Annotated in this window: 114 protein-coding genes, 2 pseudogenes, 2 riboswitches and 1 other annotated feature (1 of these 119 running past the window's edge); of the genes and pseudogenes, 28 read left to right on the top strand and 88 right to left on the bottom strand. The window is 38.5% G+C overall.

The features are described from left to right. The 35 genes from atpA to C9J31_RS02930 all read right to left on the bottom strand — a co-directional run. Positions 1-1,102, bottom strand: the 5' portion of a protein-coding gene (gene atpA / locus C9J31_RS03095) for a F0F1 ATP synthase subunit alpha (RefSeq protein WP_107923658.1). The gene continues 407 nt to the left of window position 1, outside the view; 1,102 of the gene's 1,509 nt are visible here — the first part of the coding sequence; it begins with the start codon at positions 1,100-1,102; its stop codon lies off the left edge, out of view. 28 nt (positions 1,103-1,130) lie between these two features. Beyond that, positions 1,131-1,667, bottom strand: coding sequence for a F0F1 ATP synthase subunit delta (locus tag C9J31_RS03090; RefSeq protein WP_107947518.1), 537 nt, complete (start codon positions 1,665-1,667; stop codon positions 1,131-1,133). Further along, positions 1,664-2,182: a F0F1 ATP synthase subunit B gene (atpF, locus tag C9J31_RS03085; protein ID WP_054767378.1), complete on the bottom strand. Its 519-nt coding sequence runs from the start codon at positions 2,180-2,182 to the stop codon at positions 1,664-1,666. The genes C9J31_RS03090 and atpF overlap by 4 nt, the downstream gene beginning before the upstream one ends. 173 nt (positions 2,183-2,355) lie before the next feature. Continuing rightward, positions 2,356-2,568 carry a F0F1 ATP synthase subunit C gene (atpE, locus tag C9J31_RS03080; protein ID WP_010857993.1) on the bottom strand — a complete coding sequence of 71 codons (213 nt, stop codon included), beginning with the start codon at positions 2,566-2,568 and terminating at the stop codon, positions 2,356-2,358. A gap of 63 nt (positions 2,569-2,631) precedes the next feature. After that, a complete protein-coding gene (gene atpB, locus C9J31_RS03075) occupies positions 2,632-3,345 on the bottom strand; it encodes a F0F1 ATP synthase subunit A (RefSeq protein ID WP_054767377.1) in 714 nt (237 codons plus the stop codon). A 34-nt stretch (positions 3,346-3,379) separates the two neighbouring features. Beyond that, a complete protein-coding gene (locus C9J31_RS03070) occupies positions 3,380-3,751 on the bottom strand; it encodes an ATP synthase subunit I (RefSeq protein WP_107923660.1) in 372 nt (123 codons plus the stop codon). Positions 3,752-4,288: 537 nt separating this feature from the next. Then, positions 4,289-5,410 carry a non-hydrolyzing UDP-N-acetylglucosamine 2-epimerase gene (wecB, locus tag C9J31_RS03065; protein ID WP_107947520.1) on the bottom strand — a complete coding sequence of 374 codons (1,122 nt, stop codon included), beginning with the start codon at positions 5,408-5,410 and terminating at the stop codon, positions 4,289-4,291. Positions 5,411-5,588: 178 nt separating this feature from the next. Continuing rightward, a complete protein-coding gene (gene upp / locus C9J31_RS03060; RefSeq protein ID WP_107923662.1) occupies positions 5,589-6,218 on the bottom strand; it encodes a uracil phosphoribosyltransferase in 630 nt (209 codons plus the stop codon). Positions 6,219-6,486: 268 nt separating this feature from the next. Next, the gene (locus C9J31_RS03055; protein ID WP_107947522.1) at positions 6,487-8,643 is read right to left on the bottom strand and encodes a bifunctional diguanylate cyclase/phosphodiesterase; all 2,157 of its coding nucleotides are present in this window, start codon (positions 8,641-8,643) and stop codon (positions 6,487-6,489) included. Positions 8,644-8,942: 299 nt separating this feature from the next. Then, positions 8,943-10,184 (bottom strand): serine hydroxymethyltransferase, encoded by a 1,242-nt coding sequence (gene glyA, locus C9J31_RS03050; RefSeq protein WP_054767375.1) that lies wholly within the window; start codon positions 10,182-10,184, stop codon positions 8,943-8,945. Between the two features lie 61 nt (positions 10,185-10,245). Next, complete coding sequence (locus C9J31_RS03045; RefSeq protein ID WP_107947524.1) at positions 10,246-10,788, bottom strand: TIGR01440 family protein; 543 nt, start codon at positions 10,786-10,788, stop codon at positions 10,246-10,248. 112 nt (positions 10,789-10,900) lie between these two features. Beyond that, positions 10,901-11,338 carry a ribose 5-phosphate isomerase B gene (gene rpiB / locus C9J31_RS03040; RefSeq protein WP_107923664.1) on the bottom strand — a complete coding sequence of 146 codons (438 nt, stop codon included), beginning with the start codon at positions 11,336-11,338 and terminating at the stop codon, positions 10,901-10,903. A gap of 357 nt (positions 11,339-11,695) precedes the next feature. Further along, positions 11,696-12,979: a methyl-accepting chemotaxis protein gene (locus C9J31_RS03035; protein WP_107947525.1), complete on the bottom strand. Its 1,284-nt coding sequence runs from the start codon at positions 12,977-12,979 to the stop codon at positions 11,696-11,698. Positions 12,980-12,987: 8 nt separating this feature from the next. Then, positions 12,988-13,428 carry a low molecular weight protein arginine phosphatase gene (locus tag C9J31_RS03030; protein ID WP_107923666.1) on the bottom strand — a complete coding sequence of 147 codons (441 nt, stop codon included), beginning with the start codon at positions 13,426-13,428 and terminating at the stop codon, positions 12,988-12,990. 25 nt (positions 13,429-13,453) lie between these two features. Continuing rightward, on the bottom strand, positions 13,454-13,951 hold the full coding sequence (locus C9J31_RS03025) for a manganese efflux pump MntP (protein ID WP_107923667.1): 498 nt from the start codon (positions 13,949-13,951) through the stop codon (positions 13,454-13,456). A 147-nt stretch (positions 13,952-14,098) separates the two neighbouring features. Next, on the bottom strand, positions 14,099-15,133 hold the full coding sequence (locus C9J31_RS03020) for an L-threonylcarbamoyladenylate synthase (protein ID WP_107923668.1): 1,035 nt from the start codon (positions 15,131-15,133) through the stop codon (positions 14,099-14,101). A gap of 102 nt (positions 15,134-15,235) precedes the next feature. After that, positions 15,236-15,817, bottom strand: coding sequence for a stage II sporulation protein R (locus C9J31_RS03015; protein WP_107947527.1), 582 nt, complete (start codon positions 15,815-15,817; stop codon positions 15,236-15,238). A 44-nt stretch (positions 15,818-15,861) separates the two neighbouring features. Beyond that, positions 15,862-16,719, bottom strand: a complete 858-nt coding sequence (prmC, locus tag C9J31_RS03010) for a peptide chain release factor N(5)-glutamine methyltransferase (RefSeq protein WP_107923670.1) — start codon at positions 16,717-16,719, stop codon at positions 15,862-15,864. Further along, complete coding sequence (prfA, locus tag C9J31_RS03005; protein WP_107947529.1) at positions 16,709-17,785, bottom strand: peptide chain release factor 1; 1,077 nt, start codon at positions 17,783-17,785, stop codon at positions 16,709-16,711. Before prfA ends, prmC begins: the two co-directional genes overlap by 11 nt. A gap of 445 nt (positions 17,786-18,230) precedes the next feature. Then, positions 18,231-18,803: a thymidine kinase gene (locus C9J31_RS03000; protein WP_107923671.1), complete on the bottom strand. Its 573-nt coding sequence runs from the start codon at positions 18,801-18,803 to the stop codon at positions 18,231-18,233. 298 nt (positions 18,804-19,101) lie between these two features. Then, a complete protein-coding gene (rpmE, locus tag C9J31_RS02995) occupies positions 19,102-19,305 on the bottom strand; it encodes a 50S ribosomal protein L31 (RefSeq protein ID WP_010857976.1) in 204 nt (67 codons plus the stop codon). Between the two features lie 183 nt (positions 19,306-19,488). Beyond that, positions 19,489-20,541 (bottom strand): NAD(P)/FAD-dependent oxidoreductase, encoded by a 1,053-nt coding sequence (locus C9J31_RS02990; protein ID WP_107947531.1) that lies wholly within the window; start codon positions 20,539-20,541, stop codon positions 19,489-19,491. Positions 20,542-20,601: 60 nt separating this feature from the next. After that, complete coding sequence (locus C9J31_RS23940; protein ID WP_280530767.1) at positions 20,602-21,051, bottom strand: TroA family protein; 450 nt, start codon at positions 21,049-21,051, stop codon at positions 20,602-20,604. A gap of 40 nt (positions 21,052-21,091) precedes the next feature. Further along, the gene (locus C9J31_RS23935; RefSeq protein ID WP_274520138.1) at positions 21,092-21,508 is read right to left on the bottom strand and encodes an ABC transporter substrate-binding protein; all 417 of its coding nucleotides are present in this window, start codon (positions 21,506-21,508) and stop codon (positions 21,092-21,094) included. Positions 21,509-21,615: 107 nt separating this feature from the next. After that, entirely contained in the window at positions 21,616-22,653 is a 1,038-nt protein-coding gene (locus tag C9J31_RS02980; RefSeq protein ID WP_107947532.1) for a FecCD family ABC transporter permease, read from the bottom strand. Then, the gene (locus C9J31_RS02975) at positions 22,650-23,705 is read right to left on the bottom strand and encodes a FecCD family ABC transporter permease (RefSeq protein ID WP_107947534.1); all 1,056 of its coding nucleotides are present in this window, start codon (positions 23,703-23,705) and stop codon (positions 22,650-22,652) included. Before C9J31_RS02975 ends, C9J31_RS02980 begins: the two co-directional genes overlap by 4 nt. A gap of 174 nt (positions 23,706-23,879) precedes the next feature. After that, positions 23,880-24,674 (bottom strand): ABC transporter ATP-binding protein, encoded by a 795-nt coding sequence (locus C9J31_RS02970; protein ID WP_054767366.1) that lies wholly within the window; start codon positions 24,672-24,674, stop codon positions 23,880-23,882. Positions 24,675-24,773: 99 nt separating this feature from the next. After that, the gene (locus C9J31_RS02965; protein ID WP_107947536.1) at positions 24,774-26,498 is read right to left on the bottom strand and encodes an ABC transporter ATP-binding protein; all 1,725 of its coding nucleotides are present in this window, start codon (positions 26,496-26,498) and stop codon (positions 24,774-24,776) included. 293 nt (positions 26,499-26,791) lie between these two features. Next, a complete protein-coding gene (locus tag C9J31_RS02960; RefSeq protein WP_107947537.1) occupies positions 26,792-28,687 on the bottom strand; it encodes an AraC family transcriptional regulator in 1,896 nt (631 codons plus the stop codon). Between the two features lie 126 nt (positions 28,688-28,813). Then, complete coding sequence (rho, locus tag C9J31_RS02955; RefSeq protein WP_107947539.1) at positions 28,814-30,097, bottom strand: transcription termination factor Rho; 1,284 nt, start codon at positions 30,095-30,097, stop codon at positions 28,814-28,816. Between the two features lie 325 nt (positions 30,098-30,422). Beyond that, positions 30,423-31,379 (bottom strand): class II fructose-bisphosphatase, encoded by a 957-nt coding sequence (glpX, locus tag C9J31_RS02950; protein WP_107923677.1) that lies wholly within the window; start codon positions 31,377-31,379, stop codon positions 30,423-30,425. 95 nt (positions 31,380-31,474) lie between these two features. After that, positions 31,475-32,761 carry a UDP-N-acetylglucosamine 1-carboxyvinyltransferase gene (locus C9J31_RS02945; protein ID WP_107923678.1) on the bottom strand — a complete coding sequence of 429 codons (1,287 nt, stop codon included), beginning with the start codon at positions 32,759-32,761 and terminating at the stop codon, positions 31,475-31,477. Between the two features lie 60 nt (positions 32,762-32,821). After that, positions 32,822-33,472 (bottom strand): fructose-6-phosphate aldolase, encoded by a 651-nt coding sequence (gene fsa, locus C9J31_RS02940; protein ID WP_107947541.1) that lies wholly within the window; start codon positions 33,470-33,472, stop codon positions 32,822-32,824. A 152-nt stretch (positions 33,473-33,624) separates the two neighbouring features. After that, on the bottom strand, positions 33,625-34,479 hold the full coding sequence (locus C9J31_RS02935; protein ID WP_054767364.1) for a class II fructose-bisphosphate aldolase: 855 nt from the start codon (positions 34,477-34,479) through the stop codon (positions 33,625-33,627). Positions 34,480-34,896: 417 nt separating this feature from the next. Continuing rightward, positions 34,897-35,271: a response regulator gene (locus C9J31_RS02930; protein WP_107947543.1), complete on the bottom strand. Its 375-nt coding sequence runs from the start codon at positions 35,269-35,271 to the stop codon at positions 34,897-34,899. Between the two features lie 156 nt (positions 35,272-35,427). Between C9J31_RS02930 and C9J31_RS02925 the strand changes: the two genes are divergently transcribed. Further along, positions 35,428-35,958 carry a DUF2529 family protein gene (locus C9J31_RS02925; protein WP_054767363.1) on the top strand — a complete coding sequence of 177 codons (531 nt, stop codon included), beginning with the start codon at positions 35,428-35,430 and terminating at the stop codon, positions 35,956-35,958. A 454-nt stretch (positions 35,959-36,412) separates the two neighbouring features. On the opposite strand, the gene C9J31_RS02920 is transcribed toward C9J31_RS02925, so the two are convergent. The 18 genes from C9J31_RS02920 to C9J31_RS02835 all read right to left on the bottom strand — a co-directional run bounded on the left by C9J31_RS02920 (position 36,413) and on the right by C9J31_RS02835 (position 61,765). Then, a complete protein-coding gene (locus tag C9J31_RS02920; RefSeq protein ID WP_054767362.1) occupies positions 36,413-38,005 on the bottom strand; it encodes a CTP synthase in 1,593 nt (530 codons plus the stop codon). Positions 38,006-38,650: 645 nt separating this feature from the next. Continuing rightward, positions 38,651-39,172 (bottom strand): DNA-directed RNA polymerase subunit delta, encoded by a 522-nt coding sequence (rpoE, locus tag C9J31_RS02915; RefSeq protein WP_193766977.1) that lies wholly within the window; start codon positions 39,170-39,172, stop codon positions 38,651-38,653. A 710-nt stretch (positions 39,173-39,882) separates the two neighbouring features. Further along, the gene (gene icmF, locus C9J31_RS02910; protein WP_107923681.1) at positions 39,883-43,131 is read right to left on the bottom strand and encodes a fused isobutyryl-CoA mutase/GTPase IcmF; all 3,249 of its coding nucleotides are present in this window, start codon (positions 43,129-43,131) and stop codon (positions 39,883-39,885) included. 200 nt (positions 43,132-43,331) lie between these two features. Further along, on the bottom strand, positions 43,332-43,964 hold the full coding sequence (locus C9J31_RS02905; protein WP_054767361.1) for a TetR/AcrR family transcriptional regulator: 633 nt from the start codon (positions 43,962-43,964) through the stop codon (positions 43,332-43,334). A gap of 3 nt (positions 43,965-43,967) precedes the next feature. Next, positions 43,968-45,104, bottom strand: a complete 1,137-nt coding sequence (locus C9J31_RS02900; protein ID WP_107947548.1) for an acyl-CoA dehydrogenase — start codon at positions 45,102-45,104, stop codon at positions 43,968-43,970. A 115-nt stretch (positions 45,105-45,219) separates the two neighbouring features. Beyond that, complete coding sequence (locus C9J31_RS02895) at positions 45,220-46,353, bottom strand: acyl-CoA dehydrogenase (protein ID WP_107947550.1); 1,134 nt, start codon at positions 46,351-46,353, stop codon at positions 45,220-45,222. A 69-nt stretch (positions 46,354-46,422) separates the two neighbouring features. Further along, entirely contained in the window at positions 46,423-47,274 is an 852-nt protein-coding gene (locus C9J31_RS02890; RefSeq protein WP_107947552.1) for a 3-hydroxybutyryl-CoA dehydrogenase, read from the bottom strand. Next, positions 47,274-48,479 (bottom strand): acetyl-CoA C-acetyltransferase, encoded by a 1,206-nt coding sequence (locus tag C9J31_RS02885; RefSeq protein ID WP_107947554.1) that lies wholly within the window; start codon positions 48,477-48,479, stop codon positions 47,274-47,276. The genes C9J31_RS02890 and C9J31_RS02885 overlap by 1 nt, the downstream gene beginning before the upstream one ends. 236 nt (positions 48,480-48,715) lie before the next feature. Continuing rightward, positions 48,716-50,941, bottom strand: a complete 2,226-nt coding sequence (locus C9J31_RS02880; RefSeq protein ID WP_107947556.1) for a heterodisulfide reductase-related iron-sulfur binding cluster — start codon at positions 50,939-50,941, stop codon at positions 48,716-48,718. Positions 50,942-51,296: 355 nt separating this feature from the next. After that, on the bottom strand, positions 51,297-51,860 hold the full coding sequence (locus tag C9J31_RS02875) for a cob(I)yrinic acid a,c-diamide adenosyltransferase (RefSeq protein WP_107947558.1): 564 nt from the start codon (positions 51,858-51,860) through the stop codon (positions 51,297-51,299). Positions 51,861-51,865: 5 nt separating this feature from the next. Next, positions 51,866-53,332, bottom strand: a complete 1,467-nt coding sequence (locus C9J31_RS02870) for an adenosylcobinamide amidohydrolase (protein WP_107947560.1) — start codon at positions 53,330-53,332, stop codon at positions 51,866-51,868. Continuing rightward, positions 53,329-54,330: a FecCD family ABC transporter permease gene (locus tag C9J31_RS02865; protein ID WP_107923688.1), complete on the bottom strand. Its 1,002-nt coding sequence runs from the start codon at positions 54,328-54,330 to the stop codon at positions 53,329-53,331. Before C9J31_RS02865 ends, C9J31_RS02870 begins: the two co-directional genes overlap by 4 nt. Beyond that, a complete protein-coding gene (locus C9J31_RS02860; RefSeq protein WP_107947561.1) occupies positions 54,327-55,289 on the bottom strand; it encodes an ABC transporter substrate-binding protein in 963 nt (320 codons plus the stop codon). The genes C9J31_RS02865 and C9J31_RS02860 overlap by 4 nt, the downstream gene beginning before the upstream one ends. A gap of 230 nt (positions 55,290-55,519) precedes the next feature. Beyond that, positions 55,520-55,702: riboswitch (cobalamin riboswitch) on the bottom strand. 101 nt (positions 55,703-55,803) lie between these two features. Beyond that, positions 55,804-57,471 carry an acyl-CoA dehydrogenase family protein gene (locus C9J31_RS02855; protein WP_107947615.1) on the bottom strand — a complete coding sequence of 556 codons (1,668 nt, stop codon included), beginning with the start codon at positions 57,469-57,471 and terminating at the stop codon, positions 55,804-55,806. 2 nt (positions 57,472-57,473) lie between these two features. Further along, on the bottom strand, positions 57,474-58,976 hold the full coding sequence (locus tag C9J31_RS02850; RefSeq protein WP_107947562.1) for a class I adenylate-forming enzyme family protein: 1,503 nt from the start codon (positions 58,974-58,976) through the stop codon (positions 57,474-57,476). Further along, positions 58,969-59,358 (bottom strand): MerR family transcriptional regulator, encoded by a 390-nt coding sequence (locus C9J31_RS02845; protein ID WP_107923691.1) that lies wholly within the window; start codon positions 59,356-59,358, stop codon positions 58,969-58,971. Before C9J31_RS02845 ends, C9J31_RS02850 begins: the two co-directional genes overlap by 8 nt. A 305-nt stretch (positions 59,359-59,663) precedes the next feature. After that, positions 59,664-61,331, bottom strand: a complete 1,668-nt coding sequence (gene argS, locus C9J31_RS02840; protein ID WP_107947563.1) for an arginine--tRNA ligase — start codon at positions 61,329-61,331, stop codon at positions 59,664-59,666. After that, positions 61,331-61,765 (bottom strand): YwiB family protein, encoded by a 435-nt coding sequence (locus C9J31_RS02835; protein WP_235616202.1) that lies wholly within the window; start codon positions 61,763-61,765, stop codon positions 61,331-61,333. Before C9J31_RS02835 ends, argS begins: the two co-directional genes overlap by 1 nt. Positions 61,766-62,267: 502 nt before the next feature. On the opposite strand from C9J31_RS02835, the gene C9J31_RS02830 reads away from it, so the two are divergent. Together C9J31_RS02830 and C9J31_RS02825 are read left to right on the top strand one after the other, a co-directional pair. Then, positions 62,268-63,209 (top strand): threonine ammonia-lyase, encoded by a 942-nt coding sequence (locus C9J31_RS02830; protein ID WP_107947564.1) that lies wholly within the window; start codon positions 62,268-62,270, stop codon positions 63,207-63,209. Positions 63,210-63,220: 11 nt separating this feature from the next. Then, entirely contained in the window at positions 63,221-63,589 is a 369-nt protein-coding gene (locus tag C9J31_RS02825; RefSeq protein ID WP_107947565.1) for a RidA family protein, read from the top strand. 197 nt (positions 63,590-63,786) lie between these two features. Here the strand turns inward: C9J31_RS02825 and speB are convergent, their stop codons facing one another. After that, positions 63,787-64,659, bottom strand: a complete 873-nt coding sequence (speB, locus tag C9J31_RS02820) for an agmatinase (RefSeq protein ID WP_107923699.1) — start codon at positions 64,657-64,659, stop codon at positions 63,787-63,789. 312 nt (positions 64,660-64,971) lie between these two features. On the opposite strand from speB, the gene C9J31_RS02815 reads away from it, so the two are divergent. Next, positions 64,972-67,032, top strand: a complete 2,061-nt coding sequence (locus C9J31_RS02815) for a transglycosylase domain-containing protein (RefSeq protein WP_107947566.1) — start codon at positions 64,972-64,974, stop codon at positions 67,030-67,032. A gap of 459 nt (positions 67,033-67,491) precedes the next feature. Here the strand turns inward: C9J31_RS02815 and C9J31_RS02810 are convergent, their stop codons facing one another. Further along, complete coding sequence (locus C9J31_RS02810; RefSeq protein ID WP_107923701.1) at positions 67,492-68,007, bottom strand: YwhD family protein; 516 nt, start codon at positions 68,005-68,007, stop codon at positions 67,492-67,494. A 203-nt stretch (positions 68,008-68,210) separates the two neighbouring features. On the opposite strand from C9J31_RS02810, the gene C9J31_RS02805 reads away from it, so the two are divergent. Further along, positions 68,211-68,396, top strand: a complete 186-nt coding sequence (locus C9J31_RS02805; RefSeq protein WP_024362848.1) for a 2-hydroxymuconate tautomerase — start codon at positions 68,211-68,213, stop codon at positions 68,394-68,396. Between the two features lie 175 nt (positions 68,397-68,571). Then, positions 68,572-69,240 carry a class A sortase gene (locus tag C9J31_RS02800; protein WP_107947567.1) on the top strand — a complete coding sequence of 223 codons (669 nt, stop codon included), beginning with the start codon at positions 68,572-68,574 and terminating at the stop codon, positions 69,238-69,240. Between the two features lie 81 nt (positions 69,241-69,321). Here the strand turns inward: C9J31_RS02800 and C9J31_RS02795 are convergent, their stop codons facing one another. The 3 genes from C9J31_RS02795 to C9J31_RS02785 all read right to left on the bottom strand — a co-directional run bounded on the left by C9J31_RS02795 (position 69,322) and on the right by C9J31_RS02785 (position 76,890). Beyond that, positions 69,322-74,592 (bottom strand): collagen binding domain-containing protein, encoded by a 5,271-nt coding sequence (locus tag C9J31_RS02795; protein ID WP_107947568.1) that lies wholly within the window; start codon positions 74,590-74,592, stop codon positions 69,322-69,324. Between the two features lie 503 nt (positions 74,593-75,095). Next, complete coding sequence (locus C9J31_RS02790) at positions 75,096-76,412, bottom strand: HD domain-containing protein (RefSeq protein WP_107947569.1); 1,317 nt, start codon at positions 76,410-76,412, stop codon at positions 75,096-75,098. 250 nt (positions 76,413-76,662) lie between these two features. After that, positions 76,663-76,890, bottom strand: a complete 228-nt coding sequence (locus C9J31_RS02785) for a YuzB family protein (RefSeq protein ID WP_107923705.1) — start codon at positions 76,888-76,890, stop codon at positions 76,663-76,665. Between the two features lie 236 nt (positions 76,891-77,126). Between C9J31_RS02785 and C9J31_RS02780 the strand changes: the two genes are divergently transcribed. After that, positions 77,127-77,774, top strand: coding sequence for an RsfA family transcriptional regulator (locus C9J31_RS02780; protein ID WP_107923706.1), 648 nt, complete (start codon positions 77,127-77,129; stop codon positions 77,772-77,774). A gap of 41 nt (positions 77,775-77,815) precedes the next feature. Here C9J31_RS02780 and lipL read toward each other — a convergent pair whose 3' ends face one another. Then, on the bottom strand, positions 77,816-78,649 hold the full coding sequence (lipL, locus tag C9J31_RS02775; RefSeq protein WP_107947570.1) for an octanoyl-[GcvH]:protein N-octanoyltransferase: 834 nt from the start codon (positions 78,647-78,649) through the stop codon (positions 77,816-77,818). Positions 78,650-78,807: 158 nt separating this feature from the next. On the opposite strand from lipL, the gene hemQ reads away from it, so the two are divergent. Then, positions 78,808-79,557 (top strand): hydrogen peroxide-dependent heme synthase, encoded by a 750-nt coding sequence (gene hemQ, locus C9J31_RS02770; protein WP_107923707.1) that lies wholly within the window; start codon positions 78,808-78,810, stop codon positions 79,555-79,557. Positions 79,558-79,715: 158 nt separating this feature from the next. Here hemQ and C9J31_RS02765 read toward each other — a convergent pair whose 3' ends face one another. Together C9J31_RS02765 and C9J31_RS02760 are read right to left on the bottom strand one after the other, a co-directional pair. Then, on the bottom strand, positions 79,716-79,898 hold the full coding sequence (locus tag C9J31_RS02765; protein ID WP_054767344.1) for a hypothetical protein: 183 nt from the start codon (positions 79,896-79,898) through the stop codon (positions 79,716-79,718). A gap of 221 nt (positions 79,899-80,119) precedes the next feature. Continuing rightward, positions 80,120-80,290, bottom strand: coding sequence for a hypothetical protein (locus tag C9J31_RS02760; protein WP_167395924.1), 171 nt, complete (start codon positions 80,288-80,290; stop codon positions 80,120-80,122). Between the two features lie 248 nt (positions 80,291-80,538). Between C9J31_RS02760 and C9J31_RS02755 the strand changes: the two genes are divergently transcribed. Next, positions 80,539-80,964: a cell wall hydrolase gene (locus C9J31_RS02755; RefSeq protein WP_107947571.1), complete on the top strand. Its 426-nt coding sequence runs from the start codon at positions 80,539-80,541 to the stop codon at positions 80,962-80,964. A gap of 20 nt (positions 80,965-80,984) precedes the next feature. After that, complete coding sequence (gerQ, locus tag C9J31_RS02750) at positions 80,985-81,320, top strand: spore coat protein GerQ (RefSeq protein WP_107923709.1); 336 nt, start codon at positions 80,985-80,987, stop codon at positions 81,318-81,320. 39 nt (positions 81,321-81,359) lie between these two features. Here gerQ and C9J31_RS02745 read toward each other — a convergent pair whose 3' ends face one another. The 5 genes from C9J31_RS02745 to C9J31_RS02730 form a co-directional block, all read right to left on the bottom strand. Beyond that, a complete protein-coding gene (locus C9J31_RS02745; RefSeq protein WP_054768735.1) occupies positions 81,360-82,538 on the bottom strand; it encodes a M20 family metallopeptidase in 1,179 nt (392 codons plus the stop codon). A 236-nt stretch (positions 82,539-82,774) separates the two neighbouring features. Then, positions 82,775-83,155: a DUF423 domain-containing protein gene (locus C9J31_RS02740; protein WP_107947572.1), complete on the bottom strand. Its 381-nt coding sequence runs from the start codon at positions 83,153-83,155 to the stop codon at positions 82,775-82,777. An 89-nt stretch (positions 83,156-83,244) separates the two neighbouring features. Continuing rightward, positions 83,245-83,511: a YwdI family protein gene (locus C9J31_RS02735; RefSeq protein WP_107947573.1), complete on the bottom strand. Its 267-nt coding sequence runs from the start codon at positions 83,509-83,511 to the stop codon at positions 83,245-83,247. Further along, entirely contained in the window at positions 83,508-83,687 is a 180-nt protein-coding gene (locus tag C9J31_RS23500) for a hypothetical protein (RefSeq protein WP_054768737.1), read from the bottom strand. The genes C9J31_RS02735 and C9J31_RS23500 overlap by 4 nt, the downstream gene beginning before the upstream one ends. Before the next feature lie 75 nt (positions 83,688-83,762). Continuing rightward, positions 83,763-84,440 (bottom strand): uracil-DNA glycosylase, encoded by a 678-nt coding sequence (locus C9J31_RS02730; protein WP_107947617.1) that lies wholly within the window; start codon positions 84,438-84,440, stop codon positions 83,763-83,765. Positions 84,441-84,615: 175 nt separating this feature from the next. Here C9J31_RS02730 and thiD point away from each other — a divergent pair, with 175 nt between their 5' ends. Next, positions 84,616-85,446, top strand: coding sequence for a bifunctional hydroxymethylpyrimidine kinase/phosphomethylpyrimidine kinase (thiD, locus tag C9J31_RS02725; RefSeq protein WP_107947574.1), 831 nt, complete (start codon positions 84,616-84,618; stop codon positions 85,444-85,446). A 134-nt stretch (positions 85,447-85,580) separates the two neighbouring features. Here thiD and C9J31_RS02720 read toward each other — a convergent pair whose 3' ends face one another. Further along, positions 85,581-86,129, bottom strand: a complete 549-nt coding sequence (locus tag C9J31_RS02720; protein WP_107947577.1) for an acyl-CoA thioesterase — start codon at positions 86,127-86,129, stop codon at positions 85,581-85,583. 170 nt (positions 86,130-86,299) lie between these two features. On the opposite strand from C9J31_RS02720, the gene C9J31_RS02715 reads away from it, so the two are divergent. Then, positions 86,300-86,581 carry a hypothetical protein gene (locus C9J31_RS02715; protein ID WP_107947578.1) on the top strand — a complete coding sequence of 94 codons (282 nt, stop codon included), beginning with the start codon at positions 86,300-86,302 and terminating at the stop codon, positions 86,579-86,581. An 85-nt stretch (positions 86,582-86,666) separates the two neighbouring features. Here C9J31_RS02715 and C9J31_RS02710 read toward each other — a convergent pair whose 3' ends face one another. Both C9J31_RS02710 and exaC read right to left on the bottom strand, forming a co-directional pair. Beyond that, complete coding sequence (locus C9J31_RS02710) at positions 86,667-87,029, bottom strand: DUF779 domain-containing protein (protein ID WP_107947580.1); 363 nt, start codon at positions 87,027-87,029, stop codon at positions 86,667-86,669. Positions 87,030-87,050: 21 nt separating this feature from the next. Further along, positions 87,051-88,571 carry an acetaldehyde dehydrogenase ExaC gene (exaC, locus tag C9J31_RS02705; protein WP_107924446.1) on the bottom strand — a complete coding sequence of 507 codons (1,521 nt, stop codon included), beginning with the start codon at positions 88,569-88,571 and terminating at the stop codon, positions 87,051-87,053. 300 nt (positions 88,572-88,871) lie between these two features. On the opposite strand from exaC, the gene C9J31_RS02700 reads away from it, so the two are divergent. After that, positions 88,872-89,222 carry a YojF family protein gene (locus C9J31_RS02700; RefSeq protein ID WP_107924447.1) on the top strand — a complete coding sequence of 117 codons (351 nt, stop codon included), beginning with the start codon at positions 88,872-88,874 and terminating at the stop codon, positions 89,220-89,222. Between the two features lie 13 nt (positions 89,223-89,235). Next, complete coding sequence (bshB2, locus tag C9J31_RS02695; RefSeq protein WP_107947582.1) at positions 89,236-89,925, top strand: bacillithiol biosynthesis deacetylase BshB2; 690 nt, start codon at positions 89,236-89,238, stop codon at positions 89,923-89,925. Between the two features lie 44 nt (positions 89,926-89,969). On the opposite strand, the gene C9J31_RS02690 is transcribed toward bshB2, so the two are convergent. After that, positions 89,970-90,716 carry a TerC family protein gene (locus C9J31_RS02690; protein ID WP_107924449.1) on the bottom strand — a complete coding sequence of 249 codons (747 nt, stop codon included), beginning with the start codon at positions 90,714-90,716 and terminating at the stop codon, positions 89,970-89,972. 270 nt (positions 90,717-90,986) lie between these two features. Between C9J31_RS02690 and ilvA the strand changes: the two genes are divergently transcribed. Further along, positions 90,987-92,249, top strand: coding sequence for a threonine ammonia-lyase IlvA (ilvA, locus tag C9J31_RS02685; protein ID WP_107924450.1), 1,263 nt, complete (start codon positions 90,987-90,989; stop codon positions 92,247-92,249). A 160-nt stretch (positions 92,250-92,409) separates the two neighbouring features. On the opposite strand, the gene C9J31_RS02680 is transcribed toward ilvA, so the two are convergent. The 3 genes from C9J31_RS02680 to C9J31_RS02670 all read right to left on the bottom strand — a co-directional run bounded on the left by C9J31_RS02680 (position 92,410) and on the right by C9J31_RS02670 (position 95,341). Continuing rightward, the gene (locus C9J31_RS02680) at positions 92,410-93,204 is read right to left on the bottom strand and encodes an ABC transporter ATP-binding protein (protein ID WP_107924451.1); all 795 of its coding nucleotides are present in this window, start codon (positions 93,202-93,204) and stop codon (positions 92,410-92,412) included. Further along, positions 93,197-94,225 carry an ABC transporter permease gene (locus C9J31_RS02675; protein WP_107924452.1) on the bottom strand — a complete coding sequence of 343 codons (1,029 nt, stop codon included), beginning with the start codon at positions 94,223-94,225 and terminating at the stop codon, positions 93,197-93,199. The genes C9J31_RS02680 and C9J31_RS02675 overlap by 8 nt, the downstream gene beginning before the upstream one ends. Before the next feature lie 93 nt (positions 94,226-94,318). Beyond that, a complete protein-coding gene (locus C9J31_RS02670; protein WP_107947584.1) occupies positions 94,319-95,341 on the bottom strand; it encodes an ABC transporter substrate-binding protein in 1,023 nt (340 codons plus the stop codon). Positions 95,342-95,682: 341 nt separating this feature from the next. Beyond that, a riboswitch (PreQ1 riboswitch) is annotated at positions 95,683-95,728 on the top strand. Positions 95,729-95,736: 8 nt separating this feature from the next. Between C9J31_RS02670 and C9J31_RS02665 the strand changes: the two genes are divergently transcribed. Then, a complete protein-coding gene (locus C9J31_RS02665) occupies positions 95,737-96,219 on the top strand; it encodes a QueT transporter family protein (RefSeq protein WP_107924454.1) in 483 nt (160 codons plus the stop codon). 285 nt (positions 96,220-96,504) lie between these two features. Then, positions 96,505-96,706 (top strand) — a binding site (T-box leader). A 60-nt stretch (positions 96,707-96,766) separates the two neighbouring features. Then, positions 96,767-97,930: a tryptophan synthase subunit beta gene (gene trpB, locus C9J31_RS02660; RefSeq protein ID WP_107947586.1), complete on the top strand. Its 1,164-nt coding sequence runs from the start codon at positions 96,767-96,769 to the stop codon at positions 97,928-97,930. Positions 97,931-97,995: 65 nt separating this feature from the next. Here the strand turns inward: trpB and C9J31_RS02655 are convergent. The 3 genes and pseudogenes from C9J31_RS02655 to C9J31_RS02645 form a co-directional block, all read right to left on the bottom strand. Continuing rightward, positions 97,996-98,808 (bottom strand): annotated as a pseudogene (locus C9J31_RS02655) (AMP-binding enzyme); the annotation flags it as partial. Positions 98,809-99,364: 556 nt separating this feature from the next. Next, positions 99,365-100,318: an L-threonine 3-dehydrogenase gene (locus tag C9J31_RS02650; RefSeq protein ID WP_107924456.1), complete on the bottom strand. Its 954-nt coding sequence runs from the start codon at positions 100,316-100,318 to the stop codon at positions 99,365-99,367. A 316-nt stretch (positions 100,319-100,634) separates the two neighbouring features. Next, the gene (locus tag C9J31_RS02645) at positions 100,635-102,290 is read right to left on the bottom strand and encodes a methyl-accepting chemotaxis protein (protein WP_244854865.1); all 1,656 of its coding nucleotides are present in this window, start codon (positions 102,288-102,290) and stop codon (positions 100,635-100,637) included. A 174-nt stretch (positions 102,291-102,464) separates the two neighbouring features. Here C9J31_RS02645 and C9J31_RS02640 point away from each other — a divergent pair, with 174 nt between their 5' ends. After that, positions 102,465-103,631, top strand: a complete 1,167-nt coding sequence (locus C9J31_RS02640; RefSeq protein ID WP_107947589.1) for an FtsW/RodA/SpoVE family cell cycle protein — start codon at positions 102,465-102,467, stop codon at positions 103,629-103,631. A 213-nt stretch (positions 103,632-103,844) separates the two neighbouring features. Here C9J31_RS02640 and C9J31_RS02635 read toward each other — a convergent pair whose 3' ends face one another. After that, positions 103,845-104,636 (bottom strand): carbon-nitrogen family hydrolase, encoded by a 792-nt coding sequence (locus C9J31_RS02635; RefSeq protein ID WP_107947591.1) that lies wholly within the window; start codon positions 104,634-104,636, stop codon positions 103,845-103,847. Positions 104,637-104,797: 161 nt separating this feature from the next. Next, positions 104,798-105,028: a hypothetical protein gene (locus C9J31_RS02630; protein WP_211634931.1), complete on the bottom strand. Its 231-nt coding sequence runs from the start codon at positions 105,026-105,028 to the stop codon at positions 104,798-104,800. A 484-nt stretch (positions 105,029-105,512) separates the two neighbouring features. Here C9J31_RS02630 and C9J31_RS02625 point away from each other — a divergent pair, with 484 nt between their 5' ends. The 6 genes from C9J31_RS02625 (at position 105,513) to C9J31_RS02600 (ending at position 108,826) form a co-directional block, all read left to right on the top strand. After that, positions 105,513-106,274 (top strand): glycosyltransferase family 2 protein, encoded by a 762-nt coding sequence (locus tag C9J31_RS02625; protein ID WP_107951748.1) that lies wholly within the window; start codon positions 105,513-105,515, stop codon positions 106,272-106,274. 119 nt (positions 106,275-106,393) lie between these two features. Beyond that, positions 106,394-106,762, top strand: coding sequence for a hypothetical protein (locus C9J31_RS02620; protein ID WP_107951733.1), 369 nt, complete (start codon positions 106,394-106,396; stop codon positions 106,760-106,762). A 276-nt stretch (positions 106,763-107,038) separates the two neighbouring features. Continuing rightward, complete coding sequence (locus C9J31_RS23930) at positions 107,039-107,167, top strand: hypothetical protein (RefSeq protein WP_274520218.1); 129 nt, start codon at positions 107,039-107,041, stop codon at positions 107,165-107,167. Positions 107,168-107,401: 234 nt separating this feature from the next. Further along, positions 107,402-107,554, top strand: coding sequence for an SHOCT domain-containing protein (locus C9J31_RS02610; protein ID WP_193767241.1), 153 nt, complete (start codon positions 107,402-107,404; stop codon positions 107,552-107,554). Positions 107,555-107,776: 222 nt separating this feature from the next. Then, positions 107,777-108,139 carry a hypothetical protein gene (locus tag C9J31_RS02605; RefSeq protein ID WP_107951731.1) on the top strand — a complete coding sequence of 121 codons (363 nt, stop codon included), beginning with the start codon at positions 107,777-107,779 and terminating at the stop codon, positions 108,137-108,139. A gap of 111 nt (positions 108,140-108,250) precedes the next feature. Beyond that, positions 108,251-108,826, top strand: coding sequence for a hypothetical protein (locus tag C9J31_RS02600; protein WP_107951730.1), 576 nt, complete (start codon positions 108,251-108,253; stop codon positions 108,824-108,826). A 92-nt stretch (positions 108,827-108,918) separates the two neighbouring features. Here C9J31_RS02600 and C9J31_RS02595 read toward each other — a convergent pair whose 3' ends face one another. The 8 genes from C9J31_RS02595 to C9J31_RS02555 all read right to left on the bottom strand — a co-directional run bounded on the left by C9J31_RS02595 (position 108,919) and on the right by C9J31_RS02555 (position 111,720). Further along, entirely contained in the window at positions 108,919-109,437 is a 519-nt protein-coding gene (locus C9J31_RS02595; RefSeq protein WP_244854863.1) for an N-acetylmuramoyl-L-alanine amidase, read from the bottom strand. Between the two features lie 268 nt (positions 109,438-109,705). Further along, entirely contained in the window at positions 109,706-109,906 is a 201-nt protein-coding gene (locus C9J31_RS02585) for a phage holin (protein WP_107951727.1), read from the bottom strand. Then, positions 109,896-110,183, bottom strand: a complete 288-nt coding sequence (locus tag C9J31_RS02580; protein ID WP_107951726.1) for a hypothetical protein — start codon at positions 110,181-110,183, stop codon at positions 109,896-109,898. The genes C9J31_RS02585 and C9J31_RS02580 overlap by 11 nt, the downstream gene beginning before the upstream one ends. A gap of 100 nt (positions 110,184-110,283) precedes the next feature. Next, positions 110,284-110,526, bottom strand: coding sequence for a hypothetical protein (locus C9J31_RS02575; protein ID WP_107951725.1), 243 nt, complete (start codon positions 110,524-110,526; stop codon positions 110,284-110,286). An 89-nt stretch (positions 110,527-110,615) separates the two neighbouring features. Beyond that, positions 110,616-110,798 (bottom strand): hypothetical protein, encoded by a 183-nt coding sequence (locus tag C9J31_RS02570; protein WP_107951724.1) that lies wholly within the window; start codon positions 110,796-110,798, stop codon positions 110,616-110,618. A 12-nt stretch (positions 110,799-110,810) separates the two neighbouring features. After that, complete coding sequence (locus C9J31_RS02565) at positions 110,811-111,032, bottom strand: hypothetical protein (protein ID WP_202973825.1); 222 nt, start codon at positions 111,030-111,032, stop codon at positions 110,811-110,813. Between the two features lie 54 nt (positions 111,033-111,086). Then, on the bottom strand, positions 111,087-111,341 hold the full coding sequence (locus C9J31_RS02560; protein ID WP_107951722.1) for a glycine-rich domain-containing protein: 255 nt from the start codon (positions 111,339-111,341) through the stop codon (positions 111,087-111,089). Then, positions 111,331-111,720 (bottom strand): hypothetical protein, encoded by a 390-nt coding sequence (locus C9J31_RS02555; protein WP_107951721.1) that lies wholly within the window; start codon positions 111,718-111,720, stop codon positions 111,331-111,333. The genes C9J31_RS02560 and C9J31_RS02555 overlap by 11 nt, the downstream gene beginning before the upstream one ends. Positions 111,721-111,890: 170 nt before the next feature. Here C9J31_RS02555 and C9J31_RS02550 point away from each other — a divergent pair. Further along, positions 111,891-113,221 (top strand): IS3 family transposase gene (locus tag C9J31_RS02550; RefSeq protein ID WP_211634930.1). Its coding sequence is split into 2 segments (ribosomal slippage): positions 111,891-112,269 and positions 112,269-113,221, totalling 1,332 coding nucleotides; the frame shifts between segments, so codons are not numbered across the junction. A gap of 47 nt (positions 113,222-113,268) precedes the next feature. On the opposite strand, the gene C9J31_RS02545 is transcribed toward C9J31_RS02550, so the two are convergent. After that, positions 113,269-113,562, bottom strand: a complete 294-nt coding sequence (locus tag C9J31_RS02545) for a hypothetical protein (RefSeq protein ID WP_107948291.1) — start codon at positions 113,560-113,562, stop codon at positions 113,269-113,271. Next, complete coding sequence (locus C9J31_RS02540) at positions 113,562-114,332, bottom strand: putative phage tail protein (RefSeq protein ID WP_107948293.1); 771 nt, start codon at positions 114,330-114,332, stop codon at positions 113,562-113,564. Before C9J31_RS02540 ends, C9J31_RS02545 begins: the two co-directional genes overlap by 1 nt. Before the next feature lie 7 nt (positions 114,333-114,339). Between C9J31_RS02540 and C9J31_RS24195 the strand changes: the two genes are divergently transcribed. The 3 genes and pseudogenes from C9J31_RS24195 (at position 114,340) to C9J31_RS23490 (ending at position 115,238) form a co-directional block, all read left to right on the top strand. Further along, positions 114,340-114,558, top strand: coding sequence for a phage tail fiber protein (locus tag C9J31_RS24195; RefSeq protein WP_420798413.1), 219 nt, complete (start codon positions 114,340-114,342; stop codon positions 114,556-114,558). After that, positions 114,534-114,635 (top strand): annotated as a pseudogene (locus tag C9J31_RS24190) (ImmA/IrrE family metallo-endopeptidase); the annotation flags it as partial. The gene C9J31_RS24195 and the pseudogene C9J31_RS24190, both read left to right, overlap by 25 nt. Positions 114,636-114,827: 192 nt before the next feature. Next, positions 114,828-115,238 (top strand): site-specific integrase, encoded by a 411-nt coding sequence (locus tag C9J31_RS23490; RefSeq protein ID WP_238602061.1) that lies wholly within the window; start codon positions 114,828-114,830, stop codon positions 115,236-115,238. Positions 115,239-115,343 lie beyond the last annotated feature (105 nt).

Raw genomic sequence — 115,343 nt, 5'->3', positions numbered from 1 at the left:
CACCTACACGTGATACAGAAAGACCGGCGTTAATCGCTGGACGTACACCTGAGTTGAATAAGTCAGATTGTAAGAAGATTTGACCATCAGTAATTGAGATTACGTTTGTTGGGATGTATGCAGAGATATCCCCAGCTTGCGTCTCTACGAATGGAAGAGCTGTGATAGAACCACAGTTGTAAGTTTCATTTAACTTTGCAGCACGTTCAAGTAAGCGGCTGTGTAAGTAGAATACGTCACCAGGATAAGCTTCACGACCTGGAGGACGGCGTAGAAGAAGCGAAAGTTCACGGTAAGCTGATGCTTGTTTAGAAAGATCATCATACACGATTAATACGTGCTTACCTTGTAACATGAATTCTTCTGCCATAGAAACACCAGCAAATGGTGCTAAGTATAATAATGGAGCTGGTTGAGATGCAGCTGCAGTTACAACGATTGTGTAATCTAATGCACCGTGTTTACGTAAAGTTTCAACTACACCACGTACAGTTGATTCTTTTTGACCGATTGCAACATAGATACAAATCATGTTTTCACCAGTTTGGTTTAAGATTGTATCGATTGCTACAGATGTTTTACCAACTTGACGGTCACCAATGATTAACTCACGTTGACCACGACCGATTGGTACTAAAGCGTCAATCGCTTTGATACCAGTTTGTAATGGTTCATGTACTGATTTACGAGCCATTACACCGAAAGCTGGACTTTCGATTGGACGAGATTTTGTAGTGTTGATAGGACCTTGTCCATCCACTGGTTGACCAAGTGGGTTTACAACACGGCCAATTAGTTCTTCACCAACTGGTACTTCCATAATACGACCTGTACGACGAACTTCATCGCCTTCTTTGATGTCTGTGTATGGACCTAAGATAACGATACCAACGTTACCTTCTTCTAGGTTTTGAGCCATACCCATAACACCGTTAGAGAACTCTAAAAGTTCCCCAGCCATGGCGTTGTCGAGGCCATGAGCAAGAGCGATACCGTCACCAATACGGATAACTGTACCAACTTCGCTTACTTTAAGTTCAGATTCATAATTCTCAATCTGTTGTTTAATCAGACTGCTGATTTCTTCAGCCTTGATGCCCATGTATGTCACCTCTCACATTTCTAAATTATTAACCGATTAATTCACGTTTTAGACGCTCAAGCTTGTTCGCTACTGAGCTATCATAAATATGGTTACCGATTTGAACACGAATACCACCTAATAATGAAGGATCGATTTCGTTTGTAATGTTTAATGATTGTTTTCCAACAAGTTTTGCAAACGTTGCAGAAATTTTAGCGCTTTCTTCACCAGAAAGTTCACGAGTAGAGAATACAGTTGCGTCTGCAGAACCTTGTGCTTGTGAGGCAAGTTCAGCATATGCATCAGCAATAAGTTTCACTTCGTTTACACGTTTTTTCTCAACAAGTAGTTGAATTGTGTGTACAAACTCAGGTGTTGCAGCAGCAAAGATTTCAGCTACCATTTGTTTCTTACGTTCGATCGAGAACTTAGGTGCGCTTAAAAGCGTTAAGAAATCCGGAGATTCTTTTATAACTTTTGTAAGTTCACTTAAATCTGTTCCAACTTCTGCAAGAATATTTTTTTGCTGCGCTAGTTCAAAAAGCGCTTGAGCATAACGTTTTGCTACAGTTGAATTACTCATTGAGCTTCCCCTGCCTTCGCAATCGTCTCTTCTATAAGAGCACGGTTGTCTGCCTCAGAAATCTCTTTGCTAAGGACTTTAGATGCTGCAAGTACAGATAATGAAACGACTTCATCACGTACTGCTGCAATAGCTTTTTCTTTTTCAGACTCGATTTCACGTAAAGCCGATTCTTTTAAGCGGTTAGCTTCATTGCGAGCTACAGTGAGAATTTCTTCTTTTTGCATTTCGCCTTGCTTCTTAGCGCCCTCAACAATCGATTGTGCTTCTGTGCGAGCTTCTTTAAGAAGGCTCTTTTGTTCTTCTAAAAATTTGTGAGAATCTTTGCGCGCTTTTTCAGCTGCTTCGATTTCACTAGCTACTAATTCTTCACGTTGTTGCATGATGCCCATAAGTGGACCCCAAGCGAACTTTTTAAGTAGAAGCATTAATACTATGAAAATCACTAATGTAGCAATGATGTCACCGCCGTTAAAACCAACGCCTGCACCAAGTACAAGATTATCTAAAAACACGATTGTTTCACTCCCTTCAAGAGCTTTGACTTCAACATAATAATTTGTTTCGAAAACTTACCTATTTTAAAAAGCTATATTTGCACATAGCTTTAATCAGTTCCAAAATGAAGGGCGAAGTTTCATCTGGAGAATCCTGCTTCGCCACTACTAAAATTCAGTAAACAACTGAATTATTTGTTCATTACGATGAATGCTACTACTACTGCGATGATCGGAAGGGCTTCAACTAATGCAACCCCGATGAACATTGTTGTTTGAAGAACGCCACGTGCTTCTGGTTGGCGAGCGATACCTTCTACTGTTTTTGATACGATAAGACCGTTACCGATACCTGCACCAAGTGCACCTAAACCGATTGCGATTGCTGCTGCTAATAAACCCATTTGAAAATTTCCTCCTTGGAATTGTATGTTTTTTTGTTTTAAGCATAAAATTTATGCTTTATATTAATGGTCATCGCTCACTTTATGAGCCATGTAAACCATTGTTAACATTGTGAAGATAAAGGCTTGGATTAAGCCAATGAAAATAGAGAAACCTTGCCATGCCATCATTGGTACGATTGCACCGATTGCACCGACAAACCCAGATGTTGCTAGTCCGGCGATTAACGCAAGTAAAATTTCACCTGCATAAATGTTACCGTAAAGACGCAGACCTAATGTTAATGTGTTTGCAAATTCTTCAATGATTTTAAGTGGGAACATGAATGACATCGGTTTGAAGAATGTACCAACATAATGGCCTGTCCCCTTCATTTTGATACCATAGTATTGCGTTAATACTAAAATCATTGCTGCAAGTGTCATAGTAACAGTTGGGTCAGCTGTTGGTGATTTCCACCAAAGTGTGTGCCCATAAACGATAGAGAACGGAAGACCTACTAAGTTAGATACTGCGATAAACATAATAAGTGTGATACCTAAAATATGAAAACGTCCACCAGTTTTCCAGTCCATGTTGCTTTTAATGATATTCTTTACGAAATCCATAATCCATTCCATAAAGTTTTGCATACCAGTTGGTTTCAATTTTAAGCTTCTAGTTGCAAAAAAAGCGATTAAGAATACGATTGTTGCGGCAACTAGTAACATCATAACTGTTGATAAGTTAAAAGTTAAGAAACTGACTGGTGTCCATAACGGAGCTTCATGATTCATTGTTATTTTTCACCTCTCTTTCTAATAAAGCACATTAGTGGTTCCTTACATGAGATACAATTCTCTCGACAAAGAGAAAAACGTACGGAATCATTAGCCCTATGACCGTGCTAATTAAGTGAAAATAGTTTGGCAACGAAATGGCTATAGCGACTGCCGCCACACCTGATCCGAAGCGAAGCGCTGAACCAAGCGAGCCTATTTTCTTCCCTTCACTAATGGAACGATCAAACTTCTCCATACGGCGAACCAAAATCCAAAAATTATACGTACCAAAAAATGCACCGATTGCGATGCCCGCAAAAACAGATTGATAGGACGTCAATCCCCAGCCTAATGCGCAAAGTGCGAGCAAAAAAAATAACGCTCTCTTCTGCACAGCAAAAATGTGATGCAAATCTAGCATTGGTTTGTAGTCTCCTGAATCATTTTTTCGAGTAAAGAAAACGTTTGCTGACCACTTTGTGAAATCAGAAAAGAGCAGTGAAAAACACTACTCACAGCGGAATAGTAATGGGAGCGTTATCATGAAATTACAGGTGTAAATCCCTAATAATGCCTTACACCCCTTACTTACTCGGTGTTAAACCGAAACGCACAAAACGTTGCAAATCGACAGTGTTTATTTTAACTGTCAATTTAGTAGAAACTTGATATAACAAGTGTTTCAACGTCTATTAACGATTAGAAACCCTTATCATTCTTACCCTTTGTAAGCATACAATAGGTGATATTTGAAGTCAATTAGTAAAGGAGAAAAACTTCACAGCCACTATACTCTTGTCAAATTGTTGACAAATTTGTGTATGAAATATCATATACTGTGAAATATTTTTCACATCTATGCATAAAAAAGCTAATTTACGACAGAATTTCGCTCGTAAATTAGCTTCACAGTAACAATAGGTACATTTGACTTATTTTTTATTTCGAAAATAGTATTTTATTGGCTTTTATGCAAAAATTCCAAGAGAGCTTTTACTATTCGTTCTGAAGCATGTCCATCTCCATAAGGATTTGATGCTTTTGCCATAGCTTCATATGCATTTGTATCTTCTAATAATTGCTTTGCAAGTGAATAAATTGTTTCCTCATCTGTTCCTGCTAGCTTCAGCGTTCCTGCTGCAATTCCTTCTGGACGCTCCGTTGTATCGCGTAGGACTAGTACTGGCTTACCAAGTGACGGTGCTTCCTCTTGAACGCCACCTGAATCAGTTAGAATCATGTATGAGTTTGCCGCAAAGTTATGGAAGTCAAATACTTCGAGTGGTTCAATTAAATGCACTCGCTTATTGTCTCCTAAAATTTCATTAGCAATCTCTCGAACTGCTGGGTTCATATGCACAGGATAGACAACCTGTACATCCTCATGCTCCGATAAAATACGAGTAATTGCGCGGAACATATGGCGCATGGGTTCCCCTAAATTTTCACGTCTATGCGCTGTCAATAAGATCATACGATCATTACCTATTTTATCTAATACAGGATGCGTATAGTGCTCACTTACTGTTGTTGCTAATGCATCAATAGCCGTGTTACCCGTCACAAAAATAGTGTCTTGATTTTTGTTTTCATCCAAAAGATTTTTCTTTGATACTTCCGTTGGCGCGAAGTGAAGGTCAGCCATAACGCCCGTCAACTGACGATTCATCTCCTCTGGATAAGGTGAATATTTATTCCATGTGCGAAGACCTGCTTCCACATGACCAATTGCAATTTGATTATAAAAAGCGGCTAGACTCGCAATAAAAGTTGTTGCTGTATCACCATGTACTAATACGATATCAGGCTTGGCTTCCTTCATGACTTTGTCTAAGCCTTGTAAAGCATTCGTTGTCACGTCAATTAAAGTTTGACGATCCTTCATAATATTTAAATCATAGTCTGGTGTAATTTTAAATGTTTCCAATACTTGATCGAGCATTTGGCGATGTTGTGCAGTCACTGTCACAATCGATTCCACTTGCTCAGGATGCTTTTGTAATTCCAATACGAGCGGAGCCATTTTAATCGCCTCTGGTCTCGTACCGAATATCGTCATCACTTTCCATTTCTTCATCAAAACGATGTGCACCGTCCTTTGTTATATTGTACCAGTGCAATTACCGCTATTCCTCCAGCCTTGTGTGGTGGTGTAATTGCCAAAGATACTATGAAACGTCCTTCAATAAAGAAGGACGCTTCAAGAGTTATTAAGTTGCTTTCAAGCCAAACCTAACGATGCGTTTGAGCATTACTTATTATTTTGTACCGAATAGACGGTCCCCTGCATCTCCTAAGCCAGGTACAATATAGCCATGGTCATCTAACTTTTCATCAAGTGCAGCAATATAGATGTCTACATCTGGATGCTCTTCTTGAATAACTTTTACACCCTCTGGCGCCGCAATTAAGCACATGAATTTAATGCTTTTCGCACCACGTTTTTTCAGTGAGTTGATCGCCTCTACTGCTGAACCACCTGTTGCAAGCATTGGGTCTACAATGATGAAATCACGTTCTTCTACATCTGCTGGAAGTTTTGCATAGTACTCAACAGGTTTTAAAGTTTCTGGGTCACGATATAGACCAATATGACCAACTTTTGCTGCTGGAATTAGCTTTAAAACGCCGTCTACCATGCCGATACCTGCACGTAGAATTGGTACGATAGCAATCTTTTTCCCAGAAAGAACTTTTGTTTTTGCAATTGTTACTGGTGTCTCAATTTCAATCTCTTCAATTGGCATATCACGTGTGATTTCAAATGCCATTAATGTTGCGACCTCGTCTACCAGCTCACGGAATTCTTTTGTTCCTGTCTTCTTATCACGAATATAAGTTAACTTATGTTGGATTAGTGGATGATCAAATACGTATACTTTGCTCAAAGGGGTTCTCTCCTAACCGTTCGGATTTCATTTTTATCCCGTACTAACGGGTGCTAAAACAACCACCTCAAAATGAAGTCTAAGCAAGACGTTTCAGTGGGGATTAAGCATCTGTAAGTACCCGATTTATTCAACTAATAGTCGATGGAATACCCCATCGATTTAAGTTTCATTTTATCTCAACTAGTATAACAGAAAAAAGGAGTCGCCTCAAAATTAAATTCAAGATGACTCCTTTTCTAGAATGTTTGCTACATGTAAAAGCGATTTATGCATCAAGTATGGCATCAAGATGCTCAAACGACATCGGTTTATAATAGAAGTAACCTTGCCCTACCGTACAACCGAGCGCACGTAATATTTCAACCTGCTCCTCGTTTTCTATACCTTCAGCTACGGATGTCATCCCCAAATTTAAAGCCAGCTGAATAATTGAACGAACAATAGCGAGAGTAGCTGCATCATTAATATCGTTAATAAAACTTCGGTCAATTTTCAATTCAGTAAATGGCAGTCGTTGCAAATAGCTCAAGGAAGAAAAGCCTGTGCCAAAGTCATCCACTGACGTATTAAAACCATAACTTTTAAGTTCTTGTATAATAGCTAGTGCTGTTTGGAAATCTACTAAGCCAATATTTTCAGTTACTTCTAATATAATATAACTTGGCTCGATATTGTATTTTTGGACTAATTTCAATACATCTTTCACGAACAGGGGATAGTAGAAATGATCAGGTGATATATTGACTGCAACTTTCACCAGCTTTTTCCCCAATTGCTGTCGATTAGCTAGCCATGTAAGAACCTGTTCTAATATTTGTGTATCAATTTCTCTCACCTTTCCCGCATTCTCCGCAACTGGAATAAACGCAGTAGGTGATACAAAACCAAGCGTCGGAGAAGTCCAACGAGCAAGTGCTTCAATACTTTGAATTTCTCCAGTCCGTAAATCTACTTTAGGTTGGAGATTCACCGAAATCTCTTTGTTCTTGAGTGCATGCGATAAATGATTCAAAACGAGCATTTGTTGCTCTAATACATCATTTCGTTCCTTTGTAAACACTTCCATATGGGTACCAGGTTTATTGGCAGCATTGGATAAGGCGTTATCCGCAAAGCGAATGGCATCAGCAATTTTAATATTCTTATCGAATGAAGCAATTCCTGTTTTTAATGTAATATATATTTGTTTTCCACTTATCGTAAATGGCTGACGTATTAATTCTTTTATCCGTCTATCATAATGCGTCAAATCTTCATAGGAAGTCATATATGAAATAATGAGACTAGAACTCGTAAATCGTGCGATATATTCATTATATTCATGTTTATTGTCATTGAGCCTTTTTGCAATTTGTCTTAATAGCTCATCCCCTGCCTCACGCCCATATAACTCTACAACTTGATGAAATTCACTTGGCTTTAATATTTTTATAAAACCATGTTGTCTTCGCTCTTTCTCTTTTTCGATGCTATTTACAAAGCTATGACGATTGGGCAATCCAGTAGTGATATCCATATAGGCTAAATCCCATATTCTTTTTTGCGTTTTCGCATAGGTATGTGCTAGTGCTACAAGAGACTCAATTTTTTGAAACATCTTCACATAGAAGTTACGATCACTAGGATACTGGCTATGGAATATTGCAAATAAACCTATCACTTGTCGTTGTTGATTGCGAATTGGAACAAACCAGCCTGATTGCTTATTAAATGAATAAGCAAATTTTTTATGTTCTTGTGGTATATCAATTTCTTCAAGATTTTCAACAAAGAAAAACGTCTCTTCCTGCATTGCTCTATGGTAAAATTCATTGAACTCACTTACCTCAGATAATTGACTTCCGTTACCATTAGCCGTGTAAATTTGAAATTGATTTGCTTCCGTTTTTATAAGTATCATGCTGTTCACATAGGGCACGAAAAATTTATTTATAGCCCTACAGACAATATTCATTTTTTTATCAAACGGATTATCCTTTTCAATCGCCTCATACATTGCTTTTTCCAGACAATTTAAAAAATCTTCTGTCTGATGATACGTAACATCCTTCACAAGTAGTAAGACAAATAATGTTTCACCTTTATTATTTTGAAAAGGAAGTGCCTGTATTTCTGACCAAAAAGGTGGCTTTCCAAAGCAATTATGGTGTAGTTTTGCTTGCACCATTGCTCCGTTATGTACTTTTTCCTTAATCATTTCAATCGTTGACATTTGTTCTTTAGCAAGCATCGAAAAATAATCTTTATTGAGTATTTGTGAACTTGTAGAGTTCGTAAGCTTACAAAATAAATCATTACATTCTATGATGCTAAAATTATTTTTCACATCAAATATAACGTAGCTTTCATTAGCGTTAACACCTAATTTACGAATAGTAGTTAATAAACTATTATTTTGTATGTCCATTGATTTAGCAATCATCCAACCCCTCCCGTCTGCAACACATTAACCATCTTCTCATTTATATTGTACATAAAAATTCAATAATTTGTCACTTTTATAAAAAAATCTTCTCTTTTAGGACATTATCTGTCCTTCACCCACTATAATATATACCTTCTTATTTAATTTATGTAAAAAAAAGCAAAAATAAGATTATTTTTCTTTATTGATAGAAAATAATATACTCCTTACAGTTTTAACCTGATTTTCTAAAAAAGAAAGGCTGTACCCGAGGTGAATTAATTCACCTCGGGTACAGCCTTGTTCATATTTAATAATTATACATATAAAGGATGTTTGTCAGTTAATGCTTTCACACGATCCTTCGCTTCTGCTTGCACTACTTCATCTTCTGGATTTTTAAGTACTTTAGCGATGATTGCACCTACTTCTTTCATGTCTTCTTCTTTAAAGCCACGAGAAGTAACAGCAGGTGTACCGATACGGATACCAGAAGTAACGAATGGAGATTCTGTATCGTAAGGGATTGTATTTTTGTTTGTTGTGATACCTACTTCATCTAGCGCATGCTCTGCCACTTTACCAGTTAAGCCAAGAGATTTTACGTTAAGTAGTAATAAGTGGTTATCTGTTCCACCAGAAACGATTTCAACACCTTCTGCCATTAACACTTCAGCTAAAGCTTTCGCATTTGCTTTAATCTGTTTTGCATAGTCTTTGAACTCTGGTTGTAATACTTCGCCGAATGCTACAGCTTTTGCCGCGATTACGTGCATTAATGGACCACCTTGGATACCTGGGAAAACAGATTTATTTAACTTTTGTTCCCATTCTTTAGAAGCAAGAATCAATCCTCCACGTGGACCACGTAATGTTTTATGTGTTGTAGAAGTAACAAAATCAGCATATGGTACTGGTGATTGATGTTCACCAGCAGCTACTAGACCTGCAATATGTGCCATATCCACCATGAAATAAGCGCCAATTTCATCAGCGATTTCACGGAATTTAGAGAAGTCAATTTCACGTGGGTATGCAGATGCACCTGCAACAATTAGTTTCGGTTTATGTTCTAATGCTTTTTGACGTACATCTTCATAGTCGATGACCTGTGTATCGTTTGTTACACCGTATTCCACAAAGTTATAAAGCACACCAGAGAAGTTTACAGGTGAACCGTGCGTTAGGTGACCACCATGAGATAAGTTCATGCCAAGAACTGTATCACCAGGTTGTAAAATTGTATGGTATACAGCCATATTTGCTTGTGCACCAGAGTGTGGTTGTACGTTTGCATACTCTGCTCCGAAAATTTCTTTTACACGGTCACGTGCGATATCTTCTACGACGTCTACGTGTTCACAGCCACCATAGTAGCGTTTACCAGGATAGCCTTCAGCATATTTATTTGTAAGAACTGAACCTTGAGCTTCCATAACTGCTTCAGATACAAAGTTTTCTGATGCAATTAACTCAATATTCGCCTGTTGACGTTTTTTTTCTGCTAAAATCCCATCTAATACTGCTTTGTCTTGTACTGCTAATTTTTCGAATGCCATGTTTGAAAAAGCCTCCTAAGTATAATGGTTATTTTAATGTACTTCTAAAAGAGAAGTAGTCTTACATATATACAGCACGCTCGCCGCCTATTAACTTCGGACGTGTTGTTGCAACTGTGACAACAGCTTGTCCTACCATGCGGACAGATGTACGAACTGGAACAGCTACTGCCTTCAAATGCATGCCAATTAATGTTTGACCAATGTCGATACCTGCATTCGCATGCACTGTCTCTATGACAACAGGCTTTACAAATTGTGTATACGCATAGGCTGACATCGATCCACCTGCTGTTCGAACAGGTACAACAGCTACTGGCTCATAGCCAAATTGCTCGGCTATTGCTGCTTCCATCGTTAGAGCACGATTAATATGTTCACAGCCTTGGAACGCTAAATGCAATTGATGTTTCTTTGCAAATGCCTGCAACGGCTCAAAAATTGCCTCTGCGGTTTCAAGCGCGCCTGCTGTGCCAATTTTCTGACCAATCACCTCAGACGTAGAGCAGCCTACGACAAAAATAGTATTTGGTCGTAAGGTTACCTGCTCTTCGAATTCACTGAGTAACTGAGTCAATTGCGTTTGTATCTGCTGTACAACCACTAAGCTCAGCCCCTTATTTAGATGTCTAAGTATTTACGCCTCGTACTTTAAAGATGCTCTGACCATCTTTCATCAGTAAAAGTCTTCTGTTTACGGCATAAATACTATTTTCTCATTGTTCTAATTCAGCAATTTTTTCTACGCGACGGGTATGACGACCGCCTTCAAAATCAGTTTCAAGCCAAGTTCTTGCGATTTCACGTGCTAGGCCAGGACCAATAACACGTTCCCCCATCGCTAAAATGTTCGAATCATTATGGCAGCGTGTTGCCTTTGCACTAAATACATCATGTACTAACGCACAACGAATTCCTTTTACTTTGTTTGCTGCGATCGACATGCCAATGCCTGTGCCACAAATTAAAATACCTTTATCAAATTCCCCGTTCGCAACACCGTCAGAAACTGGCTTTGCATAATCAGGATAGTCTACTGAATCCGCAGATTGTGGACCAAAATCTTCGTAGCTAATATTTAGCTCATCTAACAGTTGCATAATCTCACGACGTAAGTTATTGCCTCCGTGATCAGAAGAAATTGCTATTCTCACTGGGTTCCCTCATTTCGAATTATAGTCAACACTAGTTTACCACTTCTCTCTCAATAATAACACGATTTTTCTTGCATTTTTATGCTGATTTCCCCTGAAAGACGAACATTTCTTGTTATTATATAAAAAATCGTTCATTTTTAAGTCAATTTATTTGTGGATAATGTGAATATCATGTTAATAAATTCGGTTTATGGTCTTTTGTTGTAATATTCCATCTTCTGAAGTTTTTCTACTTTTTCAGTTACCGTGGACAAACTATTTCAATATTTTATCAACAATTATAAAATGTTGTAAAAGCTCCTGACGACAAAAAAATCGAATTCATTAGCGAAACTAATGAATTCGATTTTTAAACTATGCCTGTCTATCAAATTGTTGGATCATTTTATGCAGTTCTTCGGATTGTTTTTTCAAACCTTGTGCAAGTTGCTCCACTTGCTCGATTGCATATGCTTGCTCCTCTGCGGCACTGCGAACTTCTTGTGCACCCGCCGATGTTTCTTGAGCAATTGCTGCTACTTCTTGGGATTGTCTAGCAGTTGTTTCAATATTGCGCATTTGTTGTTCTATTAATGAAGAAATTTCCACAATTGATGTCGCCATCTCGTGTACACTCGAGGACATACCCTCTACCGCTGTCGTTGTTTCTGATACGCGTGCAGCCTCTTTTGTTGCGAAGGCTACCTGTTGGTTCATTTGCTTTACGACAACCTCAACGTTTTGTTGCATGGTTTGGATAAGTGTTGTTATTCCCTGCACAGCTTTTGCGCTTTCATCTGCCAACCCACGAACCTCTTCAGCGACTACTGCAAAGCCTTTTCCATGCTCTCCGGCACGCGCTGCTTCAATGGATGCATTTAACGCTAATAAATTTGTTTGTGAAGCGATGTCGCCAACTAAGCCAATAATACGCTCAACTTGCACTGCATTATCTTCTAGCGCGCGAATACTTACCAATGCCTCATTGTTACCAGCCGCAATTTGCTGAATACTATTGACCAATGTTTCAATAGCTTTCGTTGTTGTCGTTAAATTATGTAAAATCTCTTTTGTTTGCGTTGCTGACTGTTCCGCTCTGCTATTCACTTCTGTTGCAAGTGCTCGGACATCCTCAATTGCCTCAGCAGTATCCTGTACTGCCGTTGCTGATGCCTCTGCTCCAGAGGAAATATGCTTGACAGTTGATGCGATACCTTCCGCTTTTTTTGTTGCAACCTCAGCTTCGTCGGAGAGCTGGATAATCGATTGGTTTGTTTGTTGGAAGTTTTGATCGATACTTTCCACCATTTGTCGTAAATTTAACACCATTTGTTGGAATGCCTCTGCCACTGAGTGAATCTCATCATTTGTTCTTGGCATTTTTACATCCTGTCCAATTTTGCCTTGTGCTACACGAGACGCCGAATACTCAAGTTGTTGTAACGGTTTGATTAAAATGACACTGAATATTGCTGCTAGGATACCTGACCAAGTGATCCCTAATGTATAAGTAAACACTTGAAACAGTTTACGATTAATTTCTGGGAAGAAGGTAGGTTGTACAAATTCAATGAATATAAAACTGATACTATATGTGATTAGTGCAAGAATGCTGACAAATAATACTAGTTTAATGCGTAAACCAAACTGTTTTTTCATAGCGCTCCTCAATTCTTTTCAAGTTTTTTTACTAAGTTATCTACCAATTTATTTAATTCGGTAAATGTTTCTTCATATATTGCTTTATTGCCACCATACGGATCTACAACATTTTCTAAACTACCTATACTCGTATATTCTTTGAGTGTAAAGACCTTTCCTTCTGCATAAGGAAAATTTGCAATGACTGTATCTCTATGAGCTGTTGTCATTGTTAAAATTAAATCCGCCCAGTCCATTTCAGTTTCTGATAATTGCGTGGCTAAATGTTGATGTGTCATATTCGCTTCAGCTAATATTTGCTGCGCATGTGCTGACATTTCAGCATTAGGCATAGCATAAATACCCGCGGAACGAACCTCAACATTATTCATTTGCTTATGCTTTAAAATTACCTCTGCCATTGGACTGCGACAAGTATTTCCTGTACATACAAATAGTATATTCACACCTATCACCCTCCCACTAGTCAATTTATTGCTGGATAGCTAGCATACTCATTATGATAAAAACAATTCCCGCAATAATTTGAATATTTTTTCCAAAAAACACCTGACTCCTTCGCGCTATAACTAAAGCCCCATAAGAACAAATAAGAGCACTTATGCCAGCACTAATGATAAAAATGGTTTTCTCTAAATTGAGCATACCAAAAGAAACACTTACTGAAAAGGTGTCTAGGCTGGCAGTCACAGCTAAAAGGACCGGTGAAATCGTTATTTTTTCATTTTTATGTGAGAATAATAGTAAATGCAGGCCAATACAAAACAATAAAATACTTGAAATCCATTGTCCCCACTCTAACAAGAAACGTACTAAATAATTCCCTAATTCAAATCCTAACAATGGGAAAAGCATATGCAATGCCGCCGTCCACACAGATAATAATAATCGATATCTAATATTTGGTATTAATACGTATAAACCAATTACATCAACAGACGTTAAAATACCTGCAAGAATTCCCTGCAAGAACGCACTCCCTCGCTACCTAATATTTTATCATTTTATGCTAGAAAATACAGTATTATCATAGTTTTTCCCATACATTTATAAAATCTATTAGTAAATGAAAAAACCCAGCTATTTTATTATTGTAAAATAGATGAGTTGAATATTTTATGTTATATACCACTTTCCACCAGCAGCTTTTTCAAGTCTATTCATAATGGCTGCACCTACACCTTCAGTAGATGTTGTCGTCGCTAATATCAATGTAGCTTGTGTTTTGTCACAAGCACGTAAGGCATGGTACAACGCCGCACCCATCTCTTCCTTATTAGCAGCTACACCAATAGAAAAATAATAATCTACTGAAATATTAACAAAACTTTCTGGTGCTAATAGTGCAACTTTATGCCCTTGTGAATGAAGTTGCTGTATAGCCTGTTCCACTTTCTTTTTATCACAATGAATTAAGTATACAGGTGCATTTGGAGCATAATGCGTATATTTCATACCAGGTGCTTTCGGTGTAGATTCCATATGCTGTTCTATTGTTGTCGGCTGGATTACAGGACCAATTGCTTCCTCAAGCATTTCCTTCGTAATACCGCCAGGACGTAATATGACCGGTGGTTCATGTGTTACATCAAGTACAGTCGATTCAAGACCAATGCCTGTAGAACCTCCGTCTAAGATATAAGGTATATAACCTTGTAAATCATCCTTTACATGAATCGCTTCAGTTGGACTTGGCTTTCCACTACGATTTGCACTCGGCGCAGCGAGTGGTTTTTTAATATGGTGGAGCAATGCTAATGCCACAGGATGATCTGGCATACGAATTCCGACAGTGTTCAGTCCTGCTGTCACGCTTTTCGCCAGTACATTTGGCTTTACCGGCATGACGAGTGTAAGTGGGCCTGGCCAAAATAAATCCATGCATTTCATTGCAACTTCTGGAATATTTTCTATATAAAGCTCAACTTCTTCTTTTGTCCCAATGTGGACAATGAGTGGGTTATCTGAAGGGCGACCTTTTGCTTCAAAGATTTTTTTTACTGCATAATCATTTGTTGCAACAGCACCTAAACCATAAACCGTTTCAGTGGGAAATGCCACAACCTCACCTGCATTTAAGATATCCACAGCCTGTGTATAATTTAACTGACTATTCACATTACTGTCCACAATCTTACAAACGGTTTCCATCGCGAATACCTTCTTTCAATTGTTTGTTTTTACTGAATTTATCCACATTTTGTTTATAACTTACTAAAAATTGTGTATAAGTTATCTGAATTTGTGCACAATTTATTCGAATAAACCTTTAATCCATTCCCAAATAAAGAACGTAGTCTGTTCCTGTTCTTCTTCCACTACTTCCTCTTTTTCGGGTTCACAAATGGATGGAAATATGCTACACCACCAGTTATCACCGCGTGCATCACCTATTTTCACGACGATAGAATGGTACATTTTTTGTGGATAAAACATAGCATCTTGTCTCTTTGGTGGGAATAAGTTATCCCCAAGTACAACCTCTGTACGCACTTGTGGATAATTTTCTTTTATTTCTTCTTCAATTTGCTGTTTTAATGTTACAAATTGTTCGCTATCCACAGTATTAGTAGCAACTACTTGATTAAAATAAGGTTTTAAATCTTTCACAAGTTGCTCTTTTGCTAATTGATCGCTAGCCGTATTACTATTCGCAATCACTCTTATACGAAAATCGTTTTCTTGCTCACTGTTCGTAGTTTCCTGTGCAGCACCTATTAATGTTGGAATATATAAAACACATAATTCTAAAACTATCGCCATTAATACTAGTCTCACAAAAGCTAGTAAAATATTTTGTTTAGGTAATCTAATAATCTTGTATTCGTTTAACATAAAAATCCCTCCTTGCTCAACATTGTTGTCAAGAAGGAGATTCTTTATACATGAATTTCACAAAAAATCATTCTAGGTTTTCCATTAATATCTTTTTCCACAGTCACAGTAGCCTGTGGAAAACTATCCTTAAAAAACTTTGCCACCTGATCCCCCTGTGTATAACCAATTTCAAGACCAATTAGCGATGGTTTGTTCATAAGTGCCGGTAATTGTTCAGCTAATTTACGATACAATATCAACCCATCTTCTTCAGCAAAGAGTGCGCTGTGCGGTTCATGCTCTAAAACTATCGTTGACATTTCCTGCGCTTCATCAAATGCTATATACGGAGGATTCGATAGTACAATATCAAATTTCTCTTCTGCAAGTGGCATCGTTAAATCCCCAAGTCGAAAATCTACATCCGCCGCTAACATTTGGGCATTCTTTTTTGCTGTTGCTAGTGCTTCCTCCGATAAATCTGTTGCTACTACTACTACTTCAGGACATTCTAGCTTCATAGAAATAGCTATAGCACCACTACCAGTACCGATATCTGCTAATTTCAACGATTTATCATGAAATAATTTATTGATACGATTTACAGTCCCGAGTACTAACTCCTCAGTTTCCGGTCTAGGAATAAGCACCGATTCATCCACTAAAAAGGTACGACCATAAAATTCCTCGCTACCGACACAATATTGCACAGGACGTCCGTTAGCATGCTCCTCAATTAGCGCTACAAATTGTTTACTTTGCTCCACACTTAACGTATCCTGCAAGTGAAGCATGACACCTGCATACGTAGAGCCTAAAATATGTTGCATCACAATTCGTGCAGCTGTTTCTTCACGCCCATTATCCACTAAAAAAGAAGAAGCCCAATCAAGGGCCTCCATCACATTTTTATAGATCATCGTTTAATCGCTCAAGCTTCGATGCCTGCTCTTCTAAAATAAGTGCATCAATGATTTCGTCCAGTCTACCCTCGACGATTTGATCAAGCTTTTGAAGCGTTAAACCAATGCGGTGGTCTGTCACGCGGTTTTGTGGATAATTGTATGTGCGTATACGCTCGGAGCGGTCACCCGAACCAACTGCTGATTTACGTGTTGCATCGACTTCTTTTTGTGCTTCTTGCAAATACATATCAGCTACACGGGCGCGAAGAATTTTCATTGCCTTTTCACGGTTTTTAATTTGAGAGCGTTCATCCTGCATCGAAACGACAACACCTGTTGGTAAATGCGTCATACGAACAGCTGACATCGTTGTATTTACTGATTGACCACCAGCACCTGAAGATGCAAATGTATCAACACGGATATCTTTTTCATGAATTTCAACATCTACTTCCTCTACCTCAGGTAAGCACGCAACTGTCGCTGTTGATGTATGAATACGGCCTTGTGATTCTGTCGCTGGCACACGTTGTACACGGTGTGCACCATTTTCAAATTTGAATTTTGAATAAGCACCTTGCCCATTAATCATAAAAATAACTTCTTTATAGCCGCCCATTGGGTTTGGCGTCGCTTCCATAATATCAATTTTCCAGCCCTGTGCTTCAGCATAACGAGAATACATACGGTATAAATCCCCCGCAAAAATATTCGCCTCGTCACCGCCAGCTGCACCACGAATCTCCATAATAACGTTTTTATTATCATTCGGATCTTTCGGAATCAATAATACACGTAAACGTTCTTCTAATTCCTCTTGCTGTTCTTTTAATGAATTGAACTCTTCTTTTACCATCTCGTGCATGTCAGGATCTTTTTCACTATCTAACATTTCACGCGCATCTGTTAATTGCGCTTTTACTTCTTTATATTCACGATAAGCATCTACTGTTTCCTGAATATCAGACTGTTCTTTCGAATATTCACGTAATTTTTTACTGTCATTCACGATATCAGGGTCACTTAAAAGTTCATTCAGCCTTTCATAGCGATCCTCTACGGCTTGCAGTCGATCAAACATAGATTTCACCTCTATTTAGTTTTTTAGCTTTAATCAGCAGTAGTCACCGATACTGGTGACATAAATACAAAATTTCAACCTTTATTCAGCGAACGGCGAACGCCTACCAAATGAAGGGGACTTAGACAAAATGGACCACATATTGTGCATTATCGAAATGACTAACATTGTGTCAGCTCTTAATATGAAGCTAAGCTCTGTTATCATTCAGACTTCAATTACCACTGTAATTGAAGTATCATAATTTTCATTAATTCCATTACTAAGTATAAGGAAAATTTCACATGTATGCTACTTTTTCTTATATGGTTAAAGCTTACTTTCTTTAAAGCCGCCACCATCGATAACTACGAAGTTAGGCTCACATTTGTCGCTACACTTTTTGTATTGCACTTGTTGCTATAGCGATGCGCCGAACTGGATGATTGGCATTTTCGCGCTTTCTTTATAGTGAGGGATGCGCGTGGCATTTGCGACATACAGGAAAGTAGGAATCATTCCCTCCAATTTGAATTTGGTCACCTGTGTAGACAGGATGCCCATTTTCATCAACCCGTAAATTCATAGTCGCTTTTTTATGACAGAACCAACAAATCGTTTTCATCTCTTCGATTTTATCTGCATATGTAAGCATATACTGACTGCCTTCAAACAGCTCATTTTGAAAATCATTTTTCAAACCAAAGCCCATCACTGGAATATCCAGCTCATCCACAATATTCGCTAATTGTAGCACATGCGCTTTTTTTAAAAATTGTACTTCGTCGACAAGTACACAGTATGGTTTCACTACATTGTTTTTCACAAGTTCATAAATATTTGTATCATCATAGACAGGGATGGCTTGTTGTCGTAGTCCCACTCTACTTGAGACATATCCTACCTCATCTCGCGTATCGAGCCCTGATGTAAATATCATCACTGGCTTTTGTTGTTCCTCATAGTTATGCGCAACTTTCAGTATCTCAATTGATTTACCACTATTCATCGCGCCATGCTTAAAGTATAACTGTGCCATTTTGTTTTTCTCCCTTTCCTCTATCGATCATGGGTTCTCACTTTATTTCCCCATGGGGTTAGCGGCTTTGCTAAAAATTAATCTGTTCTTAGTAAAATGCCACGTCCTTCGGCATAAAAAAAACGTCATCGTGTTGGCTCTTATGCCGTTATGCAGCTTAAACACTATTAAAATCCGGATGCCAGATATTGTTGTGTGTAAGCGAAGCGTCAGCAATGGAACAAAATGACCTGATACATTCACTATATACTGAAAAAAATACCTGCCAAGCACATGCTTGGCAGGTATTAAACTAACATTAGTTTTTAAGACCGTATTTTTTGTTGAAACGATCCACGCGACCATCAGCAGACGCGAATTTTTGACGGCCAGTGTAGAATGGGTGACAGTCGTTGCAGAACTCGACAACGATGTTTTCTTTCACTGAACCAGTTTTGAAAGTGTTACCACAAGAGCAAGTTACTGTTGCTTCTTTGTAGTCTGGATGAATTCCTTGTTTCATATTCGTTTTCTCCTCTCGCCCTGAACCATCTGGAACAGAGTATTATCGAACTGTACCTTACATAGCCCGAATATGTCGGCTACATATGTACACGTTACATACTTTAGAAGTATAACATAAATAATTTATTTTTATCAAGAAAGAAAATTGCTATAAATGTTGTTTTAAATTTCAATCTAGTACTTACCCGCGAACTTCGCGATAATCATGATCTTCTAAACCTATTTTTTTATTACGTTCCTTAAAACAAATGTTGTGCGACGAAACATACGCAACTTTCGGTGCATCCGGCTCTAGATAAAGTTTTGCACTATTTAATGCTAATACGCCGTCAGTAAAAGCCCCAGCTATTAACCTTACTTTACTAGGATAATCTATAAAATCACCCGCTCCAAAAAGACCTTCAATATTTGTTTCACGCTTTTCATTTACAATGGCAACTCCGTCTTGTATGTTTATGCCCCATTTTTCTAGTGCTCCATAATCACATTTTAATCCATGATTAACGACTACTGCATCTACTTTAATACGCTCCGTTACGCCTGTTTCTTTATGCTGGATAGAGACATATTTGATTAGGTCTTCATCACCATGTAACTGGACCACTTCATAGGGTGTTCTAACATCTACTGTGGATTCACGCATTCTTAAGACATTTTTTTCATGCCCACCAAACTCATCGCGGCGATGGACAATTGTTACACTTGCTGCAATTCGCTCTAACTCATTTGCCCAATCAACGGCTGAATTACCACCACCCGAAATTAGCACATGTTTGTTACGGAAGACCTCTAACTCTTGCACCGTATAATGTAAATTCGTTACTTCAAAACGATCCGCACCTTCAACCTCTAATTTTTGCATAGCTAGAACACCATAACCAACTGCTAGAATCACTGTCTTTGAATAATGTTTCTCGCCAGTTGACGACGTCAAAATAAATGTACCATCCGCTTGCTTTTCTAAGTTTTCAACCTTTTGGTTTAACACAATCGTAGGGTCAAATGTTTTAGCTTGTTGCACCAATTGCTCGATTAGTTGTTCACCTAATATAGGTGTTACACCACCCACATCCCAAATCATTTTTTCAGGATAAATTAACATTCGACCACCTAGTTGCGAGCTGTATTCTATCACTTTTGTTTTCAAATCACGCATGCCACTATAAAAAGCAGTATAAAGTCCAGCTGGACCTCCACCGACAATTGTTACATCATACAGTTCTTCTTCCGACATCTACTAAATACCCCATTTCATTTTCTCTTGTTTGTTGATGTTTGCACTTAACAACGTATCTTATTTTTCACTAGCTTTCTTATCAATTAACATATTTGTCACTTCTTCTACTTGTGCAAGAACAGCAATCGGATCATATGGCCAAAATCTATCTGGAGCTAAATAGAAGACATTGTTATTTTTCACCGCATCTAGCGATAACCATAAAGCATCTTCTTTGTTTAACTCGGCACCTTTTGATTCATCTAGGAAAATATAGTCCCCTGCATACTCAGGTAACACTTCATAAGACACTTGTTTATACGTTTCACCTGCATCAATTAATTCCTTTTGAATTCGTTCTGGTGCTTGCAATTGCAATTTTTTATAAATTGCTTGCCCACCACGATAAATACCGTCACCGTATAAGTAAAAGTCTTTGCCGAATGCGCCAAAGATAGACACTGTTTCGTTTTCATCCATAACAGTTGCTAATCTTTCTTTATGCTCATTTACTTTTTCTTCAAACATTTTTAACCAAGCTTCTCCTTCAGCTTGTTTTCCAAAAATCTCAGCAAGCCCTACCACCTTCTTCTTCAACTGAACGATATGTTTCGTATGGAATCACAATCGTTGGAGCAATTTTCGAAAATTTTTCGTAATATCTTTGTTCACCAGATGCTGTTAGTATTAAATCTGGTTGCAACGCTAAAATTGCTTCAACACTATTTTCTCCTGTGTTTGCAATGCCCTCTATTTGATTTTGAATATGGACATTTTCTAAATCTCGTTGTGTTGCACCAACTGGCTTAACTCCTAATAATAATGATGTTGGTAAATATGCATCTACAACTAGACGTTCAACTTTAGTAGGGATTTCAATTTCTCCGTTAATTGTTGGTACCTTTTTTGTTGTAGCTGTGTTTTCTTCCTCTTTAGCATTGCTATCCTTAATAGCGTCATCTGTGCTACTACAACCTACAAGCAAAAGGGCAAGTATTAGTGAAAAACCTGTAAAAATTTTTCATTTTAAATCTCTCCTATTAATGATAATAATATTCATTCTCAATGATTGTCTTTAAAAAATATAATACTTTATTCCTTTACGCGCGCTAGCAAGTATAAGAAATATGGCGCTCCTAAGACAGCAACTACAATACCTGCTGGAATTTCAGAAGGCTCTAAAATGGAACGGCCAATTGTATCAGCCAATAAGACAAGTAACCCCCCTACTAATGCTGATGCTGGCAATAAAAATTGATGTTTTGCTCCAACTAGCTGACGTGCTAAATGAGGTGCAATTAATCCCACAAAGCCAATACCCCCACTGACTGAAACACTTGCTCCAGCTAAACCAACTGATGCCGCTAATAGCCAACGTCTTTCCTTTTCAATGGAAGCACCTAAACCAACTGCAGTTAAATCACCTAAATTCAAAATATTTAACACCCGTGCTTTAGCATAAACGAATGGGACTAATATCAATAACCACGGCAGCAAAGATAAAACGAATTTCCAATTCGAACCCCAAATACTCCCTGCTAACCATGTGGCAACAAATTGATAATTTTCAGGTGACAAACGAAGCGTCAGCACAATCATTGCTGAACTTATACCTGCCGCTACCGCAATTCCTGTTAATAGTAGACGCATTGGTGTAATACCTTCATGACGTTTATAGGAAAGTGTATATATGACAATGGCTGTCAATCCAGCACCTACAAAAGCTAACACAGGAAGTAAGTAAACTGGAGCTGCCGTTGTTGCTGGAAAGAATGAAATAAACAGCATTACCGCTAGACCAGCACCTGCATTTATTCCTAAAATACCTGGATCCGCTAAAGCATTTTTTGAAATCCCCTGTAAAATAGCACCTGAGATAGCTAAACCCATACCAACCAATACAGCGATAATAATACGTGGCAGTCTAAACTCATATAAGATTAACTGCTGTTGAGCATCGCCAAAACCAAATAGAGTACGTATAACTTCCATTGGTGTCAGTTTAATCACACCTGTATTCATACTAATGACAAACGTAATAACAATGAACACTACTAATATACTTAAAATGAAGAAGTTTTTCTTTTTAGCCTTTTGTTGACTGGCTGTTAGAAAGCTATTATTGCTCATAGTTCTTTTCCTCCTTTACGCGCTAAGTATAGGAAGAATGGAACACCGATAAAGGCAATAATTGCTCCAATTGGTACTTCGTAAGGAGGATTTATGGTACGTGCAAAAAGATCTGCTAACACAACAAGCAAAGCTCCATACACTAACGAACAAGAAATAATCCAACGGTAATCATGACCTACTATGTATCTCGTTATATGTGGAATAATTAATCCAACAAAGCCAACCGCTCCTACTACAGATACAGCTGCTCCTGCTAATATTAGAACCACAATCATACCCCAAACTTTTATAACGCCTGTACGCTGTCCTAGCCCAATTGCAATTTCCTCTCCTAAGCTAAGAAGTGTAATCGAACGTGATAATATAAGTGCCCCTATCATAGCGACAAGTATCCATGGAGACAATATCTGAAGGTGATACCATTTCGTTCCGGACACACCACCTGCATACCAAAAAGCTAAATCTTGTCCAATACGATAATAGAGTGCAATCCCTTCTCCCAATGCTCCTAAAAGTGCACTAACAGCTGCCCCCGCCAGTACTAAGCGCATTGGTGTTAAACCACCTTTTGCTATTGAACCTATGCCATACACGATTACGACCCCTAACCCTGCTCCTACAAATGACCATAAAATTAAAAACATATAGGGTAACCCAGGGAAAAAGGCGAAGCAAACTGCAAGCATAAATGCTGCACCTGAGTTTAATCCCAACAAACCAGAGTCTGCTAATGGGTTGCGTGTCATCCCTTGCATAATAGCGCCTGCCACTGCAAAGCACCCTCCTACCAATGCTGCTCCAAGTACACGTGGTAATCGAATATCACGTATAATTTGATGCGCCGTTAAATCTGATGAAAAATGAAAAACGGCTGTCCAAACAGTGCCTAATGAAATATCAGCCGCTCCAAATGAAATAGACAAACCAATAGCAAATATTAATGTAATAAGACCTACAATTAGTGCCACAACAGCACGTACTGGATGAGAACGTCTTTGTAGCTCTTCTAATTTCCCGAGCCCTTCTACTGCTTCTGCTGACGTAGTCATGCTTTTCCTCCTTAATATCTATCCGTTTAAAACTTTATTTCCTATTTAATAAGCAAAATCCACAGCATTCCTTTGTTCCACATCAGGATCAACAAGGTGTAGCGTACTTAGCTTGTGTTACTGCTTATTCTTCGGCAAAGAAAGGACTCATCAATGATGGAAACTTTCCGTTCACTACTCAGCATTTTCATATAATTGGTAAGATAAGCAAATTGGGTTATTACTATACGGGCAAAGAGCCATCGTCGCATCAATATTAAATACTTTTTGTAAATTTTCTTTTGTCATGACTTCATCCGGGTTGCCATTTACGACAAGTTGTCCATCTCTCATCGCAATCATAAATTGAGAAAAACGGGAAGCATGATTTAAATCGTGCAATACCATAACAATTGTGCGTCCTTCTTCTTTATTTAACTTTTGCAATAATAGAAGAATATCTAACTGATGCGCTAAATCCAAATAGGTAGTTGGTTCATCTAGTATAAGAATATCTGTTCCTTGGGCTAACGCCATTGCAATCCAAACTCGTTGACGTTGCCCTCCTGATAATGCTTCTATTGGACGATCACTAAATTCTCTTAGCCCTGTGACATCAATCGCCCAATGAATATATTCATAATCCTCCTTACGCAACGTGCCAAAACCTGTTTGATGTGGAAATCGACCGTAAGATACTAATTCAAAAACTGTCAAACCACCCGGAGCGGTTGCTGTTTGTGGTAGAATCGCCATCCTCTTTGCAACCTCTTTTGTCTTCAATTGATGAATCGCTTTTCCATCCAAATATACAGCGCCATCTTGTGTTCTAAGGACACGTGCCACAGCCTTTAATAACGTAGATTTTCCACAGCCATTTGGACCAATAATTGTAGAGATTTGCCCTTTTGGAATCGCTACACTTAAATCATCTACAATCAATGTAGATGAATAACCTATAGCAACATGTTCTATTTCAAGGACTGTCATATGAAACTCCCTTTCTCTGTTTAAATTAAATTAAGTGTAGAAATGACAAGCATTCCGATCATTTCCACACTATGCTGGAACATACTCTATTTGTAGAATTTAAATTTGCAAACCAAATTGCGCTGTATAAAGACCGTAATAAGCATTTTGTATATTCATTAGTTCATCATGTGTGCCTTCCTCAATAATGCCCTTCTTAGACACAACAACGATGCGATCTGCATCCTTGATGGTTGCTAAACGGTGCGCAATAACTAATGTCGTACGTCCAATTGATAGCTCATTTAATGCTTGTTGAATCGCCTTCTCCGTTTCTGTATCTAAGGCAGATGTTGCCTCATCCAAAATCAATATTTTTGGATTTTTCAGGAATATACGTGCAATGGACAGTCGTTGCTTTTGACCTCCCGATAGCTTGACTCCACGTTCACCGATTAAGGTATCCATGCCCTCCGGCAGGGCATTAATGACCTCCTCTAACTGGGCACGCCTTGCTGCATGCCAAATATCCTCTTCACTAGCTTCTAAATCACCGTAAGCAATATTTTCTCTAACCGTCCCATCAAACAAGAACACATCTTGCTGTACAATCCCGATATGAGCACGAAGAGATTGTAGCTTGAAATCTCGTATATCGATTCCATCAATCTTAATTGTTCCTTCACTTACCTCGTAAAAACGAGGTAACAGGCTACAAATGGTTGATTTACCTGCTCCTGATGGCCCAACAAGTGCAACCGTTTCACCCGGACGAACCTTAAGATGAATATTATTTAAAGTGCGTTCCTTATCTGTATAGCCAAAAGATACATTATTAAATGTAATGTCTCCTTCAATAACCTCAATATTCTTCGCTTCTGGGCGATCTGCAATTTCTGGTGCTGTTTCAAGAAAATCAATATAACGTTTAAAACCAGCCATCCCTTTTGGATAAGTTTCTATAAACATATTAATTTTGTTAATAGGACCTAAAAGAATGCCTGATAATAAGATGAATGCAATAAACTCACCATTTGTTAACTGCCCCTGCAAAACAAAGTATGCCCCTACAAAAAGTGTGAATAATGATAAAACCTTTGTTAAAATACCTGAAATTGCCTCATTCCACGCCATCACTTTATAAGAAAATAGCTTGGTCGCTCTGAAGCGATTATTATTAACCTTAAAGCGTTTAATTTCATGTTCTTCATTTGTAAATGCTTGTACGACACGGATACCGCTTACATTGTTTTCAACTCGTGCGTTAAAATCAGCGATATCTCCAAACATTTGACGGAATGCTTTGGACATGAGCTTGCCAAAAAATATTGTAAGTAACAGAATGATTGGCACTAGAATGAAAATAAGTAGTGTGAAGGTTGGATCAATGTAGAACATCACGCCGAAAGAGCCAATAATCGTCATAGTAGCAATAAACATATCCTCTGGACCGTGATGGGCAAGCTCGCCAATATCCATTAAATCATTTGTTAGTCGTGAAACAAGGTGGCCCGTTTTGTTATTATCAAAATATCGAAAAGAGAGTTTTTGTACATGACTGAACGACTCTTTGCGCATATCTGTTTCAATATTTATCCCTAACATATGTCCCCAATAGGAAACAATAAAATCTAAAATCGAATTGAATATGTATAACAAGAGCAATAGCAAACTCGCCATTACAATCCACTTTAATTCCCCATCAGGAAGAATATCATCTATCACCTTGTTTAATACCAATGGAAAAGCTAGCTCGATGAGGGCTGCTACTATAGCACAGGAAAAATCTAGTATAAATAACCCCTTATATGGCCTGTAATAAGAAAAAAAACGTTGTAATAACATTGATGAGACCTCCTAATTTATAAATACTTATATAACTGGTTATTGTATTCTTTAGAACAAACTCAATTAATTGATAATGATTATCATTATTGATTAAATATACACTAAATCTTACTAGTATTGCAATATATGAATAACAGCCATGAAGATTACTATTTAAAAGTCTAATAAATGAGCTACCCGACTATAAATCAGATAGCTCATCTCACGAAATATTTGGTTATTGCTTTGATTTCGCTTTTCCTACGAGTAAGTCAGAATGCTTGTCTAATTAACGGTTGGGCGCGTTACCACTATTTATTTTTTTGAGACTCTGTAAATTCTACTATTTTATTAGCCATATCTTCAGCTTGGTGTAATCCTGATAACGGATCCGAAGCAAAATAATACTCTGGTGATAAATCAATTATGTTATTATTTTTTACAACATCTAAATTTGTCCATGTTGATGGAAATTCTCCACCCTTATTAAAGAAATTTATGAGAAATACATAATCCCCAACGTAGTCGCCTACCACTTCATAGGAGACATCATAGCGTCCGCCACCAAATTCTTTCGTATCAAAAAGCTCTTGCACCATTTCTTGTGGCTTCATGTTAAGTATTTGGTATAATGCTCGCCCACCTGACACACTATTATTGCCAACGATTGTTGCATTTTTTTCAAATAAATCAAAAATAGTAAAGGTTGCGCCTTCTGGTATTGCAGCATTTATTTTGCTTTGTGCTTTAGTTATACGATTATCAAAATCTTTTACAAATGCCTCTGCCTCTGCTTGTCTGCCAAGAAATTCACCCATTGCCTTGATTTCATCAGTTGCTGAATTATGCGCTGATTCAGAAAACACGATGGTTGGTGCTATCTTTTCATATTTTTCTGCATCATCTTTATTCCATGTAATAATTAAATCTGGTTTTAATTCTAAAATTTTCTCCAAAGAAGTATTACCGTCTGTTCCAATATTATTAATTTCTTTATCTTTATAATATGGTTTTAAAAATGCAGCATACTCTAAATTAGCTGTAACAGCTCCTACTGGCACTATATCTAAAGCTAGAATCTGACCAAGATACCAATCTGTCACTATCCGTTCTGCCTTTACTGGAATTTCAACCTCTCGACCACTATCATCAGTTACTGTTCGAACTGTAGATTCTTCAGTTTTAAGAGTTACGTCATTGTTATTAGTTTGAGCTGAATCTTCTCCACATGCTGCAAGTAATACCAATAGACTTAACAAAAAAGGCATCCCTACGTATTTCATCATGTAATTATTTTCCCTACTTTCAAAACGTATTGCTTGCGCGTGCTGATTCTCATTGTATTGAAAACGATTCTCATTTGTAATAGCATAATCGGACAAATCGGATGTATTTTTCCGCCTAAAAAAACTTGGCGCCATATTTGTTTCCTTTTTAAAGGCTCTACTAAAATAATATTCATCTTCATAGCCTAGTGATATTGCTATCTCTCTGATGCCATAATGATTTGACAATAGATAGTGTTTCGCATGTTCAATTCGTAGTTGTTGCAAATAAATTTGTGGACCAATACCAAAACGTTGCTTGAAGGTGCGTAAAAGATGGCGTGTACTAATTTTGAGCGCATCTGCAAGTGTCTGTATAGAAATAGGCTCATGAATATGTTGTTCTAAATAGAGGCGTGCTGCCTCTACTTTATCTATTTCATGGGACTTGCCCAGTCCCTCATTCAGCTCTTGAAAAATACGATAGATCAGTTCATAAAAGGAGGCCTTTACTGATAGATGCTCCTGGATAGAGCTAGTTTTCCATTTATCGTACATGTCTTGCAGTAATAGATGAATACCTAGAGCATTAGCTGGTATACAGGTGAAATTCGTTTGAAATGGTTGATATTGCATGTATAAATGCTGTAAAAAGGCATCTGCGTACATAACATCCCCTTTATAGTGAATCAAGTAATAGCTAATAGTATCCTTTCCATTTATATGTAGTGTTTGAAACTTGCCAATATGAAAAATACTAAAGCTTTGTACTTGATAAGGTTGATCTCCGATTAAAACTTCTGCCTCGCCCGCTGTGATGACAAGTAATGTGCTGTGATTTACTCTTGTATCTATTTGTATGTCTGCTTTATTTACATAATCAAACTGCTTCAACTTGATATATGTATTCTCCCAAAGCAACATAAACGCCTCATAATTCATATCTTTCTCCTTTTGAAATAGAATAGTTCATCTCAATTATATTGATAACGATTATCAATTTCAATTATGGTTCTCAGACAAAAAAAATCACCATTAACTAAACTCGTCAATGGTGATCTTTTATTGTTATAGTAAACCCTTACCTTTTGTAGCTTTCTTCATATCCTCATTTAACTTTTCAAAAAATTCTTCGTTTGATTTTGTTGTGCGTAACTTTTTTAAGAAACGCTCCGAAAAATCAGAAGAATCCGAGAATGTTTTACGAATTGCCCATAGCTTTTCAAGTTGTTCCGGTTCAAGAAGTAGCTCTTCTTTTCGCGTACCTGAACGACGAATATCAAGCGCAGGGAAAATACGACGCTCTGCTAATTGACGATCTAGGTGAAGCTCTAAATTCCCTGTACCTTTAAATTCTTCATAAATGACTTCGTCCATTCGTGAGCCAGTATCGACTAAAGCCGTAGCTAGAATTGTTAAGCTACCACCTTCTTCAATATTACGGGCAGAACCGAAGAAACGTTTAGGTCTATGGAAAGCAGCAGGGTCAATACCACCTGATAGTGTACGACCACTTGGTGGAATAACAAGGTTATAAGCACGTGCTAAACGAGTAATGGAATCCATTAAAATAATTACGTCACGTTTATGCTCAACTAAACGGCGTGCACGCTCTAAAACTATTTCTGCAACCTTTACGTGATTTTCTGGTACCTCATCGAAAGTAGAACTAACTACATCTGCATTCACAGAACGTTCAATATCTGTAACTTCCTCAGGACGTTCATCAATAAGTAATACAATTAACTCTGCCTCTGGATAATTCGTTGTAATTGCATTGGCAATTTCTTTTAATAACGAGGTTTTCCCTGCTTTTGGAGGCGCAACGATTAAACCACGCTGACCAAAACCTACTGGTGCCACTAAATCCATAATACGAGTCGATAAACTTTGCTGCGTTGTTTCAAGCTTGATTTGTCGATCAGGATATAACGGTGTCAATGCTGGGAAATGCACGCGTTCTTTCGCTACTTCTGGATCTTCGCCATTTACAGCATCCACTTGTAGCAGACCATAGTAGCGTTCGTTCTCTTTTGGTGGACGTACCTTACCAGATACCTTGTCCCCATTACGTAGGTCAAAGCGTCGAATCTGAGAAGCAGAAATATAAATATCCTCTTTACTTGGAGAGTAGTTAATTGGGCGAAGGAAGCCAAAGCCCTCTTGCGATACAATTTCAAGTACTCCTTCCATAAAGAAATAACCCTCTTGTTCTGAACGCGTTTTCAAAATAGCAAAAATTAATTCTTTTTTTGTTAGCTTGCTATAATATGAAATTTTATATTGGCGTGCGAGGGCGTAAAGCTCTTTTAACGTCATGTTTTCTAATTGAGCGATTGTCAATGCAGACATATGCACAACTCCAGTCTTTTTCAAAATATATTGCTTTGTGGGGTTATCAATGAAGTTTTTTTTACGAAAGGCTTGTGTGACAACGGTTGGTATTCGTACCTGTAATTAGCTCCGTTTCTCGGAGTAGTGGCTAAGCGCCGCTTCTCTGCCCCGGGCAAGATGTTAGCTTCACCGCTTATGCCTTAGGAGTAGAACTACAGTTACTCTCCAACCAACAAAACATTGAAGTATAACTCTGCCTTATAAAACTATGGGATGGTTTAAATTAAGAAGAAGGTACCTAGCACAAAAAGATGCGCTAGGTATATTTTAGAAGAAATTATTATTAATAGCTAGGTTTTTTCTCAAGAGCGTGACGACCTTCTACAAAACGAACAGTACCAGATTTTGCTCGCATAACAACTGAATGTGTTAATGCATAAGCGCCTTTATACTGAACTCCTTTTAATAACTCGCAATCTGTGACAGCTGTTGCTGCAAAAATCGCATCGTCACCTTTTACTAGGTCATCTAAATAAAGAACTTTATCAACATCTACGCCCATTTTTTTGCAACGCTCTAGCTGTTCCTCGTCTTCTGGCACTAGTTTCGCTTGGAAGTCTCCGCCAAGGCATTTTAATGCAACCGCAGAAATAACACCTTCTGGTGCGCCACCCATTCCGAACATAATGTCAATGCCAGTTTCATCGAAAGCGGTGTTAATGGCTGCCCCGACATCACCATCTTGGATAAATTTAATTCGAGCTCCAGCTTCACGAATTTCATCTACAATTGCTTGATGGCGTGGACGATCTAATAGAGTAGCTACCACGTCAGAAATATCTTTATTTTTTGCTTTTGCTACTTGTAACAAGTTATAAGTAACAGATGCATTAATATCAACTTTTCCTGCTGCTTCTGGTCCTACTGCAATTTTCTCCATGTACATATCAGGTGCATTTAATAGATTACCTTTATCGGCAATTGCAAGTACTGTCATTGCACCATTCGTACCTTTAGCTACAATATTCGTACCTTCTAACGGGTCAACTGCAATATCTACTTGAGGACCACCATTACGAAGGCCAAGCTCTTCTCCAATATAAAGCATTGGCGCTTCGTCCATTTCACCTTCACCAATTACTACTGTAGCATGCATTGGAATTGTATCGAACATTGAGCGCATTGCTGTCGTTGCTGCATCATCTGCCTCAATTTTCAAACCGCGACCCATCCATTTCCCGGATGCGATTGCTGCTGCCTCTGTTACTCGTACTACTTCCATCGATAAACTACGTTCCATTGTTGTTTTTCCTCCCGTTATCGGCATAATTCATTTGCCGAAACATTCAAATTACCTCTATTGTAACATAATTGGCTCAAAACTTTTACCACACATTATTCCTTTAGCTCTGCTACACCTACCATTATTGTCTCACGTCGAATATCTGCGCCTAAATCACGTAATTTTTCAATAAGTGAGCTATAGCCTCGTTCAATGTGATAGATATCGTGAATTTCAGTTTCACCTTCTGCTAATAATCCAGCTAATACTAAAGCTGCACCAGCACGAAGGTCTGTCGCTGTCACATTTGAGCCGTGTAATTTATTGGGGCCGGAAATAATTGCTGTATTTCCTTCGACACGTGCATTTGCATTCATACGGCGAAGTTCATCTATATGTTTAAAACGGGCAGTATATATTGTGTCCGTTACCTTTGAAGAACCGAGTGCCTGTGACATCAACACAGAAAGTGGTTGCTGAATATCTGTCGGGAAGCCAGGATACACTAACGTCTTGACATCAACTGCTTGCAATGTAGTAAGGTCGGTTTTCGGGACATAAATACTTTCCTCACCTATTTCAATTTTCACACCCATTTCACGAAGCTTTGCTGTAATTGCCTCTAAATGTAACGGAATCACATTATCAATTGTAATACCATCGCCAACAGCCGCGGCCATAATCATAAAGGTTGCCGCTTCAATACGGTCAGGAATAATTGTATGCTCTGTACCATGAAGCTCCTCAACACCATCAATACGAATAACGCTCGTACCTGCGCCTTTAATATTGGCCCCCATGTTTGTAAGAAGTGTAGCAACATCAATGATTTCAGGCTCTTTCGCCGCATTTTCAATAACTGTACGCCCTTTTGCACGTACAGCGGCTAACATAATATTAATGGTTGCTCCAACGCTGGCAACGTCTAAATAAATTTTTGCGCCAATCAATTCATCTGCTCGTAAATAAATCGCTCCATGCTCATTCGTAATTTTAGCTCCGAGTGCCTCAAAACCTTTAATATGCTGATCAATTGGTCGTGGGCCAAGGAAACAGCCTCCAGGTAATCCAATAACAGCCTTTTTAAAACGACCAAGCATTGCTCCCATCAAATAATAGGAAGCACGAAGCTTTTTCACGTTACCATTCGGCAAAGGAAGGGCAATCATCTCAGACGGGTCAATAACCATTTTACCGTCTTCAAAAGTCACTTCTCCCCCTATTTCTTCTAATAACGCCTTCAATGTCCAAGCATCCGAAATTTCTGGTATCCCACCAATAGTCACTGGAGAGTTCGCCAAAATTGATGCTGGAATTAAGGCGACCGCACTATTTTTTGCACCACTAACTTTAATTGTACCTTTTAGACGATTCTCGCCTGTAATTTTGTATACATCCATTTTGCGTTCTCCCTCATGATTGGAAAGTAATTTTTGCGTTTGGCTCACTTTATAATCTTATTATTCGCCTTTTCTCTTATTCCAATCCGCTAAAAATCCTTCAATTCCTTTTTCCGTTAATGGATGATGGAAAAGTTGCTTTAATACTTTATATGGAGTTGTTGAAATATGCGCACCTGCAAGTGCTGCAGCCGTTACGTGTTGCGGATGACGAATCGAAGCTGCGATAATTTGCGTATCGATATTATGAATTGTAAAAATGTCTGCAATAGTTTCAATAAGCTCAACACCATTTTGTCCAATATCATCTAAACGACCAATAAATGGTGATACATATGTAGCACCTGCACGAGCGGCCATTAACGCTTGGTTTGCACTAAAGATTAAAGTTACGTTAGTTTTGATACCTTTGTTTGCAAAGAAACGACATGCTTCTAAGCCAGCTGGTGTCATAGGTAATTTAACTGTGATATTTGGCGCAATCGCAGCCAACTCAAGACCTTCTTTAATCATGCCTTCAGCATCTAGTGCAATAACTTCTCCACTTACTGACCCATCTACAAGCTCTGCAATCTCACGCAGACGATCGTGAAATGACACATTTTCTTCTTTAGCAACCAATGAAGGGTTTGTCGTAACACCCGATAAAATACCCCATGCATGTGCTTCTTTAATCTCGTCAAAGTTAGCTGTATCAATAAAAAATTTCATATTATTTCCTCCCAAACCCTATTTTCTTAAATTATTAAATAAATGTTAAAAAGTTGTTATTTCAAAAACAAGAGAAGGTCGACTACAAGCATCAACACTTCTCTTATTATGTGTATTCATCTATGATTTTGTATCATAATTAGATGCAAAAATTATGCTTTTTGTGAACTGCCGAATTCGCGAATTTTACCAATAACAGTTGCTTTAATCGCCTCACGAGCTGGTGCTAAGAATTTACGAGGATCATACACAACTTTATCATTATCAAGGACCTCGCGGATAACTTTTGTAGCAGCGATTTGATTTTCAGTATTGACATTAATTTTTGCTGTACCTAATGAAATCGAGCGTTGAATATCTTTTGTTGGGATACCTGTACCACCATGCAATACTAACGGAAGATCCGCTAAATTTGAGATTTCTTCCATTTCTTTAAAGCCTAGGTTAGGTTCACCTTTGTAAGGACCATGTACAGAACCAAGAGCTGGTGCTAAGCAGTCGATATCAGTTAATTCAACCATTTTACGGCATTCTTCTGGATCAGCATACATAATACCACCGATTACGCCGTCTTCGTCTCCACCAACTGTTCCAAGTTCAGCTTCCACAGATACACCTTTGGCATGAGCGTATTCAACCACTTTTGAAGTAATTTCAATGTTTTCTTCAAATGAGTGATGTGATGCATCAATCATAACAGATGTGAAACCTGCATCAATCGCTTCCTTACATTTATCAAAACTTGAACCGTGGTCAAGATGGATAGCTACAGGAACAGTAATACCATAAGATTCCATTAAGCCTTTTACCATATGAACTACGGCGATAAAACCGCCCATATATTTACCAGCTCCCTCAGATACGCCTAGGATTACTGGTGATTTCTCTTCTTCTGCTGCTTGTAAAATTGCTTGCGTCCATTCAAGGTTGTTGATGTTGAATTGACCAACTGCATATCCTTCTGCCTTCGCCTTAACTAACATCTCTTTCATAGATACTAATGCCATACTAAAAATCCTCCTTTTAGGACTATTCTTTATACATAAATATGCTATTCAATCATAGCAAAAATAGCGAACGCTGAAAAGTATTTTCAGCGTTCGCTATTTTCAGCGCGTAAGCGGAGTGGACACGTAGCGACAGCGCGCCTTTGTTTTTGGACCGAATGCGCAGTGCTAACGAGTGACAGGTGTAAAATGAAAAGTATTTTCAGCGTTCGCTATTTTCAGCGCGTAAGCGGAGTGGACACGTAGCGACAGCGCCTTTGTTTTTGGACCGAATGCGCAATGCTAACGAGTGACAGGTGTAAAATGATAAGTATTTTCAGCGTTCGCTATTTTCAGCGCGTAAGCGAAGTGACAACTTAGTGACAGCCTGTGAAATCTGCTGTGTCTTTAACAGTAGTGAAAAACAAGCGGTGTTTATCACTGCCTGTTGGTTTGTGCTTTTAATGTTTTATTGACTTCATCACGTACTTCAAAAATATCAAAAGGTTTTGTAAAGTAACGAATAGCCCCTAATTCTAAGGCTTCTTGAACAACATCTAATTCACCATAAGCAGTCATCATAAAGACAGGTATTTGTGGCCATTTTTCTTTTAAATGCTTTAAAATTTCTATACCATCCATTCCAGGAATCTTCATGTCTAGTAACACACAGTCTATTGCTTCTTCTTCTGCATAACGTAGTGCCTCCACGCCATTCGCTGCTAAATATGTAATGTAACCTTCTTTTTTTAACACTTCATTTAAAAGCAAACGAATGCCTTGCTGATCATCGACAATTAGTAATCGTTTCACATTTCATTCCGCCCTTTTTGAATTATTATTCTTGCACAAAAACATCTTATAATATGTATAATTCTCCTTTAAAATCTTAATACCTTCTAGTATTATAAATTATCTGCTTTTGCTTTATACTTCTTTCAACCATATAATATTGATTGAGGTGGAACCATGTCAAAAATTCTAACAACTCAACTAAGTGGCCTTCTTCAAAGAATAACACAAAGCGAAGAGGAAGCTATTGAAGAAACAGCAAGATTACTTGCACAAGCTGGCATCGGGGAAGGCAATGTTTATTTTGCTTGCTTTGGTGAAATGCAAGTTATCGAAGTAAATGCACTTCAAGGTGTTGAACAGTTTGCTAAGCTCCTTCCATGGACCAAACATACTGAAGTGAGTGAAGCTGACCGCGTGTGTATCTTTACACGTAGTGCACAGGATAAGGATGCATTAGCATTAGCACAAAAATTGAGTAATCGTTTTATTCCCTTTGCAGCAGTCGCAAGCGAAGTAACTACTAGTGAAAATCCGTTAGCCGATTTGGCGTATACATATATATCTACACGTATACGCGGTGGCTTACTACCTAATGACTTAGGTGAACGCATTGTTGTGCCACATGCAATCGCGGCTCTTTTTATCTATGAGGCGCTGAAGATCGCTTACGATGAAATGCTCGGACTTGATGAAGAAGAGCTATAAGTACCTAGTACATGGGTAGTATGGATGAATATCCGTGAAACACTTTATACGCACCACCGTTAACACAAGGGCAAATATACACGAAAGCTCTAAAAACAAAAGGCTCCCTTTCTATGGGAGCTTCTGTATTTCTACTTAGAAAGAGGATGGGACAAAACTTTAGATTTTAAGAAAGAGGAGCAAAGGTATTATTATTTTTGCTATCTAAAATGAAGAAAAATTTAGAAGTTCTTCCTTTTGGCATAAATAAAATTTAGAAGAGTGCACTACTAGTTGATGGTAGCGAAGGCGGCGACTCCTGGGGGATTAGCGTGACGCCTGAGACTACAGGCTCAGGCCACGCCCCCGAAAAGCGTCCGCTGTAGTGGACATCAACGTTCACAGCAAAAAAAGTGTTAGATCGACATCAGTCAATCTAACACTTTTTCTCTTTTGTCCCAGCCTCTTCTGCGTTTTATTTAAATGTTGCACCAATAAAATCACGGAATAATGGCTGTGGTCTGTTTGGACGCGACACCAATTCAGGGTGGAATTGACAAGCTACAAAGAAATTGTTCTCTGGTAGTTCGATAATTTCCACTAATTTTCCATCTGGGCTTGTCCCTGAGAAGACAAGACCTGCTGCTTCCATCGCTTCACGGTATTCATTGTTAAATTCATAACGGTGACGGTGGCGTTCATACACAAGTTCTTTTCCATAGGCAGTGCTTGCCTTAGAGCCATCTTTTAATTTACATGGATACAAGCCTAAACGTAATGTACCACCTATGTCTACATTATCATTTTGATCCGGTAAGAAATCAATAATTGGATACTGAGTTGCTGCATCAAGCTCTGTAGAGTGAGCACCTTGTAAACCAAGTACGTTACGCGCAAATTCTACTGTTGCCAGTTGCATTCCTAAGCAAATCCCTAAAAATGGAACATTATTTTCACGTGCATATTGCGTGGCTAAAATTTTCCCTTCAACTCCACGATCACCGAAGCCACCAGGTACTAATATAGCATCAGCTTCTTTTAATAGCGTCGCTACATTATCAGCTTCTACATGTTCTGCATTGATCCAGTCGATATCGATATCTGAGTTGAAAGCATAGCCCGCATGCTTTAATGCTTCTACAACAGAAATATATGCATCTTGTAGCTCTACGTATTTACCAACTAATGCAACTCTACGTTTGTTCGGTAAGTTTTTCACCTTATCTACAAGATCGCGCCATTCTTCCATATCAGCTTCCGGTGCTTCAATGCCGAAGTGATCTAGTACGATATCGTCAAAATCTTGTGCATGTAAGTTAAGTGGTACTTCATATAAGTGCTCTGCGTCACGAGATTCGATAATCTCATGTGGTTGCACGTCACAGAATAATGCTAATTTTTCTTTCATTTCAACTGGTACTTCTTGTTCTGTACGCACCACGATGATGTTTGGCTGAATACCTAAAGCACGTAATTCTTTTACAGAATGTTGTGTTGGTTTTGTTTTTAACTCACCAGCTGCTTTAATGTACGGAATTAGCGTACAGTGTACGTACATTACATTGTGATGACCAAGATTTGTTTTCATTTGGCGAATCGCTTCAAGGAATGGGAGTGATTCGATATCACCAACTGTTCCACCAACTTCAGTAATGACAACATCAGCATTTGTTTCACGACCAGCACGTTGAATGCGGTCTTTAATTTCATTCGTAATATGAGGAATTACTTGTACTGTTCCACCATTGTAATCACCACGACGCTCTTTTTGTAATACAGATTGATAGACACGACCTGAAGTAACAGTTGAATGTTTTCCCAAATTTATGTCGATGAAACGTTCATAGTGGCCTAAGTCTAAGTCAGCTTCAGCGCCGTCATCTGTTACAAATACCTCACCGTGTTGATAAGGACTCATTGTACCTGGGTCAATATTGATATATGGGTCAAACTTTTGTATTGTTACTTCTAATCCACGATTTTTAAGTAAACGTCCTAAAGATGCTGCAACAATCCCTTTACCAAGCGAAGACACAACCCCGCCTGTTACAAAAATATACTTAGTCATGAAAAAATTCCTCCTTATATTGTTCTAGAAATTGCTAATAAGAAAAGTGCATTCGCGCCCTTTTATACCTACCTCTTAGGGTACAGGGAGAGGATGTGCCGCTTAATATACTTCACTTTCCGTTCGAGGGCTTCTTACGGCCTCCAACGTAGCGCAAATGCCTTGACATCGATTAGAGAATTTATACTTGCTTATACCTTAAAATAAGAAAAGCCGAGAATTCCTACATAACATAAAATGTAGTCGATTCGAAGCTGTAATCGTTTCTATCTCTTTTTAGACTTTCCTTTATCAAACTCGGCTAAGGTCTACAGTCATCTAAAATGTTTAAGAGTACATTAGATACTTTAAGGTAAAGACATTCACCTAAGACTTTAGCTTTATTCAGTCACCGATTATTATACATAATGAATAGTTAACAACCTTTATATTCATCTATCGCCTATAATCATTAAAGAAATAACTGAAAAAGGTAAAAACAAAAAAACGCCCCTCCTGCATAGGTTTGCAGGGGGAGCGTATTGCATACACGGTCTTTCTCCTCTTTAAAGGAGCCCAAGTAAAAGATTAAACGGAACCGTGAAAGAAGTCAAGATTTTTTACTACTTGTACAAAAGTAAGAAAATTCAAAGAGTAAATAATAAATTACACTTCTTCCTCTTCTTCTTCCTCTTCTTCTTCGTCAATGAAGTCTTCATCGATTTCTTCAATTTCTTCGATTTCTTCTTCATCTTCAAATTCGATTTCTTCTTTTTCTTCTTCAATATCTTCTTCAACAAATTCTTCATAATCCTCATCAAAGTCGATATCTTCTTCATCTAAATCTTCTTCTACTTCATCATCATCGTCTAGAGTAGCCTTAGATTTTTTCTTATGAGTTTTAACAGATGGGGCTGTTTCTTCTTCAATTTGTTCAACCTTAAACCATTCTCGTAAACCCCAACCAGATTCTTGGTTGTATAAGAAGCGGCCATCTACATTCATGTCAGTATAAAATTGTAGTAAGCGTGATTTAATATCAGCATCACTAAAACCAGTAAGCTCTTTAATAATTGTTAGCAGGTCATTAAATGACACTGAGGCACGCTTTTCAGTTAAAATTGCATAAGCTAAGTTAATTAACGATTCTTCCGCTAATTGTTCCTTTGTCATTTCACGAAAATTCAATTCGTGCACGTCCTTTCCCTCATCACATACGGATGTATTAAAATTAAAAGATGCTTTATCTACATTCAGCAGAAACATTCAACTCTATTGGTGGTGAGATGAATGCAATTGTAATTTTTCCAAACACTTGCTGAATGAAAATAAAACCTCTGGCAGATGTCACAGATGTTTTGTGCGCGAAAACGTAGCGCTAGCGTAGTGACAGCAGCAGATTTTGAACAGATTCATTTAAGATGTTAGCCTAACTTTATCGTGCAGGCCTAAGCACGATTCAAAATCCGGACGCAATTACGCCAAGGCGATATTGCTTTTCCGAGCGCAACTAAAAAAGGCCGCACAAAAGTAACTTTCCATACCATAAGCATAATACCCATTATATACAAAGTTTTAGTCTCTTTGCTAGCTTCAATTACTGTTTTTTATATCACGAATTATTTTAAACCCAAAGTAAAACAAATAAACAGACAATAAGAGTAAAGGAATAGCGCCAATTTGCTTATTATACAGGAAAATGACTCCTAACACTAAAGCTAAAATGATAATGTAGTGAATAACTGATTTCATCCTCTACTGCGCCCCCTTTGTGATTTCTATTATAGCGAAAATAAAAAGAAGTGCCTAATCGAAAGACTAGACACTTAAAACTTCAGAAGCTTTCCGCATAAAATAGAATAATTTGTAAATAGAAAGCGATTATGCACGTTTACTTTTTACATATTGCGACGGAACTGTCCACCTACTTCATATAATGCTTTTGTAATTTGTCCTAAGCTTGCTACTTGTACGGTTTCCATTAGCTCCTCAAAAATATTACCGTTGTTTACAGCAACTTCTTGTAAACGAGCAATAGCCGCTTCTGAGTCCCCTTCGTGCTGCTGCCAGAAGTCCTGTAGATTACGTATTTGTGTTTCTTTTTCTTCTGTGGAAGCACGCGCAATTTCCATATTGTCAATGGCGTCATCTGCTGGTGGGTTTGGATTTAAATACGTGTTTACGCCAATAATCGGTAGTTCACCCGAATGCTTTAGCATTTCATAGTGCATAGATTCTTCTTGAATCTTACCACGTTGATATTGTGTTTCCATTGCTCCTAACACGCCGCCACGATCATTAATGCGATCAAATTCCTCTAACACGGCTTCTTCTACTAAGTCTGTTAACTCTTCAACAATAAAAGCACCTTGTAACGGGTTTTCATTTTTCGCTAACCCATGTTCCTTCGTAATAATCATTTGAATTGCCATTGCACGACGCACCGATTCTTCTGTTGGCGTTGTAATCGCTTCATCATACGCATTGGTATGGAGTGAATTACAGTTATCTTGAAGTGCCATTAATGCTTGCAAAGTTGTACGAATATCATTAAAGTCAATCTCCTGTGCGTGCAAGCTTCGACCTGATGTTTGAACATGGTATTTCAGCTTCTGTGCACGCTCATTCGCACCGTATTTATCACGCATAACGACTGCCCAAATACGACGCGCAACACGGCCAATCACTGTATATTCTGGATCTAGCCCGTTCGAGAAGAAAAATGATAGATTCGGCGCAAAATCATCAATGTTCATGCCACGACTTAAATAATATTCAACATAGGTAAAGCCATTCGCCAGTGTAAATGCTAGCTGTGAGATTGGATTCGCTCCAGCTTCTGCAATATGATAGCCCGAGATAGATACTGAGTAGTAATTGCGCACTTTTTGATCAATAAAGTATTGCTGGATATCACCCATCATACGCAGTGCAAATTCCGTTGAGAAAATACAAGTATTTTGCCCTTGGTCTTCTTTTAAAATATCTGCCTGCACTGTCCCACGTACAACCTGCAATGTTTTTTCACGTGTCTCCGTGAATTCTTCAACTGTCAAAGTACGACCTAATTGTTCCTCACGCAGTTTCACCTGCTGATCAATGGCTGTATTCATAAACATCGCCAAAATAATTGGTGCAGGTCCATTAATTGTCATCGATACAGATGTTGATGGCGCACAAAGGTCAAAGCCTGCATAGAGCTTCTTCATATCATCTAACGTACAAATTGACACACCTGACTCTCCGACTTTACCGTAAATATCCGGACGATAGTCGGGGTCTTCGCCGTATAATGTTACTGAATCAAAGGCCGTAGATAACCGTTTTGCATCATCGTCTTTTGATAAATAGTGGAAGCGTTTATTTGTACGTTCTGGTGTACCCTCACCAGCAAATTGTCGCTTTGGATCTTCACCTTCACGTTTAAACTGGAACACTCCCGCAGTATATGGGAATTCACCAGGTACATTTTCACGATACACCCAGCGTAAAATTTCACCGTAATCAACGAACTTTGGCAGGACAACCTTTGGTATTTTCGTACCCGAAAGACTTGTTGTCGTTAAAATCGTCCGAATTTCTTTATCACGAACTTTGGTTACCAGAATGTCTCCAGCATACGCTTCCTTTAAAGTCTGCCAATTTTCTAGGATACGCTTGGATTCCGCTGATAATTCATCACGGACACCTTCCGCTAAAGAAGTAAGTGATGCGACTAGTGCGTCATCTGGCGCTTTTTCCTTAACGGTAGCAATAGCACCTTCAAGCTGGAATAACCGACGTGCAAACGCTACCTGTTGCTCTGCCTTTTTATGATAACCTCGCACTGTATCAGTAATCTCGCGTAAGTAATAACGACGATCATTCGGAATAATAACATCTTGCTTTTGCGTTTTAGCAAATTGTTCATAGCTTGTTTCCCAATTGCTGCCTGTCTTATTATTAATAATATTTACTAACGCTGCAAATAAGGTATTTGTCCCTTTATCATTAAATTGACTGGCAATCGTACCGTATACAGGCATGCTATCAATCGGTTCTTCCCACAGCTCACGAGAACGTTGTAGTTGCTTTTGTACTTGACGTAGCGCATCTTCTGAGCCTTTACGTTCAAATTTATTGATGGCAATAACATCGGCAAAATCAATCATGTCAATCTTTTCAAGCTGTGTGGGTGCCCCGAATTCACTTGTCATGACATACATGGATAAATCAGTGTATTTTGTAATTTCCGCGTCACCCTGACCAATCCCACTTGTTTCTACGATGATTAAATCATAACCTGCAACACGCACAACATCTAAGACATCTCCAATGGAAGCCGTCAGTTCTGTTCGGGAACCTCGAGTTGCCAGACTTCGCATATACACACGATTATTGAAAATAGCATTCATACGAATACGATCCCCGAGTAAAGCCCCTCCTGTTTTTTGCTTCGTCGGATCGACTGAAAGAATAGCCACACGTTTATCTGGGAATTCCTTCAGGAAGCGGCGAATAAGCTCATCCGTTAATGAGGATTTCCCTGCACCACCCGTTCCTGTAATCCCCAAAATTGGTGTACCTTTCGAACGTTTTCGAGCTTCTACTAACATAGCTTTCGTTTCTGCATCATCATTGGATTCTGCCGCAGTAATTAAATTTGCCAGTAATTCTGGTGTTTCTGTTGTTAAAGCATCTAGCTTCTGTTGATAGTCTCCCGTCGCCGTTGGAAAATCCGTGCCTTTAATTTGCTCATTGATCATCCCTTGTAAGCCCAGCACTCGACCATCTTCTGGCGAGAAAATCCCAGAAATGCCGTATGAATGTAGCTCTTTAATTTCACGAGGTAAAATAACACCACCACCGCCACCATAAATTTTAATATGTGGCGCTCCCTTTTCTCGCAGTAAATCATACATATATTTAAAGTATTCCATATGGCCACCTTGATAAGAGGATACAGCAATGCCCTGCGCATCCTCTTGAATCGCAGCATTCACGACTTCCTCAACAGAGCGGTTATGTCCCAAATGGATTACTTCCACACCACTAGATTGTAAAATACGTCGCATAATATTGACTGAAGCATCATGTCCATCAAAAAGACTGGATGCTGTTACAAAACGTACGTGATTTTTTGGACGATATACTTCTACCTTTGTCATATGAAATCCCCACTTTCTCCCCTTAGTAAATCTCTTACTGAGTGTATGACCGCTTAAAAGCTATATAGCGCAGAGGAATCTTTGTTTAGATGCTCCCACCTCTTTAGGCACAACATATAAGCGAAACGCCATACTATCTCAAGTAAAAATCGGTAATTGCAAAGTCCGTCTATGCAATTACCGATTACCCCTTAAAGTTATTAAAACCCCTTAATGCCCGAAATGAATAATGTTGTCTGCATATCAATATACTCGTCAAGTGTATGTTGACGATGAAGCGCCCACTTACGGAATGCCCAGCTTTGACCTTGCACGACTAAGTTATTCGCAGCCAAATGAATCTGCTTGTCAGTCATTGAAATTTCTCCTGATTCCACACAGCGTTTTAACAGTCGCTCAAAAGTAGCAACCATTTCGAATTCCTTACTGAATACATAGCGCTGTGCTTCTCTAGACAATGATTTCGTTTCTTGATACATAATTGTCAGTTCATCGACCATACTATCGATTTGCAAGAAATACTCACGAATCATTTCTCTTAACTCGTCTATAGTACCTGCCTTGATTTCGAAACTTGAGAGCCGCTCCATTGCATGATGATAAATACTGTCACATACAAGGTATAGTACATCTTCTTTTGTACGAATGTACTCATATAATGTACCGATACTAAAACCCGCAGCTTTTGCAATTTCTCTCGTCGTAGCACGATGAAAACCTTTTTCTTTAAATAATTTAATAGCACCTTGAATCATTTGTTCTCGACGAATGGCGATCAGATTTTCATCTTTCACAGTTGACTGAACTTGGGGCCTTTTACTATTTTCTGTCATAAATTATTTTGTCAACATACGCGAGATAACGAGACGTTGAATCTCCTGCGTACCTTCGTAAATTTGTGTAATTTTGGCATCACGCATAAATCGCTCTACTGGATAATCCTTTGTATAACCATAGCCACCGAAAACCTGAACCGCCTCAGTCGTTACACTCATTGCTGTGTCACCAGCCATTAATTTCGCCATTGCCGATGCCTTACCATATGGTAGACTATTAGACTCTAACCAAGCGGCTTGGTATGTAAGAAGTCTTGATGCTTCAATTTGTGTAGCCATATCCGCTAATTTGAAAGACACACCTTGATTTGCAGTAATTGGCTTACCAAATTGTACGCGCTCTTTTCCATATTCTACAGCTGCATCTAACGCACCTTGAGCAATCCCTACAGCTTGGGCTGCAATACCGTTACGTCCCCCATCTAGTGTAGTCATCGCAATTTTAAAGCCTTCTCCCTCTGCCCCAAGTAAGTTTTCTTTTGGTACACGGCAGTTGTCGAAAATAATTTCAGTCGTTGGTGATGAACGGATTCCTAGCTTTTTCTCTTTTTTACCAACTGAGAAACCATCAAAGCCTGCTTCAACAATAAAAGCAGATGTGCCGTTTTTCGCTTCTGGGTCTGTTACAGCAAATACAATATATGTATCTGCTACACCCCCGTTGGTAATGAAAATCTTCGAACCGTTTAAAATATAATCATCGCCGTCACGTTTGGCATACGTTTTCATACCGCCTGCATCTGAGCCCGATCCTGGCTCCGTTAAACCGTATGCACCAATATGTTTACCTTGTGCCATTGGACGAAGATACTTTTGTTTCTGTTCTTCCGTTCCGAATTTATATAACGGCCACCCTGCAAGGGAAGTATGTGCTGATAATGTTACCCCTGTTGAAGCACATACACGTGAAAGTTCTTCTACAGCAATTACATAAGCAAGATAATCAAAGCCTGCACCACCATACTCTTCTGGCCAAGGAATACCTGTTAATCCTAGCTCAGCCATTTTTTCAAAAATTGTACGGTCAAACTCTTCATTTTCGTCGCGCTCCGCTGCTGTTGGTGCTACTTCGTTAATAGCAAAGTCGCGAATCATTTCACGTAATTGTTCGTGCTCTTCTGTTAATTGAAAGTTCATTGTCCATTTCCCCTTTTATATGAATGAATTTCGCTTTTACGTCATTTGATTCCGTATACCTTTGAATGCGAATGGAACTAAAATCAATTCCTCCAGTTATGAAGCTTCTACTGAATCAAATTAAATGTTTACTAATGACTAGCTTTTGGATTTCACTTGTACCTTCATAAATTTCTGTCACTTTGGCATCACGGAAATATCGCTCTACTGGATAATCCTCTGTGTAGCCATAACCACCGAAAATTTGCACAGCTTCAATAGCTGTTAGCACTGCTGTACGAGAAGCAAAAAGTTTAGCCATCGAGGCTTCTGCTCCGCAAGGTAAGCCCTTGGCGCGTAAATCAGCTGCACGATAGACAAGCAATTTTGCAGCTTCCACCGCAGTTGCCATGTCTGCAAGCTTGAAGCCAACCCCTTGTTGGGCTGAAATTGGTTTACCAAATTGAACACGTTCTTTTGCATAAGCTGTCGCTGCTTCAAGTGCTGCCTCAGCAATCCCTAAAGCTTGAGCCGCAATGCCAATACGACCAACCTCTAAATTTGCCATCGCAATTTTAAAGCCTTCTCCTTCTTTGCCTAGAAGATTTGTCGCTGGTATACGACAATTATCAAATGTCAGTTGCACTGTACGTGAGCCATGTAAGCCCATTTTGTGCTCATCCTTACCTATCACTAAGCCAGGCGTTCCCTTTTCGACAATAAACGCCGAAATTCCTCGCGTCTTGTCGGCTGGATTGGTAGAGGCAAAAACGATATAGACATCTGCTTCACCACCGTTCGTAATGAACACCTTTGATCCGTTAATAACATAGTCATCACCATCAAGCACCGCCTTAGATTGCAGTGAACCTGCATCTGATCCAGCACTCGGCTCCGTTAAACAAAATGCTCCTAAATATTCCCCTGAAGCAAGTTTAGGAACATAGCGTTGCTTCTGCTTATCGTCCCCAAAGTAAATAATTGGGTTTGTACCAACAGATGTATGCACTGATAAAATAACGCCCATCACTGCACTGACCTTAGATAACTCATTTATGGCTAGTATGTACGATGTAAAATCCATCGCAGATCCACCTAGTTCTTCTGGTGTTGTAATACCCATTAAACCAAGTTCACCCATTTGCACAAGTAGCTCTCGTGGAAACTCCCCTGCTTCCATACGGTCTACCCACGGTGCAATCTTTTCTTGCGCGAAATCTCGCACCATATCACGCATCATTATTTGTTCATCTGTAAATTGTAAATGCATCTATAATGTCACCCCTCTATGTTGTCGCATAGCATTACATTTGTGTTGAATCATCCCATCCCCATAGGATTATTCGTAAACGTAAAAGCCTCTTCCTGATTTTTTACCTAGCCAGCCTGCTGCTACGTATTTGCGTAGCAATGGACACGGTCTGTATTTACTATCTCCTAGTCCCTCATGTAAAATTTCCATGATCGACAAGCACGTATCCAGACCAATAAAGTCAGCTAATGTTAATGGTCCCATTGGATGATTCATTCCAAGCTTCATGACATCATCAATTGCTTCTTTTGATGCAACCCCTTCATATAAAGCATAAATTGCCTCATTAATCATTGGTAACAAAATTCGATTTGAAATAAAGCCTGGGAAATCATTTACTTCGACAGGTGTTTTCGCCAATTCCACGGTCATTTCTTCAACGGCTTTGTATACCTCATCTGACGTTGCTAAACCTCTAATAATTTCGACAAGCTTCATAACCGGTACTGGATTCATAAAGTGCATACCGATTACTTGCTCAGGACGGTTCGTTACTGCTGCTATTTCAGTAATCGGTAGAGATGATGTATTCGTTGCTAAAATGACCTGTGCTGGTGCAATCTTGTCTAATTGTTGAAAGATGGATTGCTTCACTTCCATGTTTTCAACAGCTGCCTCGATAATAATATCTACATCACTCGCATCCTGTAAATCTAGTGACATCGTAATACGAGCAAGAATTGCCGCTTTTTCATCCTCTGTTTTACGACCTTTTTCAACATCACGTGTTAAATTTTTAGAAATAACACCGTATCCACGCTCAAAAAACTCTTGCTTCATGTCATTAAGTTTGACTTCATAGCCCGCTTGCGCACAAACTTGTGCAATCCCCGAACCCATTTGACCAGCACCAATGACCATTACTTTTTGAATTCCCATCATTCACGTCCCCCTGTTTTTGGTACTTCAATCATGATTGCATCGCCTTGCCCTCCCCCAGAGCAAATGGCAGCAATGCCGGTTCCGCCGCCTCGGCGTTGTAATTCATGTGCGAGTGTTAAAATAATGCGTGCTCCAGAAGCTCCTATTGGATGACCTAGCGCAACTGCGCCGCCGTTGACATTGACCTTCTCCGCATCTAGTTCCGCTAGCTGATTGCTAATAAGAGCTACTGCTGCGAATGCTTCATTAATTTCGATTAAATCAATATCTGCTATTATTTTCCCAGTTTTCTTTAGTAATTTATTGATTACTAGCCCTGGTGTTTGTGGGAAATTTTCTGGCTCAAGTGCGAGCGCCTCATGGCCGATGATAATGGCAAGAGGCTTTCTACCTTCACGTGCTGCACGTTCCTCACTCATTACTACAAGTGCACAGGCGCCATCGTTCACTCCAGGTGCATTTCCTGCTGTAATTGTGCCGTCCTTATCAAAGGCTGGCTTTAATTTAGCAAGCGCTTCCATTGATGTTCCAACTCTTGGTGCCTCATCGGTACTCACTGAGAGTGGTTCCCCTTTACGCTGTGGTATTTCCACAGGTACGATTTCCTCTGCGAAGTAGCCTTTTTCAATCGCCCCGAGTGCCCGTTCATGGCTGCGTACAGACCAGGCATCCTGTTCCTCACGGCTTAACGAGAACGTAGTCGCTGTCGCATTGCCATAACTCCCCATATGCGGTCTTGCCTGATCAAAGGCACATGTTAAACCGTCATACAACATACCATCTATCATTGTAGAATCACCCATGCGTAAACCTGTGCGTCCATTCATTAAATAGTAAGGTGCATTTGACATAGATTCCATACCGCCAGCGATAATAACTTCTTCGTCCCCTAAACGAATTAGCTGATCTGCTAACGTTACTGCACGCATTCCCGACGCACAAACCTTATTAATCGTTTCTGTTTTCACCGCTGTCGGTAAACCGGCTTTTAACGCAGCCTGTCTTGATGGTATTTGTCCCTGACCACCTTGTAAAACTGTGCCTAAAATCACTTCATCCACTTCATTTGGCGTAATATTTGCCTTCTCAAGTGCCCCTTTAACGGCTATTGCCCCTAGATCACTTGCATTGAGAGGTGCTAGTGCTCCTCCAAATTTTCCAAATGCCGTTCTTGCGCCTGCTAAAATTACCGCTCTATTCAAGTAAAACACCCCTTTTGTTTTACGTTCTCGATGAAGGAATCGATTTTGTTTCTTTTCCCAACCCCCATAGTTGACTGAACGCTCGCTCGACTCTTCTCGATGAAAAATGGGAGTCCATAACCAACTCCCATTTCCATTTAATCTTATTCTACAAAACAATTAATTATTGTGCAATTTATATTTTTCAGATAACAAAAATATTTCTACAATAACTATATTATTTTATCGTTTAGTTGTTATTTCTCATCACTTACCATAGTATCCACAGAAGCCACCACTTCTTCTAGCACATCTTCATTAACATTTTCAGTACCCTCTTCAGTTGCCACTTCAGCAACTTTCACTTTTTCACCGAAAACCGAACGCTCTAATAATTCTGCAACGTCGAATGTACTAATTGTATCCTCTACTTCTTTAGCCTTTGTACCATCCTCAAGCATTGTTAAGCAATATGGACAACCAGAAGATATCACGGATGCATTTGTAGCCAAAGCTTGCTCAGTTCTCGCTACATTAATACGATTTCCAACATGCTCTTCCATCCACATTAATCCGCCACCGGCACCACAGCACATTGCTGTTTCACGATTGCGTTCCATTTCCACCAGCTTAACGCCTGGGATACCTCGAAGAATTTCACGCGGTGCGTCATACACATCATTATAACGACCTAAGTAGCAAGAATCGTGAAAGACGATTGTCTCATCAACTTCGTAATTCATAGCTAGTCGATTTTCTTCAATCAATTGATTTAATAACTCTGTATGGTGATAGACTTCACCCTTCCAGCCGAAATCTTGGTATTCATTTTTGAAAATATTGTATGCATGCGGGTCAATTGTAACAATTTTCTTCACATCATTTTTTTCGAACTCATCGATATTTGCAGTCGCCAGCTCTTGGAATAAAAACTCATTCCCTAGACGACGTGGTGTATCTCCTGAGTTTTTCTCTTTATTGCCTAAAATTGCAAACTTCACGCCAGCTTCATTTAATAGACGGCATAAAGCTAATGCGATTTTTTGTGAACGATTATCAAACGCGCCCATTGAGCCTACCCACAATAGATACTCCATTTCTTCGCCTGATTTTTTCAATTCTTTCACCGTTGGAATATTTATAGTTGGATCAAGATCACGCCAGTTTTCTTTTTCTTTACGGTTTAGTCCCCAAGGATTACCTTGTCGTTCAATGTTTGTCATCGCGCGCTGTGCATCTGGATTTACTTTTCCTTCTGTCATTGTTAGATAACGACGTAAGTCAATAATTTTGTCGACATGCTCATTCATGACTGGACACTGGTCTTCGCAGTTACGACAAGTCGTACATGCCCAAATCTCTTCTTCGGTAATCACCTCGCCGATTAACGACGGACTATAAATATCCTCAATAGTGGCACCCTCAGCACCAGCTGCCATCGCCAACTGATTGCCCTTTGTATTGGCGAAGAACTGATAAGGAACCCATGGTTTTTGTTTTGTGACCACCGCACCTGTAAATGTTAAATGATCACGAAGCTTGACGATTAAGTCCATTGGTGACAACATCTTTCCAGTTCCAGTTGCTGGACACATATTTGTACAACGACCACATTCTACACAAGAATATAAATCGAGCATTTGCTTTTGCGTAAAGTCCTGAATTCGTCCAACTCCTATCGCAGGAATATCATCTTCACTTTCTGCATTTTCACCTGCTTCTTCAAGCGCCTCAAAGTCAATTGGTGTTAATGTTCCCGTACGATCTAAACGATTCATGTACACATTAATCGGACTCACAATTAAATGGAAGTGCTTCGATTGTGGTACATAAATTAGGAATGTTAATAGGATTAATAAATGTGCCCACCACATTACATAGAAAATACCTGCTGCTACAGATGCTGGTAAAAACCCAAAGATAGCTGCGATTGCTGATGCTACAGGCTCCGTATAAGTTAAGCCTTCCCCATGCCAAATCAAGCCCATACCATTAGCAAATAATGTTGATACCATTAAACCGCCAATGAAAATTAATACGAGACCATTTTTCCAACCGCGTTTTAAACGCACCAGCTTTTCAACGTATCGACGATAAAATGCCCACACTACCGCTACCAAAATCATTAGCACTACTAACTCTTGGAAGAATGTGAATACACCATAGAAAACCCCTAGTGGTAAATGAGAATTTGGTGCTAATCCTTTCCAAATTAAATCAATGGCACCTAACTGTACCATCAAGAAGCCATAAAAGAACATGACATGAATTAAGCCACTTTTTGGATCCTTTAATAGCTTATTTTGACCAAATACATTGACCATTAAATAACGTATACGTTCTTGAACACTTTCATCAAACTCAACCTTTTTCCCCAGTTGTACAAACTTGTAGCGTGTTTTTAACAGATAGAAAAATAATCCTAGTGCGTAAAGCACAACCACGACTGTTAAGATAATGTTTGCAATTAGTAATGGATTCATGGTTGGTCCCCCCCTTAGCTTGTCGTAATTTCTCTCTTTGTGTCAAATTTGCTAGCTCATGCGTAAATGTACGACATTTTGTTACTATATTCATATTCTAATAAATGAGTGAGCATTCAGTCAACACAAATCAAAAATATTTCTGATAATTTTATATTCTTACACTTTATACGGAAAAAAGCCACCCTGAAATTTTCAAAGTGGCTCTTTATCTTTATTTATAATGGCGAACACGATGACTAGTCAAAATACCCCACTCCTCTATAGTTGCCCAAATAAACGGCGGAAGTACAGTTTCAGTGGGCGCCAAAGACTAGTGATTGAAGTGGAATCTCAGAGGCTTGACACAAATTACCTATTTTTTAAATACTTTACCACTTCGAATATATTCAATATCTGCTACGTTTAAGCGTGCATTGACAACACGTGCAGCGGCAAATAAATAATCCGATAAGCGATTTAAATATTTTTGCACAATTGTTGGTACATCAGGAATTTCTTTCATCAGCGTTACCATTTGACGCTCTGCTCGACGGGCAACGGTACGTGCAATGTGTAATGTGGCAGCTGCTGGTGCACCCCCTGGTAAAATAAAGCGTTCTAATGGCGGCGCTTCATCCGACAATGCATCAATACGTGTTTCCAACACCTCAATCGGTTGTTCTGCAAGTTTATAATGACGCTCCTTCATGACATTTGCTAGATCACCGCCTGCATCAAAAAGTTCATGCTGAATCGTTTCTAAATCACCTAAAATATCTTTGAATAATTCACGATCAAGTTCACTTACAGCTTTACCGATAAATGAATTTAATTCATCAATTGCACCGTATGTTTCCACACGTAAGCTATCTTTGTCAACACGTCCACCTATAAGGCTCGTTTTACCTGTATCGCCCGTTTTTGTGTAAAGTTTCATTCAACTCAGCTCCTATGCTTCATTTTATAATTTCGAATTGCCTGCACTGTCGTTTCAAAAACACCTTTACCAATAATCTTTCCTACATCTGTAATCGGACCACCATATAACATTTCCTCACCCTTTTGAGTTGCGGCAATTAACAGACTATCTGTGGCAGTACCAGTGGCAATGGTATTGGTGCGCTCATCCCGAATATTTTCTGACTGTAAGGCCTTTGTTTTCGCCTCATTTGCAGTCATCATGGCTTGGAAAAACGCCTCTTCCGATAAGCACCCATTAATCACAACCCACGTGTTAATAGTACCAATATATGGTTCATCTTGTCTTTCATGCGTACGTGACACATCCACAGCCTTTCCAACACCTGCCGTTACGACGACAAATATGCCACCAAAGGGTGCTTTATATTTATTAAGTGCAGCGAGCTCTGTTGAAACGGCTGTTAACATTACTACTGTACTTGTCAATGAAAAGTGTTCCCTTTGTAAAAACTCCGCGACCTCGCACTTCACATCTTTAATGATATAATCACCAGCAACAGACCGATTTACTAGGCAGTCATACCATCCAATACCTGGATTATGTACAGCAGAGGAGACTGTTTTTAAAGGAATATTCGATTTCAATTGAATATAATCTGTTGTTATCTTAAAATCCTCTTTTACGATAACAGCTCGTTGCTGATGCTTACTTGCAGCTGGCATCATCGTAATTTGAGGTTTCGGAATTTCAGGATGCGCGTAAGTTGCAACTCTCGCTTGATACACTTCCTCAATTTGCGAAGCAATCAATACTTCATGCGGCGCACCAATTGCACGCATACAACCATTTTCCATTAACAATAATTCATCACAATAGAGTGATGCTAAATTCATGTCATGTAATACCATAATAACCGTTAAGCCACATTCTAGTGCTTCTTTTCGTACCATATCTAGAATTTGGCGTTGATGGGCAATATCTAAGTGATTGGTCGGCTCATCTAGCAGTAAAATTTCAGCTGTTTGTGCTAAAGCCTGTGCTACAAATACACGCTGTTGCTCACCACCCGATAAAATCTCCATCGGTGTATGCTCATAACGTGTGACACCTGTTTGCGCCATCGCATATTGGACAGCTCGCTCATCTAGCTCTGACCAACTCGAAAAGAATCCTGTTTGATGAGGATAACGTCCAAGCGATACTGCTTCACGCACTGTATTCGAAAATGCATTGGCATGCAGCTGTGGCAGTACCGCCATTTTCTTCGCCAATGTACGGGCATTATATGCTTTCATATCTTTCCCGTCTATTAAAATAGTACCTGTAGTTGCTGGGAGTATCCCACTGATTACCTTCAGCAATGTCGACTTGCCACTACCATTGGGTCCTAAAATTCCGAGTATTTTGCCCTTTTCAACTGTAAAGCTCACATCTTTGACAATCGGTACGCCTTCATAACCACCCGATAAACGTTCAACGACAATCATACGCGTACCCCCTTGCTTCTTCGTTGCTTATAGAATATATACGAAAAAACAGGTGCGCCTATAAACGCCGTGATGACACCAATTGGCAATTCACGCGGCATGATAATCGTCCGTGCCACCAAATCACATATAATCAGCAAAGTTGCTCCATTAAAAAAAGATAACGGCAGTAGATGACGGTGGTCTGAACCCCAAATCATACGGGTCATATGCGGAACAACTAGTCCAACAAATCCTATCGTTCCAGAAACTGCAACCGCTGCGCCTGTTAACATTGAGCCACCTGCTAAAATTAAATATTTACTTCGTTTGACATTGACGCCTAAATGCTTCGCACGCTCTTCTCCATATAAAAGAACATTTAACTCTCTTCTTTGCGTCCATAGCATCAACGAGCCAATCACAACAAACGGTGCAATCATTTGTACGTATGGCCACCCGCGCATTGATACCGAACCAAGCAGCCAACCGATAATTTGTCGTAATTCCTCACCGGTTAAAGCTATCATTAACGAAATAAGAGAACCTAAAAATGAACTAAAAATAACGCCTGTTAAAATAAGTGTTTCCATTTTCAGTGAACGGTCAACTAACCTAGCAAAGGTCATAACAGCTACCATTGTTAACACCGCACCAATCATACTAAATATCGGTAATGCGTACAGACCTACAACCGGAATGGAAATCCCAAAAAACAGTGTCATTACTGCTCCTACAGAGGCGCCAGAAGAAACACCTAATGTATAGGGATCTGCTAAAGGATTTTTTAATAAGCCTTGGAATGCCGCACCTGCAATCGCAAGCGATGCTCCTACAAGTCCTGCTAACATGACACGTGGCATTCGAATTTTCCACAAAATATTGGCAGCCGTTTCATCTGCTGCCTTATTCCACAATACTTCTAGTGGAATATGAACTGAGCCTATCGATACGCCACACCAGATGCTAATGATTAGAAGCGTTATCGCTGTTACATAGGCAAATACTATTCTACTCACTCGAATGCCTCTGGATAGATGGCTTTAGCTAATTCTTCAAGACCATCTGCTAAACGTGGACCTTGACGACTTATCATATTTTCATCTACTTGTACAATCGCTTTATTTTTCACTGCATTAATTGTGTCAAAGCCTGCACGTTGGGGAATTTTCGTTAAAATATCAGGTACATAATTATATGTCACAACAATAACATCTGGATTTTTTGCTATGATTTGTTCAGCATCGATCTTATACCAGCCGTTCGTATCTGCCGCGATGTTGTCTGCGTGTATCATTTCCAACATTTCCTGCATAAAAGTATCCTTACCTGGTGTATAAATTTCTGGTTCATCCGATGTTTCTACAAAAACCTTTTTCGGTTCCACGCCTGCAAGCTTTGACTCAACCTCTTCTACTTTTGCTTTCATGTTAGCAATCATTTTTCTTGCTTCTGGTAACTTCCCCGTTGCACGCCCTAGCTGTTCAATTGTTGTATATGTTTCATTAAAGTTATCTGCATTTGCTACAACATATACCTTCACACCGGCTGCTTCTAATTGAGCTAACGCTCCGTCCAGAGAAGCAATACTAGACTCATGTGCAAACACGATATCTGGTGTAAGCGCAATAATTTGCTCAATATTAAATTCCATACTGCCTACTTTTTCTTTGTCCGCCGTCTCTGCTGGATAATCATCATAATCATTGACTCCAACGATTTCATTATTTAAACCAAGTCCAAATAAAATTTCCGTATTACTCGGTATGAGGGAAATAATTCTTTCCGGTGGTGCTTCTAGTGTAATATCCTTGCCAGTAACGTCTGTCATTGTAAGCGGGAATGTAGCTTCCTCTCCTTGCGAAGTTGCCTGTTGCTCTGTTGCAGGATTGTCGTTTTTCGTTTCCTTGCTATTACATGCCGCAAGTAGGCCAATTGCGAGCAATGCTGACAATCCTATTTTCAAATACTTTTTCACTGTGAACCCTCCCTAATGAACCTGCTTGTGCGCATTTAATCGCTCTGTTTTCTTGATTTATCGATACTTTTTCGTATCTTATCGCCCAACTTTGAGAATTTGTCGCCCACAATCTTGTATTTTATCGAGAAACTTTGTAAAACTGAAAACACCCCTCATCACAAAAGATGAGGGGCTGTTTGCACATAAATACATACGCAAAATCCACCACCCTATCCTCGTAGGCTGTAACGTGTTGCACTATAAAGGCAGGTCTCCTGGCTCGTGCGCTAGTTGTTTTTCATGCCTTCCCGAAAAGTTTTCAGTGGCATAAATTGAAAAAACTCGCACTTACAGTGGCGGGACCGCATCGGAATTACACCGATTTCCCTTTTCACTTTACTTAGTAAAGAACCTTTATAATATTTTAGTTGATTTCATTATACATGAAATTAGAAAGATATAACGATAAAAAAGGTGGACTCGTCTTGCATGGAGAAAGCCGCCTCAAGGACTTTGAGACGGCTCGCGATAGCTATATGATTTCCGCAAAATATTGCACAGTTTTCATTGGCGCACCGATTTTACGCAGTGCCCATGTATCCTCTAAATAGATATCTGCTAGCTTTTCATATTTACCACCAAATCTATCTGCCCATTCTACGGCTACGACACTTTCATAGACATGTGCCATGTTCTCTGCAATCCTTTTAGCGTCAAATGTTTTAGTTGCCTCATCTAGATGACTGAAGATTTGCAAGTTCTCTTCTAATTTTTCTAATTGCTCACTTACGATTTGCAGCAATGGACTAGCAGATAACGAAGCTAATCTCTCTTGCATAACTTGAACAAACAATTCATGTGCCTGAAACTTTTCCACTAAACGAATAAGCTCTAATGCTAAAATATTGGCTGTACCTTCCCAAACTGTGAGTACCTGCGCATCTCTCAAAAGGCGGGGTGTGACAAAATCTTCAATATAGCCATTACCACCATGCAGTTCAATTGCTTCACTTGCATAATGCAGCGCTTGCTCGGCTGCTTCTTTTTTCATAATGGCAATATTTAAACGATTCATAATGATGTCTTGTTTATTGCCCTGGCCGCTTGTTACCTTATCGTACAGTTGAATGACATCAAAGACAGTTGCCACCTCTACATGTAGCTTCGCTGCAAATTTTCCTAACGTATCCTGAATCATTGGATATTGTGTTAAAGGCAGTCCAAACGCATATCGATTTGTCACATAGTGCTTAGCTTCTAAATAACCGCGACGCATAATGCCAATTGAGGCAACAGCATTGCATATTCTGGACAAATTAAGTGCCTCCAACATATAATAAATCCCTTTATTTGGATCACCTACAACATATGCAAACGCCCCATCAAACTCGACTTCACCAGATGGTACTGCCTTGACACCTAGCTTATCCTTTAAACGCCGAATACGTAGATGATTAATCGTACCATCCTCTTGATGCCATGGTACGGCGAATAGCGTTAAACCTTTCGATCCTTTGGGTGCGTCCTCCATTCGTGCCAATACCATCGCTACGCCGCACATCCCTGCATTCGATGCAAAATATTTCTCACCATATAGTCGAAACTGTTTGCCATCATGTACAGCTTTCACAACATTTGCCCCAACATCAGAGCCCCCTTGTCGCTCTGTTAAAAATGTCGCACCCTCATAAAGCTTCGTGTCACCCGTTGCACAAACATGTAGTAGAAAGCGCTCCCTTACTTCATCACTCGCATAATGGTCGAGTAAATATGCTGTTGCCATCGATAAAGTTACAGGGCAATAGAAACCTGGCTCCGCATGAGACAGCAAATACCCTTGTGCAAAGCTATATACATAATTGCCCTTCCTGCCTAGCTGTGGAATCTCCTTATGCACATAGCCCACTATCCCTGTGTTATATGTTTCTTCAATCGTTCTTTTATAACCGTCATTAACCCATATTTCCGATACTTCTTCACCATAAGCATTATATCTTTGTAGTCTAGGTTCGCCTGTTTTGTCGGTATGCTTTGCTCTTTCATCAATCTCACCTGCACAAAGCTCACCGAAATCAGTTAGTTCGCGCATTGCATAGTCGTGGAACTCTTCATCTAGCATCAACTCTAATACTTTTTGCAAAGTATCATTTTCTGTAAAAAAATTGGACGTCCGAGTCTCCTCTTGTTGTAAAACCTTCATCATTATCTCACCTCTTGTCCCTTCAGAGATTGCTTCAATATTTTTCCTGATGCATTTCGCGGGAGTGCTTCCACACGTTCAAAAATACGTGGAATTTTATATTTTGCTAGATGTTCTTCCAGATAAGCAATGAGTATTTCTTCATTAATTTCTACCTTCGAGGCATAAACCGCTTTCACCGTTTCGCCCCACTGAGGATGTGGAGCACCGATAACAGCAACCTCAAAGATACCTTCGTAACCTACTAAACAATCCTCAATTTCTTTCGGGTAGATATTGACACCGCCTGATATGATAACGTCCTTCTTCCGATCAACTATCCATATATAGCCGTCCTCGTCGAAGCGAGCTAAATCTCCTGTTTTCAACCAGCCATCTATGAATGCAGCCTGTGTAGCCACCTCGTCCTTGTAATAGCCCATCATATTCCCTTCACCAAATAAAACAATTTCGCCTACTTCCCCATGCGCTACGTCTTCGCCGTTGTCGTTGATAATGCGCAACTCTGTACCTAATGGCGCTCGCTGACCGATACTTCCAGCCTTCAACACATGTTCCTTTCCGAACATTAATGAGCCACTTGGCCCAGCCTCTGTTAAGCCGTAAACACAGGTCAAGTTAGCCGTTTGGAATGCTTTTTCTATGAAACTAACTTCATGTTTTGATAACGGGGCGCCCCCATAAACCCACCATTTCATTGAAGATAAATCGGCTGTTTTCAATCTTGAAGATTGTGCAGTTAATAAATAGGCCACCGGTGCTCCAAAAAAGTGTGTTATTTTTTCCTGCTCAATGGTATCGATAAATAAATCTGGTGTAAATATTGGTGTCAGAACATTGGTTGCTCCTACAAGCACACCAGCCATTAAAAATAAATGTAGTGGGGCTGAATGTGTTAATGGCATCATCAGTAGTATGCGGCTTTCCGGCTTTACTTCCATTTCTACAGCAATCATTTGCGCCACTGTTAAAATATTGCGGTAGCTAAAGAGCACGCCTTTAGGCTTACCTGTTGTACCGGAAGTATATAAAATCGTAGATGCATCATCTTCGTTGAGCTGGCAATCAATTGTATGGGTACTTGCATTTTGGATAAGCATTTCATAGTTCAACCAACCATCCATTACTTGACCTGTTTTAATTTTGATGGATACCAAGGTAATGTTTTCAACGGATGTGAATATTGTTTCATGAGCAATTATCGCTATAGCCTCGGCATGTTGTGCGACATATTCGACCTCTGGTAAAGTCAATTTTGCATTAACCGGTACTACAATTGCTCCAATTCGTTGAATGGCGAAATAACTGACAACAAACTCTACTACATTTGGCATGAAAATTAATACTTTATCACCTTGTCTTACGCCTTGTTCTAATAATGCATGACTGAGTCGTGTCACTTGCTCGTCTAAATCACGATATGTCACTCTGCGTCCATGACAAATAATCGCTTCATTTTTTGCATACTTTCGGGCATTCCGTGCTAACAAATTCGAACTATTCATCGTGCATCTCTCCCTTTAAAGTAGTTAATTTTTCACTAAATATGCCATGCATTTGTTGTAATTCACTTTTCATTTGCTGAAGTTCAGCTATTTTGTCATCAATCTCTTGCATTTTTTGTTCTCCATACGTAACTGTCCGTTGTAATTGCTGCATACCTGTCCGGTCAAAATCAAAAAGCAACACCATCTCCTTTATTTCTTCCAATGAAAAGCCATATCGCTTGCCCCGAAAAATTAGCTTTAATTTGGCCATTTCCTTTTTTGAAAAGGTTCGCTGATTGGTATTAGAACGACTCGGATTAAGCAAGCCAAGTTCTTCATAATAACGTATGGTGCGTGTTGAAACATGAAACTCTTTTGCCACCTCTTGTATCGTTTTCAAATCCAATCCCCCTTCACTATTACCATCAGTATATCATTGACGTTAACGTAAACTTCAACAAGATTTTCGCAATAATTAGAAAAAATACCACACAAAGTACATTAATATCACACTTCCATTAATGTGATTTCAGTCATGTAAGAGTTATGTGAGCTATCTATCCGCCACTTTAGCTGTTCTATCCGTCACTCTTGCTGTGCTATCCGCTACTCTTGCTGTGCTATCCGCCACTCTTGCTGTGCTATCCGCCACTTACATGCAAAAAGCCCCCGACACATTATAGTGCCGAGGGCTAAACATTAAAGTTACATTTTTTCTGGTGCCGATACACCAATTAAACGTAATGCATTTGCAATTGTTGTACGTACAGCTGTAATAAGCGCTAAACGAGCTTCTGTCAGCTCTTTGTTTGAAGCATCTAGTACTTTTTCAGCATTATAGAAGCTATGGAATGCTGCTGCTGTTTCTTGAATATAGTTTGCGATGCGGTGTGGAGTACGGTGCTTAGCAGCATCTGCCACCACTTTCGGGAAATCGCCCACTTTTTTCAATAAATCAATTTCTTTTTCTGCCGTTAATAAGTTTAGATTGTCAGTCGAAGCAGCAAAGCCTTGTTCGCTAGCTGAACGTAAAATGGAAGAAATACGTGCATGTGCATATTGCGCATAGTACACTGGATTCTCGTTAGATTGGGATACAGCAAGGTCAAGGTCAAAGTCCATATGAGAATCGCCTGCAGTTTTCACGAAGAAGTAACGCACTGCATCCAAACCTACTTCTTCTACAAGCTCACGCATTGTTACTGCATTACCTGTACGTTTCGACATTTTAAACTTCTCACCGTTTTTATACAGTTGAACCATTTGAATAATTTCTACTTCAAGTGTCTCGCGATCATACCCTAGAGCTTGGATGGCCGCTTTCATACGTGGGATATATCCGTGATGGTCTGCTCCCCAAATATTAATTAGCTTATCGAAACCGCGCACAATCTTATCTTCATGGTATGCGATATCAGGTGTCAAGTATGTGAAAGAACCATCGTTTTTAATCAATACTCGATCTTTGTCATCGCCAAACGTTGTCGAACGGAACCAAGTAGCCCCTTCTTCTTCAAAGACATGACCATTTGCTTTTAATTTATCTAATGCTACCTCAATTTTGCCGTTTTCATATAATGAAGTTTCAGAATACCATACGTCAAAGTTTACGCGGAAATTTGCAAGGTCAGTTTTTAATTTATCCAACTCTAATGCTAAACCGTGTTGACGGAAGAAAGCAAAACGTTGTTCATCAGGGTTCGCTAAAATTGTGTCGCCATGCTCATTCGCGAGTTTACCGGCGATGTCAATGATATCTTGACCGTGGTAGCCATCCTCTGGCATATTCGCATCCATACCTAAAGCTTGTTTGTAACGTGCTTCTAAAGAGTAAGCTAAGTTATTAATTTGGTTCCCGGCATCATTAATATAGTATTCACGAGATATCGCATAGCCTGCCATATCTAGTACATTACATAATGAATCCCCTACAGATGCACCACGCGCATGACCTAAGTGAAGATCACCCGTCGGATTTGCTGAAACGAATTCTACTTGCACTTTCTCGCCTGCACCAGCATTCGAACGACCATAGTCAGCCTCTTGTTCTAGTACCGCTGTTACGACACCAGCCAAGAAATCTTTACGAACTGTAATATTCATGAAACCAGGGCCTGCTATTTCGATTTTTTCAATATCTGTCCCTGCTATTTCAAGGTTTTCTAAAATTGCATCTGCAATGGCACGAGGTGGTTTTTTCGCTAATTTTGTTAATTGCATGGCAATGTTTGTTGCATAATCACCGTTCGCCTTATCCTTTGGCGTTTCTAAGTGAATATTTAATTCCGTGCCAGCTTCGACTATACCTGCTTTTTCAACAGCAAGTGCAATCGCTGCTTTAATGGCTTGCTGTACTTGTTCTACTGCGTTCATCATTGTACCTCCGTAAATGTAATGTCTAATGTATAATTGCCGACGGATTGCCCACCCATTAGTAAATCGTACTGCACATAGAAATCTCCGCTTACTGCTTGCCTTGTAAACGCCATGTTTTTCGTTCTAGTCATGAGTGGCATCGAACCGAATTCACTTTCATAATGTCCCATTTGTTGTTCAACAGTATTGAGTGGTAAGCGCATTTTTACTGCTCCAGCACGCATAATAAGTGCCCGATCCTTACCTAGCTTCATCGTTGTGCGGATAGTTTTATCTTCCTGCACCTCTTCATATTTCAAATACAGATTATCTGCTTTTTCAAATAAATGCCCATCCAACCACATTTCATATGTTTCGGACTCGCCATCAATCGGACGAATCGTAGAAATGAGCTTAATGTTCACCTGCGATTTTGCTTCGTTCACCATCATGGACGCTCCCTTTTATTCTTTTTACTATAACCTTTTTATTATAGGATGAATACCACCGGTTTTTCAAGATAGAAGTATATGTTTCAAGGATTGAATAGAAGATTTATCTCTGTAAAGTGTCTGTATAACTCTGTGAGGAAGGAAGCCCAATACAATAGCTGTTATTCTAACAAATCGAATGGTAGCAGGTGTTGCCGTTGGTGAACCAATATTATCCTTAAAGATAAACTCCCAAAAAACTCCGTTTATGGTGGCGCTCGATCGGTTATCTCGACGATATTGCAACAGATGTAACAGTCTAACCTAAACCTGTTATCGAAATCTACATACCAACAATATAAAAAGTAGCACTTCAAATGCATGCTTCAAATGGAGCATCTCTTTCGATACAGTTTTTCTAACATTAAACTACTATATTGTATTGACAGATATTTCCGCAAACACTACAGTTGTACTATTATTTCAGAACTTTCAAATTACTAATAGAAATGAGGATTGCTATATGTTAACACTTGAGAAAATTCAAGCTGCCAAAATAAAACTTGCCCCTTATATTTATGAAACACCTGTTATCCGTCTATATGGACTCGACGATATTTTAGGTTGCAACGTATTTATAAAAGCAGAGAATATGCAAAAAACTAACTCATTCAAATTACGTGGTGCTCTCAATAAAATGCTTTCGATGCCAATTGAACAATTACAAAATGGCGTTATTGCCGCTTCCTCTGGTAATCATGGTAAAGGTGTTGCCTACGCAGCAAAGTTACTAAACATTCAAGCAACAATCGTCTTACCAGATACTGCACCAATCGTTAAAGTGGAGGGTATACGTGCACTTGGCGCAAATGTTGTGTTATGTAAGCTTGCCGAAAGACATGCAGTGACTGAAAGACTAAGCGTAGCACACAATTATGCCATCATTCACCCTTATGATGATTATCATATTATGGCAGGTCAAGGAACGGTAGGTTTAGAAATCTTAGAGCAATTGCCACACGTCGATACGATTGTTGTTCCAATGGGCGGCGGCGGACTGATTAGTGGTGTAGCGACCGCTATAAAATCTTTAGCACCTCACGTCAAAGTAATCGGGGCAGAACCCGCTGTCGTTTCACGTTATGCAAAAAGCCTAAAAGCCGGCGAGAGATTACTTGTAGAAGAACAAAAATCTTTAGCAGACGCTCTGCTAACTTTACAACCTGGTGAGCGCAATTTCCCTATTGTGCAAAAACTTGTTGATAGAGTTGTGAGCGTAGAGGAAGATTTTCTTTATAGTGGCATGAAGACTTTACTACTAGACGGCAAACAGCTTGCCGAACCTTCCTCCTCAATAGGTATTGGGGCTGCACTTCAAGGGATTGTACCAATCAAAAAAAATGATAATGTGTGCTTTCTTATTTCAGGTGGCAATGTCGGATTAAATCAATTACAAACTTTGTAGGAGGTAATTACATGAAGCGAGTATTTTTAGATAAAGAACCTTTAGGGCATTATACGCCAGGTATGATTAGTAACGGCCATTTGTATATATCTGGGCAAACTTCAGCTGATCCGGTTACAGGCAAGCCTGCTAAAGGTGGTATTCAAGGCGAAACATTAATGGCACTCCAAAAAATGGAGGCTGTGCTCCAAGCAAGTGAACTTACAAAGGAAGCTGTTGTGATGTGCAGAGTCTATATTACCTCTTCCGAGTTATGGGGAGAAGTGAACGAAGCCTATGCTAAATTTTTTGGTGAGCATAAACCTGCACGTGCAATTATTCCTATTAAAGAACTAAATCACGGTTGCTTAATTGAATTAGAGGCTGTGGCAGAACTATAAATAAAATAAAAAAGGGTATTCCATAAATGGAATACCCTTTTTTATTGCTTACGATTGTTGCTTAGCTTCATCGCACATATGGTTATTAACCTACTTACTTTTCCCTATCAAATAGCTTTTCTGCGAGCAACTTCGATGCTGTCATTGCGACTGACAGCTTTACTTTTATTGCACAAATGTAGCCGTAACTTTGTACCTTATTTTACCCAACCCAGTATCATTTCTCTAAGTAATTTTGAAGCTGTGTTCGCTGTCATTTCAGATGAATCATAGATTGGAGCCACTTCAACTAGGTCAAAGCCAACTACATTTACACCACTCGCTGCAATGGCATGTATTGACGCTAGTAATTCTTTTGATGTAATTCCTCCACAATCTACTGTGCCCGTACCTGGCGCATGTGCTGGATCTAACACATCTATATCAATTGTAACGTATACATTACGTCCTGCTAGTGTTGGTAATACTTCTTTTAACGGCTCTAGCACTTCAAATTTTGAAATATGCATGCCGTTTTCTTGTGCCCATTCAAATTCTTCCTTCATGCCTGAACGAATACCAAACGAATACACATTTTTTGGTCCGATATGCTCTGCAATTTTACGAATTGGCGTTGAGTGAGAAAGTGGTTCCCCTTCATATTCAACACGTAAATCTGTATGTGCATCAAAGTGAATGATTGCTAAATCTTCGTATTTTGCAGAGACTGCCTTCATCACCGGCCATGATACTAAATGCTCGCCACCCATGCCGACAGGAATTTTGCCATCTTCTAAAAGTTTTACAATGAATTTTTCAATTTCATCTAGTGAACGTTGTGCATTCCCAAATGGTAGTGGAATATCCCCTGCATCAAAATACTTTACTTCATCCAATTCCCGCTCTAAATATGGGCTGTATTCTTCAAGTCCAATAGATACTTCGCGAATACGTTGTGGACCAAAACGAGAGCCTGGGCGATAACTAACTGTCCAATCCATTGGCATGCCATAAATGACTGCCTGCGCATCCTCATATGTCGGATGACTTTTTATAAAAACATTTCCAGAATAAGCTTCATCAAATCTCATTTCTAGCCCTCCATTAATATCTGAACTTAACCGTTAAAAATACATTACAATCGTCATTTCACTTATGGACTTACAGGTTTGTAATGAAACCTCAATACCCGCATCCTCGTATACTTTATTGGAACGACTAGCAAAATTCGCGTAAAATCTACAAAGTGTGATGCTTATGTCGAATGCTATCATTTCAAACAGTACAAAAAAAGTATAGATGTTTTTGAATAAAGTGCAATAGTTTTTGCTTAGAATTTCGATTAAATAAGAATGTTCAGACACATACTAAAGCTAAGTTGTGAGAAAACGAGGTGAAGTCAGATGAAAAGAAAAAGTTATCAACGTAAGCAAAAGCGTGTGAAACGTACACGCAAAGCATTTACACTTTTTGTCGCCTTTGCATCTGCAATTGTAGTAGCATTCATAGCGTTACGCGTCTATGTGCAAGTAGCTGGTGCACCACCATTAACCGTACCAAAAGCTTCTATCTTTTTAGACGAAAACGACAACCAGATTGGGGATCACTTTACAAACGAGCGCCGCTATTGGGTTGACCTTGACGAGATGTCACCCTATTTAGTGAAAGCAGCAGTTGCCGTCGAAGATAAAGATTTTTATAAGCATAACGGCTTTGATTTCTCTCGTATTGCGGGCGCGATTTTAGTTGATATTAAAGCAGGAAGTAAAGTTCAGGGTGCCAGTACGATTACCCAACAATACGCTCGAAACCTGTATTTATCCCATGAAAAATCATGGACACGGAAAGCAAATGAGGCAATTTACGCTTATAGATTAGAAGTTTTTTATGACAAGGATGAAATTTTAGAGGGTTATTTAAATACAGTGTACTATGGGCATGGCATGTATGGTGTGGAAGCAGCCAGTAGGTATTACTATGGGAAGTCTGCTAGTGATTTGACACTTGCCGAAGCCTCTATGTTAGCTGGCGTACCAAAAGGACCTAGTATTTACTCACCAATCGCTAACCTTGATAAGGCGACCAATCGCCAACATGTTATTTTAAAACTGATGGCCGATCAGGGTGCCATTACACAAGCCGAAAAGACTCGTGCTGAAGAAGAGCAGCTAGTCTTAAAAAATGATATGTGGGTGGCTTCTAAGTCAGTCGCTCCCTATTTCCTAGACGTTGCTTGGCAAGAAGCTAGTGAAATCCTGAAAACAAAAAATCTAGACATCAGTGAAGGTGGCTGGACAATTCAAACTACACTTAACCAAGGTCACCAAAAGGCGGCTGAAGAAGCAGTGGCAAGCAATATGCCTGCTAACGACCTACAAGCCGCATTCGTCAGTATGGAATCTAAAACAGGAGCTGTCACAGCGCTTGTTGGTGGCCGGGATTATGCAACAAGTTCCTTTAACCGGGTCACTCAAGCAAAAAGGCAGCCAGGCTCAACCATTAAACCGATTTTATATGCGGCTGCTCTGGAAAATGGCTATACGCCACTGACTTTCTTAGATGTTGGACAAACAACCTTCACCTATGACAATGGCCGTGCAACCTATGCACCAAAAAACGTGAACGGTGAATTTGCAGAACATGATATGACCATGGCACAAGCCATAGCGATTTCCGATAACATTTATGCGGTGAAAACGCTAGAAGATATTGGCTTCAAGAACTTCCATGATATGGCGAACCGCTTTAGTGTAAATATTGGTGCTAAGGACAACTTATCGCTTGCTCTTGGAACAGTTGAAACAACGCTCTATGAAATGACAAATGCTTATAATATTCTAGCGTCTCAAGGTCAAAAAACTTTACCAACAACCATTATTTCCATTAAAAATGCTAATGGTGATGTTATCTACGAAAATAAAGAAGTCGAGAAAAAAGCAGAAACAGTGATTTCCAAAGAGGATGCCTATGTGCTAACAGAAATGATGACAGGCATTTTCGATCCAGTCTTTAGTGATTATTCACCAGCGACAGGGATTGCCATTCGCTCTCGTATGACTCATACGTATGCAGCAAAATCAGGCTCTACCAATAGTGACCAATGGCTGATCGGGTATACACCAAATTTAACTGCCGGCGTCTGGAACGGCTATGATCAGGGCAAAAACCTATCTGCCAAAGAAGACATGGCTGCAACAAAGCAAATTTGGATAGACTTTATGGAAAATGTCAATAAAGGGACAAAAAATGTAGATTTTACAAAACCAAAAGATGTTAAAGGAGTCGTCATCGATATTGAAACAGGGAAACTGGCAACAGACGCCTGTCCTAAGCAGCGTCTCGTTTATCTAAATACCCAAGATGTTCCGACAGAAAAATGCACGAACTTTGATATTCTTGATAGCAATACATGGGGAGAATTTTGGAATATGCTACCGTTCTCCATTTTTAAAGGGGAAGGATAAAAGTACCCAACAATGTGGAACTTTTACGAATAACATGCGTTATAATCAGTGAAGCTCTCGACAAAGATACAAATATAAAAAACTGTAATCGGAAGAGCGATCTTCAGCCTTCACCGATTATTAGTTGAACTAATCAGTACTAATGTTAAACATCCTGTTGCTGCCGAAGTGGTGACATTAGTACTGGACATAAAAAAAGCTTTCTCTTCCCCGGAGACGTGTCCGTGGGAACAGAAAGCTTTTTTTGTTTTATGGTCAGCGGAAAGGATGAGAATCATGGGGCATTCGGCTTGGGTTGTACAAATGCCGCATAGCGCTCATCACTATTCGCGAGACCAAGTGTCCTAGCTTACTAAAATGTAAGCTCTGCATCAAGTGTACTTTTTTTCATAACTACTTTCAACCTTATATCGAAAGCGATTGCAAAATGTCACAGATTGTTCAATCATTGCATGTTGTTTATACAAATAAGTCTTGACGTAATTGCTCCTCACTACGTACCCAAAGCTCTGGATTAAGCTCTTCAAGGAAAGAAGCAAGTATTTTTTTAGAAGGTGTATCCATATGCTCTACAATAATATGACGTTTCATTGATTTATCCATTTTGTTTACATGGTCAGCTAAAATTTTATAACCACGACGTTTTTCTCGGTTTACTACCATTTCACAGGCTGTCACTCCGGCATAGTAAGGTCCATCCGCTTTATGATCAATCGTCACCCAAACTAACCAGTACGGCTTTCCGCCCTCAGAATCAGCACGATTTGTCGTAAATTTAATACCTCGTTCTACATCACTGCGTGCATGCATAGCACCAATTTCGACTGACGCTCTACCCTCTTCTATATCAATAATGACTGGTGACACGTTTTCGAGTGAAAGCGATCCGACACCAAAGCCTTTATGGCCATCCGTTGGGTCATTTTTTATAATCGTAAAACCCATTTTTTGTTTTGGTTTTTCTTCATTTGCCATACTTTAATTTCCTCCATTCTGCTATTATAAAGTAAAGCATATTTGCGCACTTTCATGACTGTTGTCACGCCATCTGACTTATGCCAGAGAACCGTGATTACAGCGACTATGAATTGTCACGCGAATGCCTAAACACGAAGCAAGAAGTTTATAATTTCTTATAAACTAACTATACAACATAATTCATTAAAGGAGGCAATATTATGCCATACGTAACAGTGAAAATGATTGAAGGCCGTACAGAGGAACAAAAGCGTGCACTAGTAAAGGAAGTAACAGAAGCCGTTTCACGCACCGTAAACGCTCCTGTTGAAAACGTAACAGTTTTCATCGAAGAAATGTCTAAAAACCATTACGGTGTTGCAGGCGTTCGCTTTAGCGATAAATAATAAAGTATACGGGTAGAGCAACTTAACGCTCTATCCTTTTTTAAAATCCACTGAAGACTGTCAGCGCAAAGTTAGGTTCTATCAGCGAAGTTATACTCTTATTGGCGCTTTCCTTAGACCTATCAGCGGTGTTTGCTCTTCATTACATAAAACACACTTGGAGGTGACCATTTTAATGAAGAAACTTAAACTGACACTCCTGATTTGTATGCTAATCATCGGCCTTCTACTGATATTTATTAATCCTATTCAAAATGCTATTATTGCTCATTTGAGTGACCAATTAAATACAACCGATTACAGCCCTGACGATATTGAAGAAAACAAAAATGCAGCTGCAGATTTTGAATTCGCTGCGGTACAATCTCTATCCATTGGTGAGGTATTAAAGGCTCAAACGAAGTTAGATAAAATGCCTGTCATTGGTAGCATTGCTGTACCAAGTGTTGGTATGCAACTACCTATCGTCAAAGGTGTTGGTAATGTCTCACTTGCTGTCGGGGCAGGAACTATGAAGCCTCATCAAAAGCTCGGAAAAGGGAACTATGCGTTAGCAGGCCACTACTTTGAAGAAAAGGACATTTTATTTAGCCCATTGTACAATGCTAAAGTAGGCGATACGATTTTTTTATCAGATTTAACGAATGTCTATGAATATAAATTAACGACAAAAGAAATCATCTCGGCTACAGATGTTTTCGTTATCGATGATATTCCTGATAAAACTATTTTGACGCTCATTACATGTGCTGATAATGGTACGAAACGACTTGCAGTTCAAGCCGACTTTATAGAGCAATATCCTTTCGCCGACGCATCGTCAAAACTATCAGAGACATTCTAATGACAATAATCTGAATGTGATTGACAACACCTATATAAAAAACCCCAAGACTATAAAATCTTGGGGTTTTCTTATGCAAAATTATTTCATTCCAGCAGTGCGACGACGCAAGAAATACACTGCACCTAAAACAAGAAGTAAACCAATTAGTGTAAGCACTTTTTGATCTGCTCCATCTGTTTGTGGAAGCTTGCCTTTCGTGTTTAATTGCGCTTCCAATTGTTTAGCAGCCGCTTTGATCTTGTCAATATCGAGAGACTGCGCTACTACTGCCTGATCCTCTTTAGATAAATTATTAAATTTATTGAGGAAATCCTTATACTCATCTAACGTGTCTTTAGTTGCCGTAGAAGGATTATATGGCGGTAAGTTTTTCCCTTGGTCAATGATATCTTGTACGGATGGTTTAGACGTTTCTGTTTTTCCAGGTGTCACTGGCTTTTCTGGATCAACAGACTCTTCCGGATTTGTTGATGGATTTTCTGGGTCCACTGGCTTCTCCGGTTCCGGTGTTGGTTTTTCTGGATCCACCGGTTTCTCTGGTTCTGGTGTTGGCTTACTTGGATCCACTGGCTTCTCCGGATCTGGTGTTGGCCTACTTGGATCCACTGGCTTCTCCGGATCTGGTGTTGGCTTACTTGGATCTACTGGCTTTTCTGGATCTGGTGTTGGCTTACTTGGATCCACTGGCTTTTCTGGATCTGGTGTCCAACCACCACCTCCACCTGTTGATGTAGGTTTTACTAGTGCTGAACATGTATCTTTTACTGTAAACGAGCCAATTAAACGACTTCCCTCATATACATGGTACGTACCTTGTTTAATAGTTTTGTTTGGTAAGACAATTGTTCCTGCTACACTAGTTGTTAGAATTTCATTGTTGTTTGCATCTTTAACACTGTTATTAGCTGCATCTTTTATTGTTATCTTTGCATTCACAAGTGGTGTTCCAAATTCCGTTTGTACGGTTAATGTAAAAGATGGGCATGTAGGTGCTGCTACTATTTCTGCCTCACAATTTACTGAATACTGAACTGTTATTTGGCCAATGAATAATTCACCTTGATATACATTGTACTCACCAGAAGGAATGTCTGTAGAAGGAATATTAATTTGACCTAACTCATTTGTCGTTTTGTTAGTTACAATAGTTGCTCCTGTTGTATCTTTAATCGATATATTGTTAACGTTAGCGCGGACATGACCATTTTCATCTTTCACCGTTAATGTAAACTGTGGACATGCTGGCACTGGTTGCACTGTTGCTTCACAATCTGTAGTTATTGTAAACCCTCCAACTACTTTTCCACCATCATAGACCACATATTTTCCTGGTTCCAGATTTGTAATTTTCACTTTCCCCTCTTGATCAGTAGGGTTAATAGTTTGTGTAATGTTAGTATTTGTATCTACATTTTTAATTGTAACTGTCACACCTTCACGTGGTTTACCATCTACATCATTCACAGTTAATGTAAACACAGGGCAAGTAGGTGCTTGTTTTACTTCTGTTTCACAACCCTTTTTATAACTAACTACTACTTCGCTAAGGAATTGTTTGCCTTCATAAAGATCGTACTTTCCTGATGGCGTATTTGGCAGAACTTTGAATTTACCATGCTCATCAGTCGTTGTTGAGATAATCACCTTCCCTGCCTTATCCTTTAATGTCACTGCTACATTTGTACGTGGATTATCATCCTTGTCTTTTAATGTAATTGTGAATTGTGTGCATGAATTAGTAGACTGTAATTCAGCCTGGCATTCGTTCATACCGTATTTTACAGTCACATACCCAAGTTCTTCAGTTCCATCAAATACTTTATATGCACCTGCTTTAACCGACTTAGAACCTTCACGTGGGATAATTACTTTCCCCTCGCTAGTAGTTGTTCCTGTAAATTTCACATTGCCCTTCTCGTCTTGTAATGTGATTTCTTTATTTACCACAAGTTCACCATCAACATCTTTGATAGTTAGTGTAAAGTTAGGACACATTTCTCCAGAATTAACAATTTTAACATTTTCTACTTCAGTGACTTTATCCGGTACTACAATGGAATCATTGGTTGCATCCAGTTTAAATTGTTGATCGTCCATTTTTGAATAACCGTTAGGTGCCGCAACCTCACTCACATAGTATGTGCCGTAATTAATGGAATTGAATTCAAAGTAACCATCAGCATCAGCAATTGCTTTAGCAATGACATATACATTACTTCCTACTTTTTTCGTTAATTCAAACTCTACGCCAGCAAGTGCATGCTTTTCACCTGTTGCTGGATTAAGCCCTACCTTCTGTAATTTTGCGTTTCCTTTTGTTAATTGGAAATCTGTATCTGAGCTACTGAAACTGAAAGCGTTCTGTTTATCTGATCCTGTTTCTTGGTTTTTACTTGTCGCATCATTAAATGTTATTTTTGCACTATTGCTAAACTCTTGACCTTTTTGGCCTAATCCAATTGTTTTGTACTGGACTTGATAGCCTTTTTTCGTTAGGTCACCAAAGTTAAGTGAAAAGCCTCCCGTCACTTTATCGTAATCTACTGTTACACCAAACTCGGATGGGCTCTTCCAAGTCGAAGATGAACCTTCAGAAATACCTGTTGCATTCAACACATAAGGTCGAATCTGAATAGAATCTGGGATAAGCATTAAATTACCAGATGGTGTATCTGTTAAGACGACATTTTTTAAAGTAGAATGTGATTTATTTACATCTATTTTCCAAGTAATTGTTTGGTTACTATTATTACCTGCCGATGTGATATTCTTCAATAATAAATTATTCGCTACATCCACCTTCACTGATGCTGTTAGTTCATAAGTTTTCGTCTCGCCCAACGTTTTAAATGTAGCTGTATTCGTATAAGTGTCACCTTTTTCATTAGCATTATTCGATTCAATTCCTAAAATATGATTGGAATCCTTTGTTTTATACTCGATAAGGTACACATTATTGTTTGTTGCTGCATCTAAATTTTTGAATCTTAGCGTGTAACTCTTGTTATCTTGTGCAACCGTTAAATCATACTTACTAGGGTCTAATATGTTTCCTCTCGTCCCAGCATTATCATCACCTGTTGTAAGTGTATACTGATAGACAGTAAATGACGTATCGTCGATTTCATGCCCATCACCCAGTACATCAGTTAATAGTGCTCCATTAATATCTTTCTTATTAATATTCACTTTAACTTCCCAAGTGAATTCTTGATCTAAATAGTTGAATTCCCCTGATTTGCTACCATTATTTTGAGTTGTAGTGGCAGGTGTATAATCAGCTTCTTTCGTTATTTCATATGGCTCGTCACTAGTCCACTCAGCTGTAGCTGTATTGCCGTATCCACCATCTACAACAGAACCATCGTCTGCAATAGCAAAAGATGTTTTATAGGTAATGGTCGCTGTTTGACCTTTGGCAATAGTACCACCTGTTAAAGTGAACCCTTTGCTTACGTCGTGTTCATCGATAAGCGCAATCGTGTGCCCCGTCATATTACTTACAGTAATATCGTTAGCTCCACCAACAAGCGTATGCTTCCCTTTTTTATTAGCTGTTTCAAACTTATCGACGATTTTTAATCCGTTCATAGCTTTATTATCGGCCGTTACTGTTATCGTCCAAGTAATTTCTTTTGTGTCAAAGTTTACGGAACGTGATTTTGTTAAAATGTTTTCTGTCATTGTGTGAGGCGCTGTTTTTGTAATCGTTCCATTTGTCACTGTATTCGTTAACTTTTCGCCATTCCCAGTATAAAAATCTTTCTCGTAAAACGCATCATACGTAATTTTATAGGCTTCTGTTACTGGGTCATCAAAATTTAGCTCAAAGCCATCTGTCATCTTCTTGACGGAGTAATTACTAAATTCAATAGGCGTTCCAATTTCGTTGCCGTTTTCATCTACCTGCACTTTGTATACTATAATAGTATCTGTATCAATTTTATGTGAGCCTGGTAGGGTGTCTTTAATAACAGGGTTATCAATTTTCACTTCATTATAATTATATTTAATCTCCCATGAAGATTTATAGTTATTCCCTGTAATAAGACCTTTGGCAAGCGCATCACCGTATTTGATTTTCTGTGTCGCAACAGGCGATGTTTCTGAACTACCATTATTTAATGTGACCGTATTATTGAAAGATTTTTCTCCCTCTGGATTAATCTCAATTACTTTTGTTTGATAGTTCACTTTATAAGCATATTTACCGTTTAATGAAATATCATCAAAATTAGCATTTTCTAGGTAAGTGGGGTTTGCTGTATCCTCTTTATACCCATTTAAACCCATTTCATATTGCGTCACTTGTACAGAGCCTGGTACAACTTCATGCATTGCGCTATTGCTAACACTCGTATTATCCGTTAGCGTAGCACCATTTAAGTCCTTGCCAGCTCGGTTAACCCAAACTTCCCAATCGATGATTCTTTCGCCGTTTACAGATTGAACACCTTTACTTTCTTTTGAAATCTTCTGATTGCTTGTTGATGGAAGGAATGTAATTGTAACGGTTTCCTCTCCACCTTTCCCATCGGGAATAACTACTTCTTGCTCTAAGCTATCACCTTGTAGATTAAAGCCTGATTCAAATGTGGCAATAAGCTTTACATTACTACCTATTAAATTTGGATCCGTAATGGTTTCATCTAATTTAACAGTGACTGTTTGACCAACTGTTGCGTAAGAAAACGCTGGATTATTTGGACCTGCTACCTTAAATCCCTGGAAGTTTTTTTGGTAGTCTATAATAGACGCTGGTAAATTAAACGTAAAGTAATCTCCCGCTGCATGCGTATTCTCTAAGTTTGCTGTAAATGTGAATGTAATAGTTCCTGTTTGACCTTGTTGGAGTTCTTTGTTATAAGATGGTGCTGTGACTTTTTCTCCATCAATTAGCATTTCAAAATCTACTGCTGTTACAGGGATTTCTTGCGGTACACCAGCATTCTCGATTGCCGGCACATCTGCAGGTTTTGGTAAAACTGCATCATTATCCGCACCCTCTGTTGGTGGGTCGTTCGCTTCTGTTACAGTGTCCTCTCCCTCAGTTGTTGCTTCACCATTACCATTTGTCTCAGGATCAGTTGAAGTTAAATCATCCGGCTTTTCTGGTGTTTGTTCACCTGTAGCCCCTTCTTCCACTGTCCCTTCACTCGTACTAGTACCTTCAGTGGTAGGTGCAGGTGCTCCACTTTCTGGTGTTGCTGTTGGTGTTTCTTCAGGATTTTGTACCGGATCAGTTGTTGCTGGAGGAGGATTTAGTTCGTCCGCAAACACTGCAATCGGCGATAGCACGGTTTGGAACACGAGCAACAATGTAATGATTGCTAAATTTAATTTTTTCATGTTTCTCTCCTTTTTAAGTTCAGAGAGCTACCTGTTGATGTTTGTGACGACGTTGCATCCTTTCTGAATCTAGGAAAGGTATGCTACAAACAATAGGTTTGTCTCTCTTCCCTTCAAATACTCGTCGTCCTTGCGGATACATCAAAAACAGTCCTACACGCGGTAGACTATCATGGTGACTTTTTATGCTGTATATAGGCAGTTGCATGTATCCAAATTAACTGGTGTGACGCCAAAATAATGGGCCTCACCCCCTTTTAGATTTTAGATACATTATAGAAAACGGCACTGAACAAATTCTAAACAATTCCACTTTTTCATTAATAAATTCCTATAGTAATTTGTAATACTTCTATTCGCTGTGTATTTATACAATACAAAAAGCACTACATCAGTACTCAAAATGAGTATGATTAGTGCTTTTTTGTTACTTTTGTACGAGCGAAAGTTTAGTTCCCTACATGTACTATACATTCTTTATTCATTAAAACTTTTTTTGGCGATTACAAATTATGTAATCGTCCTTGTAATAGTGTTAGTATTTGTTTCTTCACAATCGAATGCGTACTGCTATCTTCTAAAAAATCGCGGGGAAAGTATACTTTATGGTCGCGCTTCATACGCCCAGAAATAGAATCAACAATTATGGATTCTCGTGATAGTTCACGTAATTCTCCATTTTTCATTTCCAGAAAAATAGGGACACGTACTTCTTCCTCTCCTGGTCGATAAAAGTCATATGGTAAATCAGCGGTTGTATCATGTACAAGGTAGTATTCGGGATTTAAGTCCGCTTGCTTAAATAACTCTTGTAATTTTTGATATTTTTCCAGTTCCACACCCGGATCTAAGTCAATGTATTGAAAAAGCTTTCGATTGACAAAACGACGACTTAAGTCACTTAAAATAGCATCTTCCTCTTGCATCCACAATTGAAAATACGTAAAAAGAATACTTTCATCTAAGGCTAAATAATCCTCTAACGTTATTGTGTTACGGAAGAAAGCTAAAAAGTGCGTAGGTTCGTGCTTAAATTTGTAGCCTACCATACTTAATTGCTTAGCTCTTTTTAAAATATTATTTAAAATGACCTCCGCACTGCGTGATACAGGGTGGAAATAAATTTGTAAGTACATTTGATAGCGACTCATAATATAATCCTCTACCGCATGCATACCGGTTGCCTTAATCACTACCTGATTTTTGCGTGGACGCATGACCCGTAAAATACGCTCCATATCGAAATGTCCGTAGCTGACTCCTGTAAAATAGGCATCTCGTTGTAAATAATCCATTCGATCAGCATCAATTTGGCTAGAAATCAAACTCACAACTTGCTTATTTGGATAAGTTTTTTCAATTACTTGTGATACTTTCTCTGGAAAATCCCCTGCAACTTTTTTTAGTACGGCATTGACTTCTGTATCACCAAGTAATATTTGTCTTGTAAAAAATTCATGATCTAGCTCAAATACATTTTCGAAGGCGTGTGAAAAAGGACCATGCCCTAAATCATGTAAAAGGGCTGCACAAAGCACAAGCAATCGCTCGCTCTCATCCCAATCTGGGCGACCTGTAAAAATATCATCAACAATGCGGCGCACAATTTCATAAACACCCAGTGAATGACTAAAACGGCTATGCTCTGCTCCATGAAAAACTAAAAACGTTGTACCGAGCTGACGAATTCTGCGCAATCGTTGAAATTCTCTTGTACCGACTAGATCCCAAATCACTTGGTCTCGTACGTGTACATAACGATGAACTGGATCCTTGAATACTTTCTCTTCTTGCAACTTTGCGTTAGCATATTGTGTCATTTGTACAGCACCCCCATTTCGTATTTCTTCTATTATATGCAATACTTGTAGGACTAGCATATACATTACTCTGTAATTATAGCGACTATCAACCTAATTCAACGTATTATTGACGTAACCTAGGTTTCAATCGGCCTCATAGGAAAGCCTAGTAGCGACATCAAAATATGAGAGATAAGGACTTTATTAAGAATTATCTTGTCATCAATACACAAAAAACTACCTTCAACGATGTGAAGATAGCCTTTTATTACTTACTTTTCAATTTCGCTAGAACTTTTTCCATTAGCTCTTCTTCAGTGAGTGCAGCAACAGGGCGACTATTTACAAAGGTAAATGTTTTTTTACGACCTGGGCCACAATAAGAATGACAGCCAATTTCGATGGTTGCATCAGGATCGATTTCCTTTAATTTTGGAATTAACGTTTTTAAGTTAACGGCCTGACATTCATCGCAAACTTTAAATTCGTTTGCCATTTTGTCAACAACCCTTTCTATATAGTATTTTTTCAATAATAAACGACTCTAATTGTACGTATGACATTCACATATTTAAGTATGTAGCATACACACAAACCTACAACGGGTATTGTATCGCACTTTTCACCTTGTATTCAAGCATAATTCCTTCCACATAGATGAATAAAAGGTTAAAAGATTGGTCATGCTAGACATAAATAAGTAGTACCAAATTAAGGTGGGAGGTTTTTTAAATGAGTAAAGTAAGACAAGATGCTTGGTTAGAAGAGAATGATGAATTATTGGCAGAGGCGGTAATCCGTCATGTCACGGAAGGTAGTACACAGTTAAATGCCTTTGAAGAAGCTGGTGACGCACTGAACCGTACTGCTGCTGCATGTGGTTTCCGTTGGAATGCTGTTGTTCGTAAGACTTATGAGGAACAATTAGCTGAAGCAAAAAAAGAGAGAAAAGAGAGAATGCGAGTATTAGGTGCTCCTGCAAGACGCCGTACATCTAATATTTTTGCAGTAAGTGGTAGTCATACAGAAAGCAAGTCAATTCCACTGTCTGCACTATCTCTTGATATTGTTATAGCGTACTTACTACGTTTACAACATTCTGGTGAAATAGGTAATGAGTCTTCGAAATGGCGACAACTTGTCCACGTAACATCTGAGAAAAATAAAAAACTAGAGAAGACAATTACACAGTTGGAAGAAGAAAACAGATCTATTCGTAGAGATTATGAGCAATTTGTGCAAATTATGAACCGTGCTAGACGACTTGTAACACTAGATGAAGAGGAAGAATATATTGCTCCTGTTTTTAAAATGGAGAAAAACGGCAATCTAGTTACTAGCAGTCCGTATCAAAATGAAAATGGCGATGTGCTAAGTTAGCAGCATCGCCTTTTTTTATGGATGACAAGCTAGTTTAAAATTTACTTTGGTTCTAGCATTTTTGCATTTCGTTGTAAAACACGTTGTAAATAAAATGAATATAACGTTAATTCCTCATCATGGAAGGGTTCCATATGAACTTCGTGGGCTAAATCGTGAAGTATTTGCTGTAAGCGAATAACAACAGTGTCAACTGTTAATGAAGCATCTACGAGTTCGCTTAAGGAGGCCATAACTGATGGCACAATTTGTGGATACGCAAACTTTGTTTCCTCTCCCTGTAAGCTGACCTCATAAAAATCGCGAATAAGGGCCGCTCGTTTTGCACCGCTTCCTTCAATACATAAATAAATTTGTACGGCTACGCCTTGGCGTAAGCGTCTCTGTGAGATTCCGGCAAATTTCTTCCCTTGAATACTTAAATCATAGGAACCTGGGCAATAGGAGCCCACAATTTCATAGGCTTCAATTTTATCCGCAGCTTCAGGAAATAATGCCTTTACAAGAGCTACCATGACATCATAGCCAGCATCAATGCTCAGTGCTTCGGTTTGTTCGGATAAAACAATTGAAATATTAAGGACACCTGTATCAAGAGCAACTGCTAGACCACCAGAATTACGGACTATTGGATGATAGCCACGAGCCTCTAGCACTTTCATGCCTTGTTGCACATATGGCAAACGATGATCTTGAATACCTAGCACAACTGCCGCATCATGTACCCATGTTCGTATAGTTGGTGGGGATTGAAGTTGGCCCACTAGTTGACATAAAGTATCATCTGTTGCAAAAGATTCAAGGGGCGAGTTATATTTCATGCTGATAGATTGATCATAAAAACGCCAAATCGGTTGTTGTAAAAATCTGTTCATTTACTAGAGCTCCTCTATTTACATCTCTTCTCTTTAGCATACATTATCTATTGAAGGTGTCAAATTGGTGAAATCACTATCATGAACTTAGGGATTTAGAGCAAACTATGATAAACTAAATGTGAATGATTTTCATTTATAAAGGAGTGTTTTGAATAATGAATGAAGCAGCAATTACTTTAGATGGTTGGTACGCTTTACACGATTTCCGCTCAATTGACTGGGCTTCATGGAAACTAGTTTCTGTTGAAGAACGTCAAGCAGCAGTCGAAGAATTTATTGCTTATTTAGACAAATTGAATGAAGCAGACGTTGCTAAAACAGGCGCTCATGCATTTTACGCAATTGTAGGTCAAAAAGCTGACTTTATGATTATGACATTACGTGAAACAATGGACGAGCTACAAGAGATTGAAGCTGAATTTAACAAATTAGCAATTGCTGATTTTACAATTCCTACATATTCTTATGTATCTGTTGTGGAGCTTTCCAACTATTTAGCTGGCGATTCAGATGAAGACCCATACCAAAATCCACATGTACGCGCACGCTTATACCCTGAACTTCCACGTGCTAACTATGTCTGCTTCTATCCAATGGACAAGCGTCGTCAGGGCGATGATAACTGGTATATGCTTTCAATGGACGATCGCAAATCGTTAATGCGTTCTCACGGTATGATTGGCCGTGGCTATGCTGGTAAGGTGAAACAAATTATTACTGGTTCTGTTGGTTTCGACGATCACGAATGGGGCGTAACATTATTCGCAGACGACGTATTACAATTTAAAAAATTAGTCTATGAAATGCGCTTTGATGAAGTTTCAGCTCGCTATGGTGAATTCGGTGCATTCTTCGTTGGTAACTTACTTGATAACGAAAAATTAGTGAAATTCTTAACAGTATAATTAGAAAAATACATGCTTGTCGAAAAGAACGTCATGTCTTTGTGCAACTCATTCTTATGTAATTGCCGTGAGCGTTAATAAGGACATTGAACGTGCCTGTGCGACAATATTGCAAATGAAAAAGTGAGTCCAGATAACTGGACTCACTTTATTTAGCTTTAGGCTTCATTCTCCTCGCCGTTCTCCGATTCTAAAATTAAAATAATTGTATGAATAAAAAATCCCGTAAGTACCATAAGAATAATTAAATACCAATTATATGGCTGATGATAGTACTCCGCTATTCCAATAGCCAAGAATGCACTTACGAAAATTGCTACAAACATACCAAAAATACGCATTGTAACACTCCTTCATGAAAGCAAAGATAATTTTCCACATTAGTATGTCACAATTCTTTTTCAATATACTTGCGAAGTTTAAGTATCGTTAACTTTATTCACAAAAAAACAACAAAAAAGGCCATCCCTCTACGATGGCACTTTTTTGCTTTGTTGATGTTAATACCAAGAGACACAGTCTCAACAATAACGACCTCAATCGCTTGCCTACAGCGAGTCTTTCATGAGCTTTCGTCTTCTACTTTCAAAATTAAGATAATCGTATTAATGAAAAAACCCACGATAATGATTAAAATGAATAGATACCAATGGAGTGGCTGACCGTAAAAACTACCTAGCAAAAATGCCAGCACTGCACTTAATAAAATACCAACCCATACACCTATCCCCATCTCTTGTCACCTCACATGTATGCAATACACATGCAAATTATCTATCTCAGGTTCCTCCAAAATCTACTTACCCTATATTTACCCAAGTTTTTTTTAAAAAAAATCTCTTACTGTCGACATCTCTAGCCTGTATGCAGACTACTCATTCATACTAATATATGCTTAATATTTTCAAAACGTGAATTTCTTTCTTACTAAAATTGAACATGTCTACAATACCTTCCTGCATATACTGTCTGCGAGGAGGTATGAAAATCGCTGTTATAAAAACGAATGATGCGCAGACAGCTCTGCTCGCTAGGCTTATGCGTGCTGAAGCCGAAGGTGATGGAGAATTAGGTATGCTTATGGTCGGCAATGTTGGCGTCAATCGTGTCCGAGCAGATTGTCTTGATTTTGGTGATATTCGAACGCTTGAGCAAATGGTTTTTCAGCGTCCTGGGGGCTTTGAAGCAACAACAAAAGGCTATTTTTATCAACGTGCACGGTCACAAGATATTAAATTAGCGAAAAGAGCTATTCAAGGTGAAAGATTTCATCCAGCTACCCGCTCTCTTTGGTTTTTCATGCCTGCGGGTGACTGCCCTGCGCAATGGTATGGTCAATGGAATACAGGTCGTTTTAAATCGCATTGCTTTTTCTCGCCAACTGAAAGTGATTGTCCACAAATTTAATTGAAAGAAGGTTATTACTTATGATGCCTTACTATTGGACACCAACAACACAGCCACAAATGACACCTCCACCAGTGACGCTTCCAAGCGGACGGCCACCTGGACGTGAGGAATCGTATATTGAAAACATTTTACGTTTAAATCGGGGTAAGCCAGGTACTTTCCACTTTTCCTTTGAGCACGCTGTAGAACAAGGGAAGAATACAAAGACCGTACGAGGTGTAGTAGAAGCTGCTGGACGGGATCATGTTATTTTACGTGAATTGAAATCCAATCACCGTTTCTTATTCCCAATGATCTATTTTGATTTTGCCGAATATGATGAGGAAATGTCTTATTTTAATCAAAATCCATAACCAAAAATAGCTGTCCAATAAAATTGGACAGCTCATTTTTTAATGATTATGTTGTAAATATTGTAAAGTTGCTTTGCCTAAAGTTTTTGCTGCAATCAACATTGCACGTTCATCAAAATCAAAGCGTGCATGATGGTGTGGGTAAGCTGTTGCCCACTCAGGTTTTTTTGCCCCTGTAAAGAAGAATGTACCTGGTACTTTTTCGAGATAATAAGCAAAGTCTTCCCCAATCATGAAAGGTGGACATGTTATGACATTTTCTACCCCTGGTACGTCAAGTGCAAGTTGTGCAACAAAGTCGGTTTCATTTACATGGTTATAGACAGGTGGATAACCTCTAGTATAACGATATTCATAACTTGCGCCAAAAGCAAGGCAAGTCGCCTTTAATACCGCCTCCAGTTCCTGTTCCATTTGCGTACGTACTTGCTCATCAAATGTACGCACTGTCCCAGTTAATGCAACTCGTTCTGCAATGACGTTGAACGGATTAATGGCTTCAAAATGACCAATGGTTAAAACCGCTGATTTCAATGGATCAATACGGCGAGATACAAGTTGCTGAGCATTAATGACAAACTGTGATGCAAGGACAACAGCATCCACTGAATGATGCGGCTCAGCACCATGCCCACCTTTCCCTTGGATTAGGATTTCCGCCTTATCGGCAGCGGCCATAATAGCTCCATCACGTACTAAAATATCACCAAGTGGCGTTGGCGCCCATAAATGTGTACCAAAAATAACGTCCACTCCGTCTAAACAGCCATCTTCAATCATCGGCTTAGCCCCGCCTGGAGCAATTTCCTCCGCGTGTTGATGAATAAACACTACATTACCGGCAAGTTCATCCTTCATAGCATTTAACGCCTTCGCCAGTCCGAGCAAAGTAGCCGTATGTCCATCATGTCCACAAGCATGCATTTTGCCAGCTACCTTTGACTTATAAGGAACATCATTTTCTTCCTGAATCGCTAACGCATCAAAATCCGCACGTAATGCCACCGTTTTCCCCGGTTTCGCACCATGCAAAGTTGCAACAACCCCGCGTTCTCCTACCCGCTCACGTACCTCGTGCCCTAATGCTCTATGAAAAGCAGCTATATAGGCTGGCGTTTCCACTTCTTCAAAAGATATCTCAGGATACTCATGTAGCTGACGACGAATTGCTACTATTTCTTCATAATTTTTATCGAGTAATGTAAATAACCTTTCCATATAGCACATCCTCACTTTCTATTTGTCGAATTTTTCTGGTAATGTTAGTGTACCTCATAAATCCTTACAAAAACAATAGGAATTGAGTTTAATATGGTATATCTTACTGAAGGGATTTCTTATAAGGGAGATATTAGCATGATAATTGGAGCAATACTCCCAAGTGATGCTATCGACCGATAAAAGCAAAAAAATCCCACACATGTTAATGTGCAGGGATGATTGACATTATTATATTATCTAGCGTGTTTAAGAGCAGTTAGTATAATCAATACCCATCCAGCTAAAAATAGCACACCACCAATTGGGGTAATGGCACCTAACACTTTAATACCGCTTAATGCTAACACATATAAGCTACCGGAAAAAAAGACTATACCTAAGTTAAAGAACATACCAGCTACATTTAATTTCTTAATTTCACCTAGTAATTTTGTGCTCATTAATAGGCCAATCACAAGTAAACCTGTCGCATGAAACATTTGGTATTGTACTGCCGTTTCCCAAATACCCTGTCCATAATCGTCTAATATGTCTTTTAATGCATGTGCACCAAATGCACCAAATGCTACTGCTAAAAAACCGTGAAGTGCACCTGTGACAATAAATCTCTTCATCTCATTTTCCCTACCTTTTATTTGCTCTATAGTCTTTATATTTGAGTATCGTTAATAACCTTAAACAAGAATCTGTTAGTTACCCTCGCTTAAAAATCAAAAATTGAATCGCCGTTTGCGCCATCATCCTCTTCAACTTTCGCTGTGTATAAGCTAGGAGGTGTCGGCTCTGTAGCTAACATTTGTGGCAAATGTTTTGGTTGCGCCCTAGGTAGCTCTACAGAAGAATCTAACACAACATCACATAACGCACGAATAGCGCTTAGTGTCTCACGTATTTGTTGTTCACTTGCTGCCTGTTTTGCGTCTGCTAATTGTTTTTCTAGTTGCTGTAATACGGCTTGATAAGAAATCATTGCGCTCTCCCACTTTCTTCTCTTGGCACAAATTTTAGGCAATTCATTCCAGAGGATTGTTTGACGACAACGGATGGTATTTGCTTTGTCTTAAAGCCATATGCTGCACAGGCACGTGGCGTTTGCGGGTCCCATGTGATTTTGAAAAATTGACATTTGAAACAATTTACCTGCATCGTTGTCCCTCTCTTTCTTCTATAGTAACTGTACCATGATTTTTAATGTGTATAAAGTAAACGATTTGTGCCAATCTACACTAAACACCAGTCGATAGGTTTCTCTCCCCACGCAGATAGTTGTTCATTTACCTTTGAATATGGTTTACTTCCAAAGAAGCCACGGTATGCACTTAGTGGACTTGGATGAGGTGCTTCTAAAATGACATGGGGAGTTGAATATTTACGAATTAATAGTTTTTTTCGTTGTGCTGGTTTCCCCCATAGTACAAAAATAATTGGCTTTTGTCTGGCAGCAAGTTTATCAATTACAGCATCTGTAAATTGCTCCCAGCCCTGTTCCCTATGAGAATTTGCCTGACCTGCACGGACTGTTAAAACTGTATTCAAAAGCATTACGCCCTGTTGCGCCCATTTCATTAATGTACCATCCTGCGGTATTGGACAACCTATATCATCCTGTAATTCTTGTAACATATTGCGTAAACTTGGTGGGTGTGGGATGCCTGGTTTCACAGAAAAACTTAAACCGTGTGCTTGGTTAGGACCATGATAAGGATCTTGTCCTAAAATCACAACCTTCACCTCTCGATAAGCTGTAGAATAGAAAGCATTCATGACATCACTCATCGGTGGATATATTGTTTGAGTCGAATATTCATTTGCTACAAATTGTCGGAGTGTTTGATAATATGGTTTTTCTAATTCATCAGCAAGTATTGTTTGCCAATCATTCGGGAAAATTTGTTTCATTGCCATTTAAAGCCCCTTTCTTTTCTACAACGGTACAAAAAAGTAGTGTCTAATTCAAGCTCAAATTATTACTGACCTTATAAAAATATTGATTTCTGACTATTTTTACAGAATCAGAATCAGACTATACTAGACGGTAACTTTAAAACTTTTATTATAAAGGAGATCTTTCCACATGGCTCTAAAAAAAACATTAACAATCGCAGGTTCAGATACATCCGGCGGCGCAGGTATGCAAGCCGACCTTAAAACATTTCAAGAACACGGCACATACGGTATGGTTGCGTTAACAGTAGTCGTAACAATGGATCCGAACGGTTGGACTCATAATGTCACACCATTACCAACAGAACTGTTACAAAAACAAATTGATACAGCACTATCAACTGGCATTGATGCTGTGAAAACAGGGATGCTTTCAACAGAAGAAATCATTCGTATTGCTGGCGATGCTATCGCAAAATCAGGCACTACAAACGTTGTGATTGATCCAGTTATGGTATGTAAGGGAGATGACGAAGTGTTAAATCCAGGTAACACAGATGCGATGATTCAATATCTATTACCACTTGCTGCTGTCATAACACCAAATCTATTCGAAGCTGGTCAATTAGCTGGGACAGGTACACCTAAAACAATCGAGGACATGAAAGTAGCTGCTCGTAAAATTAATGAATTAGGTGCTAAAGCTGTTGTGATAAAAGGCGGTAAAGCCTTAGCTACTGAAAAAGCTACCGACTTATTCTTCGATGGCACTACATTCTATTTATTAGAATCTGAAAAAGTATCTTCAACTTATAATCACGGTGCTGGTTGTACGTTTGCCGCTTCTGTTACAGCTAATCTTGCAAACGGTCTATCGATAAAAGAGGCTGTTATAGAGGCAAAAGAATTCGTATCGGCTGCAATTGCGCATGGTTGGGCATTAAATGACTATGTTGGTCCTGTTATGCATGGAGCAAAATCACGTTTCGGCGCGCCAGAAGTAACAGTATCCGAAATCTAATTAAATAATTTATAATATAATGCACTTTGAGCGATCATCATTACTCAAGCTCAAAAACATATGTAAGAAGCTCATGTAAATAACAAAACTAAAAGGCATCTGATTAGCAAACTTGATACTAATCAGATGCCTTTCTAAATATAATTCTCCATCAGTTCGAGCCGATAATCCCATGGATCGTTCATCGAAATAAAACTAGCTAATGCCTTACTCTCTTTTTTACGCTCTGCTCGTGCTTTTGCACGCTCAGATGCAGTCTCATGTAATTTCGTCTCTTCAACGGTTTCAGGTATAACACGTGGAACTGCGGCCGGTCGATTATTGTCATCTAATGCCACAAAGGTTAATAGAGCAGTTGCAGCCACTTTACGTTCACCTGTTTTCAAATTTTCCGAAATAACCTTTACGAATACCTCCATTGAAGATGTTCCCGTCCAAGTAACATAAGATTCGAAATACACTGAGTCTGTTGGACGAATCGGATGCAGAAAATCCACAGAATCCGTCGAAGCTGTGACACAATCTTTACGACTATGCTTAGCAGCAGAAATCGAGGCGACTTGGTCGATATCACTCATTAAACGTCCACCAAAAAGGGTATTATGATTGTTAACATCATTCGGAAAAACTCGGCTCGTCCGCATCACTCTTGATTCCTTACAATACTTAAACTCCTTATTCACAACAATTCCCCCTTTAAAACATAATTTGTTCTTATTATAATGCTATATTGTTCTAGGAAAATCAAATTTATTTATAGAAAATTAGTAATTTTCTGTTTTAATGATAAAATCGGACAAGATACCTTCCCACATTGCACACCATATATTAACTGTATATGGGAGGGAGAAATATGAAAAAACGTAAATTTGAAGATGCAAATGAAGAATCAGCATTGCTTTCTGAGGAATTAACCGCTTCTAAAGTTGAAGTAATTGCCTCCATTGTTCTAACACTTGGCTATTCACTCTCAACCCTCGCCACGATATTAGCATTCCAAGAGGAAGAAGAAGCTGCACAATTAAAATCGTCCAATTCACAAGATCAAAATCAGCAATTTAAACAAATGCTTAAACAATTACATTCTGTCAATGACCGTTTAGATTCCATTGAGCGAAAACTCAATCGGTTTTAAAAGATACATACCCCTTATCAACAAGTTTCATCATAAAAAAGCCACGATTCTCCGTCAAAAAAGAGAATCGTGGCTTTATTTTCTATTAAAATAGTTTTTTAACTTCGTCATACTCATCTGCTGTGAATACTTTTGATTTCGTGATAAAGTGCATTTCTTCTACGCTATCTAAGGAAAAGCTAGCACCTCTACCTACCATCGCATCAATAATTAATTGCGTATGTTTGAAATACTCATATTGTGCCCTGTGAATGTAAAAAGGAACGTCACCTATTGTACCAAGATAGATATCGTTGTCACCAAGCCTAAAATCTCCTTCCACATAACACATCGGTACAGAGCCTTCACAGCAGCCGCCAGATTGATAAAACATGATAGCGCCATGTCTACTCTTAATAAGGTCTATTAATTTTAAAGCCTCTTTAGTGGCAATCACTCGTTCTACCATGTACTTATCCATCCTTTAAACTTAGAAGAAACCTTGAGCCTCTTCTTTATAGTTAACTAGAATACATTTAGTTTGTTGATAATGATCAAGCATCATCGCATGATTTTCACGGCCGATACCTGAAAGTTTGTAACCACCGAAGGCAGCACCAGCTGGGTATTGGTGATACGTATTAGTCCATACACGACCAGCTTGGATAGCACGACCAGCGCGGTATGCAGTGTCACCAGAACGTGACCAAACACCAGCACCTAAACCGTATTCTGTATCATTTGCGATTTCCATTGCTTCATCGAAATCTTTGAATGTAGTTACACCTAGTACTGGACCAAAAATTTCTTCTTGGAAAATGCGCATTTTATTATGACCCTTGAATACTGTTGGTTTAATGTAGTTACCACCAGCAAGGTCACCAGCAAGCACATTTTCTTCCCCGCCGATTAAGCATTCAGCGCCTTCTTCTTTACCTAGTTGTAAGTAAGAAAGGATTTTTTGTTTTTGTTGCTCTGAAGCTTGAGCACCCATCATCACTTCTGTATCTAAAGGGTTACCGATTTTAATTGCTTTTACGCGTTCTAAAGCACGTTCGATGAATTGGTCGTAAATTGATTCGTGAATAAGGGCACGAGAAGGACAAGTACAAATTTCACCTGAGTTTAAAGCGAACATAACGAAGCCTTCAATTGCTTTATTTAAATATTCATCATCAGCAGCCATCACATCTTCAAAAAATACGTTTGGTGATTTACCACCAAGTTCTAATGTTACTGGAATAATATTTTCAGTTGCGTATTGCATAATTTGACGACCAACAGCAGTTGAACCAGTGAAGGCGATTTTAGCGATACGTTTATTTGTTGCCAGTGGTTTACCCACTTCAATACCGAAACCATTAACGATGTTCAATACACCTTTAGGCAAAATATCTTGGATTGTTTCAATTAAAACTAGTAACGAAACTGGTGTTTGCTCAGCAGGTTTCATAACGATACAGTTCCCTGCCGCAAGTGCCGGCGCGATTTTCCAAGCAGCCATTAATATTGGGAAGTTCCAAGGTATGATTTGACCAACAACGCCTAGTGGCTCTTGGAAATGGTAAGCGACTGTGTCATTATCTAATTGAGTTGTATGCCCTTCTTGCGCGCGAATGGCACTTGCGAAATAACGGAAGTGGTCAACTGCAAGAGGTATATCCGCATTTAATGTTTCACGCACGGCTTTACCGTTGTCCCAAGTTTCTGCGACAGCGATCATTTCTAAGTTCTCTTCAATGCGATCAGCAATTTTATTTAAAATAGCCGCACGTTCTGTTGCAGAAGTTTTCCCCCATGCATCTTTCGCTGCATGTGCAGCATCAAGTGCTAACTCAATATCCTCAACAGTAGAACGAGCTGCTTTGGTGAATACTTGACCTGTTACAGGTGTTTTATTCTCAAAATATTGACCTTTTACTGGAGCGACCCATTCGCCACCGATAAAGTTATCATATTTCTCTTTGAAATTTACAACTGCTCCTGGAGTATTAGGATTTGCATAAATCATAGTATAAATCTCCCAACATTATAAATTATGAAACCGCATACAAATCACCGCGACAAGCGATTCAATTTGTATGAATCAACTTTCATGTGTCCTATATTGATACATTAATATAATTTTTTCAAGTATTTGAACTTAAAAGAACTAACTTTATTGGATAACATAATTATCTTAATATATAAAAATCTACAGATATATGCATAGAAAAAATTATCGTTTGATAGATACTAGGGCATTCAATTTCCCTTTGTGACCTTTTTTGACTATACTTAAAAGAGAAACAATCGTGAAAGGAGTGTTAAGATGCAAGAAATACAGGTAGAGACGTTGCAGGAATTATTAAATTCTTTCGCCAACAAAGATATTTACATTCATCTTGAGACGACAAACGGTTCTTATGCAGCACACTATGATGAAAAGTTTTTTAATGCTGGTGCTTTTATTCGCAATGCAAAAATTAATTATGAACTAGCGAAAGTGGTGGATGATTCACCACATCGTGTTGGTTTAAAAATGGCGCATGGCTGGGTTTACGCCCAAGGTATCACACATTATGAATTAGATGATTTAGGCCGTTTGTTAATGGCTGGACTAGACTACTCTGGCAAATTGGCGATTGCACTTGAAATTAGTGAAACGCCATTTACTTATTAAGGGGGACGACTATTTGAATTTACAACCACAGCGTCATATTTTAATTGTTTACCCTCACCCAGATGATGAGGCTTTCTCAGTTGCTGGTACGATAGCTTATTATACAAAGAAAATGAATACACCTGTTACATATGCCTGTTTAACATTAGGGGAGATGGGTCGTAATTTAGGTAATCCACCTTTCGCAACGCGCGAATCATTGCCAGAAATTCGTCGTAAAGAGCTCGTTGCTGCGGCAGAGGCGATGGGCATACAAGATTTGCGCATGCTTGGCTTGCGTGACAAAACAATCGAATTTGAAGATGACGAAAAAATGGTGAAGCTTGTTGAGGGTTTAATTGAAGAATTAATGCCATCACTTATTTTCACTTTCCTCCCTGGCTTTGCGGTACATCCAGATCACGAAGCAACAGCACGTGCTGTAGTAGAAGCCGTTCGTCGTATGCCAACAGCAGCACGTCCACAGATTTTAGGCTGTGCCTTCGCCAATGATACGATTGAAAAGAATGGTGAACCACATATACAACTAGATATAAGTGAAATGAAGATGGATAAACTAAAAGCGTTACAAGCTCATGCCTCACAAACAGGTTGGATGATGCAAGAGACAGAAAAACGCATTGACAACGGCGAGCCAATGAGCGAAAGCTGGCTAAATGTTGAAAAGTTCTATATTATTAACCCCGATCAATATGTAAAATAAAAAACGGCTCTGTCCTCTTAAGTTAACGAGGACAGAGCCGTTTTTCAATTAAGTACTTTTATTTTATTTACCACATGTACAATCATTGTCATTACGAAGGCAATAAGCAATACGACAAAAAACATATAATGCGGTATGTGCACGCCAAATACGGTAACGAGCATTTTGAGTGCAATAATACCGATAACGATAAATGCCGTTGACTCTAGCTCAGGTATTTTTTCAATGATGACTAAAAATATGCCTGCAATTGTACGCATCATTAAAATACCTAGCATTCCTCCAACTAGTAGTACCCAGACTTGATCGGATATCGCAAAAGCAGCAAAAATAGAATCGATTGAAAATGCTATATCCATGAGCTCTACTGAAATAACAGTCGCCCAGAATACCCCAAATAAACGCACCATTATCCCAGTCTTTTTTACTTCCTTTACGCTATCCTCTTCCCCTATTTTTAAGAAATGGGCAATACAAATCCAACCTAAATACATTGCCCCTAACACTTTGATATACCAAAACTCTACAAGATAAACGCCTATTCCAATAAATAAGAAACGGAAAAAATATGCGCCTAGCATTCCATACATTAATGCTCTTTTCCGTTGCTTATTTGGTAAATGCTTAACCAGTACTGCTAGTACGAGCGCATTATCAGCTGATAGCAACCCCTCAATTATCACTAGTGAAGATATTAATCCCCACGACACAGGATCAGCTAAAACTTCCCGCCACATCTCCCAATCGAAAAATTGCATATATGTGGATAGAATGCCATGAATGATGTCCAATACCTTACCCTCCTACTTGCCCTAAGCTAGTCTAATATATGCTCAACATTATTCTTTATGATAGATAGGTATTTTTGTACATCAATCTCGATGAACCATCCATTACTCTCGAACGTGTCGAATTATTCTACAATACGTATTTACCGAATTTATCTAGTCTTCAAAATAGACACCGAAAATTTAGAATTTACTAAAAATTAATAACAAAAACCTAATAAAATATGCTATCATAAATGAATGTTTTATACGTAAAACGGAGGATGAATGCTAATGGAAGTTGCTGACACTAAAACTGTGCAAGTTGAGAATATCTTAATTGCACATCATTTTTTAAAAGATGTAGTTGTGCATACGCCACTACAAAAAAACGATTATTTATCCGAGAAATACGGAGCTAATATTTATTTTAAGCGTGAGGATTTACAGCATGTACGCTCATTTAAACTACGCGGTGCCTACTATAAAATCAAAAAAATTGAGGAAGAGGCACGTATTGCGGGAGTTGTCTGTGCTAGTGCAGGTAATCATGCACAAGGTGTAGCTTATGCCTGTGCCCAACTGAAAATTCAGGCGAGTATCTTTATGCCGCAAACAACACCAAAGCAAAAAATCGACCAAGTGCGTATGTTTGGCCGTGAATTCGTAGAAATTATGCTAGCTGGTGATACATTTGATGATTCTGCAGAGAGTGCATTATCGTACTGTGAGGAGCAAGAGAAAATCTTTATCCATCCCTTTGATGATTTTGATGTGATTGCAGGACAAGGAACTGTCGCAGTTGAAATCATGAATGACATGGAAGAGCCTATCGACTATGTTTTCGGCAGTATAGGCGGTGGTGGTTTAATGTCAGGTGTCTCTGCCTATGTAAAAAACCTATCCCCAAATACTAAAATTATTGGGGTTGAGCCTGCTGGTGCTGGTAGTATGAAGGCTGCTTTTGCGGAGGGTGGCACTGTCGCACTTGACTGGATTGACAAATTTGTGGATGGCGCTGCGGTAAAATGCGTCGGTCATCACACATACGATGTGTGTCGACGTTATTTAGACGATATTGTGCTCATCCCTGAGGGCAAAGTATGTACAACTATTTTAGATTTATATAATAAACATGCCATTATCGCAGAACCTGCTGGTGCCTTATCAGTAGCTGCACTCGATAACTATAAAGAAGAGATTAAAGGTAAATCAGTCGTTGTCATCATCAGTGGGGGCAACAATGATATCGGTCGTATGCAAGAAATCAAAGAAAAATCTTTAATTCATGAAGGCTTACTATATTACTTTATTGTTAGTTTCCCTCAACGAGCTGGTGCACTTCGCCAATTCCTAACAAGTGTCCTAGGGCCAAATGATGATATCACCACTTTTGAATATACGAAGAAAAACAATAAGGAAAGTGGCCCTGCGCTAGTTGGTATTGAACTTGGCAACCGCGATGACTATGAAGGCCTACTAGCACGTATGACACAATTTGGCTTCAACTATAAAGAAGTCAATAATGATCTTCAATTGTTTGGTTTGTTAGTATAAGATATTTAGTCACACTTGCATTGAATGCGAGTGTGATTTTTTGTGGCTTCTTTATTGATCGAAACAAATTACGCTTTTATCGATAACTTTTGCTTATTTATCGTCCTACTTGTTAAAAATACCGACAAAAACGCCCATACCTCGGTATGAGCGTTTAAAATTATCCAAGCAGCGCGCGGTCGGAGTTCATTTTCTCTCCACGTATACGTTCAAATTCTGCCATAAGATCTGGAATTGTAAGTTCATGCTTGCGATCCTCGCCAACTTCTAAAATGATTTGACCTTTGTCCATCATAATGAGGCGATTTCCTAAGTCTAACGCTTGTTGCATATTGTGCGTTACCATTAGCGTTGTTAAGTTGTCTTTTTCCACGAGATGTTTTGTAATGCGTGTAATTAGTTCCGCACGTGACGGGTCAAGTGCAGCTGTATGTTCATCTAACAATAAAATCGATGGCTTCGTGAATGTTGCCATCAAAAGAGACAGTGCTTGACGTTCACCACCTGAAAGCAAGCCAACCTTGGCGGATAAGCGATTTTCTAAATTTAAGCCGAGCATGCCTAATGATTCTTTGAAAAATTCACGTCGTTTTTTATCGACGCCTACACGTATGCCACGACTCTTATTTCGAGAGTAAGCTAAGGCCAAATTTTCTTCAATGGTCATTGTCGGTGCAGTACCCGCCATAGGGTCTTGAAATACACGACCAATATAGTGTGAACGTTTATATTCAGCTAGACTTGTAACATTGTTACCGTCAATTAACACTGTCCCGAAGTCAGGTGTTAATGCCCCTGAAATCATATTCATCATTGTTGATTTCCCAGCGCCATTACTACCGATTATTGTGACGAAGTCGCCTGGTTTTAAATGAAGGTTGATATCAGCAAGTGCTATTTTTTCATCTGGTGTGCCTTCATTAAAAATTTTGTTAATGCCGTCTAATTTAAGCAAGACCTTTTCCCCCTTGCTCAGTGGTTTTTACTTGTGTGCGTTCTACAGCACGCTTTGCTTTACGTTTTCGTTCTTTGTTTTTATCCACAAACTGCGGTACGATAAGCGCTAAAATAACAATAATAGCTGTAATTAATTTCATATCCCCTGAATCAAGGAAATCTACACGTAATGCTAATGCTAAAATAATACGGTAAATAATCGCACCCGCAATAACAGCCAACGTCGTTCGCATAATTGTTTTTGTTCCGAAAATCGCTTCCCCGATAATAACAGAGGCAAGACCGATAACAATCATCCCTATCCCCATACTAACATCAGAAAACTTTGAATACTGTGCGATTAAAGCTCCAGAAAATGCGACAAGTGCATTTGAAAGACCTAGCCCAAGAATAATAAGTGTATCAGTATTCGCAGAGAAGCTACGAATCATACGTTTATTATCACCTGTTGCTCGGATAGCCAGCCCGACTTCTGTTTTTAAGAACCAGTCTGCAATAACTTTAATTAAAATCGTGATGAATAATACTACAATCAGCGTACTCCATGTTGACGGTACTTGCTGAATGCCGATGCCTTTTAATACGTTATTTAATGCAGCATCGATACCTAAATTACTCCAAAATGCTTGGAACTTCGAAAACAATGTTTCTGAGTTCAGTAGTGGAATATTCGGACGACCTATCGTATTTTCTGCAGTTAACCCCATGATACGTAGGTTAATAGAATATAAAGCTATCATCATTAATATCCCTGATAATAATGGGTTAATCTTCCCTTTTGTGTGAAGAATCCCTGTCATACATCCAGCAATAAATCCAGCAACAATTGCCACTAAAGTCGCTAAGATTGGGTGATAGCCTAGCAGAATCATCGTCGCTGCTGTAGCCGCCCCTGTTACAAAGCTTCCATCAACCGTTAAATCCGGAAAATCTAACACACGGAATGTTAAATACACACCAAGTGCCATAATTGCATAGATGATTCCTTGCTCCACTGAGCCAAATATTGCGGTAAACATAATTGAATCATCTCCTAAAATTATCGTAAAAAATGAAGATAAAGCGGGGACAATCCTCCCCCGCTTCACCTAAATATGATGCCACTTTGGGCATTATTTTTCTAAAAGCTCCGCACCCCAAGAATCTTTAATATCAATACCTAAATCATCAGCAACTTTTTTGTTCACTAATAATTTTAAGTTTTGTGGATATTGGGCAGGTATTTCAGCAGGTGTTGCTTCACCTTTCAGAATTTTCACTGCCATTTGGCCAGCTTCATAGCCAATATCATAGTATTCAAAGCCGTATGCAGCCAAGCCACCACGTGCCACCGAGTCAAGCTCACCTACGATCAGTGGTAATTTGTTAGCATTTGCTACATCAATGACTGACTCAAGAGCAGAAACGACCGTATTATCCGTAATGATATAGAAAGCATCTACTTTCCCAATTAGTGATTCAGCTGCTTGTTTTACATCTGCTGAAGTTGCTGCTGAAGCATCCTTTACTGCTAAGCCTTGCTCACCCATGACCTTTTTCACTTCATTTACTTGTGCTACTGAGTTTTGCTCACCAGCGTTGTAGACCATGCCAACGTTTTTAGCACCTAAATCTTTTAATAAGGCTACAGTTTTGTTAATTGTATCAGGGTGTAAATCGATTGTTCCTGTTACGTTTTTACCTGGTGCCTCCATTGACGCAACTAATTCTGCACCAACTGCATCCGTTACTGAAGTAAAGATAACCGGAATATCAGTTGTAGCAACAGCTGCCGCCTGAGCAGATGGTGTAGAGTTCGCAAAAATCAAATCGACATTTGCACTTACTAGATTGTTCGCGATTGTTGTATTTAAGCTGTTATCGCCCTGTGCAATCTGCGAATCATATTCTACCTTTAAGCCAGAATCTTCAATGGCTTTTTTGAAGCCTTCCGTCGCTGCGTTTAATGATGGATGCTCAACGATTTGTGTAATCCCAATTTTATATGTTTTATCATCTGCCGAGCCACTTTCACTTGTATTGTTCTTGTCGTCCCCCTTCGATTCTGTTGAACTAGAACCGCCGCTACCACATGCAGCAAGCATTAATACTAATCCAAATAATAGGAACGAAAGCTTTTTCATATTGCGCTTCACAAATAATCCCCCCCGACTTTTATCTCTATTATCTATCACACTTTACTCCAGCAAAGTGTGAACGTATCGCTATATTATCGTTATTATCGATGTTCGTCAACAACATTATGAATGTTCTGACTTTTAAATTTAACGTAATATTTTTCTTTTTCATTTAATTTGCCGCTTTAAACCGCTAAACTACGCCGTTTTTATAAATATAAATATTTTAGTAATCGTTCAAATTATTTTATGACAATTTTGCGAAGTTAAATGTTGGGCGTATTTTTTATTAAGGACTTTTATTTTTCTGACATTTGACTTCCGTCTAAGTTTTAGACTAAAATATTTATTTGTGTAAAAGCACCGTGGTTCGTAACCATCCCACGAAAAAAAAACTAAGGAGAAATGAATAGATGAAAGTAAAATTTTTAGCAGCAAGTGGTATTATTGCCGCGTTATACATTGCGGTTACTATGCTAGTGGCACCGTTTGGATTTACTGAAGTGCAATTCCGAGTATCGGAAATGTTTAATCATTTAGTTGCCTTTAATCCGCGCTTTGCCGTAGGGATTATTATTGGTGTGTTTATCTCTAATTTATTTTCACCACTTGGCATTTACGATTTAGTTTTTGGTGTTGGACATTCAATGATTACTTTAGGACTGTTCATACTGATTTGTAAATTTGTAAAAAATATTTGGGCACGCTTAATCATCAACACGCTGTTATTTACATGTACAATGTTCATTATCGCCTTTGAATTGAACTTAGCCTTAGAATTACCATTTTTCTGGACATGGATAACTGTCGCTGCAGGTGAATTTGTCGTACTAGCAGTCGGCGCACCGATTATGTATATACTGAACAAGCGTCTAAATTTCAAAGATTTGATATAACTTAATTTCAGTATCTATTAATAGAGACGAGTCTTCTCCAAGATTCGTCTTTTTTGTATTTATAGAACGAAATGAATGACTAGATTATTTTTTCTTATCTTGACACTATTCTGAAAATACCTTAAAATTCATTTCAATAATAAAGTGAAACTTTAATCAGTGAAGGTGATCTTCACGCCATCCTGATTATTAGTAGCACCGATTGGGCTTTTACAGGCAGTAATCTCCCGCCTAAAATTTTTCTCAGAATTTTAAAGTGGAAGTCATACTGCTCGTTCAAGCGGGATAAATGCTAGGAAGAAGAAGAGTAGCAAGACACTGTATTTGAAGAGAGCTGATGGTCGGTGCAAATCAGTAGTACATACTTGTGAATGGACTTCGGAGCAGCCGCATTAAATATGTGGACGAACTAACTCCCCGTTATAGGAGTCCCAAAAGCGCGCAATTTTTGCGAATAAAGGTGGCACCACGGTTACTCGTCCTTTTACTGAATGGATTGAAGTGACTTTTTTTATGGAGAAAATTAGAATAGAGGAGTCGAGTTAAGATGAGTACAGTAGCAGAGAAAAAAGGATACTTTGGGGAATTTGGAGGCAGTTTTGTGCCAGAAGAGCTTCAAAATGTATTAAATAATTTAGATGAGAACTTCCAGAATTATAAAGATGATGAAGACTTTAAAAATGAATTAGATTATTATTTTCGTGAATATGTAGGGCGCAAATCCCCCCTTTACTTTGCTGAAAACTTAACTAAGCAATTGGGAGGCGCAAAAATCTATTTGAAACGTGAGGATTTAAACCACACGGGTTCACATAAAATCAATAACGTCTTAGGTCAAATTTTACTTGCAAAACGTATGGGAGCTAATCGTGTTATTGCAGAAACAGGTGCAGGGCAGCACGGTGTTGCAACGGCTACTGCTTGTGCAATGTTTGGGATGGATTGCACTGTTTATATGGGCTTAGAAGATACTAAACGCCAAGCATTAAACGTATTCCGTATGGAGCTACTCGGTGCAAAAGTAGTGGCAGTTGATAAAGGGCAAGGACGCTTAAAAGACGCTGTAGATGAAGCATTTGCAGATTTAGTAGAAAACTACCAAACAACTTTCTATTTATTAGGCTCTGCTGTGGGGCCCCACCCATTCCCATCAATGGTGAAACACTTCCAATCAGTCATTAGCCGTGAAAGTCGTGCACAAATTTTAGAAAAAGACGGAAAGCTACCTGCTGCTGTCCTAGCATGTGTTGGTGGTGGTAGTAACGCCATTGGTGCGTTTGCTGAATATATTGCAGATGACAATGTTCGACTAATCGGCATCGAGCCTGATAAAGCCGCAACATTAAATGAGGGAACACCTGGTGAATTACACGGATTCAAATGTTTAGTATTGCAAGATTCTGCTGGTAATCCACTACCAACATACTCGATTGCTGCTGGTCTTGATTATCCAGGAGCAGGTCCTGAGCATAGTCATCTAAAAACGATTGGTCGTGCAGAATATGTAACAGTTACAAATGAAGAAGTACTAGAAGCATTCCAAGTACTTTCAAAAATCGAAGGGATAATTCCAGCCTTAGAAAGTTCGCATGCCGTTGCTCACGCACTAAAACTTGCGCCTACGCTATCTGCTGAAGAAAGTATTATCATTAACATTTCAGGGCGTGGAGATAAGGATGTTGAGCAAGTATTCCAAATGCTAAACAAATAAACGCAAAAAAGAGCGACTTCTATATATAGGAAGTCGCTCTTTTCAATACGTTGGGATGAATAGTGCTACACGAGTGTACTTAGTTTCGGGTAAATTTCTGCCACATTATCGCGTAGTTTTGCCTTAAGGAATTTACCAACTGAAGTTTTTGGAATTTCATCTAAGATTACGATATCATCCGGCACCCACCATTTCGCAAATTGACTTTCTAAAAAGGACAGTAACTGTTCACCTGTTGCTGACTTTCCTTCTTTTAATACAACGCACGCTAATGGGCGCTCTTGCCACCTCACATGTGGTATCGCAATGACAGCTGCCTCAAAAACGGCTTCGTGTGTCATTAAGGCATTTTCTAAATCCACTGAAGAAATCCATTCTCCACCTGATTTAATTAAATCCTTGGTACGATCTGTGATTTTGATAAAGCCATCTTCTGTTCTTACGGCAATATCACCAGTATATAACCAGCCATCGCGGTATGCATCGTGCGTACGTGCGTCACGATAATATTCGTGTGAAATCCATGGTCCTCGGAGACGTAATTCTCCCATTGTCACACCATCCCACGGTACCTCCCCACTCTCATTGACAATGCTTGATTCGATGCCAGCCATCGTCATACCTTGCATAGCACGTGACTCAATTTGTTTTTCAATTGGCCATTCTTCCATCCAAGACATGTAATTCGATAACGCTACAATTGGTGTCGTCTCTGTCATACCATAGACGACAATATAAGGAATACCGTATTTTTCTTCAAATGTGCGAATAAGGCGCGTAGGTGATGCCGAGCCACCACAACAAATCGCACGTAGTGAACGGATATCTCGCTCACGTTTTTCTTGCTCCTGTAACGCACCAAGCCAAATTGTTGGTAACTATGGTCTTTCTAGCAAAATAACTTTCTGCTCGTTTAATGAAATTTGTTAACACTAACGGTGCTTGCATCATAATAACATCCATCCCTTCATCTCATGAACTTTCCCAAATTTCTTGCAAAAATATTAACAGACTATTTTAACTGAATACTATTAATATTCTGAACACTATTATATTAGCACAATAAAGTTAATGCTATATATTCCACAAATTTTCTTTTATATGTAGATATATTGTATTTTTATAAAAGAGGCTGGGACAAAACTTTAAATTTTAAGAAAGAGAAGTAAAGGTATTAAATTTTTGCTATCTAAAATGAAAAAAATTTAGACGTTCTTCCTTTTGGCATAAATAAAAGTTAGAAGAGAGCACTAGTTGATGGTAGCGAAGGCGGCGACTCCTGTGGGATTAGCGTGACGCCTGAGCCTGTAGTCTCAGGCCACGCCCCCGGAAAGCGTCCACCGTAGTGGACATCAACGTTCACAGCAAAAAAGTGTTAGATCGACATCAGTCAATCTAACACTTTTTCTCTTTTGTCCCAGCCTCTTTCATTTATTATGAAATCGCCTTTGTTTGAAGCTTGAGTTTTAATTTCTCCAGCATATCTGCTGTCATTCTTGCTAAATCGTACTCTGTCTGAAAGCCCCATTCCGTTTTTGCGGCTTCAATATTTAAAGAGTTTGGCCAACTATCAGCAATGGCTTGGCGTACAGGATCAACCATATAGTCCATACGGAAATGTGGAAGATGTTTTTTAATTTCAGCTGCAATTTGTGATGGCTCAAAGCTCATAGCAGTTATATTAAAGGCATTTCGATGAATTAATTTCTTACTATCCGCCTCCATTAAATCTACAATAGCCTGTAATGCATCTGGCATATACATCATATCCATGTACGTGCCCTCTTTAATGTAAGAAGTGTACTTACCTTGCTCAATTGCTTCATAGAAAATCTCTACAGCATAATCTGTTGTCCCACCACCAGGAGGAGTCACATAAGAAACCAGACCTGGGAAGCGCACACCTCGTGTGTCTACGCCAAAACGATCAAAATAATAGTCACATAATAATTCTCCGGCTACTTTGTTTACACCATACATAGTTGTCGGGCGCTGTAATGTATCCTGTGGTGTATTATCCTTTGGTGTTGATGGTCCGAATGCACCAATAGAACTAGGCGTAAAAAATTGTAAGTTCAATTCACGTGATACTTCTAATGCGTTCATTAAACCACCCATGTTCAAATTCCAAGCGAACAAAGGATTTCTTTCGGCAGTTGCGGATAATAAAGCCGCTAAATGCATCATTGTATCTGCTCCAAAGTCCTTTGCTAAATCGTGCATTCTTTGTCCATCCGTCACGTCCAATACTTCGAACGGACCCTTTGTATGATCAAGCTTTCGAATATCTGTAGCTAATACATTGTCCTCTCCATAAATACCACGAAGCTTTTCCACTAGTTCAGAACCTATTTGACCAAGGGCTCCTGTAACCATAATCTTTTCCATATCTCCAAACCTCCACCTGTGAACAATTGTACTTACCGAAAGTACAAAATTTCGTATATAAACATTGATTTAATAACACTTTTGCTGAATTTCATTATAAAGTGTTCATATTAAAAATACAACATCAATGTTTATAACTTTTGGAATTTTACCGTAACACCCCTTATTATTAGTATATGGATTCGGAAAAATATTGTTCCGCACTAAGAATATAAATACATTTGTCCTCTCTAAAAGAACAAATAGTTTACTTCACATAAAAAAAACCTTCTTTACCGTCTATACCGCAAAGAAAGTTCTCTATCATCTCAAGTTATTAAATTAAAAAACGCTTTACAGCAATTTGTAATACCTTAGATACTTTTCGTAATTCTTTTATATAACTATGAAATTGCTGCTGAGCGGCTAATTGATCTGCCGTTAACGTTGCTACATGTTTAGTGGAGGCAACATTTGTATTAGAAAGTGAGGTTAGCATCACCGCATCTTCATTCACCTTTTTCGTATGCTCCGCAATTTCTTGAACTGTAGCCGAGACTTCTATTATATAAGGCTTAATGGTATGTACTTTTTCTAAAATATGATTAAAGCTAATTGCTGTTTGACCCGTTACATTCACACCTTTTTCAGTCGCTGTTAAAACACCCTCCATCATTTGTACAGCATAGTTAGAATCTACATGGATATTTTGCACAATCGACGTAATCGTCTGTGTAGAAAGGACCGTTTGTTCGGCAAGTTTGCGCACCTCGTTCGCAACGATTGCAAAGCCCTTACCGTGCTCTCCCGCCCTAGCAGCTTCAATCGAGGCATTCAACGCTAGTAGGTTGGTTTGTGCTGTGATTTTCTCAATTACTTCTACCATATGATCGATACTTGCCGCGCGCTCAACAAGGTTAAAAATAGCTGTATTCGATTTTTCTACTGCAAGCCTAATGGCCTGTATTTGTGCTAAATTTGCTTGGACAATTTCTGTTCCACTTTCCGCATCACGTGCAGTGTCATGAGCAAAACTCTCAACAAGCTGAACCTTCTCTAAAATGACCTGTACACCAGTTAGTACCTCTTCCAAAGAAGCTGTATTGGAGGCTAATTTTAAAGTCGAGGCACTTGTAGAATTAGAAATGTTTTGCACATCCTTTGCAATTATAAGCGTAGTTGTTGAAGATTGTTCAGACGATACTTGCAACATTGCTGTCATTCCTTCAACCTCTTCTGCACTATTTGTAACCGTATGAAGTAATCGTTTTACCTCAGTAACCATCTGATTGTAAGACAGCACAACCTCCCCGAGCTCATCATGTGCCACGTAGCTCGCATTCGCCGTGAAATCCCCCTGCTCAGCACGTTTTAATAATGACTTTAACTGTCGTGTTGGTACGTTAATCGCCTTTGTAGCAATAAAACCTATAATGATTACTAATAGTACAACGAATAAGCAAACACCACCGAGTAACCAATAACCAAATTTCATATCCTTTTGGAAAGCTATCTGCTGTTCCTCTGCTCTCTGCACTAAGTAGCTTTGTGTTTCTTCTAATAGGACGTGGCTTTGCTGGCTAACCGATAAAAATGATTGCTCATTATTATCCAACCGCTGATAGTTTTCGATCATTTCCAGTTGTTGTGCAAGCAATGTTTTATACTTTTTCACCTGATGATCCATCTTTTTATCGATGTCTAGATTTTCTAATTGACCTAAAGGTTTCTCAATATTTTTGAAAATGGCTGCCAACTCTTGTTCACTACCATTAGTATCAACTAAATAATCTAATTGTCTCTGTGCTTCCTCTACCTCATTCAACCAGCCAATGGGTACAAGACCCTGTGTATAACTTTCGCTCGCATGCCATGACATTTTTCGTAAATAATCTACACTAAATACTCCTAGTAATACATTGGAAAGTACACAAACAATCATTAGAACAAGTAGCTTATCTTTCACCTTTATGTAACGAAAAAAATGCATCATCTTCGGCTCCTTCTCCAACTCTTACCAATAATGATAGTATGAAGATATAAAGCCAGTGTTATGTTTTTGTAAAAATTCCTCGAAGAATTTTACGTTTTCCTTAACAAGCAACCTTCCACACATTTCCATCGTTGTCTATCTATATACACTTTTTCATTTAAGGGGGGTGTTTGCATGATGCAGCTCAAGAAGTTGGATGGCAGTTTGGTCGTTAGTTTATTTTTGCTCGGTGTAATTAGTTGCCTTTTTGTACATTCAGGTAGCGTAGTATTTGAACAATATACAAGTTCATTTATTATAAAACAAAGTATTTTTTATCTTATCGGTTTTTCAATGATGTTCGGGGTGGCAATGCTTGATATTGAACAATTGAAGAAAATTGGTTGGCCATTTTACGGATTAATGGTTTTATTGACAGTTGGGTTAATTGTGGCACCAGAGAGTATTGCACGAACTGTAAATGAAGCTAAGTCCTGGTATCAGATTCCATTTTTAGGTTCTCTACAGCCATCGGAATTTTTGAAATTTGCCTTTTTAATAGTTGTTGGTAAGGTCATTGTCGCTCACCAGGAAAAGCATGTGCGCCCTTCATACTTAACAGATTTAGCTCTACTACTTAAAATTGCACTTATTGTTATTCCACCGACACTTGTTGTTTATAAGCAGCCTGATACGGGCATGGTTATGTTGTATATGGCGATGATTTTACCGATGATTTTCTTTTCTGGTATACACACAAAATTACTTGTAGCCTTTACGACTATTCCAGTGGTTATTGTGAGTACAGTCGTTATTCTTTATGTGCAATTTAATGATTTCTTTACGGAAAAACTATTAGGAAAATTATCAGGACATCAAGTATCTCGTATTTACGGATGGCTACAACCCTATGAATATCCCGATTCCTCTTTTCAAGTACGACAGGGCTTTTTAGCAATTGGATCTGGTGAGTTTACTGGGAAGGGATACTTAAACAACGATGTCTACGTACCAGAAAAGCATACTGATTTCATTTTCTCTGCTATTGCTGAGGAATTTGGTTTTGCAGGTGGTGCCTTTGTGATTATGTTGTTATTCTTTGTCATTTATCGCATTGTACTTATTACTGTCCAAGCAAAAGACCCATTTATGGCATTAATGGGGGCTGGTATTTCTAGTTTATTAGCTTTCCAAATTACACAGAATATTGGTATGACACTCGGCTTATTACCAGTAACAGGTGTAACATTGCCATTTTTAAGTTATGGAGGGAGCTCACTGCTATCCAACTTTATGTTAATGGGCATTGTAATGGTGATACATAAATCCTATAACGGGTACATGTTTACTTATAGGAAATAGGAGGAACATATGGACAGTACTTTAAAAAAGCGCATTTTATTATTACTGCTATTAACTGGCGCTGTTTTATTTATACTTATACTTCGTCTAGCCTTTCTTATGCTTTAGTGAATGTACATTTGTCTCCTATAAAAAAAGCTGTCCTTAGTACCATACATCTGGTGTTAAGAGGCAGCTTTCTGTTATTGTTTTAGATGGTGAATTTCTTAAGTTTTATTTCATGACAACGCCACTATATAATCCAGGTCTACGGTCATCATAAACAGGAATTCTACCTCGTACTTCATCGACGATTGAGAAGTCAACATCTATAACAGCCACTTCTTCGTCCTCTGCACCAACCCACAGCACCTCTCCCCACGGCTGAATAATCATGGATTGTCCGTTGAAGTTTTCCACCTTTTTCGCTATACGGTTGATTGCAATGACGAAGCATTGATTTTCGATGGCACGTGCTTGTAATAATGTTTTCCAGTGATCAATGCGTGGTGTTGGCCACTGTGCAGGTACAAACAAGACTTTTGCGCCGTCTAATGCATGGGCACGTAACCATTCTGGGAAGCGGATGTCATAGCAAATTACACCTGCCGCCTCAATATCGCCAAGTGCAAAGCGATTCATTTCATCACCCGCTTCTAAATATAAATGCTCGTCCATCAAGCGGAATAAATGTGCCTTACTGTATTCTCCGACCTGCTTCCCTTTGTTATCAAACGTATACATTGTATTGTAAAATTTGTCGCCCTTTTTCGTTGACACCGAGCCTCCAACAATATGTACGCCAAGCTCTTTCGTTAAACCTTGTAAAAATGTTTTTGTGCGCTCGCCATCGACGTCCGCAAGCTCTGGTAATTTTTCAAGCGCATAACCTGTATTCCACATCTCTGGTAGTACAATAATCTCTGCACCGAGACTTGCAGCCTCACGAATCTTTTTTTCTGCGCGTGCGAAATTTTCTTCTACTTTGCCAAAACCTACGTTTAATTGAATACAACCGATTTTCATTTTTCATTCCCCCTCTAGACAATATGTAAAAAAAGTAATAGTTTTTAAGATTAAGGTATACAGAACTCTAAATACTTCTAAAAGCGTTGATTTTACTGCGTTTTAGCTTTTCTATATTTCATTATACTACATCTAAAAGTATTCTAATTTAGATTTTTTCATTAAGTTGGTCGCTTTTTGGTCGCCCAAAATCGCCTGTTTTTTTCTAAGACTACCCCTAAAAAGGTGGTCTTTTTTTCTCTCCGCACAATATACCCAACTATCCGTGAACCTTTAAGAACAGGCTTATTAACATTTGTGGAAGATTTTCTAAACTGCAGTTCTTCATATTCATCCTGTAAATCAAATATTGTCATTTGCCCCTGTTGCTCCATGTATTCAAAGTGTGTCATACCTATTCCCCTCTCTCTATACAATAGACTGTTTAAAAATTACAAAATAAATAAATACTAAAATTATAAGGGGGAATCGCTATGAACCGAATGGAATAACCCCTTTTTCCAACCCCTCTAGTTCATAGCGATTACCATTCAATCCAGTTTTCCAAATTAGGTCTATTACATATTTCCGCTCGACTATCACATTCTTTCAGCCAGTTATAGAAAGGTACTGGACGTTCCTTGCGCACTTTGCCCTCCACAGATGGTGATTTAGTTACCTTATTACTTAATCACTCCACAGCCTTGTTATGTGTCCCTACAAATACAGCTCTTAATGTCCTTGTTACAGTAAAAGCTTAACAATTATACAATCTTAGCTGTGATGAAGTAGCTATATTTTGAATATATTGGTATAAAATTGCCATAAAAATACCTATATGTAAATGGTATACTGAATTTGCAAGTACTAATTATAACTACGGAGAGGAATTTTTCTATGTCTGAAAACAAGCAATTTATTAAGGATGTTAATGAAAATGATGTGAAATTTTCCGTTATTATACCCGCTCACAACGAAGAAAAGTACATTGGGGGATGCCTCGAATCAATTGCAAAAGCTGCACAACTTTATAATAATCAAGTTGAAGTAATTGTTGTGCTTAATCGTTGTACAGATAAAACAGAGGAAATTGCAAAGTCATACAATTGTGTAACATTGATAAATGAAGATAAAAATTTATCCAAGATTAGAAATGCTGGAGCAGCATTAGCAAAAGGTGAAATTCTAATTACAATTGATGCAGATACTCGAATGACAGAACACTTGTTATCAGAAGTTGAAAAGCACCTAGCATCTAATCAATATATTGGAGGAGGCGTAAACGGAAATTTTGAAAGAGTCTCGCTTGGAATCATTGTTTCGACCATGCTATTGATTGTTCCCTTATTGTTTAAATATGGATTGATTTCTGTAGGGATTTTTTGGTGCTATCGAAAGGACTTTCAAGCAATTAATGGTTTTAATGAGAAGATGCTTATGGCTGAAGATGCTGATTTTGCAAAACGATTAAAACAATTGGGTAAAACAAATGGAAAAAAATACGGAACAATAAAGAAAGGTATGATTACTTCTTGCAGGCGTTTTGACCATTATGGGGACTGGATTTTACTTAAACGACCTAGTATGATTTTAGCTTATCTAAAAGGCAATAATCAAAAAGCTGCAAATGAAGCCTATTATGACGATCAAGCAAGATGAGAATGAGTAAACCCAATTGTTTATATTAAAACAGATAACTAATATTGGTTGTCTGTTTTTTTATATGTACTTTTATCTTCCGATTTCCTAAAATGGTAATATCAAGGGAGTAATAACAAATGAAAAAACTATTTTATGTAGGGTCATTATTAACCATGCTACTTGTTGCATGTGGAGAGGAAAAAACTGCTACTCCTAAAGAGGTAACTCCTACTGTAGAAGACAAAGATGCTACCACAGTTGAAACAACTGCAGCTACAGAAAAAACATTTATTTTACCTGAATCACGGGCAGGAGACTTTATCGATAAAACTTTTGGTGATAAAACAAATACTAGTAAAAACCGAGTTGAATCTATTTCTAAAGATGCATATAGATTCAAAGTTGTATTAAATAGCGATAAAGATTCAATTGCAGATGTGATGCGCACAGATTTAATGTCTAAATCTGCTGAATATTTCAGGAGTTATATACATATAAGGACATAAAACCTACTATATCTATTGAATGGATGATGCCTTTAGTTGATGTATACGGTAATGAACAAGATCAAATTGTTTTAATAATTGTCTTACATAAAAGTGAAATATCAAAAATCAATTGGGTAAACTTTGATTATAATAATTTCGAAAAAGTAGCTATTACGTATTTTGAACATTCTGTACTGAGCAAATAAGTGGCTTAAATAAGTGGCTTTTTTATATGTACTAATGTAAGTATTTTCCATAAAATGAAATTACAAATATCTGTAAAAGGTGAATGGGATGGATACAATCGCAGAAACGATAAAATTAGCTGGATTTGGAAAGAAGAAAATTATGGCTAAGCAGATTCAAATGTTTGATGATAGACTAACGGATCAAGGCGAAACACTTCTAGCTGTATGTGCATAAAGGTAGAGCCCAGCTGTATGTTACGGACAAACGCATCATTTTGCATGAAATCAAAGGCATCACATCAAACGATGAAAGAAGCATCCCCTTAGCTTCAATAGCAGTATCAACATTTCAAATAAGCTTGCGTACTCTACTATTGAAATTGTATCTACAGGTAACAAAGTTATCATTGACGATGTGCCAGCACACATTGCAATGGAAATTAAGAGTGGTATTGAGAATCTAAAAACAATGTCCAAAAAGTCCGATTCACTTCTTTCTGAAACAGCTAAACAAGAAAAGGATATGTCTGATATTAGTGAAGAGATAAGAGAATTAAAGGAATTACTTGAAGATGAATTAATCACTCAAGAAGAATTTGATGCGAAGAAAAGCAATTATTAGGGATATAAAAATAATCAGGTACTCACCTTTTAATGAGTGCTTGGTTTTATTGTTAGATTCATGACATTTTAGAGTATTACTCTCTTCAAAATGATTTCTGAGCAAAATTTACAGTTACACCATTAGTTTCTACCAATATTTAGAAAATAATAAATTTCAAATAATGGAAATTAATTTGTTGTATAATATAAGTAAATTTTTAAATTTCAGGAGGTATCTGTAATGAAGAAAAAAATTTTATTACTCATATCAGTGCTAATAATACTTTCATTAATCTTTTTCCCAAAGGGTTACTCTGATTTTTTTAAAGTAACAAATAAAGGTGTAGAATTACTTATTTCTAAAACTTTAGATTCTAACAAAAGAATTGAAAAACTTTGGGAATCTGAAGATATTTTTCTAGAAGCGTCCCAAGAATACGGTCTTCAAAATATGTCTTATGATCGTTCGAGTAAAACTTTATACCTAGGAGTTTCTAGCCTAAATATACAACTAAAAAATGAAATAGAAAAACACTTTGAAAAAGAATTAAAAAAAGTACATGTTTATGACTATGATATTAATGTTTATAGAATAGCCCATTAATTTTTACTTATTTGGGTTTAGACAAATGAAATGGAATATTTTGTAGACATTACACAAAGAATGTATTATATTGTAAAAGTAGTTAAAAAAATACCATTCGGAGGTTGAATTATGAAATTTAAACATCTATTTTTAGGTTTTATCGCTTTAATCGGGTTAACCTATTTCACAACACAAGATGCTTCGGCACAAACGATTGATCCAAATTCGGATGAATTTATCTCTCAGGTTAAAATTTACGATGAGAACGGTGACCAAATTCCTTATACTACAGAAGAGCTAAAAGATATGATTCAATTCACACCTGAGGATTCTGAATCTCATAAGAGAGTAAAACGATCAATGAAAACTACATATGATACTAATAGTTTTTCATTTAGTAGTGATATTTGGATAGGTGGAGGATTTAGAGGGAGAGCATTTTTTAATCCTGCTGATACTCTAATAACTTGTAATAGTTCAGCACCACAACTTACTGTCAATGCATTTTATGATGATGGTAATGGAGGAGTAACTAGTAATAAACCTGCCAATAGTATAGAGCTCCCAGGCGGTTGGACAGGCACTGTTCACATGTCATCTTGGACTGCTTTAACAAGAGGTAAAAGCGTTCGTTTTAAACTTACTACTTCAAGTAAACTAGCAAGAGTTGATAATATTCAAGTTTGGTATAACTGGCAAGGATAATTATAATATTTATTAAACCTCGAATAATTTCACTATTTAAATTTAAGTGACCTTATTCGAGGTTTGCTTTTTTTTTTGCTAGATTATAAAAATCAAAGACCTACAACGTTTGCAACCTGGGCAAGTTTAGCTGCTTTAATTTTATTTGCTCCTGCTTGTGCTGCATCCATTCCTGTAAATGTCCCTGTTTTAACGCGCCATTTAGATCCGTCTGGCTCAATATAAGATACCCAACCAAAGCGATGTTTTAATACATCAAGTACATTTTCTGCAGCTTGAATCGTGCTATATGTGCCTGTCATGACGCGATATTTATTATTGTTCGTAACTGGCTTTTGTTGCTGGGTGTTGCCTGTGCAAGCACCTACCATTGATATAAACTGATTCCAAAATTCTACCAGCACGTAACAATTTTTACCGCTAAAGTGGTTGTGTTGGACCACTCTACTAATTGGTATTCCTTCCTCTTTCATAACCTTAGCAACTAACTCTGCTGCATTCTGCATTGCTTTTTGATAGTTGCCATCACTATTTACACAAACCTCAATTTGGATTCCTTTCATTGTTTCCAGTATTACTTCCTGCAGCCCAACATTTCCAAGTGTGTTCAAAATGTACAGCTTCTTTGTCATCCACAGTATAATGCCACGATGCAGAACGACTATTCCCATTGTATTGTAAGCGTGCATGTGCGTCTGCATCTGCGCCAGAACGCGTATTATCTGTTTCATGGACCACAATGTATTTTTTTGCATTTCCCTTACCATAAGTGACTTTGTTCGCTTGTGAGTCTGTCAGTAACTTTTTACGAATTGTAACTCATTTCACACCATCCTTTGGTTTGTCATAATCCATTGCCTGTGCGCTATCTGACGCCCCCTATGTTGTTGGGTCGATGATAATACCAAGTAAGCCTAAGATGCTTAGAACAGTCTTTGAAATGGCTGTTACTTGATCGTTATAAATTGTAATATCTACATAAAAAATGCCTGCTATTTGATTAGCGAGCACGATGAGTAATGCAATTAGTGACACCCAAAATTGTTTATGTTGTAGTCGTACTTTCCAGTTAATCTTCATTCGAATTTCCATCCACTTTGTCTAATCGTTTATGAGCTGATTTTGCGGATTCTTCCACACGAATCAAACGTTCATTTTGTGATTCAATTTTTCGTGCCTGGTCTTTTAAATCAAGTTTTATATCATCTACACCTTGCGCTATATAATCCACCTTTGAAAAAATACTTGCTTCCGAAGTGCCTTGATTTTTGCTATCTTTTTTCATTGTTATAATTGCACCAAGCACGCATAACAAAGTACCGATAGCACCAAAAAGCAATGACATTTCAATACTCATAGAACACCTACTTTCGCCAATATAAAAGCCCTCCACAGATGATTGTGGAAGGCATAATGTTTAGAAAATTTTACTCAGTTATATATCCTCGTACAACGTCCTAATACACACCATAAAAAACTAAACTTTCAAGATTGAATTGCTGTATTATATTCCATATTTGTTTACCTATTTCTTCGCTATATCCTTCACCATATTCCATAGTAAATCGCACATAGCAATCACCGTTAATTTGTTCTACTTTAACATTTTCTATGCCTTTAGTAAGGAATAAGTAATGTGCAAATTCATACGCTTCTTTTAGATTATTTGTAAAAACTGAGTCATTTCTTAATACGCTCAATTAAAATACATACACCGCCTCTCATCCTACCTTATTCGATGAAAGGAAAGGATTCCCTCTAAATTTAGACAATAAAAATAACGCTAAGCTTATGCTTGCGTTTCGTCTGTTGCTTTATTTTGTTGTTCATCCATCAAAGCGCATAACTTCGTATACTCGTCTTGGTTTATTCTTTTCGTCATTAAAAACAAACTTAAATTTGTAGCCATTTCATCGTAATCACATTTTTGATTAGTAATTAATAACCTTGCAGCACTGTAAGTCATATTCATGCTCACTCCTCCTTACACTCCGATTTCTTTCATCGTAAGCAATAATTCTGTGTTTAATAACGTTTGTGCTTGCATTTCTTCAACAGTAGGTTGTGGCTCGATTGGCAATGGTTCAGGAATAGTAGGTTCTGTAAATTCGCCTGTTTTGGCGTTGTAATCCCAACCTTCTTTTACTTCGTGCTTGTCTGTAATTTCGATTAAAACAATATTCGGTGCAAAATCAGGCTTTTTCACATTTTCAAAAACCCAATGTGCTTTGTCATAAAAACTTGTGCGAATTTCATTTAATCACTTCCACCATTCTATTGTTAATATGCCGTCGCCGCCTTTGCCAGAAAGACTTGGATGTCCGCCAGCGCCGCCCTTACCTATTGTTATGGAATAGCCAGCACCAGGCGTTACTGCTACGTTGCGTCTATAAACAAAGTCAGCACCGCCTCCACCGCTGCAATAACCACCATTTCTTCCTACGTGTTCTTGCCGTATATCAACAGCAGGTTCACCGCCGTAGTAAGGCTCACTATTACTGCCCTTACCAGCCAATGTTTGATGTTCCACCTATGCCGGTAGAAATGCTTGCATTACCTCCTTTACCACCACCGCCGCCGCTTAGGGCTAGCAAATTACCAAACGCAGTAACGCCTCCTGTAGCTCCATGTTTCTGAGCAGTATCGTTACTACCGAAACCACCTCCACCAGTAACGTAAACCTCTGTGACACCTGTAGGTACGGTAAACGTAGCATTAGCTATATAGGTTCTAGACCTTAATACTTTGCCAACACTTTTATTGTTAATTTGAGTACTTATGTTATTTACACTTTGTTTAAGTTGTTCTTGTTTTGCCTTAACATCGTCTACACCTCGTTTAATTTCCATTTGTGTAGCTTTATCAGGAAAATAACCTTTTTCAATATCTGCCATCTACTCACCCTCATGTTGAATGTAATAAAAGCCACCTGCATCAACGCCAAATGAACTGAACCCCGAATAGTGGACACTTTAAAAAGTGACCCTATTTGGGTTTTTTTGTTCATTTCACTAAAAAACCCGTTATACTGAAATATACGAAATTAAGAACGGGAGAAATTAGCATGAGTAAAATCATTTTTAACGAATATCAAATACGACAAATAGAAGCAAATCGATTTGTAGCATCTGTATCAGATCGTTCTATTCAATATACACCGGAATTTAAAATTTTTGCGGTCAAAGAAAATCTAGCTGGAAAGGGACCAGTACAAATCTTTAAAGAAAACGGATTTGATTTAGAAGTGATTGGTGTGGAAAAAGCAAGATCATCGATTAAACGATGGAGAGCATCTTTTAAAACTCATGGAGAACAAGCATTTTCGGAGGAAAGACGCGGAAAAGGAGGTTCTGGTCGACCAAAGAAAGAAAACCTATCGGCTGAAAAGAAATTAGAAAAAGCAGAGGTACGTATTCGTTTACTTGAAGCTGAATTAACACTGTTAAAAAAGCTAGACGAGATGGAAAGGCAGGCAAAGAAACGGCAATTTTAATGCCAAGGGAAAAGTATCAAGCAATTAATGATACCATTCGACTGTATCAGTTGAAAAATATGACACGTTATTTATGTTATTTGGCAAATGTAAGCCCCAGTGGTTATTATAAATGGCTCCAAAATAGTGAGAAACAAGCGATACGTGAAGAAGCAGATTTTCAGGACTACGTCCTATTAAAAAAGATTTATGATGCGTCAAAAGGAAAAGTGGGTTATCGAGGACTTTACATGGCACTAGAAGAACTACTTGAAATCCCGATGAATCATAAAAAAATTCTACGATTAATGCGTAAATTCAATCTATATTCGAAAGTAAGACGTGCAAACCCTTATCGAAATCTTTCCAAAGCTACAGAAATCCATCGTCAAGTACCTAATCATCTAAATCGTAATTTTCATCAAACAGAGCCAGGCAAAGTGTTTTTAACAGATATTACGTATTTACAATACCGTGGCGGACAAACAGCGTATCTATCGTGTATAAAGGATGTTGCAACACGAGAAATCGTTGCATATGACGTTTCGACAAGTTTCCGCATGGAGTTTGTTTATCGTACGCTAAAGAAATTAGAAGAGCATATCAATGACAATTTACATCCAGAAGCGATGATTCATTCAGATCAAGGTTTTCATTATACACACCCAGCATTTCAAAAATGCGTCAAAGAAATGGGATTACTTCAGTCAATGTCTCGCCGAGGAAACTGCCTAGATAATTCGCCAATGGAATCATTCTTTGGGCATTTTAAAGATGAAATAGACTATAAAGAAGCTGAAAGCTTAGCAGAATTAGAATATATGGTAGATAATTATATGGAGCACTACAACAATACAAGAAAGCAATGGACATTAAAAAAAATGACTCCGGCAGCATACCGAAGTCATCTAATCGCTGTTTAATGTAGAGAATGGTCTTTTATTAAACTGTCTACTTTATAGGGTTCAGTTCAAAAGCCTAATCGGTAGGTTTTATTATTATCAGTATTTTTGTACGCGTGCGGCATAGAATCGATAACGTGATTGGCCATTTCTTGTTTCACTTTAATTACTTCGTTTTTAACTTCATTAATGGCTCCAGCCAACGTTTTATCTACCGTCTCTAAATCAGGAATCGATGCGGTACCTTCTTTTAATCCACTGATTTCAGCATCGATAGTATCCATATTTTCATTTATATCTGAAATCAAAATACTGTCCGTTAAATTGGGTTTCTTTAAGTTAAAATTTGGTGTATATTTCATTAGCTCGCCTCATTCCATATTCGTATATCATCCCATGTAATATCGCTAACACTGCCCCATGTTCGATTACTTGCAAAATCCCAAACGCTGAATGTGTATGCATAGTCAAACTGCAGATGGGCCGGAACAATAATTTCAATTGCCTGCATAAGACCTGTTAAATTATCCGGAATCCCTTTTGTTCCAACAAATTTTATCTCGTATACGCCTGGTGTACTTGTTGTATTAATTTCTACTTCACCATTACAATAAGCAACTGCTACAGCTTTAATGGTTTCTTCGGTTGTTTGGCCAAAGCTTGCGCGATTTCGTGAGGCAATTTGTTCTCTACGTTGGTCATAGCGTAATGTGCTATTTGGTTTAATTCCAAAATCACGTTCATAAATAGGTAAGGCTTCAATGGCTGTATCAACAAATATGTTGCGATTCACAATTTCAAGCTGTTGCTCAGTATTTCGAAGCTCCCTATCGTATGAGGTAAGGACCGTTCTAAAGACGATTGATTTACGCTCATACAAGGGCAAGTATCTCATCATATCCGTTTGATAATCTATTGTTGAAACAACAACGCTTGTAATTATTTCAGTTTTTGTTTGTATGATAATAGGCGATTGTACTACTTTGACACCTTGCGTCTGCAGCTCCGTTATTACGCTATTTAATGTTGTACCGGACGATGCAATAGAAACACCCTGCGTCTGCAATTCTGTTTCGGTTAACATCAACGCTAATCGGAAACATTCCCATTGGTGAGGCGTTAACTCGCCCAATGTAAATATCGATACCTGGCCCCACGCTGCAAGTTATTCACGTCAATCTGTAGCATTTGCTACACCAACAGATGGTCAAATATCTAATAGCGCTGATGTTTTATTTCCCATTGCGAGTGAGTCCTGGGGAGATATTTCACACATTGGTATCTACGATGCGAAAACTGCAGGCAATTTGAAAATGCTAATAGGAAATCTCAAATCTTTATTTGCGGCCATGAATTAGGCCATGCCGTTCAACATCCTGACATCAACACTTCCTTTTTAAAATTACATACCCTTTTCTCTACAGATAAATTGGAAATAGAGGCTAATACATTTGCTGTCGAGTTATTGTTACCTGATGAATTATTTGCCGAGCAAGACGATTCTCTATCTTCTAATTCTTCCTCGCTTAATTCATCAAGAGTTCTACCGTCAAAAGCTACGTGTCCGCTTTTAGATAGACCTTCAACCATTTTTTGCAGTTCTTCTTGTATAGATTGTTATAATTATGTGAGAGTTGATTTATCACCTGCGACAAAATCACATTATTTACGCATTTTGAAAACCGGGACGTTTTATAGGTTTGATAATATCAAGATAAAAAAAATTAAGAAGTTCCACATCGTTGAATATTTTTCTGAGGAAAAAAAAGAAGAACGTAAAAATTTAGGCAACAAATACAATGTGTTGAAAAGTATTTTTTCGAAAGCTTCTGAGTGGGAATTAATTAAAGAAAATCCGATGATTGGTGTAAAAGAACCTTATGTAGAACCCCGTCAAAAAGCATTACAATTTTATGATGCAAATCAGTTATCAATAATGTTGGAAGCAATAAAAAGCTTAAATCTGAAATATCGAGTTATTTATAAGTTAGCAGCTTTAGTTGGCCTTCGTGAATCAGAGATAGCCGCTATTCATTAGAAAAGATTAACTTTGTTAGCAACACTATATTAATCGACCAAGCATTAAAATATGATACAGAAGAAAAATCTGAGTTAGTATTAGAATTTATGGACGAAATCAAAG

The organism is Lysinibacillus parviboronicapiens (genome assembly GCF_003049605.2).
GTDB lineage: Bacteria > Bacillota > Bacilli > Bacillales_A > Planococcaceae > Lysinibacillus > Lysinibacillus parviboronicapiens.
This window is presented reverse-complemented; position numbering and strand designations above follow the sequence as displayed.

What these genes read in the sequence shown, in the direction of transcription:
- C9J31_RS03090 (WP_107947518.1), bottom strand. Translation starts at nt 1,667, where the DNA reads ATGAGTAATTCAACTGTAGCAAAACGTTATGCTCAAGCGCTTTTTGAA.
- atpE (WP_010857993.1), bottom strand. Translation starts at nt 2,568, where the DNA reads ATGGGTTTATTAGCAGCAGCAATCGCAATCGGTTTAGGTGCACTTGGT.
- atpB (WP_054767377.1), bottom strand. Translation starts at nt 3,345, where the DNA reads ATGAATCATGAAGCTCCGTTATGGACACCAGTCAGTTTCTTAACTTTT.
- C9J31_RS03070 (WP_107923660.1), bottom strand. Translation starts at nt 3,751, where the DNA reads ATGCTAGATTTGCATCACATTTTTGCTGTGCAGAAGAGAGCGTTATTT.
- C9J31_RS03055 (WP_107947522.1), bottom strand. Translation starts at nt 8,643, where the DNA reads ATGATTGCTAAATCAATGGACATACAAAATAATAGTTTATTAACTACT.
- glyA (WP_054767375.1), bottom strand. Translation starts at nt 10,184, where the DNA reads ATGGCATTCGAAAAATTAGCAGTACAAGACAAAGCAGTATTAGATGGG.
- C9J31_RS03035 (WP_107947525.1), bottom strand. Translation starts at nt 12,979, where the DNA reads ATGAAAAAACAGTTTGGTTTACGCATTAAACTAGTATTATTTGTCAGC.
- C9J31_RS03020 (WP_107923668.1), bottom strand. Translation starts at nt 15,133, where the DNA reads ATGGAAACCGTTTGTAAGATTGTGGACAGTAATGTGAATAGTCAGTTA.
- C9J31_RS03015 (WP_107947527.1), bottom strand. Translation starts at nt 15,817, where the DNA reads ATGTTAAACGAATACAAGATTATTAGATTACCTAAACAAAATATTTTA.
- prmC (WP_107923670.1), bottom strand. Translation starts at nt 16,719, where the DNA reads ATGATCTATAAAAATGTGATGGAGGCCCTTGATTGGGCTTCTTCTTTT.
- prfA (WP_107947529.1), bottom strand. Translation starts at nt 17,785, where the DNA reads ATGTTTGATCGACTGCAAGCCGTAGAGGATCGCTATGAAAGGCTGAAT.
- C9J31_RS03000 (WP_107923671.1), bottom strand. Translation starts at nt 18,803, where the DNA reads ATGGCACAGTTATACTTTAAGCATGGCGCGATGAATAGTGGTAAATCA.
- rpmE (WP_010857976.1), bottom strand. Translation starts at nt 19,305, where the DNA reads ATGAAACAAGGAATTCATCCAGACTACAAAGAAGCAACAGTAACTTGC.
- C9J31_RS02990 (WP_107947531.1), bottom strand. Translation starts at nt 20,541, where the DNA reads ATGTCGGAAGAAGAACTGTATGATGTAACAATTGTCGGTGGAGGTCCA.
- C9J31_RS23940 (WP_280530767.1), bottom strand. Translation starts at nt 21,051, where the DNA reads ATGTTTGAAGAAAAAGTAAATGAGCATAAAGAAAGATTAGCAACTGTT.
- C9J31_RS02980 (WP_107947532.1), bottom strand. Translation starts at nt 22,653, where the DNA reads ATGAGCAATAATAGCTTTCTAACAGCCAGTCAACAAAAGGCTAAAAAG.
- C9J31_RS02975 (WP_107947534.1), bottom strand. Translation starts at nt 23,705, where the DNA reads ATGACTACGTCAGCAGAAGCAGTAGAAGGGCTCGGGAAATTAGAAGAG.
- C9J31_RS02970 (WP_054767366.1), bottom strand. Translation starts at nt 24,674, where the DNA reads ATGACAGTCCTTGAAATAGAACATGTTGCTATAGGTTATTCATCTACA.
- C9J31_RS02965 (WP_107947536.1), bottom strand. Translation starts at nt 26,498, where the DNA reads ATGTTATTACAACGTTTTTTTTCTTATTACAGGCCATATAAGGGGTTA.
- C9J31_RS02960 (WP_107947537.1), bottom strand. Translation starts at nt 28,687, where the DNA reads ATGAATTATGAGGCGTTTATGTTGCTTTGGGAGAATACATATATCAAG.
- rho (WP_107947539.1), bottom strand. Translation starts at nt 30,097, where the DNA reads ATGTCTGCATTGACAATCGCTCAATTAGAAAACATGACGTTAAAAGAG.
- glpX (WP_107923677.1), bottom strand. Translation starts at nt 31,379, where the DNA reads ATGGAACGTAGTTTATCGATGGAAGTAGTACGAGTAACAGAGGCAGCA.
- C9J31_RS02945 (WP_107923678.1), bottom strand. Translation starts at nt 32,761, where the DNA reads ATGGATGTATACAAAATTACAGGCGAGAATCGTCTAAAAGGTACAATT.
- fsa (WP_107947541.1), bottom strand. Translation starts at nt 33,472, where the DNA reads ATGAAATTTTTTATTGATACAGCTAACTTTGACGAGATTAAAGAAGCA.
- C9J31_RS02935 (WP_054767364.1), bottom strand. Translation starts at nt 34,479, where the DNA reads ATGGCATTAGTATCTATGAAAGAGATGTTAGTTAAGGCGAAGGCAGAA.
- C9J31_RS02925 (WP_054767363.1), top strand. Translation starts at nt 35,428, where the DNA reads ATGTCAAAAATTCTAACAACTCAACTAAGTGGCCTTCTTCAAAGAATA.
- C9J31_RS02920 (WP_054767362.1), bottom strand. Translation starts at nt 38,005, where the DNA reads ATGACTAAGTATATTTTTGTAACAGGCGGGGTTGTGTCTTCGCTTGGT.
- icmF (WP_107923681.1), bottom strand. Translation starts at nt 43,131, where the DNA reads ATGACAAAGGTAGAAGTATATCGTCCAAAAAATCACGTACGTTTTGTA.
- C9J31_RS02905 (WP_054767361.1), bottom strand. Translation starts at nt 43,964, where the DNA reads ATGACAGAAAATAGTAAAAGGCCCCAAGTTCAGTCAACTGTGAAAGAT.
- C9J31_RS02900 (WP_107947548.1), bottom strand. Translation starts at nt 45,104, where the DNA reads ATGAACTTTCAATTAACAGAAGAGCACGAACAATTACGTGAAATGATT.
- C9J31_RS02895 (WP_107947550.1), bottom strand. Translation starts at nt 46,353, where the DNA reads ATGCATTTACAATTTACAGATGAACAAATAATGATGCGTGATATGGTG.
- C9J31_RS02890 (WP_107947552.1), bottom strand. Translation starts at nt 47,274, where the DNA reads ATGGGAATTCAAAAAGTAATGGTCATTGGTGCTGGTCAAATGGGTTCG.
- C9J31_RS02880 (WP_107947556.1), bottom strand. Translation starts at nt 50,941, where the DNA reads ATGAATCCATTACTAATTGCAAACATTATCTTAACAGTCGTGGTTGTG.
- C9J31_RS02875 (WP_107947558.1), bottom strand. Translation starts at nt 51,860, where the DNA reads ATGAAACTTTACACAAAAACGGGCGATACAGGTAAAACGAGCCTTATA.
- C9J31_RS02870 (WP_107947560.1), bottom strand. Translation starts at nt 53,332, where the DNA reads ATGATTGTCGTTGAACGTTTATCGGGTGGTTATGAAGGCGTACCGATT.
- C9J31_RS02855 (WP_107947615.1), bottom strand. Translation starts at nt 57,471, where the DNA reads ATGAAGGTTTTACAACAAGAGGAGACTCGGACGTCCAATTTTTTTACA.
- C9J31_RS02850 (WP_107947562.1), bottom strand. Translation starts at nt 58,976, where the DNA reads ATGAATAGTTCGAATTTGTTAGCACGGAATGCCCGAAAGTATGCAAAA.
- argS (WP_107947563.1), bottom strand. Translation starts at nt 61,331, where the DNA reads ATGAACGCAGTAGAACAAGTACAGCAAGCCATTAAAGCAGCGATTGCA.
- C9J31_RS02835 (WP_235616202.1), bottom strand. Translation starts at nt 61,765, where the DNA reads ATGATGGTGAACGAAGCAAAATCGCAGGTGAACATTAAGCTCATTTCT.
- C9J31_RS02830 (WP_107947564.1), top strand. Translation starts at nt 62,268, where the DNA reads ATGTTAACACTTGAGAAAATTCAAGCTGCCAAAATAAAACTTGCCCCT.
- C9J31_RS02825 (WP_107947565.1), top strand. Translation starts at nt 63,221, where the DNA reads ATGAAGCGAGTATTTTTAGATAAAGAACCTTTAGGGCATTATACGCCA.
- speB (WP_107923699.1), bottom strand. Translation starts at nt 64,659, where the DNA reads ATGAGATTTGATGAAGCTTATTCTGGAAATGTTTTTATAAAAAGTCAT.
- C9J31_RS02815 (WP_107947566.1), top strand. Translation starts at nt 64,972, where the DNA reads ATGAAAAGAAAAAGTTATCAACGTAAGCAAAAGCGTGTGAAACGTACA.
- C9J31_RS02810 (WP_107923701.1), bottom strand. Translation starts at nt 68,007, where the DNA reads ATGGCAAATGAAGAAAAACCAAAACAAAAAATGGGTTTTACGATTATA.
- C9J31_RS02805 (WP_024362848.1), top strand. Translation starts at nt 68,211, where the DNA reads ATGCCATACGTAACAGTGAAAATGATTGAAGGCCGTACAGAGGAACAA.
- C9J31_RS02800 (WP_107947567.1), top strand. Translation starts at nt 68,572, where the DNA reads ATGAAGAAACTTAAACTGACACTCCTGATTTGTATGCTAATCATCGGC.
- C9J31_RS02795 (WP_107947568.1), bottom strand. Translation starts at nt 74,592, where the DNA reads ATGAAAAAATTAAATTTAGCAATCATTACATTGTTGCTCGTGTTCCAA.
- C9J31_RS02790 (WP_107947569.1), bottom strand. Translation starts at nt 76,412, where the DNA reads ATGACACAATATGCTAACGCAAAGTTGCAAGAAGAGAAAGTATTCAAG.
- C9J31_RS02785 (WP_107923705.1), bottom strand. Translation starts at nt 76,890, where the DNA reads ATGGCAAACGAATTTAAAGTTTGCGATGAATGTCAGGCCGTTAACTTA.
- C9J31_RS02780 (WP_107923706.1), top strand. Translation starts at nt 77,127, where the DNA reads ATGAGTAAAGTAAGACAAGATGCTTGGTTAGAAGAGAATGATGAATTA.
- lipL (WP_107947570.1), bottom strand. Translation starts at nt 78,649, where the DNA reads ATGAACAGATTTTTACAACAACCGATTTGGCGTTTTTATGATCAATCT.
- hemQ (WP_107923707.1), top strand. Translation starts at nt 78,808, where the DNA reads ATGAATGAAGCAGCAATTACTTTAGATGGTTGGTACGCTTTACACGAT.
- C9J31_RS02765 (WP_054767344.1), bottom strand. Translation starts at nt 79,898, where the DNA reads ATGCGTATTTTTGGTATGTTTGTAGCAATTTTCGTAAGTGCATTCTTG.
- C9J31_RS02760 (WP_167395924.1), bottom strand. Translation starts at nt 80,290, where the DNA reads ATGGGGATAGGTGTATGGGTTGGTATTTTATTAAGTGCAGTGCTGGCA.
- C9J31_RS02755 (WP_107947571.1), top strand. Translation starts at nt 80,539, where the DNA reads ATGAAAATCGCTGTTATAAAAACGAATGATGCGCAGACAGCTCTGCTC.
- gerQ (WP_107923709.1), top strand. Translation starts at nt 80,985, where the DNA reads ATGATGCCTTACTATTGGACACCAACAACACAGCCACAAATGACACCT.
- C9J31_RS02745 (WP_054768735.1), bottom strand. Translation starts at nt 82,538, where the DNA reads ATGGAAAGGTTATTTACATTACTCGATAAAAATTATGAAGAAATAGTA.
- C9J31_RS02740 (WP_107947572.1), bottom strand. Translation starts at nt 83,155, where the DNA reads ATGAAGAGATTTATTGTCACAGGTGCACTTCACGGTTTTTTAGCAGTA.
- C9J31_RS02735 (WP_107947573.1), bottom strand. Translation starts at nt 83,511, where the DNA reads ATGATTTCTTATCAAGCCGTATTACAGCAACTAGAAAAACAATTAGCA.
- C9J31_RS23500 (WP_054768737.1), bottom strand. Translation starts at nt 83,687, where the DNA reads ATGCAGGTAAATTGTTTCAAATGTCAATTTTTCAAAATCACATGGGAC.
- C9J31_RS02730 (WP_107947617.1), bottom strand. Translation starts at nt 84,440, where the DNA reads ATGAAACAAATTTTCCCGAATGATTGGCAAACAATACTTGCTGATGAA.
- thiD (WP_107947574.1), top strand. Translation starts at nt 84,616, where the DNA reads ATGGCTCTAAAAAAAACATTAACAATCGCAGGTTCAGATACATCCGGC.
- C9J31_RS02715 (WP_107947578.1), top strand. Translation starts at nt 86,300, where the DNA reads ATGAAAAAACGTAAATTTGAAGATGCAAATGAAGAATCAGCATTGCTT.
- C9J31_RS02710 (WP_107947580.1), bottom strand. Translation starts at nt 87,029, where the DNA reads ATGGTAGAACGAGTGATTGCCACTAAAGAGGCTTTAAAATTAATAGAC.
- exaC (WP_107924446.1), bottom strand. Translation starts at nt 88,571, where the DNA reads ATGATTTATGCAAATCCTAATACTCCAGGAGCAGTTGTAAATTTCAAA.
- C9J31_RS02700 (WP_107924447.1), top strand. Translation starts at nt 88,872, where the DNA reads ATGCAAGAAATACAGGTAGAGACGTTGCAGGAATTATTAAATTCTTTC.
- ilvA (WP_107924450.1), top strand. Translation starts at nt 90,987, where the DNA reads ATGGAAGTTGCTGACACTAAAACTGTGCAAGTTGAGAATATCTTAATT.
- C9J31_RS02675 (WP_107924452.1), bottom strand. Translation starts at nt 94,225, where the DNA reads ATGTTTACCGCAATATTTGGCTCAGTGGAGCAAGGAATCATCTATGCA.
- C9J31_RS02665 (WP_107924454.1), top strand. Translation starts at nt 95,737, where the DNA reads ATGAAAGTAAAATTTTTAGCAGCAAGTGGTATTATTGCCGCGTTATAC.
- trpB (WP_107947586.1), top strand. Translation starts at nt 96,767, where the DNA reads ATGAGTACAGTAGCAGAGAAAAAAGGATACTTTGGGGAATTTGGAGGC.
- C9J31_RS02650 (WP_107924456.1), bottom strand. Translation starts at nt 100,318, where the DNA reads ATGGAAAAGATTATGGTTACAGGAGCCCTTGGTCAAATAGGTTCTGAA.
- C9J31_RS02645 (WP_244854865.1), bottom strand. Translation starts at nt 102,290, where the DNA reads ATGATGCATTTTTTTCGTTACATAAAGGTGAAAGATAAGCTACTTGTT.
- C9J31_RS02640 (WP_107947589.1), top strand. Translation starts at nt 102,465, where the DNA reads ATGATGCAGCTCAAGAAGTTGGATGGCAGTTTGGTCGTTAGTTTATTT.
- C9J31_RS02635 (WP_107947591.1), bottom strand. Translation starts at nt 104,636, where the DNA reads ATGAAAATCGGTTGTATTCAATTAAACGTAGGTTTTGGCAAAGTAGAA.
- C9J31_RS02630 (WP_211634931.1), bottom strand. Translation starts at nt 105,028, where the DNA reads ATGACACACTTTGAATACATGGAGCAACAGGGGCAAATGACAATATTT.
- C9J31_RS02625 (WP_107951748.1), top strand. Translation starts at nt 105,513, where the DNA reads ATGTCTGAAAACAAGCAATTTATTAAGGATGTTAATGAAAATGATGTG.
- C9J31_RS02620 (WP_107951733.1), top strand. Translation starts at nt 106,394, where the DNA reads ATGAAAAAACTATTTTATGTAGGGTCATTATTAACCATGCTACTTGTT.
- C9J31_RS23930 (WP_274520218.1), top strand. Translation starts at nt 107,039, where the DNA reads ATGGATACAATCGCAGAAACGATAAAATTAGCTGGATTTGGAAAGAAG.
- C9J31_RS02610 (WP_193767241.1), top strand. Translation starts at nt 107,402, where the DNA reads ATGTCCAAAAAGTCCGATTCACTTCTTTCTGAAACAGCTAAACAAGAA.
- C9J31_RS02605 (WP_107951731.1), top strand. Translation starts at nt 107,777, where the DNA reads ATGAAGAAAAAAATTTTATTACTCATATCAGTGCTAATAATACTTTCA.
- C9J31_RS02600 (WP_107951730.1), top strand. Translation starts at nt 108,251, where the DNA reads ATGAAATTTAAACATCTATTTTTAGGTTTTATCGCTTTAATCGGGTTA.
- C9J31_RS02585 (WP_107951727.1), bottom strand. Translation starts at nt 109,906, where the DNA reads ATGAAGATTAACTGGAAAGTACGACTACAACATAAACAATTTTGGGTG.
- C9J31_RS02580 (WP_107951726.1), bottom strand. Translation starts at nt 110,183, where the DNA reads ATGAGTATTGAAATGTCATTGCTTTTTGGTGCTATCGGTACTTTGTTA.
- C9J31_RS02570 (WP_107951724.1), bottom strand. Translation starts at nt 110,798, where the DNA reads ATGAATATGACTTACAGTGCTGCAAGGTTATTAATTACTAATCAAAAA.
- C9J31_RS02555 (WP_107951721.1), bottom strand. Translation starts at nt 111,720, where the DNA reads ATGGCAGATATTGAAAAAGGTTATTTTCCTGATAAAGCTACACAAATG.
- C9J31_RS02545 (WP_107948291.1), bottom strand. Translation starts at nt 113,562, where the DNA reads ATGAAATATACACCAAATTTTAACTTAAAGAAACCCAATTTAACGGAC.